Source organism: Micromonospora sp. NPDC051300 (genome assembly GCF_044455315.1).
GTDB lineage: Bacteria > Actinomycetota > Actinomycetes > Mycobacteriales > Micromonosporaceae > Micromonospora > Micromonospora robiginosa.
In genome coordinates this window covers 111592-224058 of the sequence record NZ_JBITEP010000006.1, presented here as the reverse complement: position 1 = coordinate 224058, position 112467 = coordinate 111592, and the positions used below count along the sequence as shown (strand labels likewise).

The following is a 112467-nucleotide window of genomic DNA, read 5'->3' as shown; positions in this document are numbered from 1 at the left end:
GATGGTCGCGACGGTCGCCAGGTGGAACGCGTAGAAGAAGCCGATCACGGCCGTGCGCCAGCGGGCCGGCACCACGAACACCAGCGGGCTGAGCAGTTCGAACGCCAGGATGCCGAACTGGGCCACGATCAGCAGGTGCGGCACCTGGGCGATCAGGTCGGCCAGGTCGGTGCCGCGCCTGATGATCGCCCGGGCCAGCACGGAGCCGGTCGCCCAGTCGAGGCCGCCGAAGCGGAACTTGGCCCAGGCGGCGAGGAAGTAGGTGCAGATCACCGCGATCTGGGTGACCCGCAGCGCCCAGCCGCCGGCCTCGGTGCGGGTCGGGTCGCCGTGCCGGGCCCGGCCGGCGGTCGGCAGCGCGGCCAGCGCCACCAGCAGCCCGAACCGGTCGTGGTCGACCTTGCCGTAACTCATCGCCACGATCATCCACTCGAGGTAGAGCGCGAAGACCGTCCAACCGAGCAGCCGGGGCGCCCGCCCGGTGGCGGCGAGCAGCGCGGCCACCAGCAGCACCCAGAAGACCACGCCGACAAGCGTCGGGTCCGGTGTGGGCAGCGGGAGCAGCCGGCCGATCAGCAGCGGCCGGTAGAGGTCGCCGGGCACGTCGACGCGGGTGCGTACCCACGGGGTGAAGACCACCAGATCGGCGGCGACGAAGAGGTAGACGAGGGTGCGGAAGGCGGCCACCCGGCCGCGCGGCACCGCCTCGGTGAGCCAGCCGGTCATCCGGCGGTCTCCCAGCGGACGGCGGTGCGGTCGGTCCACTCGCCGGTCGGGCGGCCGCCCTGGATGTCGTACCAGCGGACCACGATGCGCACCTCGACAAGCGCCGGGGCGGCGGGGTGGCGTTCGGCGTACGCCTCGGCGACGGTGCGCAGCAGGCTCGGGTCCGCGGCGTACCGGTCCTGCTGGCCCTCGATCTCGGCGCGGCGGATGCCTGTGGCGTCCTGGCCGAGGGAGACCACCGCGCCGGTCCGGTCGACGCCCTCGACCCGGGTGTCGGGTGCGGGCGCGTCCGGTGGGTCGGAGGTGGAGTACATCCGGAACGGCCCGAACGGGAAGTCGTCGTCGGTGCCGTGCACGGTGCCGAGGAGGATCAGTGCCAGCCCGAGCAGGGTGGCGGCCAGCCGGACGGCGCGCCCGCGCGGGGTCAAGGTCTCCATCAGGCCGTGACGATACGCCGAGTGAAGCGTCCGGAACCGTCCCTCAATCGGCCATTTCCCACTGTCCGTCCCGTCGGTCACCAGGCGCGCAGACGCCGCCGGCCGGACCCGTGGCGGGTCCGGCCGGCGGTGGGAAGGTGCTCAGTGCTTGTGCTCGGCCAGCTTGTTGCGGACGTCCTCCATGTCGAGCTGCTGGACCTGCTCGATCAGGTTCTCCAAGGCCGACTCGGGCAGCGCGCCCGGCTGGGCGTACACGATGACGCCGTCGCGGATCGCCATCACGGTCGGGATGGAGCTGATGTTGAACTTGGCCGCCAGCTCCTGCTGCGCCTCGGTGTCGACCTTGCCGAAGGCGATCTCCGGGTGCTTCTCCGAGGAGCGCTCGTAGACGGGGGCGAAGCGCTTGCACGGACCGCACCAGTCCGCCCAGAAGTCCAGCAGGACGATGCCGTCGCGCCCGGTCACCTCGTCGAAGTTGGCCGTGGTCAGCTCAACCGTTGACATTGCTCTCTCCGATCACCGCGGATTGCCGTACGTCCGGTGGAACCAAGCTCGATCCAGGGGAATTCCCGTGACCTGCGCGGCGAAACACCGGGCCGGCCCGGGGTGATCCTCGGCACATCGAATCCTATCTGTCCCTCGGGCCATGCGGATCGCAAGTGCATGACGCATTTGCGTGACCGGACGTGATGGGAGCGTTTCCAAGGAGATCACGCTCCGTTCCCGCTACGAATCGGTAACTTGCGCTCTGACAAGCCGGTATCCAGCCTGCGGAGATCGCTTACCGGGGGGTGGCCAGTAACAGTGAGTAGTGTTACGAAAAGATAAATGTGACGTCTGTCTCTGTCGGCGGCGCGCCCCGTACGGCAGAATCTTCTGCATCAGAGCGTGGGCGGCGGGTGCCGGGGAGGGCCCCGCCGCTCATTGCGTCTCCCCCCGGATCGCGCCCGGTGTGACATTTCCACCCCCGCGAGCGCCCCGGCCCTCACCTTAACCAGCGGTAAGGCATGCTGTGCCGAACTCCATCGCCGCCCGTCGAAGGGACCAGGATGCAGTTCGGCCGCTACTACGAGGAGTTCGAGGTCGGCGCGGTCTACCGGCACTGGCCGGGCAAGACGGTCACCGAGTACGACGACCACCTCTTCTGCCTGCTCACCATGAACCACCACCCGCTGCACCTGGACGCCCACTACGCGGAGTCCGCTTCGCAGTTCAAGCGCAACGTGGTGGTCGGCAACTACGTCTACTCGCTGCTGCTGGGCATGTCGGTGCCCGACGTCAGCGGCAAGGCGATCGCCAACCTGGAGATCGAGTCGCTGCGGCACGTCGCGCCGACCTTCCACGGCGACACCATCTACGGCGAGACCACCGTGCTGGACAAGCGCGAGTCGGCCTCCAAGCCCGACCGCGGCGTGGTCGCGGTGGAGACCCGGGGCTACAACCAGGACGGCACGATGGTCTGCGTCTTCCGGCGCAAGGTCATGGTCCCCAAGAAGGAGTACGCGGCCGCGGCCCTGCCGGACGGCGTCGACCCGGAGCGGCCGAGCTTCCCCGAGCCGCGCTGACCCCGCACGCGCGACGCGCGGGTCCCGTCGCCGATCGGCGGGGACGGGGCCCGCGACTCCGCCCGGGGCATATGCTCTGGCTGGAGGTTCCCATGAGCCACTCCGTCGCCGGAGAGCCGTCCTCTGCCGGTCGCCGTGCCGCACCGCCCACCACCGCCGCGTACTCCGCGGCGGAGTGGGACCTGCTGACCGACCTGCCGGGTCGGGTCCTCGTCGCCGCCGCCTCGCCCGGCCCCGGGCGCCCGCACCGTGGCGTCACCGCCGGACTCGCCGGGCTGGACGCGGTGGCCGCCGGCCGGGCCTTCGACAGCGACCTGATCCGCGCGGTGGTCACCGCGATCTACGCGCGCCACGACGGCGCGACCGAGCGCGGCGAGCGCCTGACCGACCTGGTGGACCTGCTCGCCGCCGCCCGCGCGACGGTACGGGTGCTGCGCCGCCGGGCCGACCCGGCCGACTCGGCCGCGTACCGGCAGTGGGTGGAGTCGGTGGCCGCCCGGGTGTGTCACGCCGGCCAGACCTCGCCCAGCCCGGCCGACCGGCGCTTCCTGGAACGGCTCGGCGGCGCGCTCGACCTGCGCTGACCGTGCGCCCGACCGGCCCGTACCCTCTGCAGACCGTGACCGACGACCAGTTCGACGTGGGAGTGGGGCCGTGGCCCGGCGCCCCGCCGGACGACCCGCGCCTCGATCCGGAGCTGCTCGCCGCCGGGGACCGCCGCAACGTGGTGGACCGCTACCGCTACTGGCGGCGGGAGGCCGTGGTCGACGACCTGGACCGGCGCCGGCACGACTTCCACGTGGCGATCGAGAACTGGCAGCACGACTTCAACATCGGCACCGTGGTCCGCAACGCGAACGCCTTCCTCGCCGCCGAGGTGCACATCGTCGGTCGCCGGCGGTGGAACCGTCGGGGCGCCATGGTCACCGACCGCTACCAGCACGTCCGGCACCATCCGACGATCGAGGAGTTCGTCGCCTGGGCGGCCGGGGAGCGGCTGCCGGTGGTCGGGATCGACAACCTGCCCGGCTGCCGGCCGCTGGAGACGGGTGTCCTGCCCCGCCGCTGCGTCCTGCTCTTCGGGCAGGAGGGGCCGGGCCTCTCGCCGGTGGCCCGCGCCGCCTGCGACGCGCTCTTCTCGATCGCCCAGTACGGCTCGACCCGGTCGATCAACGCGGGCGTCGCCAGCGGCATCGCCATGCACGCCTGGATCCGGTCGTACGCCGGGCCGCCGCCGGACTGACGCCTGCGCCGGATGGAAATCCCATCTTCGTCGGCCCGGCCCGCTTGACGCCCCGCCGGTACGGGGTGACCGTGAGGACGTGACAGTCGCGGTGAGTTGTCCGAGATGCGCGGGGCCGGTGCGCGAGCCGGACCTGATGCACGGCGAGTACCGGTGCCTGCGGTGCGGCCCGGTCGCGCCCCTGCACGTGCCGGAGCACATCGGCGCCGAGATCATGGCGAGCGTGGTCGAGCGGGTGGCCGCCGACGGCGAGCCGGCCGACCGGCCCGGGATGCCGCTGTGGTGTCCGTGGCCACTGCCGCCGGGCTGGACGCTGACCGGGGTGGCCTGGGCGGGTGACGACCGGACCGGGGTCCGCGCCACGGTGGTCGCCTGCGCCGGTCCGGCGCCGCTCGACGGTGGACCGGCCGACCTGATCTTCGTCGCCGAGGAACCCGGTGTCGGTCTCGGCTCCCGCTTCGCGGGACTGCCCGGCCCCGACCCCGGCCCGCAGGTCGAGGAGGCGCTGACCGATCCCGGCCCTGGTCACCCCGAGCGTCTGCCGCACGCGAAGATCCGGGTCGGCGGTCATCCCACTCCACTGTGGCTCGTCCGGTCCGAAACGGATCGAAGCGCGTACGCCGGCGAGGCTCGGGGAATGTGGCTCCATGCGATAGCCTGGCCGGCGAGCGCGGGTCACCTCCTCGCGGAAGAGGTCGTGTTGCACGACCTGACCGAGTGGACGCCGCCCGAGCTCGTGTACGGCGCACCGTCCCCGTATCTGCACGGGCAGGCCTGACCGGCCGGCACCGACGAGTCGGGGAGCGGACGCAGATATTCACGGTAAGACACCATGCTGATACTCTGGGTGCCGCTGCGGTAAACGGACCCGGCTCCGCGCGAGAGGATGGCCCGCTATGGTCAAGAAGGTCCTCACCTGGGCCGGCATCGCATTCTTGATCTTCTTCGTCGCCTACCGACCCAACTCGGCAGCCGACGTGTTCAAGTCTCTCGGTGGCGGCATCATGGACATCGCGCAGGGCTTCGGCGACTTCTTCACCAACCTCGTCGCCTAGCCGCCGATGGGAAGCCCTTCCGGTCCCCCCTTCGACCCGGACGATCCCGACCGGGCACGCCGGGAGCGCGACACCGAGCCGATCCCCCGGATCGACCCGGACGACGGTCCCGGATTCGGCGCCGGCTCCGGCTACGGGGCCGGGCCCTCCCTGTCGGACGGCGCCGCGTTCGGCGACGGTCCCGGCTACGCCGGCGAGGGCCGCTCCGGGCGCGCCTGGGCGCGGGACCCCGAGGGCTACCCGGACCAGCCGATCTCCGAGGAGGAGCTGGCCGGTCTCCGGGTCGACGCCTCCGGCATGGCCCCGCGCCGCGTGCTGCCCCTGGAGGACGAGCCCAGCTCGCTCGTCGCCCGCTACCTCTTCCCCACCGAGCGCTACCGGGGCGAGTGGAAGCGGCACTGGATCCACCTCAGCACGCCGATCATCGTCGGCATCGCGGCCACGTTCGTGCTCGGCTACCTCTCCGGCTTCCTCGCCGGGCGGGACGTCGGCGCGCTGACCACCGTCGCGGTGCTGCTCTGGTTCGCCGTGATGGGCTGGGTCGCCTGGCGGGTCGCCGACTGGTGGTACGACCGCTTCATCCTGACCAACAAGCGGGTGATGGTGGTCAACGGGATCATCACCCGCCGCGTCGCGATGATGCCGCTGGTCCGGGTCACCGACATGAAATACGAGCAGACCCCGACCGGCCGCGCCCTCAACTACGGCACGTTCGTGCTGGAGTCGGCGGGGCAGGAGCAGGCGCTGCGCGAGGTCAAGAACCTGCCCAACCCGAACGAGCTCTACCTGCGCGTGGTCGAGGAGATGTACGAGCCGCAGGCCGTCGAGGCGCGGTTGGGCAAGGAGGCCGACGAGGCCAAGGCCGACGACGGCGCCTGAAACTTTTCGTCCGAACATCGGAGGGACTGCACACCTTTCGCCGTCGACCCGACCCACCCGGCCGTGGGAGCCTGCCAGGCAGACGGGGGCGCGGAGGTGAGCGTGGCGAGCAGGGATCCGCTGGAGGAGGAGTTCCGCGAGTTCGTCGCGGCCCGATCCGGCGCCCTGCTGCGCACCGCCTACCTGCTGGCCGGTGACTGGGCCACCGCCGAGGACCTGCTCCAGACCGCGCTGACCAAGACCTACCTGGCCTGGAAGCGGCTCGGCGGGATCGACGCCATCGAGCCGTACGCCCGCCGGGTCCTGGTCAACACGTCGACCAGTTGGTGGCGTCGGCGCTGGCACGGCGAACGGCCCACCGAGGTGCTGCCGGAGCGGGCCGGCGTCGACGAGATCGAGCACCAGCTCGACCGGGACGCGCTCTGGCGGCACCTGCAGGCGCTGCCCGCGCGGCAGCGGGCCGTGCTGGTGCTCCGCTTCTACGAGGACATGTCGGAGGCGCAGACGGCCGCCCTGCTGGAGATCTCCCCGGGCACGGTCAAGAGCCAGACCTCCCGGGCGCTGAACACCCTGCGCCGCCGGCTCGGCTCCGAGGCCGCCCTGGGCCTGCCGACCGAGCCGGCCGCCGAGGCGTCGCCGGCCCCCGCGCCGACGCCGGGCGGTCGCGCCGCCCCGGCCGGCCGGTCGGCCCCGGCGGCCCGGCCCGCGCCCGCCCGGCAACTCGCGGACCAGCCCGAGCCCGCCGGTCGGCCGGCGACCCCGGCCACCCCCCTGCCGGCGACGACGACGGCCCGGGTCCGTCCGGCCGTCGGGATCGCGGCGGAGACCCGATGAGCGGCATCCGGCCCCTCGGTGACAACCGAACGAGCAGCCCGGAGCGTCCATTGGCCGTGGGCGAGGACGAGCTGGAGCGGGCGCTGCGGGAGACGCTGTCCCGTCGGGTCGAGCGGCCCGGACCGCTGCGCGTCGACCCGGCCGGCGACGTGCTGCGGCGCGCCCGGCGCAGCGGACACCGCCGGACGCTCACCGGCCTGGCCCTGGCGGCGACGGCGACGGTCCTGGTCACCACCGGAATGGCGCAGCTCAGCGAGCCGGACGGGCGCGGCGGCACGCCGACCGTGGTGCTCGGCGACCCGCCCGGGCTGTCCGCGACCCCACTGGCCAGCGCGTCCGCCCCGGTGTCCCGACCCGGTCCGGTTCGCGCCGAGCTCGACCTGCTCGTCGGCGACCTGCTGGACACCAGCGGCGGCGAGCGGCGGGAGCTGACCGGGGTGGGCGGCGTCGAACGGGCGCAGCGCATCCACGACCGGGAGGGTTGGCTGCTCACCTCGGCGGCCACCGCCGCCGGGCGTACCCTCTGGTGGGTGTCCGCCACCGGCGGCGCGCCGCAGGTGATGCTCGCCGCCGCCGACGCCGTCGCGGTCTCCGCGGACGGCCGCCAGGTGGCCTGGCGGGACGGCCCGGACCTGGTCGCCGCCGGGGTGGTCGCCGGCCAGCTCATCGCGCCCAGCCGGGTGGCCGCGCCGGCCGGCGTCGTGCCGGTCGGCTTCACCGGCGACGATGTGCTGGTCGCCCGGCCCGACCGGGGTGGCATGAGCGTCTGGCGACGCGCGATGGGCGGGGTGCCCGGCCCGGTGAACCCGGACGTGCGCGCCGTCTACGGCACCCGCCCGGACGGCCTGGTGGTCGGCCTGCTCGCCACCGGGCCGGCGCGGCAGTCCTGCCTGGCGCTGCTCGACCCGGCCCGCGACCTCACCCCGACCCGCACCGGCTGCGGCCCGAAGCTGGCCGCCGACGGGCTCGGCGCGGTCTCCCCGGACGGGGGGTGGTTGCTGGCGAACGGCACCGACGGCACCGCCGTGCTGGTCAAACCGGCCGGCGACCCGGCGGCCCACCCGGCCGGCCCGCTGCTGGCCGGCCCGGTCGCCTGGACCCGCTCCGGGGCCGCGTTGCACGTGGACGCCACCGGCGGGTTGGTCCGGGTCAAGCCCGACCGGGTGCTGGCCGGCGAGCGGCCGACCGCGTCGGCGATCGACGGGGTGCCGCCGGGGCAGCGGCCGGTGGTGGTGGCCGACACGCCCGCCGCGCCGGACGGGGCGTAGCGTCGGGCGGGTGAGCGCTCCCGCCCGCATCGACCTGCACACCCACTCCACCGCCAGCGACGGCACGCTCGGCCCGGCCGAGCTGGTCGTCGCCGCCGCCGAGGCCGGGCTCGACGTGGTGGCGCTCACCGACCACGACACCACGGCCGGCTGGGCCGACGCGGTCGCGGCCCTGCCGCCGGGCCTCACCCTGATCCGCGGCGCCGAACTCTCCTGCCGCTGGTCGGGCGTCGAGCCGGCCATCCCGCTGCACCTGCTCGCGTACCTCTTCGACCCGGAATCGCCGGAACTGGTCGCGGAGCTGGCCCGGGTCCGGCGGGCCCGGGAGAAGCGCGGCGAGCGGATCGTCCGCCTGCTCCAGGCCGACGGCATCCCGGTGAGCTGGACGGAGATCCTGACCGGCGCGGCCGGCGGCACGGTCGGCCGGCCGCACATCGCGCAGGCGCTGATCCGGGCCGGTCTGGTCGCCACCACCACCGAGGCGTTCGGCCCGGACTGGCTGGGGGAGCGGTACCGGCTGCCCAAGGACGACATCGACGTGTTCCGCGCGGTCGCGCTGGTGCGGTCGGCCGGCGGGGTGCCCGTCTTCGCCCACCCCCGGGCCAGCCGGCGCGGCCGGATCGTGCCGGACGAGCTGATCGCCGACCTGGCGGCGGCCGGCCTGGCCGGCCTGGAGGCCGACCACGAGGACCACAGCCCGGCCGAGCGGGAGCACGTCCGCCGCCTCGCCGCCGAGCTGGATCTCCTGGTCACCGGCTCGTCGGACTTCCACGGCACGCACAAGACCGTCCGGCTCGGCGCGCACACCACCAGCCCCGAGGCGTACGAGCGGATCGTCGCGCCGGCCCGGGGGGTGACCCCGGTCGCTTCAGGCTGAAGCGTTCCGGCCGCACGGCTACCGTGTCCGCGTGGATCTCAAGCTCTTCGGCGAGGTCTTCGTGACCCTGCTGGTGATCGTCGACCCGCCCGGAATGATGCCCATCTTCCTCGCGCTCACCGGGCCGCTGCCCGCCCGCGACCGGAACCGGGCCGCCTGGCAGGCCGTGGCGCTGGCGCTCGGGGTCATCGTGATCTTCGCGGTGGCGGGGCAGACGATCCTGGCCTACCTGCACGTCGACCTGCCCGCGTTGCAGGCGGCCGGCGGCCTGCTGCTGGTGCTCGTCGCGCTGGAACTGCTGACCGGCAAGGCCGACGACCCGAGCCAGCAGGTCACCTCCAACATCGCGCTGGTGCCGCTGGGCACCCCGCTGCTGGCCGGGCCCGGCGCCATCGTGGCCACCATGCTGTTCGTGCAGCGGGCCGGCGGTGTCACCGACTACGTGGCCATCGCGCTCGCCATCGTCGCGGTGATGGTCGCGGTCTGGGTGGTGCTGCGCTTCTCCGGCGGGATCGTCAAGGTGCTCCGACCGGGCGGCATCGAGGTGCTGACCCGGATCGCCGGCCTGCTGCTGGCCGCCATCGCGGTGCAGCTCATCGCGGACGCCATCGCGGCGTTCGTGACCGAATACCTCAACAACGCCTGAGCCGTCCGGCCGGTGTCACAGCCGGGTGGCAGGATCTGCGGTGTGCGACGACCTTCACCGACCGGACGACCCACCGGCGGCCGGGCGCCCCGGCCCCGCGCCGAGCAGGCCGAGCAGCTCGGCTTCGAGGGCATGCCCGAGCGGCTGTTCGTCTGCACCCCCAGCAAGCTCGGGGCCTACGCCGACTGTCCCCGGCGCTACCGCTACGCCTACGTGGACCGCCCGGCCCCGCCGAAGGGGCCGCCCTGGGCGCACAACTCGCTGGGCGCCAGCGTGCACACCGCCCTGAAGAACTGGTATGCGCTGGCCCCCGACCGCCGCCGCCCCGAGGCGCTCGGCACCCTGCTGAAGGGCACCTGGGTCCGCGAGGGCTACCGCGACGACGAGCAGGAACGCGACGCCTTCCGGCGGGCCCTGAGCTGGCTGGAGTCCTACGTGGCGGGCCTCGACCCGGCCGACGAGCCGCTCGGCGTGGAACGGGTGGTCGCCGTCAAGACCGCCGTGCTGGCGTTCAACGGCCGCACCGACCGGATCGACTCGCGCCCCGGCCCAGACGGGCGGCCCGAACTGGTCATCGTCGACTACAAGACCGGCCGCACCGGGCTCGACGCCGACGACGCCCGCGGCTCGCAGGCGCTCGCGCTCTACGCGTACGCGGCGGAGCGGGTGTTCCGCCGGCCGTGCCGCCGGGTCGAGCTGCACCACCTGCCCACCGGCACCGTCGCCGCGCACGAGCACACCCCGGAGTCGCTGCACCGGCAGCTCACCCGCGCCGAGGAGACCGCCCGCGACATCATGACCGCCGAGCGGGCCGTGGCCGGCGGCGCCGACCCCGACGAGGAGTTCCCCACCGAGCCGGGCCCGCGCTGCGGCTGGTGCGACTACCGGCGCACCTGCCCGGCCGGCGCGCAGGCCCCGGGCAAGGACCCGTGGTCGGCCGTCGAACGCTTCGCCGACGCCGACTGAGCACGCCTCAGGCGGCCGTGAGCCGGGCCGCGCGCTCCTTGGCGGCCTGCTGCAACGGCCCCTCCCGATAGCGGCGCGGCACCGCCGCCAAGGCGAGCCGCAACGCCCGCACGCCCACCTCCGCCGAGAGCGCGGTGGTCGGCAGGCCCAGCCCGCCGTAGAGCCGCAACGCCCAGGGCGGCAGCAACCCCAGCGCGGTGCCGGCCACCCCGAGATACGCCCAGCGCGGCGGGCCGAAGTTCAGGCCGAGCCGCACCGGCGGGCTGAGCTTCCACGGGATCGGCGGCGCGGTCAGGAACAGCGCGGTCTCGGCCGCCTCCCGGGTCATCCGCAGCTCGGGGCGTACCGCCCGGTAGTAGGCCTCGACCTCGGCGGCGGTGCCCGGCACGTCCGCCGGGTCCAGCCCGACCAGGGCGGCCGCCCGGCGCTGCTCGGTGTAGTAGCCGTCCACCTCGTCGTCGGTCAGCGCCAGCCCGGCCCGCCGCGCCGTGCTCACGAACGACTCGACCTCGGTGACGTGCACCCACCGCAGCAGGTCCGGCTCGTCGACGCGGAACTCCTCGCCGGTCGCCGGATCGGTGGCGCGCATCCGGGCGTGCAGCGTCCGCAGGCGCCGGCCGGCCGCCTCCGCCTCGGCGGTGGTGCCGTAGATCGTGGTCGCCACGTAGGTCGCCGTGCGGACCAGCCGGCCCCAGGCGTCGGACCGGTAGTTGCTGTTCTGCGCCACCCCGGCCATCGCACGCGGATGCAGCGCCTGCAGGTAGAGCGAGCGCAGGCCGGCGACGATCAGGACCGGTTCCTCGTGCACCTTCCACGTGACCGAACCCGGACCGAACAGGCCGATGTCGTCGGTGTCCACAGGTCAAGAGTGCCACGCCTGATGAACCGGCACGGTTCTCGCTGCGTGGATCTCGGTGTGCGACCACGCCGCGTCGTACGCTGACCGCGCGCGAATCCGTCCACTCGCCGGAGGTGTCGGTGTTCAGGGAAGTCAACGGTCTCCCGGGCCACGTCCTGGTCATTCACGCGGTGGTGGTGCTGGTGCCGCTGCTGGCGCTGCTCACCGTCGCCTACGGGGTGCTGCCCCGCTGGCGGCCCCGCATGGACTGGGCGGTGGTGGCGCTCGCCGTGGTCACCCCGATCCTCGCCTGGGTGGCGACCGAGTCCGGCGAGGAACTGGAGGAGGTGCTGGAGTCGCGCGGCTACCCGGCCGAGGGGCTCCGGAAGATCCACGAGCATTCCGAGTACGGCGAGACGCTGCTCTGGTTCACGCTCGGCCTGGCGGTCGTGGCGCTCCTGCTGGTGCTGAGCACCAAGGGCTTCGCCCGCACCCGCGACCTGCCCCGCTGGGTGCCGATCGCGCTCACCGCCGTGGCGGTCGTGCTCGCCGTGTTCGCGCTGGTCTACGTCTACCTGACCGGCGACAGCGGGGCCAAGACGGTGTGGGACGGGGTCGTCTGACGGCCGCCCAGGATCCGGGGTCGCTCAGAACAGGAGCCGAGAGCAGAGCAGGCAGGTCAGCAGCAACAGCACCACGCCGACGACCGCCCCGACGCCGTAGGTGAGCTGCTGGGCGCGCTGCTCGGACCGGTCCATGGCGGCCATGTCCTGCGGCGGGAGCTGCCGGGGCGGCGGCACCTGCACGTGCACCGGGGGCCGCCAACCGGGCGGCGGCGGTGTGCCGGTCGGCGGTCCGGCGTAGCCGCCCGGGGCCGGTGTCCCGGCGTGCCCGACCGGGCCGGGCCACTCGCCACCGGTCGCGGTCCAGCCGCCGGTCGGGGCGGCCGGGTCCGGCCGGGCCCAGGGGCTCTCCGAGGCGCCCTCACGCGACCACGGGCTGGTGCCCCCGGGCACGCCGGCATCCGGGGCGTGAGCGGCCGGGTTGTCCGACGTGTCGTCGCCGGAGGTGTCGGCGGGACCCGCGTCGGTGGGGCCGGCTCCCGCGTCTCCCGTTCGCCCGGCGGCTGCCGCCTCGACCGGGTCCGTTCCGTCGGCGGGTGCCGGCTCGGGCGTGTCTGCCTGTTCGGCGGATGCCGCGCCGGGGGTGTCTGCCGGTTCGGCGGGTGCCGGCTCGGGGGTGTCTGCCGGTTCGGCGGGTGCCGCGCCGGCCGGATCCGTTCGTTCCGGTTCCGCGCCGGCCGGCTGGTCGTCATCGGGCCGCCGCGCGACAGGTGTCCCGCCCGCCGGGGCCGCCGGCTCGGGGCGTCGCCAGGTCTCGTCGTCGGAGGTGCCACCGCTCGGCGTCGTCACGCCGACCGACGCTACCAACGCCTCGGCCGGTCGGCCGCCCGACGCGGCGAGCCCGATCCACCGACGGCATCGACGTCGCGGCCGGGCCAGCCGACCGGAGACGGCGGGGCCGGGTCGGCAGAGACCAGGATCTCGGACGGCCGGGAGGGTCGAGCTGCCCGCCCGGCGGCGGTATCCTTGCTGCTCGTGACCGAACCCGGCATCCGGGTCGCGCGCGGCGACGACGACCGCGTGGTCGACCTCAGCGAAGACTTCGTGGTGCTGCCCGAGCAGACCACCGACGACACCGACCGTGGCTGGGGCGAGCGCCCCGGCGGCAGCGACGACTGGCTGCTCGCCGAGCGCCCGCCGCACTGGGACTGACCTCACCCGCGCACCACCACCGCGAAGCGGCTGCCCTCGGGCAGGCCGACCGCGCGCCGTGCCTGCTCCGGCGGCAGCGCCAGGTAGAGCGCCGAGGACCCGTCGACCGCCCCGGTCGCGCCCACCACGTCGAGCACGAGCGCGCGCGGCGCGAGCAGGCTCGGGTCGGGTGACCCGCCGGCCGGCACCACCAGCAGATCGACCCGGGCGCCCGGGCGCAGCACGGCGAGGGCGGCGGGCTCGGCCAGCCGGATCGGCACGCCGACCGTCCCGGCCGGCAGCTCCGGTGTTCCGCCGGACCGGGCCGAGGGCGCCGTCGTGCTGCCGGTGGTGGTCAAGGACGACCCGGGAGGGCAGCCGGCCGGGGTCTGCAGCACCGCCGCGGCCAGCCCCAGGAGCACCGCGACCAGCGTCACCCGCAGCAGCGTCCGGCGGCGGGGCAGCCCGCGCCAGCGCACCGGTCGCAACGTCGACTCCGTGTCCGCCACCGCGGCCTCCCGCCCGTCCCACCGTCCCGGCCACCGGCCGGCCCGGCCCGATCCGGCCGGGCCCGACCGCCGCCGGCCCGTCAGCAGGCTAGGCGCGCTCCACCGCTCCGCGTCGTCCCTCGGAGCGCCCTGTGGATAACCCGCCACGCGGTGAACGCCCCGAGCGTCGTGCCGGCGCCCGGCGAGGCGGCCGCGCCGGCCGAAGAGGTGTTAAGCGGGGGCCCCGCCTCTACCGAATGCGTTAAGCGGGGGCCCCGCCTTCCCGCCGAAGGCGGGCGCGCACGAAAAGTGGCCGCCCCGACCGGGGCGGCCACTTCTCGCAAAGCGCGGACGTCAGGCGGAGCTGGCCGCCGAAGCCTTGCCAGCAGCCCCCGACGACGAGGCCGACGACGACGACCCCGACGAGGACGACCCCGACGAGGACGAACTCGACGAGGACGAACCGGACGACGACGAGTCGGACGTCGAGGACGTGGACGACTCCGACTTGGCCGGCTTGTTCGAGGTGCCGCTCTCGGAACCGGACGAACGGGAGTCGGTGCGGTAGAAGCCGGAGCCCTTGAACACGATGCCCACCGAGTTGAAGAGCTTGCGCAGCCGCCCCTCACACGCCGGGCACTCGGTCAGCGGCTGGTCCGAGAAGGACTGCACCGCCTCGAGCTGGTGGCCGCACGCGGTGCAGGCGTACTGGTACGTGGGCACGTTCTCCTCCGGATCTGGCACAGCCGGTCTGGCACTCGTGGTCTTCGAGTGCCAATGGTGCGTCATCGCACCCGGATTCGTCCAGCGGAAGCGCCCGGTCCCACACCCGGCACCGCCACCAGCCCGTCCGCCGGGGTGATCACGCAGTGCACCGGCCGGTCGTGCGGGTCGGCGGGGACCACGTCGACCAGCTCGCCGTCGTGCAGGAGCGCCACCGTCGGCACGGTCGCGGGCACCCGGGCCAGCGCCCGGTCGTACGAGCCGCCGCCCCGGCCCAGCCGCACGCCCCGGCGGTCCACCGCCAACGCCGGCACCACCACCAGGTCGGCCCCGGCCACGGCGGTCCGGCCCCGGGGCGGCCCGGTCGGCTCGCGCAGCCCCCGGCCGGCGGCCCGCAACGACTCGCGGCCGGTCCAGGCGGCCCAGTCCAGGTCCAGGTCGTCGGCGAGCACCGGGAGCAGCAACTCCGCGTCGGCAGGCAACGCGGCGCGCAGCACCTCCGGCAGGTCCGGGCCGCCGGGCTCGGAGGCGACCGGCACGTACGCGGTCACCCGGGCCGGCCGCAGCCGGCGTACCAGGGCGGTCAGCTCGGCCTGCACGGACGCCGCGGCCCCGGCCCGGCGGGTCGCGGGCAGCGACCGGCGGGCGGCGAGCAGCGCGACGCGCAGCTCCCGTTTCGCCTCGTGCACCTCATCCGAAAAATCCGGCACGCAACACTCCTGACGCAACGCTTGCCTACCGGTCGCTCTGTGTCAGCATCGCACCAAGGGGCGCGGAACTTCCGGGGGGAAGGCTTGACGCTACGCGGGCGGTTGACGGTGGCCTTCCTCGTGGTGGTGCTCGGCCCCGTGCTGCTCGGCGCGGCATTCGTCGGCGCCACGGTGAGCGCGGTCGACCGCAGTCGCGCCACCGAGCGGCTGGGCCTGGCCGCGGCCGGCGTGCGTACCTCCGTCGACGCCCTCTGCCAGCAACTGCGCGCGGCGGCCGACGCGGTCGCGCTGGTCGGCGACCCGGTGGCCCGGTCACGCGCGGCCGACCAGGTGGTCGGCCGGGGCCTGGCCGCCGCCGTGGTGATCGTCGACCCGGGCGGCCGCACCAGCTACGCCACCGCCGGCGGCCCGGCCGGGCCCTGGCAGGACTGCGCCGGCGCCCCGGCCGGCCCGGTGGGGGCGCTCGCCGTCCAGGTCCGGCTCCGCGACCCGGCCGGCGCCGACCTCGGCGCGGTCGCCGCCGCGCAGCCCGTCGACCCGGCCTTCGTGGCGCGGCTCGCGGCCGTGACCGGCGTCGGGATCACCCTCCTCGACGCGCCCGGGCGGATCACCCACACGACCGAGGAGCAGGGGGTACGCGCGGCGGTGCTGGCCGCCGCCCGCCGGGTGGCCGGGGACCGGGTGGCCGGGACCGGCGACGGCCGGTACGTGCGCCGGGTCGGGCCGTCCCCGGGGCAGCCGCTGCCGCTGGTGCTCTCGGTGCCGGGGCAGCGCCCGCCCGGTCTCTACGGCGCGCTGGTCGCCGCGGTCGCACTGGCCGCGCTGCTGGCCGTGCTGGCCGCCTGGCGGCTGGCCCGGGTGACCACCCGTCCGCTCGTCGAGCTGGCCGGCGCGGTGGACCGGGTGGCGCAGGGTGACCTGACCGCCCGGGTGCCGGTGCGCAGCCGGGACGAGATCGGGCGGCTGGCCGGCGCGTTCAACCGGATGACCCGGGAGACCGGCAGCTACGTGGCGGCGTTGACCAGCAGCCGGGACCAGCTCCGCAACCATCTGGTGGTGCTCGGCGACACGCTGGCCAGCACGCACGACCTGCAACGCATCCTGCGGGTGATCCTGGACAGCGCGATCGCCGGGACCGGCGCGCGGGCCGGGGCGGTGCTGCTGCTCGACGGCCACGGCGTGCTGGTCGGCCAGTGCGTCAAGGGGCTGACCGGCCGCTGGCCGACCGAGGACCCGACCGACCCGGCGACGCTGCGGGTGCCGGTCGGCGCCGGGGTGGTGGGCGCGGTGGTCGCCACCGGGGAGCCGCTGCGCGGCCGGTGGACGCCGCCGGAGGCGCGGACCGGGGAGCCGACCTGCGAGACGTACGTGGCGGTGCCGTTCGCCGCCCCCGACCCGCGTGGCCCGGAGCGTCCGGGTCACCCGCCCGCCGACGGCGACCCGGCCACCCTGCCGAGCGCCGCGCTCGGCGTGCTGGCGCTCTACGACCGGCTCGGCGGCGACGAGTTCGACGACGACGACCTGGTCATGCTGCGGACGTTCGCCGGGCACGCGGCGGTGGCGGTGGAGAACGTCCGGGTGCACGAGGAGGCGCAGCGGCTCTCCCTCACCGACCCGCTGACCGGGCTGTGGAACTACCGCTACCTGCGCGAGTCGATCCGGCGGGAGGTGGAGCGGGCGAACCGGTTCGGCCGGATGCTCAGCGTGCTCGCGCTCGACCTGGACCGGTTCAAGCACGTCAACGACACCTGGGGGCACGCCGCCGGGGACGCCGTGCTCGTCGAGTTCGCCCGCCGGGTGCGCGGCGTGATCCGCGAGGTGGACCTGGCCTTCCGGCACGGCGGCGAGGAGTTCGTGGTGCTGTTGCCGGAGACCGACGCCCGGGGCGCCACCATCGTCGCCGAGCGGATCGGCGCGGTGGTGCGCGACCACCCGGTGCCTGTCGACGGGCACGGCGACGAGCCGCTGCGGGTGCCGGTGACGGTGTCCATCGGCATCGCGGTCTACCCGGACCACGCCGGCGGCGGGCAGCAGGTGCTCGACGCGGCGGACGACGCGCTCTACGCGGCGAAGGCCGCCGGGCGGGACGGCTACCGGCTGGCGCCGGCCGGGGATCCGGTGCGCACCCAGGAGATTCCGGTGGTGGCCGCCACGGTCGTTCCACCCGACGGGTTGCCCAGGGCCGGCGCGGCGGACCCGGGGAGCGCCGGGCCGGGCGGCGCGTCTTCCGGTCCTCACCCGCCGCGGCAGAGCCGTGGCCGATAGTCTCGCGGCATGTCGGAGCACTCAGCGAACCCCTCAGCGACCGCCGCGACCGGTCGCTCCCGCGCGGTCAAGGCCGTCATCCCGGCCGCCGGCCTGGCCACCCGGTTCCTGCCGGCCACCAAGGCGGTTCCCAAGGAACTGCTGCCGGTCGTCGACCGGCCGGTCCTGCAGTACATCGTCGAGGAGGCCACCCAGGCCGGCATCACCGACGTGCTGCTGATCACCGGGCGGGGCAAGACCTCCATGGTCGACCACTTCGACCGCCGGCCCGACCTGGAGGAACGGCTCGCCAAGAAGCCCGAGCTGCTGGCCGCGGTCAAGCGCACCGAGGAACTGGCCGCCATCTACACCTGCCGCCAGCCGGAGCAGCTCGGCCTGGGTCACGCGGTCGGCTTCGCCGAGTCGCACGTCGGCGACGCGCCCTTCGCGGTGCTGCTCGGCGACGAGTTCGTCAAGCCCTCCGAGCCGCTGCTGCCGGCCATGCTGGAGCTGCAGGCCCGCACCGGTGGGGTGGTGCTCGCGTTCTTCGAGGTCGACCCGGCCGAGACCAGCCGCTACGGCATCGCCTCGGTCGAGCCGGCCGAGTCGGAATACTCGGACATCGCCGAGGTCGTCCGGGTCACCGGCATGGTCGAGAAGCCCAGCCCGGAGGAGGCGCCGAGCAACCTGGCCGTCCTCGGCCGGTACGTGCTCCCGGGGCGGATCTTCGACGCGATCAGACGCACCGAGCCGGGCAGCGGCGGCGAGATCCAGCTCACCGACGCGATGGAGCTGCTGCGCACCGAGGGCGTGCCGGTGCACGCCATCGTCTACCGGGGCACCCGCTACGACACCGGCATGCCGCTCGGTTACCTGCAGACCGTGGTCCAGATCGCCGCCGAACGCGAGGACCTCGGCGCCGAGTTCCGCAAGTGGCTGGCGGAGTTCGTCAACAAGGGCGACGAGACGGTCACCGACGCGGTCCTGAACGGCCTGCGCAACGCGTCCGGCGGTGCCGATACATGACCGCGACGGCCGACGCCGAGGCGGCCGCGAACGAGTTGACGCCGCTCGCCGACTACCTGGGCAGCGTGCTGCGCAGGTTACGAGCGCTGCCTCCGCTCGACCTCGACCTGACCCAGGCGTACGGCAACGTGCTCGCCGAGGACGTGGTCGCCCCGCACTCGTTCCCCGCCTTCGACCAGTCGGCGGTGGACGGGTACGCCGCGCGCTGGGAGGACATCTCCGGAGGGAGCCGGGGGCCGGGCTATGTCCCGGCCCCCTCCGGTATGCCCGGCGGGCGCAGCATCCGGCTCAACGTGGTCGGTGACCTGGGCGCGGCGAGCTGGCGACCGGTGCGGCTCACCCCGGGCGCCTGCTTCTCGGTGGCGGCGGGCGCGCCGCTGCCGATCGGCGCGGACGTGGTGGTCCCGGTGGAGTGGACCGACCAGGGCATGGCCGCGGTGGAGATCTTCCGAGCCCCCAAACGGGGGTACGGGCTGCGCCGCGCCGGGGAGGAACTGGTCGCCGGCACGCTGCTCGCCCGCGCCGGCGCCTACGTCTCGCCGGCCCTGGTGGCGGTGTTCGCCGCGACCGGCATCGGGCACGTGGTGGTGCGACCCAGCCCTCGGGTGGTCATCGTGGCCACCGGCGACGAACTCGTCGACGTGGGCCGGGGCAGCCAGCCCGGGCAGGTGGTGGACACCAACTCGCACGCGTTGACCGCGGCGGCGGCCGAGGCGGGCGCGCTCGCGTACCGGGTGGGGATCTGCGACGACGACCCGGAGGCGCTGCGCGGCCTGTTGGAGGACCAGACGCTGCGCGCCGACCTGATCATCACCACCGGCGGCACGGGCACCGGGCCGGGCGACATGGTCCGCCGGATCCTGTCCCGGCGCGACGGCGGCCGGGCCGGGCCGGTCACCTTCACAGAGGTGGCCCTCTATCCCGGAACGGCTCTCGGGTTCGGTACGGTCGGCGCCGAGGAGGTGCCGGTGGTGTGTCTTCCCGGTGAGCCCGGCGCGGCGCTGATCGGCTTCGAGGTGCTGGCCCGCCCGGCCATCCAACTGCTGGCCGGCGCCGAGCCGGTGTTCCGGCCGAGCGTGCGCGCGCACCTGCTGGAGACGGTCTCGTCCCCGGTGGGGCTGCGCGAGTTCCGCCCCGCGCACGTGGCCGAACGACGCGGCGGCGGCTACACCGTGCAGCCGATGGCCGGCGGCCCGTTCACGCTCTCCGGCCTGGCCGAGGCGAACGGCCTGCTGGTGCTCGGCGAGCGGGTCACCACCGCCGCGGCCGGTTCCACGGTCGACGTGTTGCTGCTGGACCGGCGCCGGTGAGCGCGAGGAGTGAGCTTGCGAGCCCCGCAGTCGCGATCGGTGTTGTTCGGTGATGTTCCGGCGGGCGCCGGGGTGGCCGGCGGTGCTTGTCGACGGTCCGGTGGTGCTACGGCCCTACCGGCGTTCCGACGCGGCGGCGTGGTCGACGATCCGGCGGGCGAACCGGGAGTGGCTGGCCCCGTGGGAGTCCCACGTGCCGGGTGGCTGGGACCAGACGAACTCGCCGGCCGCGTTCCGCCTGGTCCACGCGGACCAGCGCCGGTCGGCGCGCACCGGCGACGGCATGCCGTTCGCGGTCTGCCTGCGCGAGGACGGGCAGGAGCGACTGGTCGGGCACCTCAACGTGGGCAGCATCGTCCGGCGGGCGTTCTGCTCCGGGTACGTGGGCTACTGGGTGGACTCCCGGGTGGCCGGGCGGGGGGTGATCCCCACCGCGGTGGCGCTCGCCGTGGACCACGCGTTCGGCCCTGGTGGCCTGCACCGGATCGAGGTGAACATCCGGCCGGAGAACGTCCCGTCCCGCCGGGTGGTGGAGAAGCTCGGCTTCCGCGAGGAGGCCTACCACGTGCGGTACATGCACATCGACGGCGCCTGGCGGGACCACATCGGATACGCGATGACCGGCGAGGAAGTGGCCGCCGAGGGCGGGCTGCTGGCCCGTTGGCACCGCGCACGTGACAGCCGGCACTGACCCGTTCGGGCGGTGACCGCCCGGCGCGGCGCACGGTGATCTCGGTCGGCGGCCCGTAACCTCAAGTAACTGCAAGCTGTGGCAAGCGCTGTCGGTCCGCATGATGTGCGCCGTTAACGAGAGTCGACGGAAGAAGTTGCGGCCGTGTGGCGCTCGCCCCGAACTTGGTGACGGGAGGGGTGAGGGTGCCGACGTCGGTGCTCCTCGCCGTCCTCGCCGCCGCCGGTCTGCTCGCCCTCGCTCCGGCGCTGGTCCGCCGGTACGACGCCACCGAGCGGCTGGTGGCGGAGCGGGCGCAGTCGACGGCGCGGGTGCTCCAGCGCGAGCGTCGTCGACGCACCGTGCCCGGACGCCGGCCGGTGCACCCGCCGCGCGCACTTGTTGTCACCTTGAGTGAAGATGCCGACACGGGCGGTCTTGCCCGGCCGGTCTCCGCCCCGCCCGTCCGGCGGCGCTCCGGCCGACTCCGGCCCGTTTCGGCGATCCCGGCGCAGTCCCGCCGACGGCATCCGCCGCACCGGCGGCACACCCCTGCGGTCTACCGCCGGCGCCGGGTGCTCGCCGCGCTGCTCCTGCTCAACCTGGTCGAGCTGGTCGGCGTGATGCTGGTCGGCCCCGGGTTCTGGATCGGCGTCTCGGTCACCGGCGCGCTGCTCGTCGCGTACGTCGTACACCTGCGGCAGCGGGCGCTGGCCGAGCGCCGGCGGCGGCGCGCGGACGCCCGCGAGGCGGCCTGGCTGGCCGCCCGTCAGGCCGAGGTGCGCCGCGAGCAGGCCCGGCGCGCCGCGGCCCGGCGGGAGGCGCAGCGCCGACTGGCCGCCCAGCGGGAGGCGGTCCGGCGTACCGCGATGGGCCTGGACCGCCCGGCGGACCTGCCACCCGCCGCCAGCGGCGGGTCGGTCTCCTACCGCCGGTCCGGGGGCCTGCGCGGGCGCCCCTACCAGTCCGGCCGAGGCGCCTGACCCCACTCTCGTCGATCTTGGACTTGTGGTGCCAGGAGCTGTCCTCCTGTGCCCGACATGGGAGGTGTCACAACTCCATGATCGACGGCGTCGAGGGGCGGGCGGGCGGACCGGGGCGGGGCGGTTCGCGTGGTGGGGACGGGACCTGTTAGCCTTGGCGCCGGCCCGCCCGGTGAAAGCCGGGTGGGACCTGCGCCGGTCAACCGGCGGAGGGGCTGTGGCGCAGACTGGTAGCGCACCTCGTTCGCATCGAGGGGGTCAGGGGTTCAAATCCCCTCAGCTCCACCCAGTGAGAAGGCCGTCTCCGGTGATCGGAGACGGCCTTCTCCATGTCAGCCGCCGGGTCAGTCGAACAGCTTGTCGAGCGCTTCCTGTTCGAGGTCGCGCCACCGCTGAGCGTCCTTCTGCGCCTTGGTGATCTCCTTCTCGTCGAGGTGGTGGGCGCCCTCCTCGCGGATGCACGCGACGCTGAACGGACCGCCGACCGACGGTGAGGTCCGCTCCAGCGCCTCCAGCACCCGCACCACGCCCACCACACCGAACTCGACGGGGCGCGTGGTCATCCGGAAGTGGGACAGCAGCGCGCCGGCCTGCTGGGCCATGGGCGCGCCGGAGCCGATGGCGTGGAAGCCGACGTCCTCGTAGCGGCCGATGAGCCCGTTGGGGTTGATCTCCACGATCCACGGGCCACCCTGGCTGTAGCCGGCCGCGAGCAGGTACGCCGACACCCCGCCGCCGCTGCCCTCGCCGGGCACGTCCGGGATGTAGTTCGCGTAGTGCTTCTTGAAGACGGGCAGGACGCGCTCCTGCAACTCGTCGCCGATGTCGGGCGCCTCGAGGATGGCCGTGGCCGAGTCCTGGAGGAGCGGGCGCAGGTCGTTGAGCACGCCCCGCGCGCCGCTGCCGCCCCAGGCGGCGCACTCGCCCAGCGGGTGCAGTTTCTGGGCGGGGAAGCTCAGGCCGCGGTCGCTCTCGGTGATCTGGGAGTCCGCGCCGATCACCACCCCGTCGCTGCAGACAACGGCGAGCACGACGGTCATGGGGATCCTCCTGAGCAGGGGTAAGGGGTCTGGCCCGAGGTACCCGACCGCCCGCCCGCCTACACTCGCGCCGGCGGTCAGGCGGGGCGCAGGTCGGCGACCATGACCGGGTACGGGCCGGCGGGCTCGTCCGGCCCGGCCTGGTCGCCCGGGACGACGTTGTCCATCCGCATCCGCAGGTGCCCCGGCCCGACTGCCTCGAACACGATCCGCCACGCCCAACCGCCGCCGTACTCACCGGTCAGCTCCACCGGGCCTGATCCGGCCGCCGCGCCGGTCAGCGTCATGGCCGTCGGCTGCTGGTGCCAGGAGTCGCCCCACCAGGCGACGAGCGAACCCGGCGACTCGCCGGCGGCGATCACCACCAGGCCGTCCTGCGGGCCGTCGTCCGGATGCGCCCACGAGTAGGCCACGGTGGTCAGGTGACCGCCGGCGGCGGTCGCGACCGTCGACGTGGCGGGTGACTCGACGAGCGGGTCGGCGGGCATCAGCCGGAAGCCGTTGGTGCCGACCCAGGACCCGGTGGCGTCCGCGAGAACCATCGGCCCAGCATAGGCGCGAGGACGTCGCGCCACCGTCCTCACCCGACGTGCTGGTACGCCGGGTACGTGAGGTGGGTGTGCGCTCCGTCAGTCGTCGCAGCCCACTCCGTCGCCGTCCCGGTCCAGGTCGTAGATGTCGCTACCGATGACGCGGACCGGACCGTCCACGTACGCCGGACCGTTGCCGCTGCCACCCGAGCAGTCGACGTCACTCGCGACGGGTACGCAGGCCCCGCTGTAATTCGGGTCGCACCTGCGTGTCTGCTTGGTTCCGACGGCGACGACCTGGGCGACCGGCTGCCGCGTGACCACCGACCGGATCAACTTCTTCGCGGTCTGCACGCCGTCGGTGACTGTCACCTGGTAGGTGAGGGTGCGGATACCGGTGACCCCGCGTGTGCGTACCTTCTTGGTCCCGCTCTGCAGGGTGGAGTCCTTGACCGTCCTGGTGGGGTAGGGGATCTTGGTGGTCGAGGTGACGGTCCTGAGCTGGACCTGGGGCGACGGGGACGCGCTCGGGCTCGCCTCGGTCGGCGACGCGGCCGGGGCCGAGGTCGTCAGATCCGCGACCGCCGGCGCAGGCGCTGCGGCCTCGACGGCGATCGTGGTGGACGTGGCTGGTGCGGCAGCCTTGCCGCCCGTTCCAGCGGGGGAGTCGGTGCTCATACCGATCGCCACTCCGCCGCAGCAACAGAGCACCAGCACGCCCACGGACGCGATCGCGACCTTCGCGCCGACGGAGAGCCGGCGCCATCGCGACGACATCGACATCGGGTACGCCGGCGCTGCGCCGAGCGGGACGGGCGTGGGGCTCTGCGGTGATGGGTGCGTCACGCACCTCAGTCTGCTTCCGTCGGCAACAATTGCCAGCGGTCGATCGGAGCGCTCCGTACCGACGGTTCGACACTCGGCCACGACGAAGGTGGCGGGATTCGGACCGACCGATGAGTCGCAGTGCTGGCCGGACGAACGAGGACCCCGGCTCGGCCGGACCCACGGCGACCAGCGGCCCCGCGTACACCCACCCTACGGCTGTCCACCGGGGTCCGACTCTCGCCGCCGGGCCGGTCTCAGTCGGCCGGCAGCGTGGCGGTCAGCTCGGCGGCGTGCTGGAAGGTGTCCACCAGCCGTGCCCGGCGCTCCTCGTCCAGCGGCACCGCGCCGGCCCGCCGCAGCAGGTCCCGCGCCGCCTCCGGCTCGTCGAGCAGGAGCGCCAACTCGGCCCGGTGGACAAGCGCCTCCACCAGGACGGCGGGATCGTCGGCGGCGTCCGGCCGGGCCAGCGCGCCGTCCAGGATCTTGGCGGCCTGCCGGGCGTCGCCCCGGGAGTCGGCCTGCACCGCCGCGTTGCGCAGCGCCCGGGTCAGCCGGCTCTGGTCCTCGTCGCCCGGTTCGGCGGCCCGGGCGACGAACCGGATCCAGTTGCCACCGGGGTCGACGATGCTGAACCCGGTGTGCCCGTCCTGGTTGCTGCGCGCCCGAGGGCGGGTCATCCGGGGCACCCCGGAGACGAGCACCTTCCCGTACGCGGCGCGCAGGCCCGCCGCGAAGGCGCGGTGGATGCCCGCCAGGTCGTCCACCACGACCAGGCAACTGCCGTACGAGGTGGCCGGGTCGAACTCCGGCATGCCGAAGAAGTGCAGGTTGAGGTCCTCCCGGCGCAGCGCCAGGTAGGGGTTGGGGCGAGCCTGCCGGTACGTCACCTGGAAGCCGAGGGCCTGGTAGAACGGCGCCACGTCGTCGAGGAGCCGGCAGGGCAGCAGCGGAATGGTGGTCTCGTCGGCCATGGTTCGAGCCTGCCGAGCGGTGGGCGGCCCACGCACATGGAAATGTCCGAATGGATCGGGGAGGCCGCCCGAACGGACGAGGGGTCGGCCCCGGGCGGGACCGGCCCCTCGTGCGGGGTGGTGCGGGTCAGGGCTTCCAGGACCCGGCGGTACGCAGGTGGTGCTCGTACTCGACGACGCCGCTCTTGTCCTTGACGTCGAAGATGAGCTGGCCGCTGCGCTTGGAGCCGACCGGCAGGTTGTTGCCCGAGGTCATCAGCTTGCCGCAGCCGGAGAACGCGCCGCCGATGCCACTCTCCTCGGTGCCGTCCGCGCCCTTCCAGGTGAAGAAGAACGGGTTGATCGAGCCGGTGCCCTTGGTGACCTCGGCGGTCACGTCGGCGATCAGGAACATGCCGTTCTTCGGGCCGGGCATGAACTCCCGGCAGGCGGCGTCCTTGGTCCGGAAGTTGCCGACCGTGATCTCGACGGTGCCCTCGTCGTCGTTGACGATCAGCTTGTCGCCGGCAGGCATGTTGAACGTCTCGTTGTCGGTGGTGCCCGGCTGCGGCGTGGCGGTCGGGGCGCCGGTGGTCGGGGCGTCGACCGGGTCGCTGTAGGTGATGCCCGGCGTGGGCAGGTTGTCGATCGCCTCCTGGGTCTTCTTCGCCCCGCTGTAGATGGCGAAGATGCCGCCGCCGCAGCAGAGCAGCAGCAGGACCACCGCCACGATGCCGATCGTGAGCCAGACGTTCTTGTTGGACTTCTTGGCCGGCGGCCCGAACGGCTGGCCCGGCGGCGGCGGGTACGGCCCGGCCGGGTACGCCTCACCCGGCGGGTACTGCCCGGGCGGCGGGTACGGCGCGCCCGAGGTGGGCGGGTACGGCGGCTGCGCCCCACCGGGCGGCGGGTAGGCCCCACCCGGGGGCGGGTACGAGCCGCCGGGCGGCGGATAGCCACCGGCCTGCGGGAACTCCCCGCCCGGCGGTGGGTAGGAGCCACCCGGCGGCGGGTAGGAGCCCGCCTGCGGGTACTCACCGCCCGGCTGCGGAAGACCGCTGCTCGGCGGCGGGTACGGCGCGCCCGAGGTCGGCGGCGCCGGCGGGAAGGCCGTGGTGGACGGGGTCGGCGGGAACGCCTCGGTCGGCGGCGCGGGCGGGAACGCCGTCGTGGGCGGGGCCGGCGGGATCGCCTCGGTGGGCGGCGCGGGCGGGAACGCCTCGGTGGGCGGCGCCGGGTAGGGCGTGCCCGAGGTGGGAGCCGGCGGCGCCCCGGAGGTGGGGGCCCCGGAGGTCGGCTGCTGCGGCGCGCCCGAGGTGGGCTGCGCGTCCGGGGCGGGCTTCGCCCAGGGGCTGCCGGACACCGGCGGCATCGGCGCGGTGGGGAACGCCTCGGTCGGCGGTTCCTGCGGCTGCTGGTTCGGGTCCTGCGACCCGGACGGAGGCTGAGGGTGGCTCACCGTACTCCTTGGGCACCTTCGGGATTTTCAGTCGGAACGACGGTACAAGCCCGGGTCAACCCGGCCGTCCAACCCCTCACCGGCGAGTCAGGACGGCCGCGGTCCGGACCAGCCCGTCGTCCACCGCGAACCGTCCGGTGAGCGTCGACGGCGGATCGGGCACCGGAGCGGCGGCGAGCCGGGCCGGCGCGATCTCCGCGTGGAAGGTCCCCGCGTCGGGATCGAGCGTGAGCCGGGCGTCCGGGAAGCCCAGCCAGGTGCCGACGAGCGGGTACCAGACCTTGTAGACGGTCTCCTTGGCGCTGAACAGCACGGTCGGCCAGGGCGGACCGGCCGGCAGCCGGGCCAGGTCGGCCTCCTCGTCGGGGCGGCACACCTTCCGGCGTACCCCCTCGGAGAGCGGACGGTGTCGCTCGGCGTCGATGCCTACCGCGCGCAGGTCCGTGGCCAGGGCGACGGCGGCCGCGCAGTAGCCGTCGGTGTGGGTGATCGCCCCGACCACGCCGGCCGGCCAGACCGGGGCGCGGTCGGCGCCGGCCGGCACCGGCGCGACCGGCAGGCCGAGCGCGGCCAGCGCGCGGTGGGCGCACACCCGGCCGGCGGTGTAGTCCCGCCGGCGGCTGGGCACCGCGCGGTCGCCCAGGGCGGCACGTTCGGCCGGCAACAGGTCGCCGGAGAAGTCGGCCGGGCCGGCCACCGCCACGGCGACGGTGGGCGGCAACAGGTCATGCACGAGCGTCGGTGGGTGACGGGAACACGCGGTGACCGTACCGTAACGCCCTAGCGCACTGTGGCGCTGAAGGAACGTTGCGGGGGGAGGCAGCGTCGACATCCATGGAAGGAGTGGCCGATGACCCCCGGTTTGGAGGCGTCGGAACCACGGTCCGGCGAGCACGTCCCCGTGACGCCCGACTGGACCTGCGGCTCGTGCGGCGACGAGTGGCCCTGTGCCACCAAACGCCGGCACCTGCTGATCGAATACCAGGTGGATCGGGCGTCGTTGAGCGTCTACCTCGGATCCTGCCTGGCGGCCGCCACGCACGACCTGCGCTCCGCGCCGGTCACCGTGCTGCGGGACCGGTTCATCGGCTGGGTGCCACGGGGCCCGCGTCCGGTCTGACGACCGGCGCTTCCGGTGGCCGCCGCGTCGGGTTCACGGCGGCCACCGGTCGCGGTCTCAGCGGCGGCGCGGCCGGCGGGTGAGGGCGAAGCCCCCCACACCGGCCACGGCGGCGAGCACACCGCCCACCCCGGTCCAGACCCAGCGCGAACCGGCCTCGGGCAGCCAGCCGGTCAGGTCGGTCTCCTCCTCGGCCACCGGTTCGGGCGTCGGTTCGGCGGCCAGCACCGTGCCGGCCCGCGTGTTCGGCGCCAGCGGCGCGGCCAGCTCACCGTCGTCGCCGGACGCGCCGCCGGAGTCGGCGGCGCCGACCACCAGGTCCACGTCGATCGGCGCGCCCAGGTCGGGCTCGGGCAGGTCGGTGACGGAGAGCCGGACGTAGTAGACGCCGGGCAGCGGGTCACCCGACCACGGCTCGGCCCACGGCCGCACCCGGCGTAGCGTGCAGCCGAGCGTCACGGCGGTGGCGGCCGCCTCCGCGGTGGGCGTCTGCGCGCCGGCCGTGCAGGCCTGCCGGCGACGCAGCCCGTCGAACACGTCGACGGTCCAGGTGGACGCGCCGGAACGGGGCTTCCCGAAGGTGACCGTCACACCGACCTCGTGCACCTGCCCGGCGTCGGCCCGGAACGACCAGTAGAGGTGGTCGCCGGTCGAGGCGCCGACGCGTACCGGCTGGCCGGCGTCGATGGTGGTGGCGGTGAGGAAGGAGGTGCCGGCCTTCGCCACGGTGGTCGCGCCCGGCGACGGGGTCGGTGCGGCGAGCGCCGCGGAGGGGACCAGGGCGAGGCCGGTGGCGGCCGTCGCCGCCAGGGCGCGGAACAGGGTACGCATCCTCAGTTCTCCCTCCAGGTGGCGACCCACCAGCGGGTGAGCAGCCCGGCGACCAGCCCGGTGACGAGGCCGGCCAGGGTGAGCAGGAGCAGCAGGACCCAGCCGCGCCCGAGGTCCGGCCCGTCCGGGGCGGGGGAGGCGGCGACCACGTCCACGGTCAGCTCCACCGGCATGCCGGGCTCGGCCCGGGTGCCGGCCCGGGCCGCGAACGAGTTGCTGACCACGAGGCAGACGGTCCGGGTGGCCTGCGTACCGCTGGGGGTCGGCGTGGGGGTGGCGGCGTCCTCCGCCTCCTCGGCGGCCGACCAGCGCAGGCCGGCGGAGACCACGTCGGTCCGGCCGCTGCCGGCGTCGACGCCACGGACCAGTTCCCGCCCGTCCGGCGCGGTGGCCCGCAGCAGCACCCCGTAGTCGGGGTTGACCGGCCGGTCCAGCGCGATGCTCACCGACGCGCGCAACTCCTGCCCCGGCCGCACCGGCACCCGGTACCAGCGGTGCTCGGAGAACGTCTCCCGGTCGGAGTAGACGCCCGGCGCGAGCAACGGGGCGCCGTCGCAGGCCGCCGTGCCGCCGACCACGGCCGGGGTGGCCGTGTACGTGTCGCGGGCCCGGTCGACGAGCTGCTTGATCCGGCCGGTCAGCTCGTCGGCGCTCTGCGCCGCGGTGTAGGTGCCGCCGGTGGCCCCGGCGATGCAGAGCAACTGCCGGCGTACCTTTTCGTCGGGGGCGAGGCCGAGCGTGTCGACCACCAGGCGGGTGCCCTGCGCGGCGAGTTCGCGGGCCACCTCGCACGGGTCGGGCGGGGCGCAGGTGTCTTCGCCGTCGGTGATCAGCACGATCCGGCGGGCGGTGCTGCCGGTGCCCAGGTCCTGCGCGGCGGACCGCAGCGCCAGCCCCACCGGGGTGAAGCCGGTCGGGCGCAGACCGGCGACGGCGGCCTTGGCCTGGGTGCGGTCCACCGGCCCGACCGGCACGATCTGCTGGGTGTCCCGGCAGCCCTGCTTCTTGTCCTTGCCCCGGTAGGTGGCGCCGAGCACGCGGATGCCGAGCTGTGTCTCGTCCGGCAGGCCGTCGACCACCTCGTTGAACGCCTGCTGGGCGACGGAGATCCGGCTGCGTCCGTCGATGTCGCGGGCCCGCATCGAGCCGCTCACGTCGAGGACCAGCTCGACCTTCGGGGGTTCGGCGGCGGGTTCGGTGCTCTCGTCGTCGGCCCCGGCGGGGCTCGGACCGATCAGCGCGGTCGCCGCCAGCAGTCCGAACAGGACGGCCGTCGATCGTCTCTTGTTGATCACCGGGCGAAGTGTAGTGAGATCCACTTTGGAAGATCATCCGGGTCGGCGCGGCCGGGATCGCGGCCGGCGATGGTACGAACTCGTGACGTTCTGCCGGGCTGACCCACCGTTAGATGCCCGATGTAAACCTTTCGGGGGGTGGCGCGCCGGTCGGAAATCTGACTCGGCCGCACCCGTTGTGGGTTTGGCGCGCTGTGGTTAAGCTCTGTCTTGCACGCCCCAATCGCCCGCTTCCCCCGTGGCAGGCGATCGGGGCGTGCTTTTTCGTGGCCCGACCTGTCGATGCAGCCCGGCCGAATGATCGCAACCCAATTACGGCCCGGTGGGCTTCCCCACCGGGCCGTCGCGCGCCCACGCGCTCAGATCCAGCGGCCGTCCAACCACATCCGGGCGGACCAGTCCGCGTACGGCAGGATCCGGCCCACGAAGATCGGATAGAAGTAGCCGAAGCAGAGCGCGACCAGCAGCACGTAGGCGCCGGCGATGATGCCGCCGACCAAACGACGGTCGTTGGCCTGCTCGACGCTCGGCGGCGCGGCCGTCCCGGTCACCGGCGCGGGAGCGACTATCGCGCCGAGCACGTAGACCACGGCGAGCACCAGGAACGGCACCGCCGGCGCGGCGTAGAAGGAGAACATCGTCCGGCCGTCGAGGGCGAACCAGAACCAGGGCAGCAGGCCGGCGGCGGCGCACAGCAGGATCGCGCCGGCCCGCCAGTCGCGCCGGGCCAGGCCCAGCCAGACCGTCGCGGCCAGCGCCGGCAGGAACGACCACCACAGCAGCGGGGTGCCCAGCAGCAGCACCTCCGAGGCGCAGCTCGACGCGCCGCAGCTGCCGTCACCGTTGTAGGCGAACGCGACCGGCCGGCCCAGCAGCAGCCACTGCCACGGCCAGGACTGGTATTTGTGCGGGTCGTCGAGCTGGGTGTGGAAGCCGTACGCGGCCTTGTGGTATTCCCACAGGTTGATCAGCGGGCCGATGAACGGCGTGTCGCTCAACCCCGGAACGTTCGGATAGCGGCTGGCCAGGCGGTAGTAGCCCTCGTCGCTGAGCAGCCAGCCCGACCAGGTGGCCACGTAGGTGACCACCATCAGCACGCCGGCCACGAGCAGCCAGGGCAGCTCGTCGAGCACGGCGTCGCGCCACGGCCGGCGGGCCCCGGTGGAGCGCCGGACGCCGACCTCCCAGAGCAGCACCAGCAACGCGAACGCCGGTACGAAGTAGACGCCGCTCCACTTCACCGCGCAGGCGCAGCCGAGCAGCACCCCGGCGGCCAGCCGCCACCACGGCCAGTTCCGCCAGCCCCCGGCCGGCCGGCCGGCGCGCCCCGGCAACGACGGGTCGAGCCCGGCCGCCAACGCGCGGGTCCAGCGCCGCCGCCGGGCGTCCCGGTCGAGCACCAGCGCGCCGAACGCGGCCAGCACGAACAGCAGCAGGAAGATGTCGAGGATCGCGGTGCGGGACAGCACCAGGTGGAAGCCGTCCAGCGCGAGCAGCAGGCCGGCCGCGCAGCCCAGCGTGGTGGAGCGGAACATCCGCCGGCCGATGCGCACCAGCAGCAGCACCGACAGCGTGCCGCAGACCGCCGCGCCGAAGCGCCAGCCGAACTCCGGCGCGGTGGTCATCAGGTGCCCGGGCACCGAGATGTTGGTCTCGGCGTCCTGGTAGCCGAAGGCCCATTCGCCGAGCCCGATGAGCCACTTGCCCAGCGGCGGGTGGACCACGTACGACGGGCCGTTGTCCTTGTAGTTCCACTCGACGCCGCGGTCGATCAACCCGTAGGCGTCCTTGGCGTAGTAGGTCTCGTCGAAGATCTTGCCGGACGGGTGGCTGAGCCCGACGAAGCGCAGGATCGCGGCGATCGCCACCACCACGGCGGTGGCCAGCCACGCCTGCCCTCGGCCGAGCTGGTCGTCGACGGTGGCGAGCCGGCGCCGGACCGCGGCCGGGATGCCACCGCCCCCGCCGTCGTCGTCGCCCGGCGAGCCGGCCGCCGGGTCGGTGGTGGAGGGCTCCTGTGCTGTCGACGCACTCGTCACCCGGCGATCGTAGGCTGCGAGGGTGCCCGGTGGCGTCCGTCGTCCCCGAAATTGGTACGACCGTCGATGAGGGAGCGCGCGCCGTGGGGGAAATGTCTGACCTGGGGCGGTTGGTGCTGCTCGGTGCGCCCCTGGGCAACCCGGCCGACGCGTCCACCCGGTTCCGCGAGGTCCTCGCCACCGCCGACGTGGTCGCCGCCGAGGACACCCGCCGGCTCACCCGGCTCGCCCGCGACCTCGACGTGACGGTCCCCGGGCGGATCGTCTCCTACTTCGAGGGCAACGAGGAACGGCGTACGCCGGAACTGGCCGAGGTGCTCACCGCCGGCTACACCGTCGCCCTGGTCACTGACGGCGGCATGCCGAGCGTCTCCGACCCCGGCTACCGCCTGGTCCGGGCCGCGCTGGAGGCCGGCGTGCCGGTCACCGCCGCACCCGGGCCGAGCGCGGTCACCACCGCGCTGGCGCTGTCCGGGCTGCCCTGCGACCGGTTCTGCTTCGAGGGCTTCCTGCCCCGCACCCCCGGCGCCCGCCGCTCCCGCCTGCGCGCGCTGGCCGCCGAGGAGCGCACGCTTGTGCTGTTCGAGGCGACGCACCGTATCGGTGGGGCGCTGGCCGACCTCGCCGAGGCGTTCGGCCCGGACCGGCCCGCCGCGCTCTGCCGCGAACTGACCAAGACCTACGAGGAGGTGGTCCGCCGGCCGCTGGGCGAGCTGGCCGCGTGGGCCGCCGAGAATGAGGTGCGCGGCGAGATCACGCTGGTCGTGGCCGGCGCGCCGGCGACGCCCGCGGTCCGCCCCGACGACGACACGCTGCGCGCCGCGGTCGACGAGCGCGAGGTGTCCGGGATGTCCCGCCGCGACGCGATCACCGAGGTCGCGACCGCGTACGGGCTGCGTCGCCGCGAGGTCTACGCGGTGGTGCACCGCTGAGGTGTAAGGAGGGGCCCCCTTTTAACACCTCGGTGTGAGAGGGGGCCCCTTCTCTACCGGAAGCGTTAACAAGGGGCCCCTCCTTACACCTCTCACCAGGCGGCGGCGACGAAACCGACAGTGATCAGCAGCGGGCCGGCCAGCGCCAGCCCGACCGCCCAGCGCCGCTGCCGCTGATCCGTCAACCGGGTCGCGCCGGTCCACCTGGCGATCCCCGCCGCGCAGCCCACCACCAGGGTCAGCCCGAGCAGCCAGCGCAGGTGCCCGCCCACGCCCCGGTCCGCGTAGGCGGTGGCCCCGTCCGGGCCGGTCATCCGGGCCGGCAGCGTGCTGCCGGTGGCGGTACGCCCCGCCGGCACACCGCTGACCCGTACCCCCTGGGCCTGGAAGCGGTCGTGCTCGGCCTCGAAGATCCCCCGGCAGCGCTGGGCTAGCCCGCTCCCGGAGCATTCGGTGATCATCACGGTGCCGCCCGTGGAGTGCCCCACCGCCAGCCAGAACGGGCCGGCGCTCACCCAGGCGAAGAACGCGGCGAGCAGGCTCAACGCCAGCAGCACGGTCAGCCCGACGGGCGGGTCCGGCGGGTGGACCGGGCGGGGCGGCCGGCGGCGGGCCGGCGCGTCCACGGCGCGCGGGCGCGGCTCGTCGCGCAGCGGCGTGCCGTCCCAGTGCACCTCCTCGATCGGGGCCCAGCCGGTCGCCTCGTCGCCCGCCCGGGCGGAGCGCCGCTGCCAGCGCGGCTGCCGCACCGGCACCCGGCGGGGCACGGCGTCCCGCGGCGCCCCGGTGGTCGGCTCCACCTCCACCGGGGGGTCCGCCGGGTCCAGCCGGGGCTGCGGGGCCACCGGGACGCCGGCCGGGATCCGCGCGGCCCGGTCGGCCGCGGACGGCTCGGGTGCCGCTGGTCTGCTGGTCACGACGTTCATTGGACACCGCCACGCCGGGCTCGCCGGGCAGCTCAGGCCGCGTGTCGACGACAAATCGGGCGTACGGCGGAGGCGGCGGCCCTATTGGTTCGCGGGGCGCCCACCGCAATCACTAGTCTTGACGCTCATGAGTCACGTTCTCGCCGCGGTCGCCTGGCCCTACGCCAACGGCCCGCGCCACATCGGCCACGTATCCGGATTCGGCGTTCCCTCCGACGTCTTCGCCCGGTACATGCGGATGGCCGGTCACGACGTGCTCATGGTCTCCGGCACCGACGAGCACGGCACCCCGATCCAGGTGCAGGCCGACGCCGAGGGGGTCACCCCGCGCGAGCTGGCCGACCGCTACAACCGGGTGATCGCCGAGGACCTGCGGGCGCTGGGCCTGTCGTACGACCTGTTCACCCGCACCACCACCCGCAACCACTACGCGGTCGTGCAGGAGCTGTTCACCGGGCTGCACCGCAACGGCTACATCGTCCCGAAGGTCACCACCGGGGCGATCTCCCCGTCCACCGGCCGCACCCTGCCCGACCGCTACATCGAGGGCACCTGCCCGATCTGCGGCTACGACAGCGCGCGCGGCGACCAGTGCGACAACTGCGGCAACCAGCTCGACCCGATCGACCTGATCGACCCCAAGTCGAAGATCAACGGCGAGACGCCGGAGTTCGTGGAGACCGAGCACTTCTTCCTCGACCTGCCGGCCCTGGCCGACGCGCTGCGGCAGTGGCTGGACACCCGGGAGGGCTGGCGGCCCAACGTGCTCCGGTTCTCCCGCAACCTGCTCGACGACCTCCAGCCCCGGGCCATCACCCGGGACCTGGAGTGGGGCGTGCCGATCCCCCTGGAGGGCTGGCAGGACCGGTCGGACAAGCGGATCTACGTCTGGTTCGACGCGGTGATCGGCTACCTGTCCGCGTCCATCGAGTGGGCCCGCCGCACCGGTGACCCGGAGGCGTGGCGGAAGTGGTGGTCGGCGGACGGCGAGGGGAAGGACGCGCTCGGCTACTACTTCATGGGCAAGGACAACATCGTCTTCCACTCGGTGATCTGGCCGGCGCTGCTCGGCGGCTACTCCGGCGCGGGCTCCCGCGACGGCGAGCCCGGCGAGCTGGGCCGGCTCAACCTGCCCACCGAGGTCGTCTCCAGCGAATACCTGACCATGGAGGGGCGGAAGTTCTCCTCCTCCCGCAAGGTGGTCATCTACGTCCGGGACTTCCTGGAGCGCTACGACGCCGACGCGCTGCGCTACTTCATCGCGGTGGCCGGCCCGGAGAGCAACGACACCGACTTCACCTGGGCCGAGTTCCTCCGTCGCAACAACGACGAGCTGGTCGCCGGCTGGGGCAACCTGGTCAACCGGTCCGTCTCGATGGCGGCGAAGAACTTCGGCGCGATCCCACCGGTCGACACGGCCGGGCTCACCGACGCCGACCGGGCGCTGCTGGACACCGCGAAGGCCGGTTTCGCCGTCGTCGGTGACCTGATCGCCCGGCACCGGCAGAAGCAGGCCATCGGCGAGGCCATGAAGGTGGTCGCCGAGGCCAACAAATACCTCTCCGAGCAGGCGCCGTGGAAGCTCAAGGGCGACGACGACAAGCCTCGGATGGGCACCATCCTGCACGTCGCCCTCCAGGTGGTCAGCGACGCCAACACGCTGCTGACCCCGTTCCTGCCGCACTCCGCGCAGCAGATCCACGAGCTGCTCGGCGGCACCGGGGTGCACGCGCCGATGCCGGTGATCGAGGAGGTCGACGACCTCGACGGCGGGCCGGCCTACCCGGTGCTGACCGGTGACTACACGGTCGGCGCGCGCTGGGAGTCCGTACCCCTGGAGGCGGGCCGGCCGCTCGCGGCGCCCAAGCCGGTGTTCCGCAAGCTCGACCCGTCCGTCGTCGACGAGGAACTGGCCCGCCTGGCCGGCTGAGCGCGCGCACGCCACCGCGGCCCCGGGAACCCCGGGGCCGCGGCTCGTCGAACGGTCAGGCGTTGGCCATGCTCGGCTTGCCGATGAACTCCATGATCGCGTTGTTGACCTCGGTCGGGTGCGTCCACGGGGTGCCGTGCGGCGCGCCCTTCAAGGTCACCAGCTTGGCGTCGGACAGCATGTTCACCAGCCGCTGGCCCGTGACCGGGTACGGCAGCACGTTGTCCTTGTCGCCCTGGATGATCAACACCGGTACGTCGATGTTCGGCAGGTCCCCGCGGAAGTCGGTCTGCCAGGCGTCCACCGAGTCGTGGGTGCCCTTCGCCGACGCCTGCGCGCCGATCTGCCAGTGCGCGTGGTAAGCCTCGTCGCTGACCAGCTTGCCCCGGTTCTCGCTGGCATTGAAGAACGCGTCGCAGAACTGGCTCAGGTAGGCGAACCGGTCGGCGATGATCGCCTTCTGGAACCCCTCGAACATGCTCTTGTCGACGCCCTCCGGGTCGTCCGGGGTCTTCAGCAGGAACGGCGCCAACGGGGCCATCAGGACCGCGCGGTCCACCCGGTCCGACCCGTAGGCGCCCAGGTAGCGGGTCACCTCGCCGGTGCCCATCGAGTGTCCGACCAGGATCGCGTTGCGCAGGTCCAGTTCGGTCATCAGCACGTCCAGGTCGGCGGCGAACGTGTCGTAGTCGTAACCGGACGCCGGCTGGGCGGAACTGCCGAACCCGCGCCGGTCGTACGTGATCACCCGGTACCCGGCGGCGAGCAGCGGACCGCTCATCTTCTCCCAGGTGGCCCCGTTGAACGGGAAACCGTGGATCAGCACGATCGGCTGACCGGAACCGTGATCCTCGTAGTACAGGTCGATGGGTGCGGAGTTCTCCGTACCGACGGTGACGAAAGGCATGTCGGAATTCCCCCTACGCGTGGGTCTCGGACCCCCGACGCCTTCCCGACCCGCCGCCGTCTATGCGTTCGGCCCCGGATACGGCAGGTCCACCACCCGGTCGTCGGCCACCTCGGCGCCCGGCGCCCAGACCTCGTAGACGCCGCGTTCGTGACACTGTGCCCCGGTCAGGGCCACCGCGTCCGGATCCGGGCGGCGCAGCCGCAACCGCAACCAGCCCGCCTCCTCCCGCAGCACCAGGCAGGGCACCCCGCGCCAGGCGGCCGTCCGCAGCCGGCGGCTCGCCGCCTCCACCGGATAGCGGGCCGCCCGGGTCATCGCCAGCACCCGGAAACCGCCCGGCTGGTCGGCCACCGCCTCGTACTCCGTGCCGGCGTACCCGCCGACGAGCTGGGTGGAGCGGGGCGCGTCGCCGGTCGGCACGTACTCCTGGTCGGCGGCCAGCCCCGGCACCGCCGCCAGCAGGTGCCGCCACTGCGGGCCGGCCAACCGCAGCCAGCCCCGCTGCTCCGCCTGGTAGGTGTAGAGCACCACCTCCACACCCTCGGCCGGATAGGCGAGCAGGGTCGCGTTCGCCGGCATCGGCAGGTCGGCGAAGTCCCGGGTGACGAACTCCGGGACGAGCTGGGCGTCGCTCGGCACGAAACCGGTGCCCAGCACCGGCGGGCCGAGCCGGTCCCGGGGCGGCAGGACGGTCAGGCCACGGTGCGCCGGGCCGACCGGCACGTCGTAGTCGGCCGGGTCGGCGGCCCGCCAGCGCAACGCGTACGCCACGTCGCCGCCCTCCGGGTCGCCCCGCAGCACCGCCATCCCGGCCGGCGTACGCAGGTGCGCCACGTCGTGCTCCCGGTAGCAGAAACCGTGCGGCAGCCACCCGCGCACGTAACCGGCGAGCTGCCGCGCGGAGAGCACCTTCACCATCCGGGTGCCCGGCCGGATCACCGCCGACGCCCGCACCGCGGCCAGCGTCGGATCGCCCGCCGCCGCCGGCCGCTGGCTCAGCCGGTGCACGTACGACCAGCCGTGCTCCCGGTGCACCGGCATCAACAGCGGCGCGTCGCCCTCCTCGGCCGGCTCCGCCGCCCCGTGCACCGCCTGCACCTCGGTGGCGTGCACGAATCTCCGCCACGGGTGACCGGCGCCGGGCCGGGGACACCACTCGAAGCCGGGCGCCTCGTCGGCGCTGAACAACTCGTACGCCGCGCCCCGGGCGATCTCCTCGGCCGGGTGCACCCGGCCGTCGTACGTCACGCGCAACCCGGTCCGCTCGGAGGCGGCCCCGCCGGCCTGGTCAGTGACGGTCACGCCGGGACGCTAAGCCGGCCAGATGTGGGGCGTGTGAACAGACGGTGGCGGTCCGGGAACGGCGCCGCCGGCGGGTGTGTGATGCTGGCCGCGATGACCGAGCAGACCGAGACCCGCAAGCAGCGCGCGGCCCGCCGGGCTGGCGAGTTCCCGCCCGCCCCCGAGCCGCTGCCGGTGCCCGTCCTGGACAGCCACACCCACCTCGACATCACCGTCGGGGAGTACGGCACGCCGCCCGGCGGCCCCGGCGACGCCGACCCGGTCGCCGCCGCGGTCGCCGTCGCCGCCGGGGTCGGCGTGGACCGGCTGGTGCAGGTCGGCGTGGACGTGGAGTCGTCCCGCTGGGGCGCCGACGTCGCCGACCGGCACCCGGCGGTGCTGGCCACCGTGGCGCTGCACCCCAACGAGGCGCCCCGCCTGGCGGACCTGGACGAGGCGCTGCGCGAGATCGAGGCGCTCGCCGGGCGGGACCGGGTACGCGGCGTCGGCGAGACCGGGATGGACTTCTTCCGCACCGGCGCCGAGGGGCGGGCCGCGCAGGAGGAGAGCTTCCGCGCGCACGTCGCCATCGCCAAGCGGTACGGCAAGGCGCTCGTCATCCACGACCGGGACGCCCACGCCGACGTGCTGCGGATCGTCGACGACGAGGGCGCGCCGGACACCGTGGTGATGCACTGCTTCTCCGGCGACGCCGACTTCGCCCGCGAGTGCGTCCGACGCGGCTTCCTGCTGAGCTTCGCCGGCACGGTCACCTTCGGCAGTGCCGCCGCGCTGCGCGAGGCCGCCGCCGTCACCCCGCCCGGGCAGATGCTCGTGGAGACCGACGCGCCCTACCTCACCCCGATGCCGCACCGGGGCCGGCCGAACGCCTCGTACCTGATCCCGCTGACCGTGCGGTTCCTCGCCGAGACCACCGGCGCCGACCTGGAGACGCTCTGCGCCGCACTGTCCACCAACGGTGAGCGCGCATTCGGCCCGTGGTGAAAGGAGGGGCCCCTTGTTAACGCCAGGCGATAAGAAGGGGCCCCTCCTAACCGCGACGCCGAGGCGCTTACGCTACGGGGCGTGACCGGACTCCTCGGCCCGGCGGAGATCCGGGAACTCGCCGCGCGGCTCGGCGTCACGCCGACCAAGAAGCTCGGCCAGAACTTCGTGCACGACCCGAACACCGTGCGCCGGATCGTCACCGCCGCCGGCCTCACCCCGGACGACGTCGCCCTGGAGGTCGGCCCCGGACTCGGCTCGCTCACCCTGGCGCTGCTGCCGGTCGCCGCGCACGTGCACGCCGTGGAACTCGACCCGACGCTCGCCGCCGCGCTGCCGGCCACCGCCGAGCGGTTCGCCGGCCCGGACGCCACCCGGCTCACCGTGCACCCCGCCGACGCGCTGCGGGTCACCGCCGCCGACCTGGCCGACCCGGCGCCCACCGCGCTGGTGGCGAACCTGCCCTACAACGTGGCCGTGCCGGTGGTGCTGCACCTCCTCGCCGAGCTGCCCACCCTGCGGCACGGCCTGGTGATGGTGCAGAAGGAGGTCGCCGACCGGCTCGTCGCCGGTCCCGGCTCCAAGGTGTACGGCATCCCCTCGGTCAAGCTCGCCTGGTACGCCCGCGCCCGGGCCGCCGGCAAGGTCCCGCCGAACGTGTTCTGGCCGGTACCCAACGTCGACTCCGGGCTGGTCGCGTTCACCCGCCGCGAGCCGCCCCGCCCGGACGTACCCCGTACGGCGGTCTTCGCGGTCGTCGACGCCGCGTTCGCCCAGCGCCGCAAGACGCTGCGCGCCGCGCTGGCCGGCTGGGCCGGCGGCGCGGACCGGGCCGCCGCGGCGCTCACCGCCGCCGGCGTCGACCCGGGCGCACGCGGGGAGTCACTCACCGTGGAGCAGTTCGCCGCCATCGCCGCGTCGGCCCCGGACGGCCCCGCCGCCGCCCAGTAGGCTGGCGCCGTTGCCCGACCCCGCCGAGGAGTGACCGTGCAGAAGCCGTTCGACATCCGCCCGTGGCCGCGGGAGCTTCCCCGGTGACCGAGGCCTGGCGACCGGAGGACGAGGACGGGCAGCGGCGCGGGGCCAGCGGTCCGGTCAAGGTGCGGGTGCCCGCCAAGGTCAACCTGCACCTCGGGGTGGGGCCGCTGCGCCGGGACGGCTACCACGAGCTGAACACCGTCTACCACGCGATCTCCATCTACGACGAGCTGACCGCCCGCCGTGGCGACACGCTCGCCCTCACCATGGAGGGTGAGGGCGCCGGCGAGCTGGCCCTCGACGACACCAACCTGGTGCTGCGCGCCGCGCACGCCCTCGCCGGCTACGCCGGCGTCGCCCCGCACGCCCGGCTGCACCTGCGCAAGACGATCCCGCTCGCCGGCGGGCTGGCCGGCGGCAGCGCCGACGCGGCCGCCGCGCTCGTCGCCTGCGACGCGCTCTGGGGCACCGGCCTGTCCCGCGACGAACTGGCCGGCATCGCCGCCGACCTCGGCTCCGACGTGCCGTTCCTGATTCACGGCGGCACCGCGCTGGGCACCGGCCGGGGCGAGGCGGTCAGCCCGGTGCTGGCCCGCCCCACCTCCTGGCACTGGGTGGTGGCGATCGCCGACGGCGGCCTCTCCACCCCGGCCGCCTACCGCGAGCTGGACCGGCTGCGTGACACCGGCGCCGCCGGCACGCCGCTGGGCAGCACCGACGCGCTGCTCGGCGCGCTGCGCCAGCGGGACCCGCGGGTGCTCGGCGCCACGCTCGGCAACGACCTCCAGGACGCCGCGCTGACCATGCGCCCGTCGCTGGCCGACACACTCAAGGCCGGCGAGGCGGCCGGCGCGCTCGCCGGCATCGTCTCCGGCTCCGGCCCGACCTGCGTGTTCCTCGCCGCCGACGCGGCTCACGCGGAGCGGATCGCCGGCGAGCTGACCGCCGCCGGCGTGTGCCGGGAGGCGCGGGTCGCGCACGGTCCGGTGCACGGCGCCCGCATCGTCTGAGGCCCCGTACCCTTGACCCAGGCGTCCCGGCCCCCGGGGCGCCTGAGTCGTGAAAGGTGGTCCTGTGGCCAACATCGTCAACCTGGACCGGGTGTCCAAGGGGTACGGCGCCGCCGGGCCGCTGCTCACCGACGTCTCGCTCGGCCTCGACGACGCCGACCGGGTGGGCGTGGTCGGTCTCAACGGCGCCGGCAAGTCGACGCTGCTGCGGATGCTCACCCGCACCGAGGAACCCGACGACGGCCGGGTCACCCACCGCCGCGACCTGCGCGTGTCCTGGCTGCCGCAGCGCCTGGACCTGGCCGGAGACCTCACCGTCCGCGACGTGGTGCTCGGCACCGCCTGGCTCAGCGAGAGCATGGGCGCCGAGCACGAGTGGGCCGGCGACGCCGGGGTCCGGGCCATCCTCGACGGCCTCGGCATGCCCCACCTCGGCCTGGACACGCCGGTCGGCCCGATGTCCGGCGGGGAACGCCGCCGGGTCGCGCTCGCCGCCCTGCTGGTCCGCGACGCCGACCTGCTGGTCCTCGACGAGCCCACCAACCACCTCGACGTCGGCGGCGTCGACTGGCTGGCCCGGCACCTGGTCACCCGCAAGGGCGCGCTCGTCGTGGTCACCCACGACCGCTGGTTCCTCGACGAGGTCTGCACCGCCACCTGGGAGGTGGCCGACCAGACCGTCCGGGCCTACGAGGGCGGCTTCGCCGCCTGGACGCTGGCCCGCGTCGAGCGGCAACGGATCGCCGCGGCCACCGAGGCCCGCCGGCAGAACCTGCTCCGCAAGGAGATCGCCTGGCTGCGTCGCGGCCCGCCGGCACGGACCTCGAAGCCCAAGTTCCGCATCGACGCGGCCAACGCGCTGATCGCCGACGTGCCGGAGCTGCGCGACACCATGTCGCTGCAACGGCTCGCCACCGCCCGGCTCGGCAAGCAGGTGTACGACCTGGAGCACGTCACCCTGCACGCCGGCCCGAAGGAGATCCTGCGCGACACCACCTGGCAGGTCGGCCCCGGCGACCGGGTCGCCGTGCTCGGGCGCAACGGCGCCGGCAAGACCACCCTGCTGCGGCTGCTCGCCGGCGTGACCCGCGCCGACGGCGGGCGCTTCGCCGCCGGGCAGACCGTGCGGCCGGCGTTCCTCTCCCAGGAGCTGGCCGAACTCCCCGGCCACCTGCGCGTGCTGGAGGCGGTCGAGGAGGTGGCCCGCCGGGTGCAGTTCGGCGACCGGGAGATCAGCGCCGCCCAGCTCGCCGAGATCTTCGGGTTCGACGACAGGCGGCTCTGGACCCCGGTGAGCGACCTCTCCGGCGGTGAGCGTCGCCGGCTGCAGATGCTGCGGCTGCTCGCCGGCGAGCCCAACGTGCTCCTGCTCGACGAGCCCACCAACGACCTGGACACCGACACCCTCGCCGCGCTGGAGGACCTGCTCGACTCCTGGCCCGGCACCATCGTGGTGGCCAGCCACGACCGCTACCTGATCGAGCGGGTCACCGACGTCGCGTACGGGATGTTCGGCGACGGCCGGCTGGTGCACCTGCCCGGCGGCATCGACGAGTACCTGGCGCGCGCCGCCGCGGCCGGCGGCCCGGCGCCCGCCGACCTCACCCCGGGCACGGCCGTCCCGGCCCGCGACGGCATGTCCGCCGCCGAGGTACGCACCGCGAAGAAGGAGCTCAACCGGCTGGAGCGGCAGATCGCCAAGCTGGAGCAGAAGGAGGCGGCCCTGCACGAGCAGTTGGCCGCCAACGCCACCGACTATGCCCGGGTCGCCGAGCTGGACGCCCAGCTCAAGGAGGTGCGGGCCGAGCGGGACCGCACCGAGGAGACGTGGCTGGCGCTGGCCGAGGAACTGCCGGGCGGCTGACCGCGGGGGGTGTGCGGCGTCACTGACCGGCGTACGGGACAATCAGCGGTGGAACCCTCATCCGAACGGTCTTGGAGACGCAGAGATGGCCCACACCCCCGTCAACCACCCCGCGCGGCCGATCTTCCGGGCGATCGGCGGGCTCGTTGGCCTTTACTTCGTCGTCTTCGGTGCGCTCGGCGTCATCGCCAGCGCCGGCAACGACTTCTTCGCGCAGGACGAGACCAAGGTCCTCGGCCAGGGCGCCAACATGGGCTTCTCGCTGCTGTCCGTGCTGATCGGCGTGGTGATCCTGGCCGGCGTCGCGATCGGCCGCAACCTCGACGTGCTGATCAACCAGTGGATGGCCTACACCCTGATGGTCATCGGCCTGGCCGCGCTGGCCTTCCTCCAGACCGACGCCAACGTGCTCAACTTCTCGATCATGACGGTGATCGTTGTCCTGACCCTGTCGCTGGTGCTCCTGGTGGTCGGCATGTACGGCAAGGTCGGCACCGACGACGAGCACGAGGCCTGGCAGAAGGCCCGCCTGGTGCTCTGATCCCGACCCGTCCCGACGGCCCGGCGCAGCGCGCCGGGCCGTCGGCGTTTCCGGGACGGAACCGGGCGGCCCAGGCGACAATTGCCCCGAATCAGTCAGACGGACTGGAGGGCACCATGGCGCACTTCCCGGTGAACCACCCCGCGCGACCGCTCTACCGGGTGCTGTCCGGGCTCATCGGCCTCTACATCCTGGTCTTCGGCGTCTACGGGGTGTTCCAGACCTGGGGTGACGGGTTGTTCGGCCGGGACGCCAACTGGGCCCTCGGGCTGCGCACCAACCTGGCCTTCTCGCTGGTGTCGGTGATCTTCGGCGCGGTCCTCCTGCTGGGCGCGTCGCGCCGCGACAACCTCGGGCACTACATGAACCTCACCGCCGGGGCGGTCTTCCTGGTCACCAGCATCCTGATGATGTCCGTGCTGCAGACCTCGGCGAACTTCCTCAACTTCTCGATGTCCACGGTCATCGTGTCGATGCTGTTCGGGCTGATCCTGCTCGCCACCGGCCTCTACGACAAGGTCGGGCCGCCCGAGCACGCCGACGAGGAACGCCGCCGCCGCTACCACCCGGTCGCCGAGGGTCCTAACCGCTGATCGGGCCCGGCTTCGACTCCAGGTGCGACAGGCCGTTCCAGGCCAGGTTCACCAGGTGCGCCGCCACCGTCTCCTTGCGTGGCTTGCGGACCTCCAGCCACCAGCGTCCGGTCAGCGCCACCATGCCCACCAGCGCCTGCGAGTAGAGCTCGGCCAGCTTCGGGTCGTAGCCACGACTGGAGAACTCCGCGCCGAGGATGTGCTCCACCTGGTGCGCGACGTCGTTGAGCACGCTGCTGAAGTTGCCCGTCGCCGACATCAGCGGCGACTCGCGGACCAGCACCCGGAACCCGCTGGTCTCCTCCTCGATGTAGGTCAGCAACGTCAGCGCCGCCTGCTCCAACAGCTCCCGGGGATGACCGGCGGTCAACGCCGTGGTGATCCGGTCCAGCAGCGAGCGGACCTCGCGGTCCACCACCACCGCGTAGAGCCCTTCCTTGCCGCCGAAGTGCTCGTAGACCACCGGCTTGGAGACCTTGGCCCGCGACGCCACCTCCTCGATCGAGGTGGCGTCGAACCCGCGCTCGGCGAAGATCTGCCGCGCGATCGAGATCAACTGCTCGCGTCGCTGCGTCGCGGACATCCGGACCCGGGAGGGCTTGGCAGCCGGGACGGCCCGCCGGCGAGCGCGGTCGCTGCCGGGAAGATCGGTCACCCGCCCCATCCTGCCAGGCGCTGCCCGCGCGGGCCGACCGGTCCACGATCTGTCGTACGCGTGTTCCAAGATGTCCGGCATGGCTGCGAGAACGGTTCGACGCACCCGTCCGCCTACCGTGGACGGAAACCCGAGCAGCACGCCCGCGCTTCGACGCTCCGGTTCCCCGGTGAACGAGATCGCGGCCCGACTCGGCGTCGCCAAGTCGACGGCCTACCTGTGGACCCGGCATCTGCCACTCGATCCGGCGCTGGTACGGCGGCGGCGGGAGATCGCCCAGCAGGCCCGTTCCGACGCCCAGTGGGCTGCCCGCCGTGCGGCGCGCGATGCCGCCCGGGCCGAGGAGACCGCGGCGGCCGCCGGATGGGTGCGGCGGCTCAGCCGACGCGAGCTGTTGCTGATCGGGGCGGCGATCTACTGGTGTGAGGGCGGCAAGGCCAAGCCGTGGCGTCCGAACGACTGCCGGATCAAGTTCGTCAACAGTGACCCGATGCTGGTGGGACTCTTCCTGCGGTTTCTGGACGCCGTCGAGGTGTCGCCCGAGGATCGGCGGTTTCGGGTCAGCATCCACGAGACGGCCGACGACGGTGCGGCGGTGCGGTGGTGGTGGTGGGCGGATCGGGTGGGGGTGCCGGCAGACCGCTTCCAGCGCACCACGATCAAGAGGCATCGTCCCGCGACCACGCGCAAGAACGTCGGCGCCGACTACCGGGGTTGCCTGGTCGTGCACGTGGTGGGCGGGAGTCGGCTCTACTGGCGGATCGAAGGGATCATGAAAGGAATGAGCGGTGAAGATCCACCCCGCGACCGGTAAGGTGTAGTCAGCCGTCGGGCGGGATCCTTTTCGCCCGTTTTCGACCATCCCGGGTCGTCTAATGGCAGGACGTCAGGTTTTGGTCCTGATTATAGGGGTTCGAATCCTCTCCCGGGAGCTTCTGCTCTTTGCCCTCCGTCGCGTGGTTAGCATGACCGCGAGACTGTCGCCGTCCCGACGGGAGCCACGTCGTGTCCCAGCCCCACCTCCGCACCGTTGTCGTGCTCGCCGCCGGTGAGGGCAAGCGGATGAAGTCGTCCCTGCCCAAGGTGCTGCACCCCCTGCTCGGCCGTACCCTGCTCGGTCACGTCCTGGCCGCCGCCGAGCCGCTGGGCGCGGACCGCACCGTGGTGGTGGTCGGTCACGGCGCCGCCCAGGTCCGGGCGCACCTGGGCGAGGTCGCCCCGGCGGCCACCCCGGTGCTCCAGGAGCGCCAGCTCGGCACCGGGCACGCCGTGCGGATGGCGCTGGACGCGGTGCCGGACGCCACCGGCACGGTCGTGGTGATCAACGGCGACGTGCCGCTGCTGCGACCGGAGACGGTGGTGGCCCTGGTCGAGGCGCACGAGGAGGCCGCTGCGGCGGCCACCGTGCTGGCCGCCGAGGTGCCGGACCCGACCGGCCTGGGCCGGATCGTGCGGGACGTGCAGGGGCGGCTGGAGCACATCGTGGAGGAGCGCGACGCCACCCCGCAGCAGCGCGCGCTGCGGGAGATCAACGCCGGCATCTACGCGTTCGACGTGGCCCGGCTGCGCGAGGCGTTGGGCAAGCTCTCCACCGACAACGACCAGGGCGAGGAATACCTGACCGACGTCTTCGCCCTGCTGCGGGACGCGGGTGAGCCGGTCGCGGTGCACGTGGCGGCCGACCACGTGGAGACGCTCGGCTGCAACGACCGGGTGGAGCTGGCCGGGCTGCGCCGGTTGCTGCGCGACCGGGTCAACGAGGGCTGGATGCGCGCCGGGGTGAGCATCCTGGACCCGCACACCACCTGGATCGACGTGACGGCGACCGTGGAGCGGGACGCCGTGCTCGACCAGAACACCCAGTTGCAGGGCGCCACCACTGTCGGCGCCGGCGCGCTCGTCGGCCCGGACACCACGCTCGTCGACACGGTGGTGGGCGAGGGCGCGAGCGTGGTGCGCAGCCACGCGGTGGGCGCCGAGGTCGGCCCGCAGGCCAGCGTCGGCCCGTACGCGTACCTGCGGCCGGAGTCGCGGCTGGCCCGCAAGGCGAAGGTCGGCACGTTCGTGGAGACCAAGAAGGCGTCGATCGGTGAGGGCTCGAAGGTGCCGCACCTGTCGTACGTGGGGGACGCGACGATCGGCGACCACAGCAACATCGGCGCCGCCACGGTGTTCGTCAACTACGACGGGGTGCGCAAGCACCACACCACCATCGGCAGTCACGCGCGCACCGGGGCGGACAACATGTTCGTGGCGCCGGTGCGGGTGGGTGACGGCGCGTACACCGCGGCCGGTTCGGTGATCGTCGGGGACGTGCCGGCGGGCGCGATGGCGGTGGCGCGTGGCCAGCAGCGCAACGTGGAGGGCTGGGTGCTGCGCAAGCGGTCCGGCACGGCGGCCGCGGAGGCGGCGCGGCGGGCCGGCGAGGGTGCGTCGGAGTCGGGTGGGTCCGCAAGCGAAGGTGACTGAATCCACGGGGACGGCCGGGCCATGGGTGGACCGGTGAACCGGGGGGATACTGCAACCGAACAGTCCCCGGCCCCACCTCCGCCGGGCACCACCGACACACGGGAGCAGACGGGCCCATGGGCAGCATCGTCGCCGAGAACCGCAAGAGCCTGATGCTCTTCTCCGGACGGGGTTTTCCGGAGCTGGCCAAGGAGATCGGTGAGGTGCTCGGCGTCGCGCCGACGCCCGCCGACGCCTACGAGTTCGCCAACGGTGAGATCTTCGTACGGTTCAAGGACTCGGTGCGTGGTTCGGACGCCTTCGTGGTGCAGTCCGTGACGCACGGGGTGAACACCTGGGTCATGGAGACCCTGATCATGATCGACGCGCTGAAGCGCGGTTCGGCCAAGCGGATCACCGTGGTCCTGCCGTTCTACCCGTATGCGCGGCAGGACAAGAAGCACCGGGGGCGGGAGCCGATCTCGGCGCGGCTGGTGGCCGACCTGCTGAAGACCGCCGGTGCGAACCGGATCCTTACCGTCGACCTGCACACCGCGCAGATCCAGGGCTTCTTCGACGGCCCGGTGGATCACCTGTTCGCGATGGACATCCTGGCCGAGTACGTCGAGCACAAGTACGCGGGCCGTCCGATGACCGTGGTGGCGCCGGACTCGGGCCGGGTGCGGGTGGCCGAGCGGTGGACGGACCGGCTGGGCGGCTGCCCGCTGGCGTTCATCCACAAGACCCGGGACCCGATGAAGCCGAACCAGGTGGTGGCGAACCGGGTGGTCGGTGAGGTCGAGGGCCGGGTGTGCCTGATCGTGGACGACATGATCGACACCGGTGGCACGATCACCAAGGCGGCCGACATCCTGAAGGAGTCGGGGGCGGCGGAGATCGTGGTGGCGTCGACCCACGCGCTGCTGTCCGATCCGGCGACGGAGCGGCTGAAGAACAGCCCGATCAGCGAGGTCGTGGTGACCAACACGCTGCCGTTGCCGCCGGAGAAGCAGCTCGACAAGTTGACCGTGCTGTCGATCGCGCCGCTGCTGGCGCGGGCGATCCGGGAGGTCTTCGACGACGGGTCGGTGACCACCCTGTTCGGTGGCCTGAGCTGATCGTGGGGAGCGGCCGCCGGCGTCGTCCGGCGGCCGCTCCCGTTGTCCTGCGGACCGGTCCGGGCGGTGATATGGGGACTGCCGGAGAGCCGGGAATCCGCTCGGGTAGACTAGTGCGGTTGCCACGGCGAGGGTGCCCGGCGGGCTGCTGAATAGCACCGCACGGAGGCGCCGTCATCGACGCGGTGCTCCGGGCGGTCGTTCATGACCTTGAGCCCCAGCGAGCCCCTCGCCCAGCACCGCCAGACGACAAGCCGCCGCAGCGAAGCATCAGGAGTTTCCCCGTGTCCGAGGTAAAGATCAGCGCCGAGCCCCGTACCGAGTTCGGCAAGGGTGGTGCCCGTCGTACCCGCCGGGCCGGCAAGGTGCCCGCCGTGCTGTACGGCCACGGCGAGAAGCCCAAGCACATCGCGCTCCCGGCGCGTGAGTTCGCCGCCGCGATCCGCAAGGGCGGCGCCAACCAGCTCTTCGCGATCGAGGTCAGCGACGGCACCCAGGTGCTGGCGCTGCCGAAGGCGATCCAGCGTGACCCGATCAAGGACAGCTTCGAGCACGTGGACCTGCTGCTGGTCCGCCGCGGCGAGAAGGTCACCGTCGAGGTCCCGGTCCAGCTGACCGGTGAGGCCGCGAAGGACACCCTGATCGTGCACGACCACGACACGCTGTCGGTCACCGCCGACGCGACCAAGGTGCCGGACCACCTGGAGGCGTCGATCGAGGGTGCCGAGCCGGGCACCACGATCACCGCCGCCGACGTCGAGCTGCCGTCCGGCGTCGAGCTGGCCACCGACGAGGAGACCGCTGTCGCCTCGGTGACCGCCGCTCCGACCGCCGAGCAGCTCGAGGCCACCCTCCCCGAGGTCGAGGAGGCCACCGAGGAGGCCGAGGCCGAGGCCGGCGAGGAGACCGCCGAGGCTCCGGAGGGCGCTCCGGCCGAGGGCGAGGCCGCCGAGGCCGAGGCGAAGACCGAGGCCTGATCGGTCCGCAGGCTGTGCGACAGGCGTCCCCGGTGTTCGGGGGCGCCTGTCGGCGTATCGGAGCGGGGCGTCGGGCAGGCGAGCGGGAAGGGGTTCTCAGGTGACGGACGAGGCGGGGCCGTGGCTGGTGGTCGGCCTGGGCAACCCCGGTCGGGAGTACGCGAACAACAGGCACAACGTCGGATTCATGGTGGCCGACCTGTTGGCCGCTCGGGTGGGCGCGAAGTTCGGCCGGCACAAGCGGGCGGTGGCCGAGGCCGCCGAGGGGCGGCTGGGGTTCGGCGGCCCGAAGCTGGTGCTGGTGAAGCCGCTGACCTACATGAACCTCTCCGGTGGCCCGGTGGCGGGGCTGGCCCAGTTCCACAAGATCCCGCCGGCGCGGGTGATCGCGGTGCACGACGAGCTGGACATCGGCTACGGCCAGGTGCGGGTGAAGTTCGGCGGTGGCGAGGGCGGGCACAACGGGCTGCGGTCGATGTCGAAGTCGCTCGGCACGAAGGACTACGCGCGGGTGCGGTTCGGGGTCGGCCGGCCGCCGGGACGGCAGGACCCGGCTGACTTCGTACTCTCGGATTTCTCCGCGGCGGAGCGCAAGGAGCTGGAGTTCCTGGTCGACCGCGCGGCGGACGTGGTGGAGTCGGTGGTCACCAAGGGTGTGGAGCCGACGCAGAACCTGTACCACGGGGCTTGACCGGCGGTTCCGGTGGCGGCCGGTAATCTGCGCCTTTCGACGTGAGCGAAGGCGGGCGACGGGAGCGGTAACACCATGGGCAGTCCTCCGATGATCGACGGCGCGTTCGCCCGCTGGCTGGCGTCGCGGGCCGGTCAGGCGCTGACCGACCTGCGCGCGGAGATGGGCTTCGCGGACGCCGGGGCGTTGCGGTCGGCCGGGGACAAGGTCTCGCACGACCTGATCCGGACCGAGCTGGCCCGGTGGCGCCCGGCGGACGCGGTCCTGTCGGAGGAGGACGAGGGGTCCCGCCTGGCCTGGACGGCGGAGGTGACGAGCGAGGCGCTTCCCCGGCTGACCGCGGACCGGGTGTGGATCGTCGACCCGCTGGACGGCACCCGGGAGTACGCCGAGGAGGGTCGCGCGGACTGGGCGGTGCACGTGGCGCTCTGGTCGCGCAACGCGCCGACGCCGCACGGGCTGGTGGCGGGCGCGGTGGGCCTGCCGGCGCAGCACCGGGTCCTGGGCACGGACTATCCGCCGGCGTACCCGCCGATGCGGGTGGAGGCGGCCACGGCGGGCGGGGCGCGGACCATCCGGTTGGCGGCGAGTCGTAGCCGTCCGCCGGTTTTCCTGACCGATCTGGCGGCGGATGTCGGCGCTCATCTGGTTCCGATGGGCTCGGCGGGCGCGAAGATCGCCGCCGTGGTCACCGGCGAGGTCGACGCGTACATCCACGCCGGCGGGCAGTACGAGTGGGATTCGGCCGCTCCGGTGGCTGTGGCGACGGCCACCGGGCTGCACGCTTCCCGGATCGACGGTTCTGCGCTGAAATACAACGGGGCCGACCCGCGCCTACCGGATCTGCTGGTCTGCCGCAAGGATCTCGCGAGTCGGTTGCTTGCAGCGTTGCAGCGGCACTCCGGGTAACCTGAGCGTTCTTCTTCACGAGTCCGACCGGAAAGGTCTGGAATCCGATGTGCGGATCCGAGCAAATCGAGTTCGTGTCATGACGTCCCCCGCCGCGTACCAGGTGTCGCACCTCGACGCGCTCGAGGCGGAGAGCATCTTCGTGATGCGCGAGGTCGTCGCCGAGATGGAGCGGCCGGTGCTGCTCTTCTCCGGTGGCAAGGACTCGATCGTGATGCTCCGGCTGGCGCAGAAGGCGTTCGCGCCGGCCAACATCCCCTTCCCGGTGATGCATGTGGACACCGGGCACAACTTCCCCGAGGTGCTCGACTACCGCGACCAGCGGGTGGCCGAGCTGGGCCTGCAGCTCATCGTGGCGAGCGTCCCGGAGGCGCTGACCAAGGGCATGGTCCGGGAGTCGGCGGACGGCATGCGCAACCGGATCCAGACGCCGGTGCTGCTCGACGCGGTGGAGAAGCACCGCTTCGACGCGCTGTTCGGCGGCGCCCGGCGGGACGAGGAGAAGGCCCGGGCCAAGGAGCGGGTGTTCAGCTTCCGCGACGAGTTCGGCCAGTGGGACCCGAAGAACCAGCGCCCGGAGCTGTGGTCGCTCTACAACGGCCGGCACCACCCGGGCGAGTCGATCCGGGTGTTCCCGCTGTCCAACTGGACCGAGCTGGACGTCTGGCACTACATCGCCCGGGAGCGGATCCCGCTGCCGTCGATCTACTTCGCGCACGAGCGCGAGGTGATCGAGCGCGACGGCATGTTCTACGCGGTCAACGAGTTCTTCCGGGCCCGCGCCGGCGAGCAGCCGTTCAAGGCCCAGGTCCGTTACCGGACCGTGGGTGACGCCTCCTGCACCGCGGCGGTCCGCTCGGACGCCGACACGGTGGAGAAGGTGATCGAGGAAGTGGCCGCCACCCGGATCACCGAGCGCGGCGCGACCCGCGGTGACGACCGGGTCAGCGAGGCCGCCATGGAGGACCGCAAGCGGGAGGGCTACTTCTGATGAGTGTCGACACCCTGGCACCGGCCGACGGCGAGACCACCGTCCGGCCGATGGACCTGCTGCGGTTCGCCACCGCCGGCAGCGTCGACGACGGCAAGTCGACCCTGATCGGCCGGCTGCTCTACGACACCAAGTCGCTCTTCAGCGACCAGCTCGCCGCCGTCGAGGCGGTCAGCGCGGCGCGCGGCGACGAATACACCAACCTGGCGCTGCTCACCGACGGCCTGCGGGCCGAGCGGGAGCAGGGCATCACCATCGACGTGGCGTACCGCTACTTCGCCACGCCGCGGCGCAAGTTCATCATCGCCGACACCCCGGGGCACATCCAGTACACCCGGAACATGGTCACCGGGGCCTCCACGGCCGACCTGGCGCTGATCCTGGTGGACGCGCGCAAGGGCCTGGTCGAGCAGTCCCGCCGGCACGCGTTCCTCTGCTCGCTGCTGCGGGTGCCGCACCTGGTCCTGTGCGTCAACAAGATGGACCTGGTCGACTGGTCGCAGGAGGTCTACGAGCGGATCGCCGACGAGTTCACCGCGTTCGCCGCGAAGCTCGACGTGCCGGACCTGACCGTGGTGCCGGTCTCCGCGCTGCAGGGCGACAACATCGTCACCCGCTCGGAGAACATGCCCTGGTACGAGGGCCCGTCGCTGCTGCACCACCTGGAGCGGGTGCACATCGCCTCGGACCGCAACCTGGTCGACGTCCGCTTCCCGGTGCAGTACGTGATCCGGCCGCAGTCCACCACCGTCACCGACTACCGGGGCTACGCCGGCCAGGTCGCCTCGGGCGTGCTCAAGCCTGGCGACGAGGTGATGGTGCTGCCGTCCGGCTTCACCAGCCGGATCGCCTCGGTGGAGACGGCCGACGGCCCGGTGGACGAGGCGTTCCCGCCGATGTCGGTGACGGTCCGGCTGACCGACGAGATCGACATCTCGCGCGGTGACCTGATCTGCCGGCCGAACAACGCCCCGATGGTCGCGCAGGACATCGAGGCGATGGTCTGCTGGATGGACGAGAGCCGGCCGCTCCAGGTCGGCGGCAGGTACGCGATCAAGCACACCACCCGGTCGGCGCGGACGATCGTGCGCGAGCTGCACTACCGGCTGGACATCAACTCGTTGCACCGGGACGAGTCGGCCGGCGAGCTGAAGCTCAACGAGATCGGCCGGGTGCGGCTGCGGACCACCGTGCCGCTGCTCGCCGACGAGTACCGCCGCAACCGCACCACCGGCGGCTTCGTGATCATCGACGAGTCGACCAACCGCACGGTCGGCGCCGGCATGATCGTCGAGGCCGGCTGAGCCGCTGTGTGTGAGAGGGGGCCCCTTCTTGACGCCAGGCGTTAAGAAGGGGCCCTTCCTTACACGGGGGCAACGCCGCCGGCGGGGAGCACCGTAAGGGTGCCGGGGGCGGCGAAGCCGCGCTCGGCGTACGCGGCGGTCACCGCGGCGGCCACCGTGTCGGCGGCGTCCGCGTCGACCAGGGCGAGCACGCAGCCGCCGAAGCCGCCGCCGGTCATCCGCGCGCCGTACGCCCCGGCGGCCAGCGCCGCCTCGACCGCGGTGTCGATCTCCGGCACGGTGATCTCGAAGTCGTCGCGCATCGAGGCGTGCGAGGCGGTCAGCAGCGGGCCGGCGTCGCGGGCCCGGTCGGCGCGCAGCAACGCGACGGTGTCGAGCACCCGCTGGTTCTCGGTCACCACGTGCCGGACCCGGCGGCGGGTCTCGTCGTCGTCCAGGCGGGCCAGTGCCGCGTCGAGGTCGGCGGTGGACACGTCGCGCAGGGCGGTCACCCCGAGCGCCGCGGCGGCCCGTTCGCAGCTCTCGCGCCGGGCGGCGTACTCGCCGTCGGCGTGCCGGTGCGGCGCGCGCGAGTCGACGACGAGCACGGCCAGTCCGGCGGCGTCCAGGTCGAACGGGATCTGTTCGACCTCCTCGCTGCGGCAGTCGAGGAAGAGCGCGTGCCCCGCCCGTCCGCGCACGACCGCGGACTGGTCCATGATCCCGGTTGGCGCGCCGACGTAGTCGTTCTCGGCGCGTTGGGCGAGCCGGGGCCACCTGTCGGTGGGCAGGTCGAGGTCGCCGAGGTCGACCAGCGCGGCCAGCACCGCCGCCTCGATGGCCGCCGACGAGGAGAGCCCGGAGCCGACCGGGACGTCGGAGGCGATCGCGAGCCGCGCGCCGGGGACGTCGAGGCCGGCGGCGCGCAGCGCCCACACCACGCCGGCCACGTAGGCGGCCCAGCCGTCGACCCGGCCGGGCTCGTCGGCCGCCGCGGCGTCGAACTCCACCGGCTCGTCGTCCAGCTCCGAGACGACCGTCCAGCGTCCCTCCGGTCCCGGCGCCGCGGCGACGACGGTACGCAGGGGGAGCGCGAACGGCAGCACGAAGCCGTCGTTGTAGTCGGTGTGCTCGCCGATCAGGTTGACCCGTCCGGGAGCCGCCCAGCGGCCGGCCGGCTCGGCGGCGTACCGCTGCCGGAAGCCGGCGGTGGCGCGGTCCGCGACGTCGCCGCTCACCGCGCCGCCTTTCGTTCGCGACTGCGGGGCTCGCAACCCCGGCTCACTCCTCGCGCTCACGAGGTCGGCCCGGCGATGTGCTCGCGGTAGAACGCCCAGGCGTCGCCGACCATGTCGTGCAGGGTCGGCTTCGCCGGCACCCAGCCCAGCTCGTCGCGGGCCAGGGCGGACGACGCGACCAGCTCGGCGGGGTCGCCCTCGCGGCGCGGCGCCATCTCGACCGGCAGCGGGTGGCCGGTGACCTCGCGGACCACCTCGACCACCTGGCGGTTGGTGAAGCCGTTGCCGTTGCCCAGGTTGTAGATCCGGTGCCGGCCCGGCGTGGCCGCGTCGAGGGCGAGCAGGTGGGCGCGGGCGAGGTCCTCGACGTGGATGTAGTCGCGGACGCAGGTGCCGTCGACGGTGGGGTAGTCGTCGCCGAAGAGCTGGAGCTTCTCGCGCCGGCCGGCGGCCACGTCGAGGGCGATCGGGATGAGGTGCGTCTCCGGGTCGTGCCGCTCGCCGATGGCCACGCCGTCGTGCCGGTAGGCCCCGGCGACGTTGAAGTAGCGCAGCGAGACGGTGCCCAGCTCGTGCGCGATCGCCTCGGAGGTGAGCGCCATGTCGACGGCCAGCTTGGTCGCCCCGTAGGTGTTGGTGGGCGCCTTGACGGCGGTTTCCGGGATGGGCAGCTCGGTGGGGTTGCCGTAGACGGCGGCGGTGGAGGAGAAGACCATCCGCGGGACCCGGGCGGCGCGGACCGCGTCGATCAGGGCGAGCGAGCCGACGGTGTTGGTCTGCCAGTAGAGCTCGGGGCGGGTCATCGACTCGCCGGCGGCGATCAGGGCGGCGAAGTGCAGCACGCCGTCGAAGCCGGCGTCGGGGGTGAGCACCCGGGCGGCCTCGTGCACGGGCAGGTCGACGTGGGTGGCGTCGGGGGCGAGCGCCTCGCGGTGCCCGGTACGCAGGTCGTCCAGCACGGTCACCTGGTGGCCGTGGTCGAGCAGCATCCGGGTCACCACGCTGCCGATGTAGCCGGCGCCGCCGGTGACGAGCAGTTTCACGTCGGTCCTCCTGCCTGGCCGCGTCCGTGTCGGCCGTTCGTGATCACCCTACGGCCGGCGGCTGTGCCCCCGCTGTCGAGTGAACCCCGCACCATTCCATCACAATCCATCAGGACTGAACAGATCCGCACATCGGCCCGACCCTCCGGCGGGCGCTGTCTACCATGCTTGTCATGCGGGAAGCGGGTGGTCCCGGGCCCCGGCGGCGACCGTCGGGGCGGCCCCGGCGCGAACCCCGCCCGCTGGCCCGGGCCGTGGCGCGGGTCGTGGTGCGGGCCGCCGACGGCGCCACCCGTCTGGTCACCGGCCTGCTCGGGGCCAGCCCCACCGCCGGGCGGGAACGGATCAGCGAGGCCGAGCTGCGCGACCTGGTGGCGGCGAACACGCTGCTCGACCCGGACGAGCGCCGGATCATCGACGAGGTGCTGGTGGCCGGCGCGCGGCTGATCCGTGAGGTGATGGTGCCCCGCACCGAGGTGGTCTTCCTCTCCGCCGGCCTGCCCGTCGCCGAGGCGCAGCGCCTGGTCCGGGCCGACCCGCACACCCGCTACCCGGTGGTGGACGGCACGCACGACGACGTGGTCGGCCTGGTGCACCTGCGGGACGTGCTGCTGCGGCCGGAGGCCGCCGGCCCGGTCGCCGTCGGTGCGCTGGCCCGCGAGGTGAAGCGGCTGCCGGGCAGCAAGCGGGTGCTCGCGGCGCTCACCGAGATGCGCCGGGAAGGGCACCACCTGGCCGTGGTGGTCGACGAGTACGGCGGCACCGCCGGCATCGTCACCTGCGAGGACCTGGTCGAGGAACTGGTCGGGGAGATCCACGACGAGGCAGACGGCCCGTCCGACCCGGCCGGGCTGCCGGCGGTGGTCGACGGCCGGCTCAACCTGGCCGACTTCGCCGAGCGCACCGGCGTACCGCTGCCGGCCGGCCCCTACGAGACGGTCGGCGGTTACGTGATGGCCGCGCTGGGCCGCCTGCCGGTGACCGGCGACGAGGTGCCGGTCACCGCCGACCCGGTCGACGGCCCGGACGGCACCGATCCGGAGGGCTGGCTGCTGCGGGTGCTGGCGCTCGACGGTCGACGGGTGTCCCGCCTGGCGGTCTCCGCCCGTCGGCTGCCCGAGCCCCGACGCGAGGTCAACGGCCCACCGCCGCCCGTACCGGCCCGACCCGCCGGCCCGTCATGACGGATGCCGGAGCTTGCTGACAGAATTGCCGCCATGTCCGACGTACCCGTCCGCCCGCGCGTCTTCTCCGGCATCCAGCCGACCGCCGACTCGTTCCACCTCGGCAACTACCTGGGCGCGCTGCGGCACTGGGTGGCCCTGCAGGACAGCCACGACGCGTTCTACTGCGTGGTGGACCTGCACGCGATCACCGCCGGGCACGACCCCGAGGTGCTCCGGCGGCGCACCCGGGTGGCGGCCGCGCAGCTCTTCGCGCTGGGCATCGACGCGGACCGCAGCACCCTGTTCGTCCAGTCGCAGCTCCCCGAGCACCCGCAGTTGGCCTGGGTGCTCGGCTGCATCACCGGGTTCGGCGAGGCCGGCCGGATGACCCAGTTCAAGGACAAGGCGCAGAAGCAGGGCAGCGACCGGGCCAGCGTCGGCCTGTTCACCTACCCGATCCTGCAGGCCGCCGACATCCTGCTCTACCAGGCGCACGCGGTGCCGGTCGGCGAGGACCAGCGGCAGCACCTGGAGCTCTCCCGTGACCTGGCGCAGCGGTTCAACTCGCTGTTCGGCCCCACCTTCACGGTGCCGGTGCCGCACATCGTAAAGGACACCGCCAAGATCACCGACCTGCAGGACCCCACCGCCAAGATGTCGAAGTCGTCGTCCTCCCCGGCCGGCATCATCGACCTGCTGGAGGACCCGGCCCGCTCGGCCAAGAAGATCCGCTCGGCGGTCACCGACACCGGCCGCGAGATCGTCTTCGACGCGGAGGGGAAGCCGGGCATCTCCAACCTGCTCACCATCTACTCCGCGCTCTCCGGTCGGGGCATCGACGACCTGGTCGCCGCGTACGACGGCCGGGGCTACGGCGACCTCAAGAAGGACCTCGCCGAGGTGGTGCGGGAGTTCGTCACCCCGATCCAGGAGCGCACCAACGGCTACCTGGACGACCCGGCCCAGCTCGACAAGCTGCTCGCGCGGGGCGCGGAGAAGGCCCGGGCGGTGGCGGTCGACACGCTGCGCACCGCGTACGAGCGGGTCGGGTTCCTCCCCTCGGCGCGGTTCGAGTAGCGGCCGGCGCGGAGATGTCGGACAACGTGACGGACGACGGGGGCACGATCCAGATCGGGATCGCGGTGGACATCCCCGAGCCGTGGGGCGGGATGCTCACCCGACGGCGGGTCTCCGCGGGCGACCCGCAGGCGGTGCCGGCCCACGTCACCCTGCTCGGGCCCACCGAGATCCCGGTCCGCGCGCTGCCCGCCGTCGAGGAGCACCTGACCCGGGTGGCCGCCGCGCACCTGCCGTTCACCCTGCACCTGCGCGGCACCGGCACGTTCCGCCCGGTCACCCAGGTGGTCTTCGTGACCGTGGCGGCCGGGATCAGCGAGTGCGAGCTGCTCGCCTCGGCCATCAACTCGGCCCCCGACCTGCGCCGCGAGGCGCGCTTCCCCTACCACCCGCACGTGACCGTGGCCCAGGACGTGCCGGCCGAGGTGCTCGACAAGGCGTACGAGGACCTGGCCGACTTCTCCGCGCTGTTCGAGGTGGAGGCGTTCACGCTCTTCTCGCACAGCGGAGCGGCCCGGTGGCAGCCCCGTCGCGACTTCCGGCTCGGCGGCGGGCGCTGAACACCCGGCCGGCCGGGCCGCCTCCACCGGGGGCGGCGATCGGCGAGGATGGCGGGGTGAACGTCTTCGGCCGGATCGAGGCGGCCTTCGGGCGCCGGATCGACGCGGCCCGGGGTCGTTCCCCGGTCTTCGACCACCTCTGGCAGGCCGGGACGCTCTACGCCGACCTGCTCGCCGGCCGGCTCGCCGCCGCCATCGCCTACTACGGCTTCTTCGCCGTGTTCGCGCTCGCCCTGGTCGCGTACTGGATCTTCGGTGCGGTGCTGCGGGACAACGAGGACGTCAGCCGCGCGGCGGCCGAGTTCCTCCGGGAGAACCTGCCCTTCCTCGACCCGGCGCAGATCGCCGAGAGCAGCAACACCGTCGGCGTGGTCGGCCTGATCATCCTGGTCTTCACCGGGATCGGCTGGGTGGAGGCGATCCGCTCCTCCCAACGGCTCATGTACGGCTTCAACCAGCAGCCCGGCAATCTGGTGATGCGCCGCCTGGTCGACCTCGGCGTGCTGGTCGCGGTCTTCGTGCTGCTCTTCGTCTCGGTGGCCGCCGTGGACGCGCTGGAGTCGCTGCTGCGGTTCCTGCTGCGCAGCACCGGCTCGGTCGGCCTGACCACGGTCAGCGCGGTGCTCAGCGTGCTGGTCAACGCCGTGCTGGCCGCCGCGCTGCTGCTGGCCGTGCCCCGGCTGCGGATGAGCCGGCGACGGCTGCGCCCGGCGGTGCTGACCGTCGCGATCGGGATCACGCTGCTCAACACCGTCGGTCGCTACTACGTGGTCCGCACCGAGCGGAACCCGGCCTACACCGTGGTGGCGACCGCCGTGGGTCTGCTGCTCTACCTCTACCTGCTCAACCAGTTGGTGCTCTTCGGCGCCGCGCTCGCCGCCACCAGCCGGTTCGGTCGGGTGGTCGACCTGGCCGAGGGTGGGGTCGGGGCACGTGAGGTGGACGTGGAGGCGGACGTGCTCGACGAGGAGACCGATCCGGGCACGCCCGGGGGCGGGGGATGAGCCACCGACTGCGGGTCGACGCCGAGTCGGCGGTGCCCCCGTACGAGCAGGTGCGGGCGCAGCTCGCGAGCGCGATCGGCGACGGGCGGCTGGCGGTGGGCACCCGGCTGCCGGCGGTCCGGCAGCTCGCCGCCGACCTGGGGCTGGCGGTGAACACGGTGGCCCGGGCGTACCGCGAGTTGGAGTCCGCCGGTCTGGTGGAGACCCGGGGCCGGCACGGCACGGTGGTGGCGCCGGGCCGCGACGACGCCACCGACCGGCTGCACGTGGCCGCCGCCGACTACGCGGCCGAGGCCCGCCGTCTGGGCGTGCCGCCGGAGCGGGCGCTCGCGCTGGTCCGAGCGGCGTTGGACGCCGGTACGCGTGGCTGAGAGCAGTCGCCTGAGCGGGGAGAGTCGGGGGATTGCCGTCCCCGGGCGAGCGCGCAGCGACAATGATGGGCCGGTGGGCGCACTCGTGACACTGGACCTGCCGGACGACTCGCCGATGCTGGACCTGCCGTGGATCATCACGTTCGGCCCGCTCGCGGCCGAGGACGAGTGGGAACCGGTGGTCTGCGGCCCGTACGAGCGACCGCACGCGCTGGCGCTGGCCGAGGCGGTGGTCGCCGAGGAACAGCTGATGGCGGTGGTGGAGCCGCTGCTACCGGCGCTCACCCCGGAGGAGATCCGCGGCGAGATCGCCGCGGCGCAGATCGCCGCCGCGGACGAGGCGGCCGAGACCGACCAGGCGGACCTCTACGGCGACTTCGAGGACGTCATCGACGACGAGCTGGAGTTGGCCGCGGAACGCCGGCCGGAGCCGGAGCCGGCGGATCCGCCGGACGCCGACGAGGTCCGGGCCGGCTTCGCCCGGATCGCCGCGCTGCTGACCGCCAAGGGCGGTTGAGCGCCGGCGCGTGCGTCGATGGACACCGGCCCCCGGGAGCGGACTCCCGGGGGCCGGTACCACCTCACCCCCCACCACAAGGGGTCGGCAGCCCAGCCGCCCGTCGGCGCGGAGCACAACGGACGACCAGGTCGTTGGCGGGTTACCCGGCTCAGCGCCGTTCGAACCACGCAGCTGCGTCCACCGGCAGGACGTGGCCGTCGCCCCGCTCGGTGAGGTCGGCGCTGGCGACGAGCGGCCGGCCGTAACCGGCCACCGTCACGTCGGCGTCGCTGAGGTTGACCACGCAGGTCAGCTCCGTGCCGTCGGCGGCGCGTCGGAACGCCAGCACGCCGGGCTCGGTCTCCAGCCAGGTGATGCCGTTCAGGCCGGCCAGCGCCGGGTGCTCGCCCCGGATCCGCAGCGCCGCCCGGTACAGCTCCAGCGTCGAGCCGGGCGTGCCGGTCTGCGCGGCCACCGAGAGGGCCCGCCAGGTCGCCGGCGCGGGCAGCCAGCTCAGCTCGCTGCCGTCCGGCCCGAAGCCGTACGGGGCCAGCTCGCCGCTCCACGGGATCGGCACCCGGCAGCCGTCGCGGCTCTCGCCGGTGCGCCGGAACGCCGGGTCCTGGCGCAGCTCGTCGGGGAGGTCCAGCACCTCCGGCAGGCCCAGTTCCTCGCCCTGGTAGACGTAGGCGCAGCCGGGCAGCGCGAACATCAGCAGCGCGGCGGCCCGGGCGCGGCGCAGGCCGACCTCACCGTCGCCGTAGCGGGTGACGTGGCGCTGCCGGTCGTGGTTGGAGAGCACCCAGGTGGTCGGCGCGCCGACGATCGTCGACTCGGCCAGCGCGGTGTCGACGACCTTGCGGAACGAGTCGGCCGACCAGGTGGCGTCGAGGAAGTCGAAGCTGAACGCCTGGTGCAGCTCGTCCGGGCCGATGTAGCGGGCCAGCCGCTGCGGCGTCTCGGCCCAGGCCTCGGCGACCGCCATCCGGCCACCCGGGTAGCTGTCCAGGATGGGTCGCCAGGCGCGGTAGATGTCGTGCACCTCGTCCTGGTCGAAGTAGGGCAGCCGGCCCTTGCCGAGCAGCTCCGACTGGCGCTGCCCGGTGGTCATCGAGTTGAAGCCGACGTCGGGCAGGCCCTCCGCCTTGATCATCCCGTGCGCCACGTCGATCCGGAAGCCGTCCACCCCACGGTCCAGCCAGAACCGGAGGACGTCCTCGAACTCGGCGCGCACCTCGGGGTGTCGCCAGTTCAGGTCGGGCTGGGCCGGGTCGAACAGGTGCAGGTACCACTGGCCGTCGACCACCCGGGTCCAGGCCGGGCCGCCGAAGATGCTCTCCCAGTCGTTGGGGGGCAGCTCGCCCTGCTCGCCCTTGCCGTCGGCGAACAGGTAGCGCTCGCGCTCCGGTGAGCCCGGGCCGGCGGCGAGCGCCGCGGTGAACCAGGGGTGCGCGCTGGAGGTGTGGTTGGGCACCAGGTCGACGATGATCCGCAGGCCCAGGGCGTGGGCGTCGGTGATCATCTCGTCGAAGTCGGCCAGGTTGCCGAAGAGCGGGTCCACGTCGCGGTAGTCGGCCACGTCGTAGCCGGCGTCGACCTGCGGCGAGGTGTAGAAGGGGGTGAGCCAGAGCGCGTCCACGCCCAGGTCGCGCAGGTAGGGCAGGCGCCCCCGGATGCCCTGGAGGTCGCCGACGCCGTCGGAGTTCGCGTCGGCGAAGCTGCGGACGTAGACCTGGTAGACGACCGCGGAGCGCCACCAGTCGTCGTCGGTGGTCAGCGGCGCGGGGGTGGGGGCGGAGGTCATCGGTGTCGATTCCCGTTCTGTGGCGGCACAGGGTGTCTGAGCAGAATGCCGCGCCGGCTCTGCAAGAGTCAAGCATTCCTTGCGCAAGAAATGACCGCGATCACGCGCTGACCAGGTCCGTCGCGCCGGCATGGCCGTCCCGGATCCCGAGACGGCAGAGGGCGAGGACCGGGGTCAGGCGGGGACGGCCAGGGAGGTGGAGGTGGGGCGCTGGCGCTTGACGGCGGGGGTGGGGCGGGCGACGGCGGTGGAGCCGCGGACCACCAACTCGGGGCGGAAGAGGTACTCCGAGTGCGGGGCGGCGTGGCCGTTGATCTCGTCGACCAGGGCGCGGACCGCGGCGACCGCCATCGCGATCACCGGCTGGCGCATGGTGGTCAGCGGCGGGTCGGTGAACGCCATCAGCGGCGAGTCGTCGTAGCCGACCACGGACAGCTCGCCGGGCACCGAGCGGCCGCGCTGCCGGGCGGCCCGGATGGCGCCGAGCGCCATCAGGTCCGAGCCGCAGACGATGCCGGTGACGTCCCGGTCGATGAGCCGGCCGGCGGCCGCCTCGCCGCCCTCCACGCCGAACAGCGACAGCTCGGCCAGCTCGTCCAGGTCGTCCCCGGTCACGCCGGCGAGCCGGGACATCGCGGCCCGGAAGCCGGCCACCCGCCGCTGCACCGGCACGAACCGGTCCGGGCCGGTGATCAGGCCGATCCGGCGGTGGCCGAGCGCGACCAGGTGGGCGACGGCCAGCTCGGTGGCCTCCCGGTCGTCGCACGAGACGAAGGGGGCGTCGATGTTCGGGGCGTACCCGTTGATCATGACCATCGGCAGCGGCCGGGCGATCAGCGCGCGGTACCGGTCGTGGTTGGCCGCGGTGTCGGCGTGCAGGCCGGAGACGAAGACGATCCCGGACACCTGGCGGTCCAGCAGCATCTCCACGTACTCGTCCTCGGTGACCCCGCCCGGCGTCTGGGTGCAGAGCACCGGGGTGAACCCGCTCTGCGCCAGGGTCGACTCGATGACCTGGGCGAACGCCGGGAAGATCGGGTTCTCCAGCTCGGGCACCACCAGACCGACCAGGCCGGCGCTGCGCTTGCGCAGCCGGGCCGGGCGTTCGTAGCCGAGCACGTCGAGGGCGGTGAGGACGGCCTGTCGGGTCTCCGGGGCCACTCCGGGGCGGTCGTTGAGCACCCGCGACACCGTGGCCTCGCTGACTTCGGCCTGTTGGGCGATGTCGGATAGTCGAGCGCGCATGGCGGCACTTTAGCTCAACGGCAAAGTCTTGCGTACACTTCTGCAAGCCCTTCCATTCTCTGCAACCTCTTGCTAACGTCCCCGCAACATGCGAGAGCAGCGGCGCAGTACCCCCGCGCCGGTCAGCAAGAAATTTCAGAGGTTTCCACTGGCGGTCGCCCTTCCCCCGGCGGGCCGCCATGACGACAGGAGTACCGATGCGCATCCGTACCGCGGGTGTGGTCGCCGTCCTCGGCCTGGCGCTCGCCGCGTCCGGCTGTGGTGACAGCGGCAGCGACAAGCCGGCCGCCGAGCAGTCCGCCAGCAAGGCGACCGGTGGCAAGCTGGTCATCTGGGCCGACGACAAGCGCACCGCCGCCCTCAAGCCCTTCGCCGAGGAGTTCGGCAAGGAGAACGGCGTGACCGTCGAGGTCCAGGCCGTCTCCAAGGACCTGCAGACCAACTTCGTCACCGCCTCCCAGCAGGGCTCCGGCCCGGACGCCGTGGTCGGCGCGCACGACTGGATCGGCAACCTGGTCCAGAACGGCGCCATCGACCCGGTCCAGCTCACGGCCGAGCAGAAGGCGGGCTTCAACGAGACCGCGGTCAAGGCGGTCACCTTCAACGGCCAGCTCTACGGCGTGCCCTACGCCACCGAGAACCTGGCGCTGCTCCGCAACACCGAGCTGGCCCCCGAGGCGCCGAAGACGATCGAGGACCTGGTCACCGCCGGCAAGAAGCTCAAGGCGGAGAAGAAGGCCAGCGAGATCCTGTGCCTCCAGTCCGGCCAGAACGGCGACGCGTACCACATCTACCCGCTGTACTCCTCGGCCGGCGGCTACCTGTTCGGCACCGCCGCCAACGGCGACTACGACCCGAAGGACCTGGGCGTGGGCAAGCCGGAGTCGATCGCCGCGTTCCAGAAGATCGCGAAGCTCGGTGAGAAGGGCGACGGCGCGCTGAAGCGGTCCATCACCCCGGAGAACTCGATCTCCACCTTCACCGGCAAGAAGTGCGCCTTCCTGGTCTCCGGCCCGTGGGCCGTGGCCGACGCCAAGAAGGCCGGCATCAAGTACGACATCTCCCCGGTCCCCGGCTTCGCCGGTGGCAAGGAGGCCCAGCCGTTCGTGGGCGTCCAGGCGTTCTACGTCGCCGCCAAGGGCAAGAACAAGGCCCTGGCCCAGGAGTTCGTCACCAACTACGTGACCAAGCCCGAGCTGGCCGTCGCGCTGTACAAGGCCGAGCCGCGCCCGCCGGCGCTGACCGCGGCCTTCGACCAGGTCAAGGGTGAGGACCCGGACCTGGCCAAGTTCTCCGAGGCCGGCAAGAACGGCCAGGTGCTCCCGGCGATCCCGGCCATGGCCGCGATCTGGGACCCGTTCGGCAAGGCCGAGGCCGCCGTCATCGGTGGCGCCGACCCGGCCAAGACGATCACGGCCGCCGGCAAGACCATCCAGGGTCAGATCAAGTAATGAGCGCGCCGCTGTCCGGCCCGGGGTCCACGCGGACCCCGGGCCGGGAGCCCGCCCGCCCCGGGCTCCCGCGCACGTCCCGTACCGCGCGGAACCACGCGCCGATCACCGCGACCGGCCTCGTCGTCAAGGTGGTCCTGCTCGGCCTGGTGGCCGGGATCGCGATCTGGGCGGCGTTCCCGCTCATCGAGGCCGGACACTGGATCGGGCTGGGCGTCCTGGTCGCCACCACCGCCGCCCTGTTCTACCTCTACCTGGGCCGCCGGCACATCCCGGCGAAATACCTGGTCCCCGGCACGCTCTTCCTGATCGCCTTCCAGGTGCTCCCGGTGCTCTTCACCGCCAGCACCGCGTTCACGAACTTCGGCGACGGTCACCGCGGCAGCAAGGACGACGCGGTCGTCGCCATCCAGACCTCCTCGGTGAAGCAGGTCCCCGGCTCCACCGAGTACGCGCTGACCATCGCCACCAAGGGCGACCCGGCGACCGGCGAGCTGGTCTTCCTGCTCAGCGACCCGAAGACCAAGCAGGTCTTCGCCGGTGACGCGGGCGGGCTGCGTCAGCTCGACGCCTCCGACGTCACGGTCAGCAGCCTCAGCGGCAAGATCACCGCCGCCGAGGGCTACACCGTGCTGAACATCGGGCAGGCCAGCGGGCGCAGCGACGCCGTCACCGCGCTGATCGTGCCGACCGACGACGGCGCGATCCGCTCCAACGGCCTCACCAGGGCCTACGAGGGCAAGGCGGCCCGGACGTACGACGCCGGCTGCGACTGCGTCAAGGACAGCGAGACCGGCAAGACGTGGACCGCCGACGAGAAGGTCGGCTCCTTCGTCGCCGCCGACGGGGAACGGCTCACCCAGGGCTGGAAGGTGAACGTCGGGCTGAAGAACTTCGGCGCCGTGCTCACCGACCCGAACATCTCCGGGCCGTTCTTCGGCACGCTCGCCTGGAACTTCGCGTTCGCGATCGGCTCCACCGGGTTCACCTTCCTGCTCGGCATGGCCATCGCGCTCGCGCTGCACTCGCCCCGGATGAAGGGCACCAACCTCTACCGGGTGCTGCTGATCCTGCCGTACGCCATGCCGTCGTTCGCGATGCTGCTGGTCTGGCGGGACATGTTCAACACCGACTTCGGCCTGCTCAACAACCTGTTCGGGCTGGACGTCGACTGGTTCGGCGGCGCCTGGTCGGCCCGGGTCGCGGTGCTGCTGGTGCAGCTCTGGCTCGGCTACCCGTACATGTTCCTGGTGGCCACCGGCGCGCTCCAGGCCATCCCGCGGGAGCTGACCGAGGCGACCTCGGTCGACGGGGCGACGCCCTGGCAGTCGTTCAAGGCGGTCACCCTGCCCCTGCTGCTGGTGGCGCTCTCGCCGCTGCTGATCGCGTCGTTCGCGTACAACTTCAACAACGTCAACGCGATCCTGTTCACCACCGAGGGCGGGCCGTTCGCGCCGGACAACCCGCGCAACGGCGCGACCGACCTGCTGATCACCTACACGTACCGGTTGGCGTTCGGCGCCCAGGGCGCCGAGTACGGCCTGGCCGCCACCGTCTCGATCTTCATCTTCGCGATCGTGGCGACGGTGTCGGCGATCAGCTTCCGGAACACCCGCAAGCAGGAGGAGGTGTACTCGTGACCAGCCTCGCGCAGACACCCGCGGTTCGACGGTCGCGCAGCCGGTGGTTCGCCCAGGTGGGCTGGCGGCACGTGGTCGGGGTGCTGGCCGTGCTGTTCAGCCTCTTCCCGATCATGTTCGTGATCTCCGCGGCGCTCAACCCGCTCGGCACGCTCTCCTCCACCGAGCTGCTGCCGACCGGGGCGTCGCTGGAGAACTTCACCAACCTGTTCGACCGGACCGCGTTCGGCCACTGGTTCCTCAACTCGCTGCTGTTGGCGGGCGTGGCCAGCTTCGCGTCGATCTTCCTGTCGGCGCTGGCCGCGTACGCGTTCTCCCGGATGCGGTTCGCCGGGCGGCGGGTCGGCCTGCTCACGCTGCTGCTGATCCAGATGTTCCCGCAGTTCCTGGCGATCGTGGCGATCTTCCTGATCTTCACCACGATCACCGACCTCTACCCGGGGATCGGCTTCAACACCCCGTGGGGCCTGTTCCTGCTCTACATGGGTGGCGCGCTCGGCGCGAACACCTGGCTGATGAAGGGCTTCTTCGACACCCTGCCGAAGGAGCTGGACGAGTCGGCGACCATGGACGGCGCCTCGCACGTGCAGGTCTTCTTCCGGATCATGCTGCCGCTGGTGGCGCCGATCCTGGCGGTGACCGGCCTGCTCGCGTTCATCGGGTCGATCAACGAGTTCATCATCGCCAACGTGTTCCTCACCAACACCGACTCGAAGACCCTCGCGGTCGGCATGTACGGCCTGGTGGCGGGGGAGCGCAACAACAACTTCGGGATGTTCGCGGCGGGCACGCTGCTCACCGCGATCCCCACGGTGCTGGTGTTCCAACTGCTCCAGCGCTACATCGTCTCCGGCCTCACCTCCGGAGCGGTCAAGGGCTGAGCCTCCTCGGCTCACGCTGCGGCAAGGGCGTCGTGTCGGCGTACACCACAGCGGTTTGGAGGGCGACCGCCGCGGTCGGGTGACCGATCGCGGCGGGCGCCCCACTCACTGTCGGTACGACGCGAAAGGCCGCACCATGTCCCTGCAGCCCCACCACGACGGCTCCGCCACCTACGTGCCGGAGCAGGAGCCCGCGCTCGGACAGACCGTGCCCGTCTTCGTGCGGGTGCCGGCCGGCGCCGGCGTCGACCAGGTGCACGTGCGCACCACGGGCGACGGCGAGCCGCGCTTCGCCGAGGCGGTCGTCGACCGCGCCGTCGGCGGCGACGTGTGGTGGCGGGCCGACGTCGAGGTCCGCAACCCGGTCAGCAACTACCGCTTTCTGCTCGACGGCGCCGCCGGCGCCCGCTGGCTCAACGCCGCCGGCACGGCCGGCCACGACGTGCCGGACCACGGCGACTTCAAGCTGGTCAGCTACGCGCCGCCGCCGGCCTGGGCCCGGGACGCGGTGATCTACCAGATCTTCCCGGACCGGTTCGCCCGCTCGGCCGGCGCGGACGGCCGCAGCGTCCCGGACTGGGCCATCGCCTGCGACTGGGACACCCCGGTCATCGGTCGCGGCCCGGAGACGCCCCGCCAGTTCTACGGCGGCGACCTGGACGGGATCACCGAGCGCCTGGACCACCTGGACCGGCTCGGCGTCAACACGGTCTACCTCACCCCGATCTTCCCGGCCCGGTCCAACCACAGGTACGACGCGTCCAGCTTCGACACCGTCGACCCGCTGCTCGGCGGCGACGCCGCGCTGGCCCGGCTCGCCGACGCGGTGCGGGCCCGGGGCTGGCGGCTGCTCGGTGACATCACCAGCAACCACACCGGCGACGCGCACCGGTGGTTCACCGACGCGATCTCCGACGTCGACGCGCCGGAGCGGGAGCTGTACTACTTCGACCTGCCCGGCGCCGACTACGAGTCGTGGAACGGGGTCAAGTCGCTGCCGAAGCTCAACTGGGGCAGCGCGGAACTGCGCCGCCGCTTCGCCACCGCCGACGACTCGCTGCTGCGCCGCTGGCTGCGCCCGCCGTACGGGCTGGACGGCTGGCGGGTGGACGTGGCGAACATGACCGGCCGGCGCGGCGCGGACGCGTACACCCACGAGGTGGCGCGGCTGCTGCGCGAGGTGGTCGCCGAGACCCGGCCGGACGGGCTGCTGCTCGCCGAGCACGGCCACGACCACACCGGCGACCTGGACCGCGACGGCTGGCACGGCACGATGAACTACGTCGGCTTCACCGACCCGGTGTGGTCCTGGCTGCGCCACGGCGACGGCCCGGTGCCGAACTTCCTCGGCACGCCGGGCGGGGTGCGGCGGCGGGACGCGGACGCGGTGCTGGCCACCATGAACACCTACCGGTCGCTGATCTCCTGGCGGTCGTACACGCACTCGTGGCAACTGCTCGGCTCGCACGACTCGGCCCGGATCCGCACCGTGGTCGGCGACGCGGCCCGGCAGGAGGTGGCCGCCGGGCTGCTCGCCACCATGCCCGGGACCCCCGTCGTCTTCGCCGGTGACGAGTTGGGACTGACCGGCACGAACGGGGAGGGCTCGCGTACCCCGATGCCGTGGCACCGGCCGGAGAGCTGGGACCGGCGCACGTTCGACGCGTACCGGTCGTTGCTGGCGTTGCGCCGCGACGAGCCGGCGCTGCGGCACGGCGGGCTGCGGTGGGTGCACGCCGACGCGGACACGCTCGTCTTCCTGCGCGAGGCGCCCACCGGGACGGTGCTGGCGCTGGCCCGGCGCGCCCCCGGCGCCCCGGTCCACCTGACCGGCCTGCCCGCCGCCGAGAACATCTACGGCGGTGCGCCCGCGCTGCGCCCCGGCGCGGCGACGCTGCCCGCCGACGGCCCCACCTTCCAGCTCTGGCGCTGGTGAGTAAGGAGGGGCCCCTTGTTAACGCATTCTGCATAACAGGGGGCCCCTCCTAACACCCTCAGCGCAGGAGGGTGCGGGCGCCGGCGAGGTAGCTGGCGCGGTCCGGCGATCCGGTGAGGATCCGCTGGGTGAAGTAGCCCGGCACCAGCCCGAACAGCGCCGCGCCGACGGCCGCCGGATCGGCGTCGGCGGGCAGCTCGCCGGCGTCGCGCGCCCGGGTCGCGGCGGTCACGAAGTGGCCGCGCAACCGGGTGTACGTGGCGGCGACGAATTCGGCCAGCACCGGGTCCCGCTGGGCCTCGCTCCACACCTGGAGCGCCAGCGGCAGCACGCCGTCCGGGCCGAGCTGGGTGTCGACGAAGGTCAGCGCGCGTTCCAGCACCCCGGTCAGGGGCAGCGGCGGGTCGGCGGTGGACAGGTCGGCGAAGGTCGCGTCGGCGGTCCCGATCACCGCCTGGGCGATGGCCGTGATCAGGTCGTTCTTGCTGGGGAAGTAGCGGTAGACCGCGCCGACCGAGAGCCCCGCCTCCTTGATCACGTCCTGCATCGAGGTGTGGTGGAACCCGTCGCGCACGAAGCAGCGCCGGGCCGCGTCAAGGATCTGCTGGCGGCGGGCGGCGAGGTGCTGTTCGGAGACGCGTGGCACGACACACATCCTAAAGCGAACGTTCGTTCTTGACGAACGGGTCGGTAGCGGCGCACGCTCATCTCAAGAGAACGAACATTCGTTTTAAGGAGACGAGGATGCTCCGCTCCCGTTCGCCCTGGGCCCTCACCGCGCTGCTCGTCGGCGTGGTGGTGGCGGTGCAGGCGTTGCTCGTACCGCTGTTCGCGGCGCCCGCCGCGCACCTCGCGCCGCGCGACCTGCCGGTGGCCGTGGCGGGTCCGCCACCGGCCGTCGCCGAGCTGACCGCCCGGCTGACCACCGCCCGGCCCGGCGGCTTCGCGATCACCGCGCTGCCGGACGCGGCGGCGGCCGACCGGGCGCTGCGCGACCGGGAGGTCTACGCCGCGTTCGTGGCCGGCCCGGACGGCGTCGCCCTGCACACCGCGCCGGCCGCGAGCCCGACCGTGGCCGCCCTGCTCACCGAGGCCGCCGGCCAGCTCTCGGCCGGCCGCCCGGTGCCGGTGACCGCGGTCGTGCCGACCGACCCGGACGACCCGCGCGGGGCCGGGTTCGCCGCCGGGTTCCTGCCGCTGGCGCTCACCGGCATGCTGGCCGGCGTGCTGCTGACGCTGCTGGTCGCCGGCCGCCGCGCCCGGCTGGCCGGCCTGCTCGGGTACGCGGTGCTGGCCGGCGCGGCCGGCGTCGCGGTGCTGCACGGCTGGCTCGGCCTGCTCGACGGCGACCCGTGGCGGGAGGCGGGCGTGATCGGCCTCTTCTCGCTCGCCGCCGCCGGCACGGTCGCGGGGCTCGGCGCGCTGCTCGGTCGCGCCGGTCTCGGCCTCGGGGCGTTGCTCGTCTTCCTGGTCGGCAACCCGCTCTCCGCGGTCGCCGCCGCGCCCGAGCTGCTGCCGCAGCCGTGGGGGACGGTCGGACAGTTCCTGCCGGTCGGTGCGGGCGGCACGCTGCTGCGCTCGGCGGCGTTCTTCGACGGCGCGGGCGCCGGCCGGCCGCTGGCGGTGCTGGCCGGGTACGCGCTGGTCGGGCTGGCGCTGGTCCTGCTGGGTCGCCGGGCCGGCGGTGGTGCGGGCGGCGAGACGGTGTCGGCGCGGCCGCAGGCGGCCCAGGTCACGGTATGACGGCACCTCGGCGAGCTGACTACTACGCGGTGTCGTTGATGGGGGAGGATGATCGGCGTGGAAGCTCTTCGACTGATCCTTCTCTACGTCCATCTGATCGGCTTCGCGCTGCTGCTCGGCGGCGGGATCGCCCAGTACGTCAGCGGCCGGCTGCGGATCAACGCGGCCATGCTGTGGGGGGCGGTGATCCAGATCCTGACCGGTCTCGGGCTCTCCGCGCCGCTGCGCGACGGCGACGAACCGGCCCCGGCGAAGCTTGTTACCAAGTTGGTGCTCGCGCTGCTCATCTTCGTCATGGTCTTCTTCTCCCGTAAGCGGGAGTCCGTGAACCGTGGGCACTTCCTTGCGATCATCGGGTTGACGCTGCTCAACGCGGCGGTCGCGGTGTTCTGGCGGTAGTCCGCCGGACGCCGGGAGGGCACCGGGAATCAGACGTTCAGGACGTGTCCGCGCACGCCTACCGGTCGAAAGAGTGATCTGCCCCACCCAAGGGTTACACCGGGGTAACGGACACTCAACAGTCGTGCACGATTGTCGGCCGGTGGGTGGGCGCGGGCGTACGCTCCCGTCCGTAACGTGGGACGCCGGCGGCACATCGCAGGCCGGCGCAAGGGCATGCGTACCGCGCACGACGCGGGCGCAATGGGAAGGAGACGTCTTGCGCTCTGTGCGTGGGATGCGGATCGCCTCCGCCTTCGTGGCGGGTGGCCTCGTGCTGGGCGCCGCCGCGTGTGGTGAGGCTCCGGACGACGACAACAACAACGCCGGCGGCAACGGTGGCAAGAAGTACAGCGCCTGCATGGTGACCGACGTCGGTGGCATCGACGACAAGTCCTTCAACACCTCGGCCTGGAAGGGCCTCCAGGAGGCGAAGAAGGAGAACGACAACATCGACATCAAGAACGTGCAGTCGAAGGCCGAGGCGGACTACGAGGTCAACCTGACCGGGTTCGTCAACCAGAAGTGCGACTTCATCCTGGCCGTCGGTGGCCTGATGTCGGACGCCACCAAGAAGGCCGCCACCGCGAACCCGAACCAGCAGTTCGCGATCGTCGACGCCAACCCAAGTGTGGGCAACATCTACCCGATGCAGTTCGACACCGCGCAGGCCGCCTTCCAGGCCGGTTACCTGGCCGCCGGGATGAGCAAGACCGGCAAGGTGGGCACCTACGGCGGCCTGCCGATCCCGCCGGTCACCATCTTCATGGACGGCTTCGCCGACGGCGTGGCGTACTACAACAAGGCCAAGAGCAAGAACGTCTCGGTCATCGGCTGGGACAAGGCCACCCAGAAGGGCTCCTTCACCAACGACTTCGTCAAGCAGGACGAGGGCAAGAAGGTCTCCGACGCGCTGGTCGCCCAGGGCGCCGACATCATCATGCCGGTCGCCGGCGGCGCCGGCCTCGGCACCACCGCCGCGGCCAAGGCCTCGGGCGGCAAGTACTCGGTCGTCTGGGTCGACGTCGACGGCTGCGAGAGCACCCCGGACTGCTCGGCGATCGTGACCACGGTCGTCAAGAACATCCCGGAGGCCGTCAAGGAGGCCGTGGTGAAGGCCGCCGGTGGCGAGAAGCTCCAGTCCACCCCGGGCTTCGTGGGCACCCTGGCCAACACCGGTGTCTCCATCGCCCCGTACCACGACTTCGACAGCAAGGTCCCGGCGGACCTGAAGGCCGAGGTCGACAAGATCAAGGCGGACATCGCCGCCGGCACCATCACGGTCACCTCGAAGGCCCAGCCGACCAAGTGACCGCTCCGCCGGCCGCCGCGGTGAGATCATCGGCAGCGGGGCCGGCAAGCACCAGCTAGCACGATCCGGCCGTCCCGGGCGTACGGGTTCTCCAACCCCACGCCCGGGGCGGCCGGTCACCGTGATCCCCCGACACCCCCACCCGGCGCGGTGGCGGCGCGGCAGTCGCTACGCTGCACCATCGCTCGCACTCCAGGAGGTTGCGCTGAGACTCGAACTGCGCGGCATCACCAAACGGTTCGGTGATCTGGTCGCCAACGACCACATCGACCTCACGGTGGAGCCTGGAGAGATCCACGCCCTGCTCGGCGAGAACGGCGCCGGCAAGTCGACCCTGATGAACGTGCTCTACGGCCTCTACCAGCCGGACGAGGGCGAGATCCTGGTCGACGGCAAGCCGCTGAAGCTGAAGGGCCCGTCGGACGCGATCGCCGCCGGGATCGGCATGGTGCACCAGCACTTCATGCTGGTGCCGGTCTTCACCGTGGCCGAGAACGTGATGCTCGGGGCCGAGCAGGTCAGGCTGCCGTTCGCCGGCCTGCTGGACCGCCGGCGGGCCCGGCGCGAGGTCGCCGAGGTCTCCGAGCGGTACAACCTCCGGGTCGACCCGGACGCGGTGATCGAGGACCTGCCGGTCGGCATCCAGCAGCGGGTGGAGATCGTCAAGGCGCTCACCCGCGACGTCGACCTGCTGATCCTGGACGAGCCGACCGCCGTGCTCACCCCGCAGGAGACCGACGAACTGCTCACCGTCATGCGGTCGCTCAAGGCCGCCGGCAAGTCGATCGTGTTCATCACCCACAAGCTGGGCGAGGTGAAGGCGATCGCGGACCGGATCACCGTGATCCGGCGCGGGCGGACGGTCGGCACCGCCGAGCCGAGCGCCAGCCGGGACGAGTTGGCCGCGCTGATGGTCGGCCGCAACGTCCGGCTGACCGTGGACAAGCAGCCCGCCCAGCCGGGCAAGCCGGTCCTAGGGGTCGCCGGCCTGGTCGTGGACGACGACCGGCAGATCCGCGCGGTCGACGGCGTCGACCTGACCGTGCACGCCGGTGAGGTGCTCGGCGTCGCGGGCGTGCAGGGCAACGGCCAGACCGAGCTGATCGAGGCGATCATGGGCCTGCGCCCGGTGCTCGCCGGCTCGATCACCCTCGACGGCGAGGCGACGCAGGGCTGGTCGACCAAGAAGGTGCTGCGCGCCGGCGTCGGCTACGTGCCGGAGGACCGCAGCGTCGACGGTCTGGTCAAGGAGTTCTCCGTCGCGGAGAACCTGGTGCTGGACATCTACGACCGGCCGCCGTTCGGCAAGGGCCTGTCGTTGAAGCCGGACGCGATCGCGAAGTCGGCGAAGGAGCGGATCGAGCAGTTCGACGTCCGTACCTCGTCGGCCGAGGCGGCGGTCGGCACGCTCTCCGGCGGCAACCAGCAGAAGGTGATCGTGGCGCGGGAGCTGTCCCGGCCGCTGAAGCTCTTCATCGCCGCCCAGCCCACCCGCGGTGTGGACGTCGGCTCGATCGAGTTCATCCACAGCCAGGTCATCCGCGAGCGGGACGTCGGCACCGCGGTCATGGTGGTCTCCAGCGAGCTGGACGAGGTGATCGGCCTGGCCGACCGGATCGCGGTGATGTACCGCGGCCGGGTCATCGGCATCGTCGGCCCGGACACCCCACGCGAGGAGATCGGCCTGCTGATGGCCGGCATCACCCCCGACACCGCGCCCGCGACCCCGCGCGAGGGCGACGCCGCCCCGGCCCCCGAGGGCCCCGGCAACGAGGACGAGGCATGACGAACCCGAACCCGGCGTCGGGCTCCCCGGACAAGGAGCCGGCGACCGAGTCGCTCCAGGCCCGCGAGGAGGCCCGGGCGACGCCGACGACGCCGGCCGGCGACACCGCGCTGAAGCAGCGGCCCGCCGAGGCGCCCCGGCCCAGCCTGGGCAGGCTCTTCCTGGACAACCTGTGGGCGGCCAACACGGTGACCGTGACCGTGCTCGCGGTCGTGCTGGCGATGCTCGTCGGCGCGGTGCTGATCATCGTCTCCGACCCGGAGGTGCTGGCCACCTACAGCTACATCACCGCCCGCCCGGCGGACGCGTTGAACGCGAGCTGGACCGTGGTCAGCGAGGCGTACGCGAACCTGTTCAAGGGCGCGATCTTCGACCCGGACGCGGTCGGCTTCACCGCCGCGATGGGCCCGATCTCGGAGACGCTCACCTACACCGCGCCGCTGGTCTTCACCGGCCTGTCGGTGGCGCTGGCCTTCCGTGGCGGCCTGTTCAACATCGGCGCCCAGGGCCAGGCGACCATCGGTGTCGTCCTGGCCGCGGTCGCCGGCTTCGCGCTGCCGCTGCCCCCCGGGGTGCACCTGCTGGTGGCGCTGATCGCCGGCGCGCTCGGCGGCGCGCTGTGGGGCTTCATCCCGGGCATCCTCAAGGCCCGCACCGGGGCCCACGAGGTGATCAACACGATCATGCTCAACTACGTGGCGGTCTACTTCCTCTCCTGGATCATCGTCCAGGGCGGGGTGCAGAACCCGACCCGGTCGGACGCGATCAGCAAGCCCGTCGAGTCCTCCGCGCAACTGCCCCGGCTGCTCGGCGACAACCTGCGGGTGCACGCCGGCATCCTGCTCGCGGTGCTCGCCACCTGGTTCATCGCCTGGCTGCTCAACCGCTCCACGCTCGGCTTCGAGCTGCGCGCCGTCGGCGCCAACCCGGACGCCGCCCGGACCGCCGGCATCAGCGTGACCAAGACGTACGTGCTGGTGATGGTGATCGCGGGTCTGCTGGCCGGCCTCGGCGGCTCGAACATGGTGCTCGGCTCCACCGCCGACGCGCTGACCCCGCTGGTGATCGCCCAGATCGGGTTCGACGGCATCCTGGTCGCCCTGCTCGGCCGGGTGAAGCCGTGGGGCGTGCTGCTGGCCGCGCTGCTGTTCGGCGCGCTGCAGGCCGGCGGCAACCGGATGCAGTCGTACTCCGGGATCTCGCTGGAACTGGTCACCGTGCTCCAGGCGCTCATCGTCATCTTCATCGCCGCGCCCGCCCTGGTGAAGGCGATCTTCCAGCTCCGGGCGGCCCGCGCCGCCCGGCTGCAGACGAGCCTCGCGAAGGGCTGGTGAGCATGTCCACCACCGCTGTCCCCGACGTCGCGGTCACCGCGGTCGACGAGGGTTTCTGGACGCGGGCCCGCAAGGCCGGCGCCGTCCTGTTGGCGCTGGGCGTGCTCGCGGCGGTGCTGTTCGGCGCGCTCGCCACCGACCAGCAGGCCCGCTTCACGCTCAGCGAGACCGAGGGCGGTGCCGCCCTGGAGATCAACGGCACGGTCGGCGCGATCCTGTTCGGGGTCATCGCCGCCGCGACCGGGGCCGCGCTGCTGGCCGGCGTGCCCAAGCGCTGGTTCACCCTGCTGCTCGGCGCCGGCCTGGTCGCCTTCGTGCTGAGCTTCCTGTGCTGGCAGGTCTCCGCCGCCCCCGAGGGCCGCAACTTCATGCCGCTGGTCAACGTGCTGCGGGGCACGTTCGTCCTGGCGCTGCCGCTGATCTTCGGCGCGCTTGCCGGTGTGCTCTGCGAGCGATCCGGCGTGGTCAACGTGGCGATCGAGGGCCAGTTGCTGATGGGCGCCTTCTCCGGCGCGCTGTTCGGCAGCATCTCCGGCAGCGTCTGGGTCGGCCTGGTGGCCGCCGCGATCGGTGGCGCGTTCATCTCGCTGCTGCTGGCCGTGTTCGCCATCCGCTACCTGGTCGACCAGGTGGTCATGGGCATCGTGCTCAACCTGCTGGCGGTCGGCGTCACCGGCTTCCTCTACGAGCGGCTGATGCAGACCGACGCGGCGAAGTACAACAGCGCGCCGCGGTTCAGCAACTGGGAGATCCCGCTGCTGAAGGACATCCCGCTGCTCGGGCCGGCGCTGTTCCGGGGCAACATCTTCCTCTACCTCGGCCTGCTGCTGGTGCTGGTCATCCACCTGGCGCTGTTCCGTACCCGGTGGGGCCTGCGGACCCGGTCGGTCGGCGAGCACCCGACCGCCGCCGACACGCTCGGCGTGAAGGTGCTGCGGCTGCGCTACCGCAACGTGATCATGGCCGGTCTGGTGGCCGGCGTCGGCGGTGCGTCGTACACGCTGGCGCTCTACTCGTTCACCAAGAACATGATCGGCGGCAAGGGCTTCATCGCCCTGGCCGCGCTGATCTTCGGCCGGTGGAGCCCGACCGGCGCGCTGCTCGCGGCGCTCTTCTTCGGCTTCGCCGACCAGCTCGCCACCTACCTGGGCGCGATCGGCAGCGGCATCCCGAGCCAGTTCCTGGCGATGCTGCCCTACCTGGCGACGATCCTGGCGGTGGCCGGGCTGGTCGGCAGGGTCCGGGCGCCGGCCGCCGACGGCAAGCCGTACATCAAGGGCTGACCGCCGCGCGACGCACCGTGCCCGGCGGGGGTGACCCGCCGGGCACCGTCGTCTCCGGCCGCGCTCGCGACCGATCGGCGTGAATTGGGCAGAATGGGAGTCGTGATGGACATCGACTGGGAGCGGCTGCGGGCCGCCGCCACCGAGGTGATGCGGCACGCCTACGTGCCCTACTCGAAGTTCCCGGTCGGGGCCGCGGCCCTGGTCGACGACGGCCGGGTGGTGGTCGGCTGCAACGTGGAGAACGCCGCGTACGGCGTGGTGCTCTGTGCCGAGTGCGGCGTGGTCTCCTCGCTGCACGCCACCGGCGGCGGCCGGATCGTGGCGCTGTCCTGCGTCGACGCGACCGGCGAGCCGCTGATGCCGTGCGGCAGGTGCCGGCAGTTGCTCTGGGAGCAGGGCGGCCCGGAGTGCCTGATCGAGGCGAAGGGTGGACCCTTGCGGATGGCCGAGCTGCTGCCGCACGCCTTCGACGTGGCCGACATCGAGGCGGTCACCGGCGAGCGCCCGGTGCCCGTGGTGCCGGACCGGCTGGCCGCCTGGCGGGGGCGGGGCACGGTGTTCGTGCACCCCGACCTCTCGGACGGGCGGCAGGTCTGGACGGCCTACTGGGAGCGGTCGGCAGGCGACACCGAGGGCGCCGAGACCGGTGTGCTGGAAGAGGGCCCGACCTGGGACGATTCGGTCGGGGCGATCGAGTGGGGGTTGGCGCGGACGCCGCGCGTGGTGGTGGTGGACGCGTCCGGCACCATCTTCTGGGCCGGTGAGGGCGAGCCGCCGTCGGAGATCCCGGTTCGTTGGGGTTGAGGTCGGCCCAGGCCCGATGTGGTCACCGTTCGCGGGTCGGGTGGACCTCGCGCACGCGCTATTACTGATTGGATCTTGTGGTGAGTGCTTTCACGGCGGTTGACGTCATCCGGGCCAAGCGGGACGGAGGCGTGCTGGGCGACGGGCAGATCGACTGGGTGGTCGACGCGTACACCAAGGGGTTGGTGGCCGACGAGCAGATGTCGGCGCTGGCCATGGCGATCCTGCTGCGCGGCATGACCGGCCCGGAGATCGCCCGGTGGACCGCCGCGATGATCGCCAGCGGTGAGCGGCTGGACCTGTCGCCGGTGGCCCGGCCGACCGTCGACAAGCACTCCACCGGCGGCGTGGGTGACAAGATCACCCTGCCGCTGACCCCGCTGGTCGCCGCGTGCGGCGCGGCCGTCCCGCAGCTCTCCGGCCGGGGCCTCGGCCACACCGGCGGCACGCTCGACAAGCTGGAGTCGATCCCCGGCTGGCGCGCGGCGCTGTCCAACGACGAGTTCATCGCCCAGCTCCGCGACGTCGGCGCGGTGATCTGCGCGGCCGGTGACGGGCTTGCCCCGGCCGACCGGAAGCTGTACGCGCTGCGCGACGTCACCGGCACCGTCGAGGCGATCCCGCTGATCGCCAGCTCGATCATGAGCAAGAAGATCGCCGAGGGCACCGGGGCGCTGGTGCTCGACGTGAAGGTCGGCTCGGGCGCGTTCATGAAGAACGTCGACGACGCCCGCGAGCTGGCCCGCACCATGGTCGAGCTGGGCGGCGCGCACGGCGTGCGGACGGTCGCCCTGCTCACCGACATGTCCACCCCGCTCGGCCTGGCCGTCGGCAACGCGGTCGAGGTCACCGAGTCGGTGGAGGTGCTGGCCGGCGGCGGCCCGGCCGACGTGGTGGAGCTGACGCTGGCGCTGGCCCGGGAGATGCTCGACGTCGCCGGCCTGCCGGACGCCGACCCGGCCGCCGCGCTGCGCGACGGGCGGGCCATGGACTCGTGGCGCGCGATGATCCGGGCGCAGGGCGGCGACCCGGACGCGCCGATGCCGACCGCCAACGAGGTCGAGCTGGTCACCGCGACCGAGGACGGCTGGGTGGCCGAGGTGGACGCGTACGCGATCGGGGTGGCCGCCTGGCGCCTCGGCGCCGGCCGGGCCCGCAAGGAGGACCCGGTCAGCGTGCCGGCCGGCGTGGTGCTGCACAAGCGTCCGGGCGACCCGGTGCGCGTCGGTGACCCGCTGTTTGAGCTGCGCGCCGAGCACGCCGAGCGGATCCCGGCCGCGTTGGCGCAGGCCCGGGACGCGATCCGGGTGGCGCCGGCGGCCCCCACCACCACGCCGCTGGTGATCGAACGGGTCGGCTGACCGGCGGGCCATGGTGCCGGGCCGGTCGGAGCCGCTATCCTCGCAGGCCAGGGGGACCGACCGGCATCGAGCCGAGGCGAGCAGACAGGGACTGAGGCGTTGCGCGTATCCGCTCCCGACCCCCGGGCCGTCCGTGAGGCGAGCCTCGACGAGTTGTCCCGGCTGGGTCTTCCGCTGCCCCCGCCGCAGTTTCCGCTGGTCTGGGAGCCGGGCGACGAGATCGAGTTGCGCCCGACGCCGGAGATCGAAGCGCGGATCGCGGTGCTGCACCTGATCCTGGCCCGCTGCTTCGGCATGCCGCCGCAGGCCGCGATGAGCTGGCTGCTGGAGTCGCACCTGGTGGAGATGCTGACGCCGCCGGAGTGGCAGTTCGTGATGGGCGGCCGGGGCGACCACCGCTCGTTCGTGCTGCACCACGACGCGCTCTTCTCGCTGGCCTGGGTGCTCGGCCTGAGCAAGCAGCTCGACCCGACCGTGCCGGTGGACGAGCGGCTGGTGGAGCGGATGCCGAACCTGGTCACCGGGGAGACGTTTCCGCAGTGGCGGGCCCGGATCCTGGCCGCGCCGCAGCATCCCGCCGACGCCGCCGCGCTGCTCGACCTGCACTACTGCCTGGACTGGGCCTATCTGGAGACGGAGAGGGCCGGGCGGGAGCTGCCCGGGCTGGTGGACGCCAACGCGATCGGGCAGCGCCGGTGGGCGCTGGAGTGGGCGGTGGTGCTGCGTGGGCCGTACCACGACGATCCGCCGGGCTGGGAAGAGGTCGACCTCTCCACCTGAGCCCGCTCAGCGCGGGCGGTGCGTGCCGAGCCGCACGGCGAGCGTGACAGGTGTCGGCTCGGGCAGCGCGGCGATCCGCGCGGCGAGCCGGTCCGGGTCCGCGTGCCAGGCACTCGGCCCCATTCCGACGAGCGTGGTGACCTCGGCACGGGTCAACGCCAGCCGGGCCCGGTGCTCGGTGGCGGACTCCTCGACGAAGTGCGCGCCCAGACTGCCGGTGACCCGGTCGGCCTTGGCCGGGTCCACCCGCAGCAGGTCGAGCGCCTCGACCAGCTCGCCGAGGTGGTCGGTGGCCGGGGTGACCACCAGCAGCGCGCCGGCCGGGTCGAGCACCCGGTGGAACTCCGGGCCGTTGCGCGGCGCGAAGACGTTCAGCAGCACGCGCACGGACCGGTCGGCCAGCGGCAGCCGCTGCCAGGTGTCGGCCAGCGCGGCGGCGGCGCGCTGGTGGGCCCGGGCCGCGCGGCGCAGCGCCGGCTTGGAGACGTCGAGGGCCAGGCCGGCGGCGTCCGGCAGCGCCGCCAGCACCGCCGCGAGGTAGTGCCCGGTCCCGGCGCCGGGCTCCACCACCAGGGGGTACGGGTCCCCGGCCGTGACCCGGCCGGCGGCGGCCAGCGCGGCGGCGACGGTGTCGTAGTGCCCGGCGGCGAGGAAGTCCGCCCGGGCGGCCACCATCTCGGCGCTGTCGCCGCTGTGCGGGGCCCGGCCGGCGAGCAGGTTGACGTAGCCCTGCCGGGCGGTGTCGAAGCTGTGCCCGCGCGGGCAGCGCAGCGCGCGGGTGGTGCCGGCGGTGGCCTCGGCCAGCGGCTCGGCGCAGACCGGGCAGCGCAGCCGGGCCAGGATCCGGTGGTCCACGGCTCAGCCCCCCGCGTCCGCGCGTCGATCGTCGCCGTCGCCGGGTCGGCCGGCGAGACGGTCGACCACCCGCTGGCTGAGTGTGCCGAGTGCCGCCAGCTCGGCCGGGGTGAGCAGGTCGATCAGGTGGCGACGGACGGCGGCCACGTGTCCCGGCGCGGCGGCCTCGACGGCCCGCCGGCCGGCCGGGGTGAGGGTCACGACCGAGCCGCGCCCGTCGGTCGCGCACTCCTCCCGGACGACCAGGCCGCGTTGCTGCATCCGGGAGATGTGGTGGGACAGCCGGCTGCGGGACCAGAGCATCCGGTCGGCCAGCTCGCTGAGCCGCATCCGCTGGCCGGGGGTCTCGGAGAGGTCGCTCAGCACGTCGTAGTCCGGCTCGGAGAGGCCGGCGTCCTGCATCAGCTCACGGGCCAGCTCCAGGTCGAGCAGCCGGCGCATCCGCCGGTAGCCCCGCCACGCGCGGTCCTCCCGCTCGTCGAGCCAGCGCGGTTCCTCCATGCCCCGATCCTACCGACTGGTTGACATGTCACCAACCCGCCGCGTAGGTTGATGACATGTCAACGAAAATGCCGGCCCGGGTGGTCCGGCTTCTCGCCGGCCTGGCCCTGTTCGGTGTCAGCGTCGCGCTGATGGTCCGCGCCGACCTCGGCCTCGCCTCCTGGGACGTGCTGCACCAGGGCCTCGCCGCCCGCACCCGTCTGCCGATGGGTCTGCTGGTCAACGGCGTGGCGCTGCTGGTGCTGCTGCTGTGGATCCCGTTGCGGCAGCGCCCCGGCGTCGGCACGGTGGCGAACGTCGCCCTGGTCGGGCTGGCTCTCGACGGGACACTTGCCCTGGTCCCCCCGGTCGACCCGCTCGCCGGCCGGACCGGACTGCTTGTCGCGGGCGTCCTGCTCAACGGTCTCGCCACCGCGCTCTACCTGGGCGCCCGCCTCGGTCCCGGTCCGCGCGACGGCCTGATGACCGGCCTGGCCGCCCGCGGCCTTCCGCTCGGCCCGGTACGCACCCTGATCGAGGTGACCGTGCTGGCGGTCGGTTGGCTGCTCGGCGGGGCCGTCGGTCCCGGCACCCTGCTCTACGCGGTCGGCATCGGTCCGATCGTCGCCTGGCTCGTTCCCCGACTCACCGTGCCGGCCCCGGCCGCCGAACCGACAGGAGTGACCGCACCATGCCCCGCCTGAACGTGATCGTCGCCAGCACCCGCCCCGGTCGGGTTGGCCGTCGCATCGGTGACTGGTTCACCGCCGCCGCCGTCCGCCACGGCGGCTTCGACGAGGTGCGCCTCGTCGACCTGGCCGAGGTCGGACTGCCCTTCCACGACGAGCCGCACCATCCGTCGGAGCGGGTCTACCTACACGAGCACACCCGCGCGTGGAGCGCCACCACCGACGCCGCGGACGCCTTCGTCCTGGTGATGCCGGAGTACAACTACGGTTTCAGCGCGCCGCTCAAGAACGCGATCGACTACCTCTACCACGAGTGGCAGCACAAGCCGGTGGGCTTCGTCAGCTACGGGATGACCTCCGGGGGCCTGCGCGCGGTGCAGATGATCAAGCAGGTGGTGACGACCTTGAACATGACACCGGTCAACGACGCGGTGGTCGTCTTCCTGCGACAGGCGCTGGACGAGTCGGGCGAGCTGCGTGCCGACCCGGGCCGGGACGAGGCCGCCGGGCTGATGCTCGACCGGCTCGTCCGGCTGGCCGCCGCACTCGCGCCGCTGCGGGTGACCGCGTGAGCGCGCGGCTCTGGGAGCTGTTCGGCGAGCACGGACGCGGGGTGCTGGTCACCCTGCGCCGCGACGGCCGTCCCCAGTTGTCCAACGTCGACTACCTGGCCGAGCCGGGCCTGATCCGCTGCTCCACCACGGGCGACCGGGCCAAGGTGCGCAACCTGCGCCGCGACCCGCGGGCCAGCTTCCACGTGACCACCGCCGACGGCGGCGCGTACGCGGTGGCCGAGGGCGCGGTGGCGCTCACCCCGCCGGCCGCCGCGACCGACGACGCGACGGTCGAGGAACTGGTCGAGGTCTACCGGCGGATCCGCGGCGAGCACCCGGACTGGGCGGACTACCGGGCCGCCATGGTGGCCGACGGTCGCCTGGTGGTGCGCCTGCGAGTCGAGCGGGTGTACGGCTGGCGCCCCTGAGCCGGTCCGGTGCCGGGCCGGCACCGTAGGTGACTAGGGTCTGAGCATGGTCGCAATCTCGTACGAGGACATCGTCAAGGTCCCGAAGGCGCTGCTGCACGATCACCTCGACGGCGGCCTGCGGCCCGCGACGATTGTCGAGCTGGCCGCCGAGGCCGGCCACGAACTGCCCGCCACCGACCCGGAGGCGCTCGGTCGCTGGTTCGCCGAGGCGGCGAACTCCGGTTCGCTGGAGCGCTACCTGGAGACGTTCGCGCACACCGTGGCGGTGATGCAGACCGCGTCCGCGTTGCGGCGGGTCGCCCGGGAGTGCGCGCTGGACCTGGCCGCCGACGGCGTCGTCTACGCCGAGGTCCGGTTCGCGCCGGAGCAGCACCTGGAGCGGAACCTGACCCTGGACGAGGTGGTCGAGGCCGTGGTCACCGGGTTCCGCGAGGGCAGCGCGCTGGCCGCCGAGGCGGGCACGCCGATCCGGATCGGCACCCTGCTCACCGCGATGCGGCACGCCGCCCGGTCGCAGGAGATCGCCGAGCTGGCGGTGCGGCACCGGGACACCGGCGTGGTCGGCTTCGACATCGCCGGCGCCGAGGCCGGCTTCCCGCCCACCCGGCACCTGGACGCGTTCGAATATCTCCAGCGGGAGAACTTCCACTTCACCATCCACGCCGGTGAGGCGTTCGGGCTGCCGTCGATCTGGCAGGCGATCCAGTGGTGCGGCGCGGACCGGCTCGGTCACGGCGTCCGGATCGTGGACGACATCACGACGGGCAACCCGCCGGCGCTGGGTCGGCTGGCCGCGTACGTGCGGGACAAGCGCATCCCGCTGGAGCTGTGCCCGTCGTCGAACGTGCAGACCGGGGCGGCGGCGTCGATCGCCGACCACCCGATCGGGCTGCTGCGTGACCTGCGCTTCCGGGTGACGGTGAACACCGACAACCGGCTGATGAGCGGCACCTCGATGTCGCGCGAGATGGCGCTGCTGGTGGAGGCGTTCGGCTACGGCTGGAAGGAACTCCAGTGGTTCACCATCAACGCGATGAAGAGCGCCTTCATCCCGTTCGACGAGCGCCTGCGGATCATCGACGAGGTGATCAAGCCGGCGTACGCCAAGCTGATCGGCTGATCAGGGTCGGCGGGGGTGGCCGGCGAGCAGGGCGGCCACCCCGCGCAGTACCTCGCCGGCCCGGGCCGCCTCGGCGCCCAGCCCGGTCTGGCGACGCAGCACGGCCGGCTCGGCCCGCAGCAGCGTGAGGCCACGCCGCAGCAGCACCCGGGGCGCCTTGCGCTGTTCGCCCAGGTCGCGGGCGAGCCGGCGGAGGAAGGTGGCGCCGCGCGGGCGGCGCAGCGCGTACGCCCCGGCGAGCAGGCCCCGGCGCCGGCACTCGGCGACGATCTCGGCGGCGAAGATCCCTTCGGCGACGAAGAATGGCGATCCGTCGACGTCGAATGGCCGGGTGGCCACCCTCCGGTCCGCGCCGATCGCATAAACCGGCACTTCGGCCTTGCCCTCCCGGGCCAATCGGGCAATTGTTTCCACCGCCATGTCCGCGTCCCAGGACGCGGGGGACTCCCAGTCGACCTGTCCGTTTCGGCGTGGACACGAGGGGTCATCGCCGTCCTTGTAGAAGTCGTCCAGGCACAGCACCGGAAGTCCGGTTCGCTGCGCTATGTACGACTTTCCAGAGCCTGACGGCCCGGCAAGGAGGACGACGCGGTGCGGGTGTTCCATTACCTTCAGTGACTCCGGCCAGACGGATTGCTATCAAATTGCATCAACATCTCATCACACCTCCGGCGAGGGACAACCTGGGCTTTCTCTTTGCGAGGCGGCGTGATGGAATCTCGGAGGTCCGACCCGCCGGGTCGGACGCTCGGCGTTGCCCTCAGGTGACGTCGGACGCGGTTTTGCGAGGGCGGTGACGTGAGCAAACGGCCAACGACGGCGGGCTCCTTCCTGTCGCGGCTGCGCCGGCCGGCGAGCCGGCTGCGCGACATGCCGATCTGGTCCAAGCTCGGTCTGATCATGATCGTGCCGACCATCGCCACGGTCGTGGTGGGCACCAGCGGTCTGGTCGACCACCTGGAGACGCTCAACAGTGCCAACCGGGCAGGTGACCTGGCCAGCCTGATCGGCTACTCGGGTGACCTGGCCGACACGATGCAGGACGAGCGGGCCGGTTCGGTGCTCTTCCTCGGCGCGAAGGAGCTCCAGACCCGGGCGCAGTACCAGGAGGCCTTCAACCGGGCCAACCAGCGGGTCGACCAGGCGAAGGCGCCCTACTCGCGGCAGCGTGGCGAGCTCGACGCCCTGCCGCGCAACTTCGAGGTCCGGCTGAACGAGATCGACGACCAGCTCAAGGACCTGCCGGCCACCCGCAGCCAGGTGCTGAACGGCAAGCTCAAGATCGACGACGCGAAGAAGGTCTACGACAGCCTGATCGAGGATCTGCTGTCGATCCGCGACTCGACCACCCAGCTCGCCGGCGACAACGACCTCAGCGACCGGATGCGCGCCGCCGCGGCGGTGGCCCGGCAGAAGGAATACCTGGCCCAGCGCCGGGTGGTCGTGCACCAGGCGCTCACCCAGGGGCAGTACAGTCCCGCGCTGCGCGAGCAGTTCATCGCCAGCGGCACCGCCCAGGCCCAGGCGCTCGCGACCTTCCGGTCCGTCGCCACCCCGGCCGACTCCGAGTTCTTCGACCAGACCGTCGAGGGTCCCGACCTGCGCAAGGCGGAGAACCTCACCGGCTTCATGCGCGGCAACAACAGCGGCTCGATGCGGGGCGCGCCGTTCGGCCCGGACCAGTGGGACCAGGCCATGGTCGGCAACGCCAAGCTGATCCGCACGGTCGAGTCCCGGCTGGACGGCAACGTGGTCCGGCAGGCCGACGAGCTGCGCTCGGACACCCAACGCGCGGTGTTCCTGGAGACCGGCCTGCTGCTCACCATGCTGCTGCTGGCGATCCTCTTCGCTTACCTGGTCGCCCGCTCGATGGCCCGCTCGCTGCGCGACCTGCGCCAGGGCGCCCTCTCGGTGGCCCAGTACGGCCTGCCGCAGGCGGTCGCCCGGCTGCGCGACCCGCAGGTGACCGGCCAGCTCTCCCCGGTGCAGCTCGCCAACCAGATCGCCGAACCGCTGCCGGTGCGCAGCAAGGACGAGTTCGGCCAGGTGACCGAGGCGTTCAACGCGGTCCACCTGGAGGCGGTCCGGACCGCGGCCGAGCAGGCCGCGCTGCGCGCCTCCGTCGCGACCATGTTCGTCAACCTGGCCCGCCGCTCGCAGATCCTGGTCGACCGCCTGATCGGGCACCTCGACCGGCTGGAGCGCGGCGAGGAGGACCCGGACCGGCTGGCCGAGCTGTTCCAGCTCGACCACCTGGCCACCCGGATGCGCCGCAACGACGAGAACCTGCTGGTCCTCGCCGGCGCGGACTCCACCCGCGTGCAGCGCGAGCCGGCCGCCCTGATCGACGTGCTCCGCGCCGCCCAGTCCGAGGTCGAGCACTACACCCGGATCGAGTTCGGCGTCATCGACCGGGACATCGAGGTCGCCGCGCACGCGGTCAACGACCTCGTGCACCTGGTCGCCGAGCTGTTCGACAACGCCACCGCGTTCTCCCCGCCGGACTCGCACGTCATGGTGGAGGCCCGCCGGGTCGGCGACCGCGCCTCCCTCTACGTCGAGGACCGCGGCATCGGCATCAGCGCCGACCAGCTCCACGACCTGAACGACCGACTGGCCACGCCGCCGCAGGTGGACGTGGCGGTCTCCCGGATGATGGGCCTCGTCGTGGTCGCCCGGCTGGCGGCCCGGCACGGCGTCAAGGTCGAGCTGCGGCCCGCCGCCGACCGGGGCACCGTCGCCGACGTCACGCTGCCCACCACGGTCCTGGTGCCGCGCGCCCTCGCCGGGCGCGGCGGACCGGTGCCGGCCCTCCCGGCCGCCGGCCCCCAGCACGGCGGTCCCGGGTCGGCGTTCGGCGGCGGTCCGCAGCAGGGTGGTCTTGCCGCGGCCTTCGGTGGCGGCCCGCAGCAGGGCGGTCCCGCGCCGGCGTTCGGCGCCGGCCCGGCCCCGGCGTTCGGCGCCATGGCCGCGCTCGGCAACGGACCGCACACCCCGCCGCCCGCCCCACACCCCGGCGCCTCCGGCAACCAGGTCACGCTCGGCGGCCGGTCCTTCGACCCGGGCCACCGCAACGGCGCCGGCACCCCGGCGAACGCCGGTCGTGCCATGCCGGCCTGGTCCGACCTGACCGGGGCCAACGCGAGCGCCGGTGACGGCTACCCGCCGCGGTCGGAGAACGGCCAGCGGATCGACCCGCTGCCCCAGCGTCGCCACCCGGGCGACGGCGACCCCGCCGTCACGGGCCAGCAGCCGGCGATCCCGCGCCAGTTGCCCAGCAGCCCCGAGGCGCGGCCCTACAACCCGCCGCCGGTCTCCGCCCCGCCGGTCCCGCCGGTGTCCGCGCCGCCGCTGCCGCCGGTCTCCGGCGCCCCGGCCGGCGGTCACCCGTTCGCCGGCCGCCCGGTCTCCGCCGCGCCCGTTTCCGGGCACCCGGTCTCGGTTGACCCGTACCCGGTCGACCCCTACTCGGGCCGTCCGGTGTCGGCCGCGCCGGTCTCCGGCACTCCACTGCCGACCCGTCCGGTGTCGGCGGCCCCGGTCTCCGGCACCCCGCTGCCGGCCCGTCCGGTGTCGGCCGCGCCGGTCTCCGGTCCGACGGCCGACGGCCGTCCGGTGTCCGCGCCGCCGGCCGACCGGCTGCCGTCGCGTCCGGCGCCCGCGCCGCACGTCGGCGCGCCGCCGGTCTGGCCGCCGGTCACCCAGGCCCCGGCACCGGCGCCCGTCGCGCCGGAGCGCCCCGTCGGCGGCATGGACATGACCACCGAGCTGCCCCGGGTCCCGCGTTCCGAGACCCCGTCGGCGGCGGAGCAGCAGGCCGCCACCCCGCCGGCCAGGCCGCAGCCGGTGGCCCCCGCGCCCCGGCCGGTCGCGCCCCAGCAGGCCGGCAACCGCCAGCGGTACGCGGACGAGACGATGGAGCTGCCGATCTTCCGGGAGCTCGAGTCGGCGTGGTTCCGGACCCGCCGGCCGGGGCCGAACGAGGAGTCGGCGGCGCCGGCCCAGCCGGCTCCGGCGAACGGCGCCGCGACGCAGCAGTTCGCCAAGGTGGACACCGCCGGTCGGCCCGTGCCGCAGCCGACACCCGCGACGACAGGTAACACACCGATGGCACACACTCCGACGGCCGGCGGAGCGCCGCGGGACAACCGGGCGGCGAACGGCAACGGCCGTCCCTCGTACACCGGGGGGTTGCCCACCCGGCAGCCCACGGCCCCGCAGCAGTCGTCGCCGTGGCAGACCGCGGCGGACGACGGGTGGCGTGCCGCCTCGGCGGCCACCGAGGTTCCGGTCGCCGAGACCACCCAGAAGGGCCTGCCGAAGCGGACGCCGATGGCGCAGCTCGTGCCCGGCAGCATCGACAAGCCGGCGCCGGCGGCGCAGCGGCGGACGCCGGAGGCCGTCCGGGGTCTGCTCTCGGCCTACCATCGGGGTGTCCAGCGGGGGCGTAACCACCCGACTGACAGCAACACGACCGGCCCGGAGGGCACTCCGGGCGGGCAGCAGTCCTCGCAGTCTGGCTCAGGCCCGGTGGCCGGGAGCGGGCAGAAGGAGCAACAAGGATGACTACTACCCAGGATCTCGGATGGCTGCTCGCCAACTTCGCCGACCGGGTGCCAGGAGTGGCGCACGCGGTCGCGGTCTCGGCCGACGGCCTGCTTCTCGCCTCGTCCCGTGACCTTCCGCGGGACCGCGCCGACCAGCTCGCGGCGATCGCCTCCGGCCTGGTCAGCCTGACCCAGGGCGCGGCGCGCTGCTTCGAGGGTGGGGCGGTGCTGCAGACAGTCGTCGAGATGGACAACGGCTTCCTGTTCCTGATGTCCATCTCCGACGGCTCGTCGTTCGCGGTGCTCGCGGCGCGTAGCTGCGACGTGGGCCAGGTCGGGTACGAGATGGCCCTGCTCGTAGACCGGGTGGGCGACGCCCTGACGCCACAGCCGCGCACGGCTGTGGGGATGATGGGCTGAATGACGCGCTGGCCGGTGGGTCAGGAGCGGGAACAACAACGACAGCGACGGGTGTCACCGGGGCGAGCCGGTGTCGGGTACGAGGGAGGTGAGCGGCGACATGGCGGATCGTGACGAACCGACCGGAGCGTTGGTCCGGCCGTACGCCGTGACCCGTGGTCGTACCCGTCCTCGGCTCGACATCGCCCTGGAGGCGCTCGTCGAGACGACGGTGCGCGGCCGAGCGGTGGCCACTGGCAACGGTGGCCAAGGTCGTGAACACCAGTACATAGCCGCGTTGTGTGACGGACGTGTGCAGTCGCTCGCCGAGATCGCGGCGCGGATGCAGCTTCCGCTCGGCGTGGCCCGGGTGCTCATCGCCGACATGGCGACGGATGGCCTGGTCGCGGTCCACGAGCCGACCATTCTGGACGACTCCGACGACGCGGTGGGCACTGAATTGCTGGAGAGGGTGCTGAGTGGACTTCGCAGGCTCTGACATGTCGCACCGGCCGCCGGTGCCGAGCGGACGCGTGACGTCGGCGAAGATCGTTATCGCCGGTGGTTTCGGCGTCGGCAAGACGACGCTGGTCGGCTCGGTCTCGGAGATCACGCCGCTGACCACCGAGGCGATCATGACCTCCGCCGGCGTGGGCGTCGACGACACCCGGCAGGTGCCGGGCAAGACGACGACCACGGTGGCGATGGACTTCGGTCGTATCTCGATCGACCGTGACCTGATCCTGTACCTCTTCGGTACGCCGGGTCAGACGCGGTTCTGGTTCATGTGGGACGAACTGGTCCGGGGAGCGATCGGCGCGGTGGTGATGGTGGACACCCGTCGGCTCGCCGACTGCTTCGCCGCCATCGACTTCTTCGAGCACCGGCGGCTGCCCTACCTGGTGGCCATCAACTGCTTCGACGGCATGCAGTACCACGACCCGCAGGACGTCCGGGACGCGCTGGCGATCTCCCGCGACGTGCCGGTGGTGCCGTGTGACGCCCGGAACCGGGAGTCGACGAAGCACGTGCTGATCTCGCTTGTCGAGTACGTGCTCACCATGCGGCGCTCGCGGGCCGTCGCACCCGCCTGACCCACACGCGGAAGCGCCCGGCGGCCATCGGCCACCGGGCGCTTCCTGCTGTCCGTCGCCGGACGTGGTACGTGGTCACCCGGACCGTCCGGCGGGGACGGTCCGGGCGCAGCGGTCAGGCGTACCGGGCCCAGCCGCCCTGGGACACCTGGTAGACGCCGAGGGAGTCGGCCTCCATGCCGCCGTGCCGGTCCGCGGTGAACGCGTACCCACCGGCGATGCCCTCGGCCATCTGGGTCTGCAGGAACGCCCGCAGCCGGCCCCGGTCGAGGCTCGTCGCCTTCCGGGCCGCCGCCGCGAGGAGCTGGAGCGCGTCCGCCGCGTACGGGGCGAAGCCGACCGAGGAGCCGTGCTTCTGGGTGTAGCGGTAGTCGAAGTCCCGCCGGGCCACCTGCGCCCCGCTGGTGGCGGTCAGCGCGGAGCCGCCCAGGCAGGCCGGATGCACCGCGTACGCGCCCTCGACCGCCTTCGCGTTGGCGCCGCGCAACGTGTCGTCCACCACCGCGCCGGCGTCGAAGAAGAGCGCGCCGCGGTGGCCGGCGCGGCGCAGTTCCCGCGCCGCCGTGCCGGTGTCCGGCGCGGTGGCCCAGACGACGACGCCGTCCGGGTCCGCGGCGGCGGCCCGCTCGGCGGCGGCCCGGAAGCTCTGCCCGCCGCCGGGCAGGCGCACCGTGCGCGCCAGGTCCACGCCGCTGCTGTCCAACGCCTCCTTCAGCGCCCGGACGCCGGAGTCGCCGTGCGGCCCGTCCTCGGCCAGCAGGACCACCCGCCCGACCCGCTGGGACGCGAGCAGGTCCACCATCCGCCGGGCCACGTCGGCGGCGTCCGGGGTGAGCTTGAAGCTGAACGTCCGGTCGGCGAGCGGCAGCACGATGCGGTCGGAGAAGCCGAGCGCCAACAACGGCGTCTTGAGCCGCTGGGCGGCCACCGCGAGGGCCGTGGCGGTGTCGCCGAGGACGCCGCCGACCAGGGCGTGCGCGCCGGCGCGGGTCATCTCGGCGGCGTGCCGGGCGGCGACCTCCGGGTCGCTTCCGTTGTCCCGGATCTCCAGCCGGACCGACCGCATCAGGTTGCCGACCGGGATGCCGGAACGGTTCAGCGACTCCGCCGCGATCTCCAGGGCCCGCCGCTGGGCCACCGCGAGCGCCGCGCCCCGCCCGCTCAGCTCCAGGCTGGCGCCGACGACCAGATTCTGGTCACCGGGCGCGCTGCTGCTTCCGCCCGCGTCCGGCCGCTGACCCTGCGGTCCGCAGCCCGCGAGCAGCAGGCTGCCGGCCGCGGCCGCGAGGACGCCCCGACGGGTGAGCACGGTGGAGTCGAATGCCGGTGTCGCCAATGGAGTCGCCTTCCCACCCCGGCGAACGCGCGCCGCCGCTGGTCCGCCGGGTATGTTCCCGGCCGGTCGGACCTGGCGTCAAATTATCCGGGTGTGGGCAGGAACACCCGCGGTCGGCGGATGGTCAGGACCGGTAGCCCGCCGAGCGGTATTCGTATTCCCGCTCGTCGTCACGGTCACCGGTGTCCCGGCTGAAGTCCCAGCCGCCGGCCGCCTCGCGGCCGGGTCGACCGCCGACGGCGAAGCCGCCGATCTCCTGACCGCGTCGCCACCCCCGGAAGTAGCCGGTGGTGTTCTCGGCGAGGCTCGCCGCGTTGCGGACGATCCGCAGTGGACGCTCCTCGCGCAGCGGCGAGCCGGGCACCAGGTTGGCCTGCGGGACCCGCTTGGGCAGGCCGGCCTTGGTCTCCGCGCCGATCGAGGGGCGGGCCGCCTGCTCGGCGGCCTGCCAACCGGTGTCGGCGGTGGTCGCCCACTCCAGGTCGGCCTCGTCGCCGTGGCCGACGAACCAGGCGGACTTGGCCTGCGCGAAGATCAACAGGTCGCCGTCGCCCTCGTCGGAGACCGGCGGGGGCCGGTGCTCCTTCGGCGCGGGACGCCGCTCCAGCGGGGCGGGCATCTCGGCGCGGGCGATCGCCCGGGCCGGGTCGCCCCGGTCGACCAACCGCAGTGGCGGCGTGTCGAGGCCCGGGTCGGTCGGCCGGTCCAGCTCGGTGCGCAGCGCCCGGTCGGCCAGCGGCGGCGGCTCGACCAGCCGCAGCATCGGGGGCTCCGGCGGCAGGTCGTCGGCGAGCCACGGCGGGGTGACCCGTCCCGGGTCGCTCGGCGCGTCCACGCTCCGCCCGTACGGGTAGGCGGGCGCCTCGCGTTCCCGGTCGGCCTGGTCGTCGCCGCTGTTGACCAGCGGCCAGTTGGCGCGGGAGCCGGGCGGTGCGGGCTCCGGGGCGGCCGGGCGCGGGTTCGGCACCGGGATGCTCAGGTCGGTGGCGCTGAACCCGCCGGTCGGCGGCTCGGCCGGAGTGGTCTTCGGGCGCGGCGGGATGATCGTGCGCTGCCGCTCGGCCCGGGCCTTGTTGATCGCGGCGGTGGTCAGCGTGGGGCGGAACGGCTCGCCGGCCTCGGCCGGCGGCACCGCGCCACGCTGGGCCGGGGCGATCGGGGTGATCCCGGGCGGCGGCGGGGGCGGCGAGGAGACCGGCCGGTTGGTCGGTCCGTCCACCCGGGAGGGCAGCGGCGCGCCGGTCGGCTCGGGGCGGCTCGGTGGCGCGGACATCGGGCGGCCCAGTACCGCCGCCGGGGCGACGGGGGTCACCGGGGCCGGGGCGACCGGCGGCGGCGCGAGCGGCGCGGGCGCCACCGGCGGCGGGCCGAGCGGTCGGGGCGTGGTCGGGGCGGCCGGACCGGAGACCGGCTCCGGGCGACTGCGCCGGCCACCGGGGACCGGCTCGGGACGGCTGCGGCGGCCCGCCGGCTCGACGGCCTCGGGCTCCGGTTCGGGTCGGCTGCGCCGGCCGACCGGCTCGACGGCGGGCTCCGGCTGGGCCGGGCGCACCGGGCGCAGCCCGGCCGGGGCGGTCAACTCGTCGACGGGCTCACCGCGGCGCGCGGCGGCCCGGCGGCCGGCGACCGGCGCGGGGGTGGTCCGCTCGGCCAGCGCGCCGACCAGCGCGTCGCAACCGGCGTCGCAGGCCCGGACGGACGCGACGGCCTGCCGCACCGTCTCGGCGACGGCGGCGGTGAGCACCCGGTTGACGGTGGCCCGTCGGGGCGTCTCGGAGATGGCGACCCGCAGCGCGGTCACCGCCTCGGTGACGGTGTCGGCGTCCGCCAGGCCCTCGGCGGCGAGGTGCGCGGTCACCGCGTCGGTGGCCGCGCCGATGTCCCGGCCGCGGCCGGCGCCGGTCAGCATGCCCGGCTCCGGCAGCGCGTCGAGCACCGCCAGGGCGACCGGCTCGGCCGGGTCGGGGTAGGCCCGCAGCGCGGCCGGGTAGAGCTCGCGGAGCACCTCGCGCAGCGTCACCGCGGCCGAGTGCCGCCCGCTGGCCAGCGCCGCGTGCGCGGACAGGACCTGCTTGTAGCCGGCGAGGTCGCGCGGGGTGGGGAGGCTCACCGCGGAGAGCGCGCCGGCCTGCAGGGCCCGGGCGAGACCGACCGCGCGGCGCTCGGCCGGCGGGGACTGCATCTCCTCCAGCGAGTCGTCGTCGGCGAAGCGCTCGGCGAAGTCGTCGACCGCGTCGTCGTCCGCGAGGGCCAGCGGCCGGCCGGCGGCGCTAAGCAGCGAGGTGACGATGTGGTCGTCGCTGTCCGCGGCGATGGCCGCGCCGGCCGGTCCGCCGGACCGCTCGACGAGCATCGCGACCAGCCGGGCGTAGCCGGCGGGGTCGTCACCGATCTCGGAGACGTGCAGAAGACGGCCTGCGTCGTCGACCACAGCGGACGTCAGCGTCGTTCCGGCCGAAGCCGATCGGTCGGCCGGATCTGCCGAGGCCAGACCGCAGTACACGCGCACGAGCGCCACGGCGTCGTCCTCCTCCCGGGACACAGGTGTCTTGTTCTGCCAGAGACTGATGCTCCCCGCTCCGGGTCAGTCGCGCCAGTCCACAACGGCAGAGATCTTGCCGACAATGGTGCGCCAACCCAGACTTGCGGTTTGTGCCCCGATTTTCTTCAACCGGCGGCGACCAAGGAAACCACCGACCCCACCGTTGACGGAAGCGCGCAGCGCCTCGTCCAGATCGTCCAGGCTGGAGCCGGCGGAGAGCATGTCGAGCACGGCCGGTAGCCGCAGGGCGTACGCCAGGTCACGGGCGATCTCGCCGGCCTCGATCAGGAGCGCGGGATCCCACGCGTCGTGCCCGCCGCGGAGGTTCTCCACCACCAGGTCGAGCTCGTAGGTGTCCTCGTCCAGCGGGGCGATGTCGGCCGGTTCCAGCCGTTCGGACAGTTCATTCCAACTGTCCAGCTGGGACAGGTCGTTGGGCGCGCCGGAACGGATGAAAGTGACGAGTGACTCCGGCGTCTTGAAGAGCAGCAGCCGACCCTTGTGGGTGAGGAAGACCGGCACCTCCTCGTCGCCGGCGGCGTCGTCCTCGTCCTCGTCCGCCTCGTCCTCGTCAGCCTTGTCGGCGTCCGCGTCGGCCTCGGCGTCCGCGTCGGCCTTCCGGGACGCGCCGGCGCGCTTGCCGGCCTTCTCGTCGTCCTCGTCGTCGTCCTCGGCGGAGAGGGCGGCGAACTCCTCGTCGAGGATCACCACCTCCTCGTCGTCCTCGGTGTCGACGACCTGGCGGCGGGCCAGGAAGGGGTCGTCCAGGTCGCGCTCGGCGACGTCGGTCGGGGTCAGCTCGCGCGCCGACCGGTAGGCCCGCAGCGTGTAGCCGGTGCCGGCGGGCAGGGCGATCTCCACCGGGTCGATCCGCACCTCGTCCCAGAGCGCGCGGTCCGCCGCCGGGCGGTCGTCCTCGACCTCGTCTGCTGCGGCCGGCGCCTCGGTGTCGTCGAGCTCGGGCTCGTCGGCGTCGGGCCGTTGGGGCGACTGGCGGGCCACGCTGACCTCCGTGTGCGTTCGGGTGCCCACCCGGCGGCGTCGCGCCGCCGAGTGACTCTGCGCACATACCCTAGTGGGCGACCGGTTCCGGTCGGGAGCCGCACCCCGGTGGCGTCCCGAAGCTCGGACAAGTAGGCTTTCTACGCATGAGGGCGCAGGCGCTGCACGGACACCTGGACGCGCTGCTGCTGGCCGTGCTGGAGCGGGGCTCGTTGCACGGCTACGCGATCATCGAGGCGCTGCGGGCGCGCAGCGGCGGCACGCTCGACCTGCCGACCGGCACCATCTACCCGGCGCTGCGCCGGCTGGAACGGGCCGGCCTGGTGGCCAGCACGTGGAGCACGGTCAACGGCCGGGAACGCCGCACCTACCAGCTCACCGACGCCGGCGGCCGGGCGCTCGCCGGAGAACGGGCCGGCTGGCGCGAGTTCAGCGCCACCGTCGGCCGCTTCCTCGGCGCCGACGAGCCGCCGGTGGCCCCGGCCTGACCCGCGCCTCACCGCCGGGCCAGCCGGAGGCCACGCGCGCTGAGCAGCCACCAGCGCGCCGAGCGGGCCAACGCGAACCAGGCCGCCGACACCACCACCGCACCGATGATCATCGGAGGCCAGGTCAACGCGGCGTCCCACAGCCGGACCGACCAGCCGAACAACGCGCCCCCGGCGAGCGCGCCGACCAGCAGCCCGCCGGTCAGCCCGAAACCGACCACCCGGGCCGACCGGAGCACGCCGGCGGAGCCCCACCGGGCGGCCAGCGCGCCGAGCAGCAACCCGGCCAGCGCCAACCCGGCGACCAGCCCCCAGATGCCGTTGAGGGCGGCGGAGAGCAGCAGATAACCCGCCGGCGGGCGCGGCCCGGCGCTCCAGCTCGACCCCCGCCAGGTCAGGTCACCGGCCGCCATCAGCACCACCGCCACCGCCAGCGTGCGCACCGCCAACCCACGCAACGCGCCGGCCGCCAGCTCGGCCTGGAAACCGGGCGCGAGCTGGGCCACGCTGCCGAACTCGGCCACCGCCCGCCGCTCGGCCTCCGCCCGCGGCAGACCACCCTCCCGGTACGCCTCGGCGGCGTCCTCCAGCGCGTGCCGCGCCTCGGTCAGCAGGTCGGCCTTGAGCCGGGTCGGCCCGTGCAGCCGCCCGGACAGCTCGCGCAGCCGCTCCTCGACCCGTGCCCCCTGATCCACGCGCATGGCACCAGCCTGCCACCGTCGGGCCGCCGGCCGCGTCCGGGAGATCCCCGACCCGGCTCAGGGGGAGAGCGCGAGGTAGCCGCGCTCGGCCGCCTCCTGGCGCAGCCACTGCTCCCGATACCAGCCGGGCCGGGCCACCAGCTCGTCGTGCCCGCCGCGCTGCGTCACCCGGCCGTCCTCCAGCACCACGATCTCGTCCAGCCCGGCCAGGCCGCTGAGCCGGTGGCTGATCAGCAGCACCGAGTGCCCGGCCGGCGTGGCGGCGAGCGCGGCGGCCAGCACCGCGTCGGCGGCCGTCGGGTCGAGGCCCTCGGTCGGCTCGTCCAGCACCAGCACCGGCGGGGCGGCCAGCAGCGCCCGGGCCAGCGCGAGGCGCTGCCGCTGGCCGCCGGAGAGCTGCCCGCCCTGCTCGCCGACCACGGTGTCCCACCCGTCGGGCTGGTCGCGTACCCAGTCCAGCAGACCGGCCGCCCGGGTGGCCCCGGTCAGCTCCGCCTCGCCGGCGTCCGGGCGGCCGAGCAGCAGGTTCTCCCGGACCGTGGCGTGGAAGACGTACGCCTCGGCGAGCAGGCCGCCGACCAGTCGCGGCAGGTGCTCGGCGGGGAGGTCGGCGATCGGGGCGCCGTCGACGGTGACCCGGCCGGCGGTGGCGCGTACCGCACCGGTGAGCGCCGCGGCCAGGGTGCTCTTGCCGGCCCCGCTGGGCCCGACCACGGCCACCCGGCGGCCGGCCGGCAGGTCCAGGTCGAACCCGGCCAGCGCGGGCGCGGCCCCGGCCCGGTAGCGGACCGTCACGTCCTCGAACCGCACGTCGTGGCCGCCCGACGCCGGTGGCGCGGTGGCGGCCGGCGTCGTCGCGGCGGGCACGGCGAGCAGCTCGGCGACCCGGGCCAGCCCGGCCCGGAGCTGGGTGCGTTGCCGGGCGGCGGCGACCAGGGCGAGGGCCACCTCGACGGCGGCCAGCGTGCCCACCGCGAGCACGCCGACCAGCACCCCGCCCACCCCGGCGCGCAGCGCCACGACCACCACCGCGGCGGCGGTCAGGCCGCCCACCAGCACGCCGGCGGCGTCCACCGCGAAGCCGGTCGCGGCGAGCCGGCGTTCCAGCCGGGCCAGCCGGTCGGCCCGACCCCGCGCGGCGGCCAGCGCCGCGTCGGTCGCCCCGAACGCGGCCAGGTCGGCGGCGCCGTGGGTGAGGTCCACCGCGTCCACCGCCAGCGCGCCGCGCAGCGGGGCCACCTCGTCGGCGGCGCGGTGGGTGAGGCGGGTGGCCAGCGCGGGCAGCGCCACCCCGGCCAGCAGCAGGCCGAGCGCGAGGACGCCGGCGGCCGGTGGCGAGATCAGCGCCGCGCCGCCGACCGCGAGCACGCTTACCAGCGCCGCCGCGGACCCCGGCACGAGCACGCGCAGGAGCAGGTCCTGGGCCGCCTCCACGTCGGAGACCAGCCGGCTCAGCGCGTCGCCGGTACGCCTGTCGGCGGACTCGCGCCGGGCGGCGAGCGTGGCGAAGACCCGGGTCCGGACGTCGGTGACCATGCGCAGCACGGCGTCGTGGCCGGCGAGCCGCTCGGTGTAGCGGAAGACGCCCCGGCCGACCGCGAGCGCCCGTACCGCGACGATCGCCACGGTCAACCGGTCGAGCGGAGGTCGGCCGGCGGCGCTCATCAGCAGCCAGGTGGCGGTCGCCATCAGCGCCAGCCCGGCGAACTCGGTCGCCGCGGCGAGCAACCCGGCGCCGAGCAGCCGGCCCAGGTAGGGCCGGGCCAGCCGCAGCACCGCCCGCTCGGCGCTCATCGGGTCACCGCCGGGTCGGTGGCGGTCGGGCGCAGCTCGGTGACCCGGCCGTCGGAGACCCGCAGGATCCGGTCGGCGTCGGCCAGGAGCGCCGGCCGGTGCGCGACAAGCACCGCGGTCCGCCCGGCGACCAGCCGCCGGGTGGCGGTCAGGACGACCGCCTCGCTGGCGCTGTCCAGCCGGGCGGTCGGCTCGTCGAGCAGCACCAGCGGGGCGCCCCGGAGGAACGCCCGGGCCAGCGCCACCCGCTGCCGCTGCCCGCTGGACAGGCCGTGGCCGCGCTCGCCGAGCACGGTGTCGAGCCCGTCGGGCAGCGCGTCGACCACCTCGTCCAGCGCCGCGTCGGCGACCGCGCCGGCCAGCGCGGCGTCCGGAGTGGCCGGCGCGCCGAGGCGGATGTTGTCGGCCAGCGACCCGGCGAACAGGTGTGCCCGCTGCGGCACCCAGGCCAGCTCGCGGCGCCAGGCGTCCAGGTCGACGCCGGCCAGGTCGACGCCGTCCACGGTGACCCGGCCGGCGGTCGGGGCGACGAAGCCGAGGAGCAGGTTGAGCAGCGTGCTCTTGCCGGCGCCGCTGGGGCCGATGACCGCCACCCGCTCGCCGGGGCGGATGGTCAGCGTGACGTCCCGCAGCGCGGTGGTCCGGTCGTACGCGACAGTCACGCCCTCGAAGCGGATCTCGCCGCGGCCGTGCGGGGCCGTGCGCCCGGCGCCGGCCGGGGTGGCCGGCGCGTCGGTGGCGGAGAGCGTGAGCGCCTCGTCCAGCGCGGTCAGCCCCTCCATGCTGGCGTGGAACCGGCTGCCGGCGGCGCGCAGCGGCAGGTACGCCTCCGGGGTGAGCAGCAGCACCAGCAGCGCGGTGGAGAGCGTGATCCCGCCGCCGAGCAGCCGGATGCCGACCGGCACCGCGACCAGCGCCACGGAGAGCGTGGCGACGAGTTCCAGGACCAGCGCGGACAGGAAGGCGATCCGCAGCGTCCGCATGGTGGCCTGGCGGTGGCCGTCGGCCATCCGGCGCACCACGTCCACCTGGGCCCGGGCCCGGCCGAACGCGCGCAGCGTGGGCAGCCCGGCCACCATGTCGAGGAAGTGCCCGCCGAGCAGCGACAGCCGCCGCCACTGACGCTCGGTGGCGGCCTGCGCCTGCCAGCCGAGCAGCGCGCCGAAGATCGGGATGAGCGGGATGGTCAGCGCGATGATCAGCGCCGAACTCCAGTCGGCGAACACGATCCGGGCCAGCACCGCCGCCGGCACGGTCACGCTCAGCACGAGCTGCGGCAGGTAGCCGGTGAAGTAGGGGTCGAGCGCGTCCAGGCCGCGACCGGCGAGCGTGGCGAGCTGACCGGCCCGCCGGCCGGCGACCCAGGTGGGGCCGTGCCGGCCGACCGCGCGCAGCAGATCGGCGCGAAGCGCCGCCTTGACCGTCGCGGCGGCCCGCGCGGCCACCGTGCCCTGCGCCCAGCTCACCAGCGCCCGGGCGGCGACCGCGGCCAGGAAACTGGCGAGCGCCGCCCGGTGCAGCCGCCCGTCGATCGCGGTGGCCAGCAGCGTGGCCAGCGCGGTGGCCTGGGCGACCACCAGCAGCGCGGTGAGCCCGCCCAGCACCGCGAGCACGGCGAGGTCGCGCCGGGCCGCGGGGACCCGGCGCAGCAGACGCGGGTCGAACGGGCGGCGGTTCACCAGTACACCGGTGCCCTGCCGTCGATCCGTCCCCGGAACACCCACCAGCACATCGCCTGAAAGCCTAGTAGGGCCGGCACGAGCGGCAGCACGAGCCAGCCCAGCAGCGCCAGCGTCGGGCGACTCGCGGCCGCGTCGGCGACGGTGAGCGACGTCGCCGGGTCGGTGGTGGAGACCAGGATCCGGGGCCAGAGCGCGGCGCCGACCAGCGGCGCGGGCAGCGCCAACGCCGTCGCGGTGGCGGTGAAGGCCACCCCGGCCCGACCCCGGCGCAGCGCCGCGCGGGCCACCAGCAGCGCCGCCACCAGCGCCACCGGCAGGAGTACGGCGACCGCCGGTCGCGCCACGGCGGCGCGTACCCGGTCGGAGAGCAGGCCCAGCGCGGTGGCGGCGCCGATCGCGGTGAGCGCGGCGGGCACCAGGCCACGGGCCAGCCGGGCGAGCGCCGGCGCGTCGGCGGGCGGCAGCCGGAGGGTGAGGAAGGTCGCACCGTGCAGCGCGACGAGCGCGACGAGCGCCAGCCCGGCGGCGGCCACGAACGGGGTGACCACGTGACCGACGCCCGCGACGTGCCCGTCGGCGGTGAGCGGCACGCCCTGGAGCAGGCCGCCGAGCAGCGCGCCCCAGCCCAGCGCGGCGAGCACGCTGCCGACCACCACGATCCGGTCCCAGGCCGCCCGGGCCGCCTCGCCGCCGGCCCGGCCGCGCAGTTGCACGCCGGCGGTGACCAGCACCACCCCGGCCAGCGCGCCGAGCACGACCGGATAGAAGCCGGAGAGCAGTTCCCCCTCCAGGGTGGGGAACGCGCCGAACAGGATGCCGACCGTGGCCACCAGCCAGACCTCGTTGCCGAGGAAGAACGGGCCGACGGCGGTGAGCGCGACCCGGCGGGCGAGCGCGTCGCCCGGTCCGGTGCCGGCGCGCCGGGCCAGCAGCAGGCCGACGCCGTAGTCGTAGCCGCCGAGCACCAGGTAGGCGGCGAAGAAGAGGCCGAGCAGGGCGTACCAGGCGAGTTCCACGACGGGCTCCTCAGGCGAACACGGGCTGGTGGTGGTGGTCGTCGGGCTCGGGCGCGGGCGGGCGGCCGAGCAGCGGGTCGCGCGCGCCCCGGGCGGCGTGCCGGGCCAGCAGCACCCAGTTGGTGACGGTGAGCGCGCCGAGCAGCAGGCTGAACCCGATCAGCGAGGCGAGCATGAGCCCGGCCGGGACCGGGGAGACGGCCTGCGCGGTGGGCAGCAGCCCGTACGCCACCCAGGGCTGGCGGCCCACCTCCCGGGCGATCCAGCCGAGCAGCACCGCCACGAACGGCAGCGGCAGGCCGAGCAGGACCAGCCAGAGCGGGAACCGCAGCCGGATGATCCAGTCGCGCCAGAGCAGCGGCAGCAGGAGCCAGACGCAGCCCAGCGCGAACCCGATCAGGATCATGAAGCCGAGGCCGACGCTGGACAGCACCGGCGGGTCCCAGTCGCCGGGGCCGAACCGGGCGGTCCAGTCGGCCACCACCGCGTCGCGGTCCGGGCCGCCGCCGAACTTGGTGGGCTGGAGCTGCCCGACCGGGCCGAACTGGGCGAAGCCGAAGCCCTGCAACGCGCTGACCGCGAGCGCCGCGGTGACCAGCCCGAGCCGCAGCGAGGTGCGGAACAGCGCGAAGTCCGGCGTGCCGCGCAGCAGGTGCCAGGCGCTGACCGCGGCCATCAGCAGGCCGCCGGTGACCAGGCTCGCGGAGACCACGTGCCCGAACGCGAAGCTGAACGTGGGGTTGGTGAGCAGCGCGCCGAAGTCGGTGAGGTGGGCGACGCCGTCGCGCACCTCGTAGCCGACCGGGTGCTGGAGCCAGGCGTTCGCCACCATGATCCAGAACGCCGAGGCGTACGCGGTGAGCGCCACGCCCCAGAGCAGCGCCAGGTGCAGCCCGCGCCGCAGCCGGTGCCAGCCGAAGATCCACATGCCGAGGAACGTGGACTCCAGGAAGAACGCCACGAGCGTCTCGATGGCCAGCGGCGCCCCGAACACGTTGCCCACGTAGCGCGACAGGCCGCTCCAGTTCAGCCCGAACTGGAACTCCATCACGATCCCGGTGGCGATGCCGAGCACGTAGTTGATCACGTAGAGCTGGCCCCAGAACCGGGTCAGCCGCTCGTAGACCGGCTTGCCGGTGAGGTAGCCGGCGGTCTGGAGCCCGACCAGCAGGGTGACCAGGCCGAGCGTGACCACCACGAAGAGGAAGTGCAGCGAGGTGGTGGTGGCGAACTGGAGGCGGGCGAGGAGCAGGGGATCCACGGCGGTTCTCCCACGGGTTGTTTCGCTTGTCATAGCGACCCTACACGTAGCTTGGCTACCTATAGGGGCGCGCGAACCCGGAGAAGCCCCGTAGGGGTCGTCAGCTCAGGAACAACGAGATCGGCAGCGCGACGAGCGTGCCGGCCACCGCCAACGCGGTCGCCCCCAGCACCCGCGGCGGGCGGTCCGCGACCAGCAGGCGCTGGACGCGTACGTCGAGATCCTGGTCGCCGATGCCGAGCGTGCCGGCCGGCGTGACCCGGTGCCCGGCGGCGGCGAACCGGCGCAGCGCGCCGGCCAGCGGCTCCTCCGCGTGCAGCTCCCGGGCCTTGTCGTCGGCGCGCATCTCGACCAGCAGCGCCACCCGCGCGTGCGCGTCGCGCACCCAGCCGAACCAGGGCAGCGCCCGGCACAGCGCGGTGAACGGCAGCAGCACCAGATCGTGCCGCTCCTGGGCGTGCGCCCGCTCGTGGGTGAGCACCGCCGCCAGCTCCGCCGGATCCAGCAGGTCTACCGTGCCGGCGCTCACCACCACCCGGGGCCGCACCCCGGGCAGGCAGTACGCCGCCGCGCTCGGATGGTCGAGCACGAGCGCGCCCGGCACCGTCGGGTCGCGCCGGGCGACCAGGCTGAGCAACTCCCGGTGCCGGCGCTGGGCGCGAACCGCGCCGTGCACCGCGCGCACGGTCGTGGTGAGCAGCACCGCGCCGATGCCGAAGCCCACCCCGACCAGGCCGAGGTGCGCCGCGCCCACGCCCGGCGGCAGCGTGCCGTGGGCCAGGTCGTCGGCGAGCGCCAGCAGCGCGCCCCCGGTCGGCCGGTCGTAGGCGGCGAGACCCACCGCCATCGGCAGGCCCATCGCGGAGAGCCCGAGCGCCAAGCCGACCGCCTGCCAGCAGACGATCGCCACCCGGGGGGCGCGCCACGTCCACCGCGCGGCGGCGAGGACCTGCGCGGTCAGCCAGCAGGCCAGGATGGTCGCGGCGAAGTGCACGGCGTACGCCACGGCGGCCGCCCTACCGGTCCGTCGCCTCGTCGAGCGCCGAACCGGCGGACCGTCGCGGGTCCTCGACCCGGTCGGTCAGCCCGGCGTTCGGGGCTGTCCCGGCGGCCTCGGCGCCGAGCGCCGCGCGCAGCACCTCCGCCTCGGTGCCGGTCACCGAGCGGGCGAAACGCACCAGCGCGGCGTCCCGGCTGCCGCCGAGGTCGAGGGCGTCGAGCATGAGCTGGGCGATGTGCGCCTCGCGGGTGGCGGCGGGCCGGTAACGCCAGGCCCGCCCCTCCCGCTCGCGCTGCACCATGCCCTTGCCGGCGAGCCGGTCGAGCACCGTCATGACCGTGGTGTAGGCCAGCTCACGCCCGTCCAGGGCGTCGGCGACCTCGCGCACGGTCACGCCGTCCGACGTGGCGGGTACCGAGTCCCACAGCACGTCCATCACCGCACGCTCAAGGTCCCCCAGCCGAGTCACCCGTCAATCCTACCCCGCGTAGTAGACCTGTCTCAGACGCCCTTGGGGTGCCAGACCGTCTTGGTCTCCAGCAACGTGGTCATCCGGGCCAGGCCCGGATCGGCGTGCCAGTCGTGGTCGGCCGGGGCCGGGCGGAGCACCCGCTTGAGGTTCTCCGCGGCCTTGACCTCCAGCTCCACCGCCAGCTCGGCGTCGGTCACGCCGGTCAGGTCGACGGCGTTGACGTCCATGTGCGCGGCAAGCGTCGGCGCGGTCTCGGTGATCTTCCCGGTGAGGATGTTGACCACGCCGCCCGGCAGGTCGGAGGTGGCCAGCACCTCGGCAAGCGTCACCGCCGCCAGCGGCGCCGCCGGGGAGGCGGCCACCACCACGGTGTTGCCGCTGACGATCGCCGGGGCGATCACGCTGACCAGGCCGAGCAGTGCCGGCGTCTCGGGCGCCACCACGGCCACCACTCCTGTCGGCTCCGGGGCCGACAGGTTGAAGTAGGGGCCGGCCACCGGGTTCGCGCCGCCGTAGACCTGCGGCAGCTTGTCGGCCCAGCCGGCGTACCAGACCCAGCGGTCGATCGCCGCGTCCACCTCGTCGGCCGGCGCGCCGAGCGCCACGAACTGCTCGCGCCGGCCCTCCAGCATCTCGGCCACCCGGTAGAGGATCTGGCCCCGGTTGTAGGCGGTCGCCCCGGCCCAGCCCTTCACCGCGGCGCGGGCCGCGACTACCGCGTCCCGCGCGTCCTTGCGGGAGGCCAGCGACACGTTGGAGTCCTGCACGAGATACGACCGTCCCGACTCGCTGCGCGGGAACTTCCCGCCGATGAAGAGCTTGTACGTCTTGCGTACCGCGACCCGCTCAGACATTGAGGTACCCCTCCAGCCCGTGCCGGCCGCCCTCGCGACCGTAGCCCGACTCCTTGTAGCCACCGAACGGCGACGTCGGGTCGAACTTGTTGAACGTGTTGGCCCAGACCACGCCGGCGCGCAGCCGGTCGGCCGTCCAGAGGATCCGGGAACCCTTGTCGGTCCAGATCCCGGCCGACAGCCCGTACGGCGTGTTGTTGGCCTTCTCGACCGCCTCCGCCGGGGTGCGGAAGGTCAGCACGGACAGCACCGGGCCGAAGATCTCCTCGCGGGCGATCCGGTGCGCCTGGGTGACTCCGGTGAAGATGGTCGGCGCGAACCAGAAGCCGCGGTCGGGCAGCTCGCACGGCGGCGACCAGCGCTGCGCGCCCTCGGCGGCGCCGACGTCGGACAGCTCGCGGATGCGGGCGAGCTGCTCGGCCGAGTTGATCGCCCCGACGTCGGTGTTCTTGTCCAGCGGGTCACCGACCCGCAGGCGGGCCATCCGGCGCTTGAGCGACTCCAGCACCTCGTCGGCGACCGACTCCTGCACCAGCAGGCGGGATCCGGCGCAGCAGACGTGCCCCTGATTGAAGAAGATGCCGTTGACGATGCCCTCGACCGCCTGGTCGACGGGCGCGTCGTCGAAGACGATGTTGGCGGCCTTGCCGCCCAGCTCCAGCGTCAGCTTCTTGTGGGTGCCGGCCACGGCCCGCGCGATGGCCCGGCCGACCTCGGTGGAGCCGGTGAACGCGACCTTGTCCACGCCCGGGTGCTCGACGAGCGCCCGGCCGGTGTCACCGGCGCCGGTGACGATGTTGACCACGCCGGCCGGCAGGTCGGCCTGCTGGCAGATCTCGGCGAAGAGCAGCGCGGTCAGCGGGGTGGTCTCGGCCGGCTTCAGCACCACCGTGTTGCCCGCCGCGAGCGCCGGGGCGATCTTCCAGGCGAGCATGAGCAGCGGGAAGTTCCACGGGATGACCTGCGCGGCCACGCCAAGAGGCTGCGGAACCGCGCCGCTGTGCTGGCTCGTCGGCCTCCGGCCGAACCCGGCGTGCTCCAGCTTGTCCGCCCAGCCCGCGTAGTAGAAGAAGTGCGCGGCGACCAGCGGCAGGTCGACGTCGCGGGACTCGCGGATCGGCTTGCCGTTGTCCAGCGACTCCAGCACGGCCAGCTCGCGGGAGCGCTCCTGGATGATCCGGGCGATCCGGAACAGGTACTTCGCCCGGTCCCGGCCCGGCATCGGACCCCAGACCTTCTCGTACGCCTTCCGCGCGGCGCGGACCGCACGGTCCACGTCCTCGCGACCGGCCTCGGCGATCTCGGCCAGGACCTCCTCGGAGGCCGGGTTGACCGACTTGAAGCTGCCGCCGTCGGACGGGTCGACGAACGTCCCGTCGACGAAGAGCCCGTACGAGGGCTTGATGTCGACCACCGAGCGCGACTCGGGGGCGGGTGCGTATTCGAACATCGCGTTCAGTCCAGGGTGAAGTAGTCGGGGCCGGCGTAGACGCCGGTCGTCAGCTTGGTGCGCTGCATGAGCAGGTCGTTGAGCAGGCTCGACGCGCCGAACCGGAACCAGTCCGGGTCGAGCCAGTCCGCGCCGACCGTCTCGTTGACCATGACCAGGTACTTGATCGCGTCCTTGGTGTTCTTGATGCCGCCGGCCGGCTTCACGCCTACCTGCCGGCCGGTGGCCGCGCGGAAGTCGCGGACCGCCTCCAGCATCACCAGGGTCACCGGCAGCGTGGCCGCGACCGGGACCTTGCCGGTGGAGGTCTTGATGAAGTCGCCGCCGGCCAGCATGGCGAGCCAGGAGGCGCGCCGCACGTTGTCGTAGGTGGCCAGCTCGCCGGTCTCCAGGATCACCTTCAGGTGCGCGTCCCCGCACGCCTCCTTGGTGGCCACGATCTCGTCGTGGACCTCCTGATAGCGACCGGCCAGGAACGCGCCCCGGTTGATCACCATGTCGATCTCGTCGGCGCCGGCCTCGACGGCTGCCCGGACGTCGGCGAGCTTGATCTCCAACGGGGCCTGTCCGGACGGGAACGAGGTCGCGACGCTGGCCAGGTGCACGTCGCTGCCGCGCAGCACCTCGGCCACGTACGGGACCATCGCCGGGTAGACGCAGACCGCGCCGACGTGCGGGCAGCTCGGGTCCGCCGGGTCGGGCCGCAGCGCCTTGGCGGCCAGCGCCCGCACCTTGCCCGGGGTGTCGGCCCCCTCCAGCGTGGTCAGGTCGACCATCCGGATCGCCAGGTCGATCGCCTCGGCCTTGGCCGTGGTCTTGATGGAGCGGGTGCCGAGTTGGGCCGCCCGCTGCTCCGCGCCGACCTGGTCCACGCCCGGTAGGCCGTGCAGGAAGGTCCGCAGAGCGGTCTCGGATCGTCCCAGCTCGGAGAGGTCCGACCGGGCCGACGTCGCTGTCGCCGTCATGCCCCGAATAGTACGCACCCGCGAGTCGAGTGATCTTGGTCATGGCCGAGTGGTCGCGCGGGTTACACGTGAGCGGCGTCGCTGGTCCGCCCGCACCCGGCGTGCGCCGCGCCGGTGACCGGTAGGTTGAGCGATCGTGGACGTAACAGTCATTGACCATCCGCTCGCCCAGACGCGGCTGACCGCCATGCGGGACGCCCGGACCGACTCCGCGTCGTTCCGGGCCGCGCTGCGCGAACTCACCACCATGCTGGTGTACGAGGCCGCGCGCTCCTTCCCCGTCGAGAACTACTCGATCCAGACCCCGGTCACCGCCACCGAGGGCACCCGGCTGGCCAACCCGCCGCTGCTGGTGCCGGTGCTGCGGGCCGGGCTCGGCATGGCCGACGCCGCGCTCGCCCTGGTGCCCGAGTCGTCGATGGGCTTCGTGGGCCTGGCCCGCGACGAGGAGACGTACGAGCCCCGGGCGTACATGGAGTCGCTGCCCCGGGACCTGAGCGGCCGGCCGGTGCTGGTGCTCGACCCGATGCTGGCCACCGGCGGCTCGCTGGAGCACTGCTGCCGGCTGCTCGCCGACCGCGGGTGCACCGACATCACCGTGCTGTGCGTGCTGGCCGCGCCGGTCGGCATCGAGCGGCTGGAGCGCTCCGGCCTGCCGCTGCGCCTGGTCACCGCGTCGATCGACGAGGGCCTGAACGACCGGATGTTCATCGTTCCGGGCCTCGGCGACGCCGGCGACCGCCAGTTCGGTGGCATGCCGCGCTTCTAGGTGCACCGGAAAGGGCCCGATCCGCTCGGACGGGCCCTTTTCGCGCGATCCGGGCGGCGGAGCGGGAGACCTCGGCGTGTCGGTGCGCGGGCTGCGCGGAGGCGCTAGCGTTCCGGGCCATGACTGGTGTTGCGCTCGCCGAGGAACTGCTCCTCCTCGCGTATGACGACGAAACCGGCAAGGCCGCCATGCCGCGGATCAGCCTGGACCTGGGCATGGCCGCCGCGGTGCTGGTCGAGCTGGCCCTTGCCGGCCGGGTCGCGTACGCGGACGGGAACCTGGCGGTGGTCGACCCGGCGCCGACCGGCGAGCCGATCGCCGACGCGGTCCTCGCGAAGATGGCCGCGGACACCCCGCACACGCCGTCGTCGTGGGTGCAGCGGCTGCGGCACGGCCTGCGCGACAAGATCCTCGGCGACCTCTGCGGCCGGGGCGTGGTCCGCGACGTGGACGAGACCGAGTTGGGCTTCATCCACGTGCACCGCTACCCGGTCGCCGACGCGTCGGTCGAGGTGGACATCCGGCGGCGGCTGGCCGAGGCCCTGACCAGCGGCCAGCTCCCGGACGAGCGGACCGCCGCGCTCGCCACACTTGTCGCGGTGCTGCGGATGGAACCGGCGCTCGGGCTGACCGGCGCCGCCGCCGACGAGGCGGGGGCGCGCCTGGAGGAGATCGCGGCCGGCGCCGGCTTCTCCGGCACGGTGAGCCTGGACGACAGCGTGGTGCGTCCCTCGGTGAGCCTGGTCATCGCCGCCCTCGGCCAGGCCGTCGACGCCGCCCTCGGCAAGCGGTAAGGAAGGGCCCCCTCTTAACGCCTCCGGTAGAGAAGGGGCCCCCTCTCACACTCACGTGTTAAGAGGGGGCCCCTGCTTACATCTCAGAGGCCGAGGGCGGCGGCGATCTCGTTGCGCAGCTCGGTGACGGCGGCCCTCGCCCGGTGCCGTGCCGAGGGGACGTCGCCACCGGTCACCGGCGCCACCACCTCCAGGTACGCCTTCAGCTTCGGCTCGGTGCCGGAGGGCCGGATCACCACCCGGGCGGCGTCGGTGCGCAGGATCACCACGTCCGCGTCGGGGAGCAGGTCGGACGCCTCGGTGACCGGTTGACCGAGCAGCGTGGTCGGGGTGGCCGCCCGGATCCGCGCCATCGAGTCCGCGATCACCCGCAGGTCCTCCACCCGCACCGAGAGCTGGTCGGTGTGGTGCACGCCGAACTCGGCGGCCAGCTCGTCCAGCCGGTCGGTGAGCGTACGGCCCTCGGCCTTGAGCCCGGCGGCCAGCTCGGCGACGGTGAGCGCGGCGGTGATGCCGTCCTTGTCCCGGACGTGTCCCGGGGCCACGCAGTAGCCCAGCGCCTCCTCGTAGCCGTAGACCAGCGGCTCCCGGCCGCCGCCGGCCCGGACGATCCACTTGAAGCCGGTGAGCGTCTCGTCGTAGGGCAGCCCGCGTGCGCCGGTCATGGCCCGCAGCAGCGTCGACGAGACGATTGTGGTCGCGTACAGGCCGGTCACCCCGCGCCGCATCAGGTGGTCGGCGAGCAGCGCGCCCACCTCGTCACCGCGCAGCATTCGCCAGGACCCGGCGTCGCGGACGGCCACCGCGCAGCGGTCCGCGTCCGGGTCGTTGGCGACGGCGAGGTCCGCGTCGATGCGGTCGGCGAGCGCCACCAGCAGGTCCACCGCGCCCGGCTCCTCCGGGTTGGGGAAGCTCACGGTCGGGAACGCCGGATCCGGTTCGGCCTGCTCGGGCACCACACCCGGCACCGGGAATCCGGCCCGGGCGAACGCGGCGGTCAGCACCGCCGCCCCCACCCCGTGCAGCGGCGTGTACGCCACCTTGAGGTCCCGCGGCCCGGCCGGGTCCACCACCGCGGCGGCCCGCTCCACGTACGCGGCGACCAGCTCGTCGCCGAGCACCTGGCCGGGCGGGCCGAGCGGCACCTCGGCGAGCGCCCCGACCGCGCGGATGGCCGCCTCGATGCCGGCGTCGGCCGGCGGCACGATCTGCGCCCCGGCGCCCAGCTCACCGCCGAGCTGCGCACCCAGGTAGACCTTGTAGCCGTTGTCCTGCGGCGGGTTGTGGCTGGCGGTGACCATCACTCCGGCGACCGCGCCGAGCTGCCGCACCGCGAACGCCAGGACCGGCGTGGGCAGCGGGCGGGGCAGCAGCAGCGCCGGCCGGCCGGCGCCGGTGGCGACCTGGGCGGTGCGCTCGGCGAAGGCACGCGAGCCGTGTCGGGCGTCGTACCCGATCACCAGCGGACCCTCGCCGCCCTGGGCGGCGAGCCAGCCGACCAGCCCGGCGGCGGCCTGGGTGACCACGGCCAGGTTCATCCCGTTGGGCCCGGCCCGCAGCGGGCCGCGCAGCCCGGCGGTGCCGAAGGTCAGCGGGCCGGCGAACCGGTCGGCCAGCTCGGCGGCCGTGCCGGGCAGCCCGTCGAGGACGGCGCGCAGCGCGTCCCGGTCGGCCGGGTCGGGGTCGTCGGCGAGCCAGCGCTCGGCTCGGACGCGAAGGTCGTCAAGGTCAGTGGTATCCGCCGCCATTGCCTCTTGATAGCACGGCGGCGGATCACCTCTGGCCGTCGGCCTCGACTCAGTTGGCCGCCGTGAGCCGGAACGAACCGGCCATCGCGTCGAAGATCGGCTTGCTCTCCGCGAACCGTGCGTCGGTGGAGGAGAGGTAGAACGAGTAGATCTTGCCGTCGGAGACCAGGCCCCGCCAGATGCCGTGCCGCGTGGCCTCGCCCTCGCCGCAGGTGTATTCGAGCTGGCCCGCGGTCTGGCCGGCGAGCGGCTGCTCGGAGACCGACAACTCGGTGTAGGGCGCCGGGCAGGTCTTGCTGGTGGCGGTCTTGCTCTTCAGGTTCCGCGAGGCGAACTCGGCCCAGCTGATCGAGGTGCCGCCCCACTTCTCGGCGATGACCCGCACCTTGCGGCCCTCGTCCTCCGGGTCGACGTAGTCGACGTAGAGGCCGCCGGTCTGCTGCTGCCAGCCCTTCGGCACCTGGATGGTCACGCCCTTGACGGTGCGCTCCTGCATCTCCACCGGCGGGGCGGCGGCCGAGTTGGACGGCAGGGTGCCGACGATCGGCGGAGGCGCGTCGTCGCCGCCGCTGGTGAGCGCGATCACGCTCACCAGCAGCACCACGGCGAGGCCGCCGGCGGCGGCGAGCTGGACCTTGCGGGGCCAGGCCCGCACGCGGCCGAGCAGGCCCTTCGCCCCGCCGGGCGAGTCGTTGCCGGGCGCGGTGGCCGGGGTGGTCCACGGCTGGCCGGTGCCGGGCACCGACCACTGCGCGCCGCCGCCGTACACCGGCTGGGTGGTGTCGCCGCCGCCGTAGGTGGCCGGCGGGCCGGTGGGGACGCGCTGGGTGGCGTCGGCGCCGGCGCCCTGGCCGAAGCGGACCGTGGCGTCCGACGAGATGCGCTGGGTGGCATCGGTGGCGTCCGGCCCGGACATCGCCCCGGTGGGCGTGTGCAGCGGCCCGGCCAGCGCGTCGGCGCTCGTCTCGTCCAGCGCGGCGGCGCCGGCGGCCGGCGCCGCGCCGGGGCGCTCACCGCGGCGCAGCGCGGCGAGCCGGTCGGTGAGCGACTCGCCGGGGCCGATCATCGCCCGGCCGCCGATCTGCCCGGCCGGCTTGGGCTCCGCCGCGACGGGCGGCGGCGGGGCCGGGCGGGACACCGGCACCACCGCGTACGGGTCGGTGACCGAGTTGACCGCGGTGGCGGTGCTGGTCAGTGGGCCGGCGAGCAGCTCGCGCAGCATGGCGCGGGCCCGGTGCACGTCGAGCCGGCGGGCCGGGTCCTTCTCCAGCAGGCCCATCAGCACGCCGGTGAGCGGGCCGCTGCGCTGCGGAGTGGCGGGCGGGTCCTCGACCACGGCGTGCATGGTCTCGATCGGGTCGCCCTTGTCGAACGGGGGCCGGCCCTCGACCGCGGTGTAGAGCGTCACGCCGAGCGAGAACAGGTCGCTGGGCGGGCCGAACTCCTGACCCATGGCCCGCTCGGGGGAGATGAAGTGCGGCGAGCCGAGCACCATGCCGGGCGTGGTGAGCTGCACGTCGGTGGGCATCCGGGCGACGCCGAAGTCGGTAAGCACGCAGCGGCCGTCGGAGCAGATCAGCACGTTCGCCGGCTTGACGTCGCGATGCAGCACGCTGAGGGCGTGGGCCACCTCCAGCGCGCCGAGCAGGGCGATGCCGATCTTGGCGACCGCCCGGGGCGCGACCGGCCCGTCCTCGATCACCATGTCGGCCAGGCTGCGCGCGTCCAGCAGCTCCATCACGATCCACGGGCGGCCACCCTCGGTGACCACGTCGTAGACCTGCACCACGGCCGGGTGCTGGATCGCGGCGGCGGCGCGGGCCTCGCGCAGGGTGCGTTCGTAGAGCGCGTCGCGGTCGCTGGGGGCGAGCCCCGGCGGGAGGACGACCTCCTTGACCGCCACGTCACGGCGCAGCAACGTGTCTGTGGCCCGCCAGACCGTGCCCATGCCGCCGTTGCCCACCGGGGAGCGCAACGAGTAGCGACCACCGATGGTGGTGCCGGGCGCCGCGCGTCCAGTGGGGGGACTGGCCGGTCCACCGCTCCACGTCGGAATCTGAGTCACAGAAAAGCCACCGGGGGATATCGAGGGGGCTGGGACACAACCCCTCTATCTTGCTGGTTCCGACGCCCGATGCGAAACCCGACGCGGCGGGCGTTTACCTACTCGACGGTACGTGGGCAGCTACTCACCTCCGGTTGGTCGCCGCTTCCCGGTGTGCGGTATCCCTCACCCGTGCGGCGGCGGCCGCGTCCTACCATCCGGTAATGAGCGATGCGCGGTCAAGCGAGTCGGGTTTCCCGATCAAGGGCGTCTACACGGCGGCCGACCTCCCGGCGGACCTGGAGTCCCGGTCGGGCGAACCGGGCGGCTACCCGTACACCCGGGGTGTCTACCCGACGATGTACACGTCCCGGCCGTGGACCATGCGACAGTACGCCGGCTTCGGCACCGCCACCGAGAGCAACGCGCGCTACCACCAGCTCCTGCGCGCCGGCACGATGGGCCTCTCCGTCGCGTTCGACCTGCCCACCCAGATGGGCTACGACTCGGACGACCCGATCGCGCACGGCGAGGTGGGCAAGGTCGGCGTGGCGATCGACTCCATCGAGGACATGCGCACGCTCTTCGCCGACATCCCGCTGGACAAGGTCTCCACCTCGATGACCATCAACGCGCCGGGCTCGGTGCTGTTGCTGCTCTACCAACTGGTGGCGGAGGAGACCGGGGTGCCCGGCGCGGCGCTCAACGGGACCATCCAGAACGACATCCTCAAGGAGTACATCGCCCGGGGGACCTACATCTTCCCGCCGAAGCCCTCGCTGCGGCTGGTCGCCGACACCTTCGCCTACTGCCGGGCCGAGGTGCCGAAGTGGAACACCATCTCGATCTCCGGCTACCACATGGCCGAGGCCGGCGCGTCGCCCGCGCAGGAGATCGCGTTCACGCTGGCCAACGGCGTGGAGTACGTCCGGGCGGCGCTCGCCGCCGGGCTCGCCGTGGACGACTTCGCGCCCCGGCTGTCGTTCTTCTTCGTGGCCCGCACCACGCTGCTGGAGGAGGTCGCCAAGTTCCGGGCGGCCCGCCGCATCTGGGCCCGGCTGATGCGCGACGAGTTCGGCGCGAAGAACCCGAAGTCGATGATGCTGCGGTTCCACACCCAGACCGCCGGCGTGCAGCTCACCGCGCAGCAGCCCGAGGTCAACCTGGTCCGGGTGGCGGTGCAGGGCCTGGGCGCGGTGCTCGGCGGCACCCAGTCGCTGCACACCAACAGCTTCGACGAGGCGA

107 protein-coding genes, 2 tRNA genes and 5 pseudogenes (2 of these 114 cut by a window edge) are annotated in these 112467 nt (G+C 73.5%); 70 read left to right on the top strand and 44 right to left on the bottom strand.

Annotated features, from left to right (window positions below; translation table 11 throughout):
• The 3 genes from ACIA5A_RS09620 to trxA all read right to left on the bottom strand — a co-directional run.
• Positions 1 to 726, bottom strand: partial view of an MFS transporter permease gene (locus ACIA5A_RS09620; protein ID WP_396758642.1) — the 5' portion only. Its footprint begins 210 nt before the window's first position; only the first 726 of its 936 coding nucleotides appear in the window; it begins with the start codon at positions 724 to 726; its stop codon lies beyond the left edge, outside the window.
• Positions 723 to 1163, bottom strand: a complete 441-nt coding sequence (locus ACIA5A_RS09615) for a hypothetical protein (protein WP_396758640.1) — start codon at positions 1161 to 1163, stop codon at positions 723 to 725. Before ACIA5A_RS09615 ends, ACIA5A_RS09620 begins: the two co-directional genes overlap by 4 nt.
• A gap of 141 nt (positions 1164 to 1304) precedes the next feature.
• On the bottom strand, positions 1305 to 1667 hold the full coding sequence (gene trxA, locus ACIA5A_RS09610; RefSeq protein WP_396758637.1) for a thioredoxin: 363 nt from the start codon (positions 1665 to 1667) through the stop codon (positions 1305 to 1307).
• A 545-nt stretch (positions 1668 to 2212) separates the two neighbouring features.
• Here trxA and ACIA5A_RS09605 point away from each other — a divergent pair.
• The 11 genes from ACIA5A_RS09605 (at position 2213) to ACIA5A_RS09555 (ending at position 10496) form a co-directional block, all read left to right on the top strand.
• Positions 2213 to 2728, top strand: a complete 516-nt coding sequence (locus tag ACIA5A_RS09605) for a MaoC family dehydratase (protein WP_396758635.1) — start codon at positions 2213 to 2215, stop codon at positions 2726 to 2728.
• Between the two features lie 92 nt (positions 2729 to 2820).
• Positions 2821 to 3312, top strand: coding sequence for a hypothetical protein (locus ACIA5A_RS09600; RefSeq protein ID WP_396758632.1), 492 nt, complete (start codon positions 2821 to 2823; stop codon positions 3310 to 3312).
• Between the two features lie 35 nt (positions 3313 to 3347).
• The gene (locus tag ACIA5A_RS09595; protein ID WP_396758630.1) at positions 3348 to 3971 is read left to right on the top strand and encodes a TrmH family RNA methyltransferase; all 624 of its coding nucleotides are present in this window, start codon (positions 3348 to 3350) and stop codon (positions 3969 to 3971) included.
• Positions 3972 to 4050: 79 nt separating this feature from the next.
• Positions 4051 to 4749, top strand: a complete 699-nt coding sequence (locus ACIA5A_RS09590) for a DUF6758 family protein (protein ID WP_396758627.1) — start codon at positions 4051 to 4053, stop codon at positions 4747 to 4749.
• 118 nt (positions 4750 to 4867) lie between these two features.
• Complete coding sequence (locus tag ACIA5A_RS09585) at positions 4868 to 5026, top strand: hypothetical protein (RefSeq protein ID WP_013283898.1); 159 nt, start codon at positions 4868 to 4870, stop codon at positions 5024 to 5026.
• A 6-nt stretch (positions 5027 to 5032) separates the two neighbouring features.
• Positions 5033 to 5905: a PH domain-containing protein gene (locus tag ACIA5A_RS09580; RefSeq protein ID WP_396758623.1), complete on the top strand. Its 873-nt coding sequence runs from the start codon at positions 5033 to 5035 to the stop codon at positions 5903 to 5905.
• Positions 5906 to 6007: 102 nt separating this feature from the next.
• Positions 6008 to 6739 carry a SigE family RNA polymerase sigma factor gene (locus ACIA5A_RS09575; protein WP_396758620.1) on the top strand — a complete coding sequence of 244 codons (732 nt, stop codon included), beginning with the start codon at positions 6008 to 6010 and terminating at the stop codon, positions 6737 to 6739.
• Positions 6736 to 8007, top strand: a complete 1272-nt coding sequence (locus ACIA5A_RS09570; RefSeq protein WP_396758617.1) for a hypothetical protein — start codon at positions 6736 to 6738, stop codon at positions 8005 to 8007. The genes ACIA5A_RS09575 and ACIA5A_RS09570 overlap by 4 nt, the downstream gene beginning before the upstream one ends.
• A 10-nt stretch (positions 8008 to 8017) precedes the next feature.
• Positions 8018 to 8884, top strand: coding sequence for a PHP domain-containing protein (locus ACIA5A_RS09565; protein WP_396758614.1), 867 nt, complete (start codon positions 8018 to 8020; stop codon positions 8882 to 8884).
• Positions 8885 to 8915: 31 nt separating this feature from the next.
• A complete protein-coding gene (locus ACIA5A_RS09560; RefSeq protein WP_393512667.1) occupies positions 8916 to 9530 on the top strand; it encodes a MarC family protein in 615 nt (204 codons plus the stop codon).
• Positions 9531 to 9662: 132 nt separating this feature from the next.
• Entirely contained in the window at positions 9663 to 10496 is an 834-nt protein-coding gene (locus ACIA5A_RS09555) for a RecB family exonuclease (protein WP_396758820.1), read from the top strand.
• 7 nt (positions 10497 to 10503) lie between these two features.
• On the opposite strand, the gene ACIA5A_RS09550 is transcribed toward ACIA5A_RS09555, so the two are convergent.
• Positions 10504 to 11355: an oxygenase MpaB family protein gene (locus tag ACIA5A_RS09550; RefSeq protein ID WP_396758611.1), complete on the bottom strand. Its 852-nt coding sequence runs from the start codon at positions 11353 to 11355 to the stop codon at positions 10504 to 10506.
• Positions 11356 to 11474: 119 nt separating this feature from the next.
• On the opposite strand from ACIA5A_RS09550, the gene ACIA5A_RS09545 reads away from it, so the two are divergent.
• Positions 11475 to 11957: a DUF2231 domain-containing protein gene (locus ACIA5A_RS09545; RefSeq protein WP_396758608.1), complete on the top strand. Its 483-nt coding sequence runs from the start codon at positions 11475 to 11477 to the stop codon at positions 11955 to 11957.
• A 24-nt stretch (positions 11958 to 11981) separates the two neighbouring features.
• On the opposite strand, the gene ACIA5A_RS09540 is transcribed toward ACIA5A_RS09545, so the two are convergent.
• Positions 11982 to 12350, bottom strand: a complete 369-nt coding sequence (locus ACIA5A_RS09540) for a hypothetical protein (protein WP_396758606.1) — start codon at positions 12348 to 12350, stop codon at positions 11982 to 11984.
• 576 nt (positions 12351 to 12926) lie between these two features.
• Between ACIA5A_RS09540 and ACIA5A_RS09535 the strand changes: the two genes are divergently transcribed.
• Positions 12927 to 13109 (top strand): hypothetical protein, encoded by a 183-nt coding sequence (locus tag ACIA5A_RS09535; protein WP_396758817.1) that lies wholly within the window; start codon positions 12927 to 12929, stop codon positions 13107 to 13109.
• 2 nt (positions 13110 to 13111) lie between these two features.
• Here the strand turns inward: ACIA5A_RS09535 and ACIA5A_RS09530 are convergent, their stop codons facing one another.
• The gene (locus ACIA5A_RS09530; protein ID WP_396758603.1) at positions 13112 to 13597 is read right to left on the bottom strand and encodes a flagellar biosynthesis protein FlgA; all 486 of its coding nucleotides are present in this window, start codon (positions 13595 to 13597) and stop codon (positions 13112 to 13114) included.
• A gap of 358 nt (positions 13598 to 13955) precedes the next feature.
• Between ACIA5A_RS09530 and ACIA5A_RS09525 the strand changes: the two genes are divergently transcribed.
• Positions 13956 to 14144: a hypothetical protein gene (locus tag ACIA5A_RS09525; RefSeq protein WP_396758826.1), complete on the top strand. Its 189-nt coding sequence runs from the start codon at positions 13956 to 13958 to the stop codon at positions 14142 to 14144.
• A 14-nt stretch (positions 14145 to 14158) separates the two neighbouring features.
• Here the strand turns inward: ACIA5A_RS09525 and ACIA5A_RS09520 are convergent.
• A pseudogene (locus ACIA5A_RS09520) lies at positions 14159 to 14365 on the bottom strand (FmdB family zinc ribbon protein); the annotation flags it as partial.
• Positions 14362 to 15009 carry a 5-formyltetrahydrofolate cyclo-ligase gene (locus ACIA5A_RS09515; RefSeq protein WP_396758600.1) on the bottom strand — a complete coding sequence of 216 codons (648 nt, stop codon included), beginning with the start codon at positions 15007 to 15009 and terminating at the stop codon, positions 14362 to 14364. The gene ACIA5A_RS09515 and the pseudogene ACIA5A_RS09520, both read right to left, overlap by 4 nt.
• 84 nt (positions 15010 to 15093) lie before the next feature.
• Between ACIA5A_RS09515 and ACIA5A_RS09510 the strand changes: the two genes are divergently transcribed.
• The 6 genes from ACIA5A_RS09510 (at position 15094) to ACIA5A_RS09485 (ending at position 21527) form a co-directional block, all read left to right on the top strand.
• Positions 15094 to 17274 (top strand): diguanylate cyclase, encoded by a 2181-nt coding sequence (locus ACIA5A_RS09510; protein ID WP_396758597.1) that lies wholly within the window; start codon positions 15094 to 15096, stop codon positions 17272 to 17274.
• Between the two features lie 9 nt (positions 17275 to 17283).
• On the top strand, positions 17284 to 18279 hold the full coding sequence (locus tag ACIA5A_RS09505; RefSeq protein ID WP_396758594.1) for a UTP--glucose-1-phosphate uridylyltransferase: 996 nt from the start codon (positions 17284 to 17286) through the stop codon (positions 18277 to 18279).
• Positions 18276 to 19589, top strand: a complete 1314-nt coding sequence (gene glp / locus ACIA5A_RS09500; RefSeq protein ID WP_396758591.1) for a gephyrin-like molybdotransferase Glp — start codon at positions 18276 to 18278, stop codon at positions 19587 to 19589. Before ACIA5A_RS09505 ends, glp begins: the two co-directional genes overlap by 4 nt.
• A 52-nt stretch (positions 19590 to 19641) precedes the next feature.
• Positions 19642 to 20280 carry a GNAT family N-acetyltransferase gene (locus ACIA5A_RS09495; protein WP_396758814.1) on the top strand — a complete coding sequence of 213 codons (639 nt, stop codon included), beginning with the start codon at positions 19642 to 19644 and terminating at the stop codon, positions 20278 to 20280.
• Between the two features lie 179 nt (positions 20281 to 20459).
• Positions 20460 to 21242 (top strand): hypothetical protein, encoded by a 783-nt coding sequence (locus ACIA5A_RS09490; protein ID WP_396758588.1) that lies wholly within the window; start codon positions 20460 to 20462, stop codon positions 21240 to 21242.
• 211 nt (positions 21243 to 21453) lie between these two features.
• A tRNA-Ala gene (locus tag ACIA5A_RS09485) sits at positions 21454 to 21527 on the top strand.
• 59 nt (positions 21528 to 21586) lie between these two features.
• Here ACIA5A_RS09485 and ACIA5A_RS09480 read toward each other — a convergent pair.
• The 6 genes from ACIA5A_RS09480 to ACIA5A_RS09455 form a co-directional block, all read right to left on the bottom strand.
• Entirely contained in the window at positions 21587 to 22282 is a 696-nt protein-coding gene (locus ACIA5A_RS09480; protein ID WP_396758585.1) for a proteasome protein, read from the bottom strand.
• A 77-nt stretch (positions 22283 to 22359) separates the two neighbouring features.
• Positions 22360 to 22824, bottom strand: coding sequence for a hypothetical protein (locus tag ACIA5A_RS09475; RefSeq protein WP_396758583.1), 465 nt, complete (start codon positions 22822 to 22824; stop codon positions 22360 to 22362).
• 87 nt (positions 22825 to 22911) lie between these two features.
• Complete coding sequence (locus ACIA5A_RS09470; protein WP_396758580.1) at positions 22912 to 23589, bottom strand: G5 domain-containing protein; 678 nt, start codon at positions 23587 to 23589, stop codon at positions 22912 to 22914.
• Positions 23590 to 23894: 305 nt separating this feature from the next.
• Positions 23895 to 24611 (bottom strand): VOC family protein, encoded by a 717-nt coding sequence (locus ACIA5A_RS09465; protein ID WP_396758577.1) that lies wholly within the window; start codon positions 24609 to 24611, stop codon positions 23895 to 23897.
• A gap of 127 nt (positions 24612 to 24738) precedes the next feature.
• Positions 24739 to 26049 carry a hypothetical protein gene (locus tag ACIA5A_RS09460; protein ID WP_396758574.1) on the bottom strand — a complete coding sequence of 437 codons (1311 nt, stop codon included), beginning with the start codon at positions 26047 to 26049 and terminating at the stop codon, positions 24739 to 24741.
• 76 nt (positions 26050 to 26125) lie between these two features.
• Positions 26126 to 26782: a 4'-phosphopantetheinyl transferase gene (locus ACIA5A_RS09455; RefSeq protein WP_396758571.1), complete on the bottom strand. Its 657-nt coding sequence runs from the start codon at positions 26780 to 26782 to the stop codon at positions 26126 to 26128.
• Positions 26783 to 26899: 117 nt separating this feature from the next.
• Here ACIA5A_RS09455 and ACIA5A_RS09450 point away from each other — a divergent pair, with 117 nt between their 5' ends.
• Positions 26900 to 27169, top strand: a complete 270-nt coding sequence (locus tag ACIA5A_RS09450; RefSeq protein ID WP_396758568.1) for a hypothetical protein — start codon at positions 26900 to 26902, stop codon at positions 27167 to 27169.
• Between the two features lie 57 nt (positions 27170 to 27226).
• Here ACIA5A_RS09450 and ACIA5A_RS09445 read toward each other — a convergent pair whose 3' ends face one another.
• The 3 genes from ACIA5A_RS09445 to ACIA5A_RS09435 form a co-directional block, all read right to left on the bottom strand.
• A complete protein-coding gene (locus tag ACIA5A_RS09445) occupies positions 27227 to 28000 on the bottom strand; it encodes a peptidase (RefSeq protein ID WP_396758565.1) in 774 nt (257 codons plus the stop codon).
• Positions 28001 to 28002: 2 nt separating this feature from the next.
• On the bottom strand, positions 28003 to 29295 hold the full coding sequence (locus tag ACIA5A_RS09440) for a VWA domain-containing protein (RefSeq protein WP_396758562.1): 1293 nt from the start codon (positions 29293 to 29295) through the stop codon (positions 28003 to 28005).
• Positions 29296 to 29654: 359 nt separating this feature from the next.
• On the bottom strand, positions 29655 to 31334 hold the full coding sequence (locus tag ACIA5A_RS09435) for a dolichyl-phosphate-mannose--protein mannosyltransferase (RefSeq protein ID WP_396758560.1): 1680 nt from the start codon (positions 31332 to 31334) through the stop codon (positions 29655 to 29657).
• Between the two features lie 92 nt (positions 31335 to 31426).
• Between ACIA5A_RS09435 and rsmI the strand changes: the two genes are divergently transcribed.
• Positions 31427 to 32266 carry a 16S rRNA (cytidine(1402)-2'-O)-methyltransferase gene (rsmI, locus tag ACIA5A_RS09430; RefSeq protein WP_396758811.1) on the top strand — a complete coding sequence of 280 codons (840 nt, stop codon included), beginning with the start codon at positions 31427 to 31429 and terminating at the stop codon, positions 32264 to 32266.
• Positions 32267 to 32358: 92 nt separating this feature from the next.
• Here the strand turns inward: rsmI and ACIA5A_RS09425 are convergent, their stop codons facing one another.
• Positions 32359 to 33192, bottom strand: coding sequence for a hypothetical protein (locus tag ACIA5A_RS09425; protein WP_396758557.1), 834 nt, complete (start codon positions 33190 to 33192; stop codon positions 32359 to 32361).
• Between the two features lie 127 nt (positions 33193 to 33319).
• Here ACIA5A_RS09425 and metG point away from each other — a divergent pair, with 127 nt between their 5' ends.
• A complete protein-coding gene (gene metG, locus ACIA5A_RS09420; protein WP_396758554.1) occupies positions 33320 to 35122 on the top strand; it encodes a methionine--tRNA ligase in 1803 nt (600 codons plus the stop codon).
• A 55-nt stretch (positions 35123 to 35177) separates the two neighbouring features.
• Here the strand turns inward: metG and ACIA5A_RS09415 are convergent, their stop codons facing one another.
• Both ACIA5A_RS09415 and ACIA5A_RS09410 read right to left on the bottom strand, forming a co-directional pair.
• Positions 35178 to 36029, bottom strand: a complete 852-nt coding sequence (locus ACIA5A_RS09415) for an alpha/beta fold hydrolase (protein WP_396758551.1) — start codon at positions 36027 to 36029, stop codon at positions 35178 to 35180.
• A gap of 60 nt (positions 36030 to 36089) precedes the next feature.
• Positions 36090 to 37334: a hypothetical protein gene (locus ACIA5A_RS09410; RefSeq protein ID WP_396758548.1), complete on the bottom strand. Its 1245-nt coding sequence runs from the start codon at positions 37332 to 37334 to the stop codon at positions 36090 to 36092.
• An 81-nt stretch (positions 37335 to 37415) separates the two neighbouring features.
• On the opposite strand from ACIA5A_RS09410, the gene ACIA5A_RS09405 reads away from it, so the two are divergent.
• The 6 genes from ACIA5A_RS09405 (at position 37416) to ACIA5A_RS09380 (ending at position 43304) form a co-directional block, all read left to right on the top strand.
• A complete protein-coding gene (locus ACIA5A_RS09405; protein WP_396758808.1) occupies positions 37416 to 38318 on the top strand; it encodes a TatD family hydrolase in 903 nt (300 codons plus the stop codon).
• Between the two features lie 81 nt (positions 38319 to 38399).
• On the top strand, positions 38400 to 39269 hold the full coding sequence (gene rsmA / locus ACIA5A_RS09400; RefSeq protein WP_396758546.1) for a 16S rRNA (adenine(1518)-N(6)/adenine(1519)-N(6))-dimethyltransferase RsmA: 870 nt from the start codon (positions 38400 to 38402) through the stop codon (positions 39267 to 39269).
• 83 nt (positions 39270 to 39352) lie between these two features.
• The gene (locus ACIA5A_RS09395; protein ID WP_396758543.1) at positions 39353 to 40306 is read left to right on the top strand and encodes a 4-(cytidine 5'-diphospho)-2-C-methyl-D-erythritol kinase; all 954 of its coding nucleotides are present in this window, start codon (positions 39353 to 39355) and stop codon (positions 40304 to 40306) included.
• Between the two features lie 64 nt (positions 40307 to 40370).
• A complete protein-coding gene (locus ACIA5A_RS09390) occupies positions 40371 to 42170 on the top strand; it encodes an ABC-F family ATP-binding cassette domain-containing protein (RefSeq protein WP_396758540.1) in 1800 nt (599 codons plus the stop codon).
• Positions 42171 to 42255: 85 nt separating this feature from the next.
• Positions 42256 to 42711 carry a DUF4383 domain-containing protein gene (locus ACIA5A_RS09385; RefSeq protein WP_396758537.1) on the top strand — a complete coding sequence of 152 codons (456 nt, stop codon included), beginning with the start codon at positions 42256 to 42258 and terminating at the stop codon, positions 42709 to 42711.
• Positions 42712 to 42827: 116 nt separating this feature from the next.
• A complete protein-coding gene (locus ACIA5A_RS09380; RefSeq protein ID WP_396758534.1) occupies positions 42828 to 43304 on the top strand; it encodes a DUF4383 domain-containing protein in 477 nt (158 codons plus the stop codon).
• Here ACIA5A_RS09380 and ACIA5A_RS09375 read toward each other — a convergent pair.
• Positions 43294 to 43959 (bottom strand): TetR family transcriptional regulator, encoded by a 666-nt coding sequence (locus ACIA5A_RS09375; RefSeq protein ID WP_396758531.1) that lies wholly within the window; start codon positions 43957 to 43959, stop codon positions 43294 to 43296. The genes ACIA5A_RS09380 and ACIA5A_RS09375 overlap by 11 nt on opposite strands.
• A 169-nt stretch (positions 43960 to 44128) precedes the next feature.
• On the opposite strand from ACIA5A_RS09375, the gene ACIA5A_RS09370 reads away from it, so the two are divergent.
• The 9 genes and pseudogenes from ACIA5A_RS09370 to ACIA5A_RS09330 all read left to right on the top strand — a co-directional run bounded on the left by ACIA5A_RS09370 (position 44129) and on the right by ACIA5A_RS09330 (position 52397).
• Positions 44129 to 44773, top strand: a complete 645-nt coding sequence (locus ACIA5A_RS09370) for a resolvase (protein WP_396758528.1) — start codon at positions 44129 to 44131, stop codon at positions 44771 to 44773.
• A 47-nt stretch (positions 44774 to 44820) separates the two neighbouring features.
• Positions 44821 to 44891: transfer RNA gene (locus tag ACIA5A_RS09365), tRNA-Gln, on the top strand.
• Between the two features lie 73 nt (positions 44892 to 44964).
• Positions 44965 to 46488 (top strand): annotated as a pseudogene (gene glmU, locus ACIA5A_RS09360) (bifunctional UDP-N-acetylglucosamine diphosphorylase/glucosamine-1-phosphate N-acetyltransferase GlmU); the annotation flags it as partial.
• A 56-nt stretch (positions 46489 to 46544) separates the two neighbouring features.
• The gene (locus ACIA5A_RS09355) at positions 46545 to 47525 is read left to right on the top strand and encodes a ribose-phosphate diphosphokinase (protein ID WP_396758525.1); all 981 of its coding nucleotides are present in this window, start codon (positions 46545 to 46547) and stop codon (positions 47523 to 47525) included.
• Positions 47526 to 47809: 284 nt separating this feature from the next.
• Positions 47810 to 48502, top strand: coding sequence for a 50S ribosomal protein L25/general stress protein Ctc (locus tag ACIA5A_RS09350; RefSeq protein WP_396758522.1), 693 nt, complete (start codon positions 47810 to 47812; stop codon positions 48500 to 48502).
• Positions 48503 to 48602: 100 nt separating this feature from the next.
• Entirely contained in the window at positions 48603 to 49193 is a 591-nt protein-coding gene (gene pth / locus ACIA5A_RS09345; protein WP_396758519.1) for an aminoacyl-tRNA hydrolase, read from the top strand.
• Between the two features lie 75 nt (positions 49194 to 49268).
• A complete protein-coding gene (locus ACIA5A_RS09340; RefSeq protein WP_396758516.1) occupies positions 49269 to 50102 on the top strand; it encodes an inositol monophosphatase family protein in 834 nt (277 codons plus the stop codon).
• A gap of 79 nt (positions 50103 to 50181) precedes the next feature.
• The gene (gene cysD / locus ACIA5A_RS09335) at positions 50182 to 51093 is read left to right on the top strand and encodes a sulfate adenylyltransferase subunit CysD (RefSeq protein WP_396758513.1); all 912 of its coding nucleotides are present in this window, start codon (positions 50182 to 50184) and stop codon (positions 51091 to 51093) included.
• Positions 51093 to 52397 carry a sulfate adenylyltransferase subunit 1 gene (locus tag ACIA5A_RS09330; protein ID WP_396758511.1) on the top strand — a complete coding sequence of 435 codons (1305 nt, stop codon included), beginning with the start codon at positions 51093 to 51095 and terminating at the stop codon, positions 52395 to 52397. Before cysD ends, ACIA5A_RS09330 begins: the two co-directional genes overlap by 1 nt.
• Positions 52398 to 52456: 59 nt before the next feature.
• On the opposite strand, the gene galK is transcribed toward ACIA5A_RS09330, so the two are convergent.
• Together galK and galE are read right to left on the bottom strand one after the other, a co-directional pair.
• Complete coding sequence (gene galK / locus ACIA5A_RS09325; RefSeq protein ID WP_396758508.1) at positions 52457 to 53614, bottom strand: galactokinase; 1158 nt, start codon at positions 53612 to 53614, stop codon at positions 52457 to 52459.
• 56 nt (positions 53615 to 53670) lie between these two features.
• Positions 53671 to 54657: a UDP-glucose 4-epimerase GalE gene (galE, locus tag ACIA5A_RS09320; protein WP_396758505.1), complete on the bottom strand. Its 987-nt coding sequence runs from the start codon at positions 54655 to 54657 to the stop codon at positions 53671 to 53673.
• A 173-nt stretch (positions 54658 to 54830) separates the two neighbouring features.
• On the opposite strand from galE, the gene ACIA5A_RS09315 reads away from it, so the two are divergent.
• The 6 genes from ACIA5A_RS09315 to ACIA5A_RS09290 all read left to right on the top strand — a co-directional run bounded on the left by ACIA5A_RS09315 (position 54831) and on the right by ACIA5A_RS09290 (position 59352).
• Positions 54831 to 55841 (top strand): hemolysin family protein, encoded by a 1011-nt coding sequence (locus tag ACIA5A_RS09315; protein WP_396758502.1) that lies wholly within the window; start codon positions 54831 to 54833, stop codon positions 55839 to 55841.
• A 33-nt stretch (positions 55842 to 55874) separates the two neighbouring features.
• Positions 55875 to 56900: a tryptophan--tRNA ligase gene (gene trpS, locus ACIA5A_RS09310; RefSeq protein WP_396758499.1), complete on the top strand. Its 1026-nt coding sequence runs from the start codon at positions 55875 to 55877 to the stop codon at positions 56898 to 56900.
• Positions 56901 to 56914: 14 nt separating this feature from the next.
• Entirely contained in the window at positions 56915 to 57460 is a 546-nt protein-coding gene (locus ACIA5A_RS09305; protein ID WP_396758496.1) for a 2'-5' RNA ligase family protein, read from the top strand.
• 56 nt (positions 57461 to 57516) lie between these two features.
• On the top strand, positions 57517 to 58464 hold the full coding sequence (locus ACIA5A_RS09300) for a YihY/virulence factor BrkB family protein (protein ID WP_396758494.1): 948 nt from the start codon (positions 57517 to 57519) through the stop codon (positions 58462 to 58464).
• Entirely contained in the window at positions 58461 to 58835 is a 375-nt protein-coding gene (locus tag ACIA5A_RS09295) for a GntR family transcriptional regulator (protein ID WP_396758492.1), read from the top strand. The genes ACIA5A_RS09300 and ACIA5A_RS09295 overlap by 4 nt, the downstream gene beginning before the upstream one ends.
• Positions 58836 to 58908: 73 nt before the next feature.
• Complete coding sequence (locus ACIA5A_RS09290; protein ID WP_396758490.1) at positions 58909 to 59352, top strand: hypothetical protein; 444 nt, start codon at positions 58909 to 58911, stop codon at positions 59350 to 59352.
• 151 nt (positions 59353 to 59503) lie between these two features.
• On the opposite strand, the gene ACIA5A_RS09285 is transcribed toward ACIA5A_RS09290, so the two are convergent.
• Complete coding sequence (locus tag ACIA5A_RS09285) at positions 59504 to 61138, bottom strand: glycoside hydrolase family 13 protein (protein WP_396758487.1); 1635 nt, start codon at positions 61136 to 61138, stop codon at positions 59504 to 59506.
• Between the two features lie 174 nt (positions 61139 to 61312).
• Positions 61313 to 62383 carry a LacI family DNA-binding transcriptional regulator gene (locus ACIA5A_RS09280; RefSeq protein ID WP_396758484.1) on the bottom strand — a complete coding sequence of 357 codons (1071 nt, stop codon included), beginning with the start codon at positions 62381 to 62383 and terminating at the stop codon, positions 61313 to 61315.
• A 197-nt stretch (positions 62384 to 62580) separates the two neighbouring features.
• On the opposite strand from ACIA5A_RS09280, the gene ACIA5A_RS09275 reads away from it, so the two are divergent.
• The 4 genes from ACIA5A_RS09275 (at position 62581) to ACIA5A_RS09260 (ending at position 68291) form a co-directional block, all read left to right on the top strand.
• On the top strand, positions 62581 to 63834 hold the full coding sequence (locus ACIA5A_RS09275; RefSeq protein WP_181571598.1) for a maltose ABC transporter substrate-binding protein: 1254 nt from the start codon (positions 62581 to 62583) through the stop codon (positions 63832 to 63834).
• On the top strand, positions 63834 to 65474 hold the full coding sequence (locus tag ACIA5A_RS09270) for an ABC transporter permease subunit (RefSeq protein ID WP_396758480.1): 1641 nt from the start codon (positions 63834 to 63836) through the stop codon (positions 65472 to 65474). Before ACIA5A_RS09275 ends, ACIA5A_RS09270 begins: the two co-directional genes overlap by 1 nt.
• Positions 65471 to 66355, top strand: a complete 885-nt coding sequence (locus tag ACIA5A_RS09265) for a sugar ABC transporter permease (RefSeq protein ID WP_396758477.1) — start codon at positions 65471 to 65473, stop codon at positions 66353 to 66355. Before ACIA5A_RS09270 ends, ACIA5A_RS09265 begins: the two co-directional genes overlap by 4 nt.
• Before the next feature lie 136 nt (positions 66356 to 66491).
• On the top strand, positions 66492 to 68291 hold the full coding sequence (locus ACIA5A_RS09260) for an alpha-amylase family glycosyl hydrolase (protein ID WP_396758474.1): 1800 nt from the start codon (positions 66492 to 66494) through the stop codon (positions 68289 to 68291).
• A 58-nt stretch (positions 68292 to 68349) separates the two neighbouring features.
• On the opposite strand, the gene ACIA5A_RS09255 is transcribed toward ACIA5A_RS09260, so the two are convergent.
• On the bottom strand, positions 68350 to 68937 hold the full coding sequence (locus ACIA5A_RS09255) for a TetR/AcrR family transcriptional regulator (RefSeq protein WP_396758472.1): 588 nt from the start codon (positions 68935 to 68937) through the stop codon (positions 68350 to 68352).
• Positions 68938 to 69035: 98 nt separating this feature from the next.
• On the opposite strand from ACIA5A_RS09255, the gene ACIA5A_RS09250 reads away from it, so the two are divergent.
• The 9 genes from ACIA5A_RS09250 to ACIA5A_RS09210 all read left to right on the top strand — a co-directional run bounded on the left by ACIA5A_RS09250 (position 69036) and on the right by ACIA5A_RS09210 (position 79135).
• Positions 69036 to 70034: a hypothetical protein gene (locus ACIA5A_RS09250; protein ID WP_396758469.1), complete on the top strand. Its 999-nt coding sequence runs from the start codon at positions 69036 to 69038 to the stop codon at positions 70032 to 70034.
• 57 nt (positions 70035 to 70091) lie between these two features.
• A complete protein-coding gene (locus ACIA5A_RS09245) occupies positions 70092 to 70433 on the top strand; it encodes a hypothetical protein (RefSeq protein WP_091061503.1) in 342 nt (113 codons plus the stop codon).
• A 277-nt stretch (positions 70434 to 70710) separates the two neighbouring features.
• Positions 70711 to 71784 (top strand): BMP family protein, encoded by a 1074-nt coding sequence (locus ACIA5A_RS09240; RefSeq protein WP_396758805.1) that lies wholly within the window; start codon positions 70711 to 70713, stop codon positions 71782 to 71784.
• Positions 71785 to 71989: 205 nt separating this feature from the next.
• Positions 71990 to 73570: an ABC transporter ATP-binding protein gene (locus ACIA5A_RS09235; protein WP_396758803.1), complete on the top strand. Its 1581-nt coding sequence runs from the start codon at positions 71990 to 71992 to the stop codon at positions 73568 to 73570.
• Positions 73567 to 74904 (top strand): ABC transporter permease, encoded by a 1338-nt coding sequence (locus ACIA5A_RS09230; RefSeq protein WP_396758466.1) that lies wholly within the window; start codon positions 73567 to 73569, stop codon positions 74902 to 74904. The genes ACIA5A_RS09235 and ACIA5A_RS09230 overlap by 4 nt, the downstream gene beginning before the upstream one ends.
• Positions 74905 to 74906: 2 nt before the next feature.
• Positions 74907 to 76187: an ABC transporter permease gene (locus tag ACIA5A_RS09225; protein ID WP_396758463.1), complete on the top strand. Its 1281-nt coding sequence runs from the start codon at positions 74907 to 74909 to the stop codon at positions 76185 to 76187.
• 93 nt (positions 76188 to 76280) lie between these two features.
• Positions 76281 to 76994: a cytidine deaminase gene (locus tag ACIA5A_RS09220; RefSeq protein WP_396758460.1), complete on the top strand. Its 714-nt coding sequence runs from the start codon at positions 76281 to 76283 to the stop codon at positions 76992 to 76994.
• Between the two features lie 80 nt (positions 76995 to 77074).
• Positions 77075 to 78355, top strand: coding sequence for a thymidine phosphorylase (locus ACIA5A_RS09215; protein WP_396758457.1), 1281 nt, complete (start codon positions 77075 to 77077; stop codon positions 78353 to 78355).
• A gap of 99 nt (positions 78356 to 78454) precedes the next feature.
• A complete protein-coding gene (locus ACIA5A_RS09210; protein WP_396758454.1) occupies positions 78455 to 79135 on the top strand; it encodes a DUF4272 domain-containing protein in 681 nt (226 codons plus the stop codon).
• A 6-nt stretch (positions 79136 to 79141) separates the two neighbouring features.
• Here ACIA5A_RS09210 and ACIA5A_RS09205 read toward each other — a convergent pair whose 3' ends face one another.
• Together ACIA5A_RS09205 and ACIA5A_RS09200 are read right to left on the bottom strand one after the other, a co-directional pair.
• Positions 79142 to 79990 carry a putative RNA methyltransferase gene (locus ACIA5A_RS09205; protein WP_396758451.1) on the bottom strand — a complete coding sequence of 283 codons (849 nt, stop codon included), beginning with the start codon at positions 79988 to 79990 and terminating at the stop codon, positions 79142 to 79144.
• 3 nt (positions 79991 to 79993) lie between these two features.
• On the bottom strand, positions 79994 to 80491 hold the full coding sequence (locus ACIA5A_RS09200) for a MarR family winged helix-turn-helix transcriptional regulator (protein ID WP_396758448.1): 498 nt from the start codon (positions 80489 to 80491) through the stop codon (positions 79994 to 79996).
• Between the two features lie 56 nt (positions 80492 to 80547).
• On the opposite strand from ACIA5A_RS09200, the gene ACIA5A_RS09195 reads away from it, so the two are divergent.
• From ACIA5A_RS09195 to ACIA5A_RS09180, 4 genes are read left to right on the top strand one after another with little or no spacing between them, the layout of a single operon-like run.
• Positions 80548 to 81174 carry a YitT family protein gene (locus ACIA5A_RS09195; RefSeq protein WP_396758445.1) on the top strand — a complete coding sequence of 209 codons (627 nt, stop codon included), beginning with the start codon at positions 80548 to 80550 and terminating at the stop codon, positions 81172 to 81174.
• Positions 81162 to 81731: an NADPH-dependent FMN reductase gene (locus tag ACIA5A_RS09190; protein WP_396758442.1), complete on the top strand. Its 570-nt coding sequence runs from the start codon at positions 81162 to 81164 to the stop codon at positions 81729 to 81731. Before ACIA5A_RS09195 ends, ACIA5A_RS09190 begins: the two co-directional genes overlap by 13 nt.
• Positions 81728 to 82141, top strand: a complete 414-nt coding sequence (locus tag ACIA5A_RS09185) for a PPOX class F420-dependent oxidoreductase (RefSeq protein ID WP_396758440.1) — start codon at positions 81728 to 81730, stop codon at positions 82139 to 82141. The genes ACIA5A_RS09190 and ACIA5A_RS09185 overlap by 4 nt, the downstream gene beginning before the upstream one ends.
• 46 nt (positions 82142 to 82187) lie before the next feature.
• Positions 82188 to 83264 (top strand): adenosine deaminase, encoded by a 1077-nt coding sequence (locus ACIA5A_RS09180; protein ID WP_396758437.1) that lies wholly within the window; start codon positions 82188 to 82190, stop codon positions 83262 to 83264.
• On the opposite strand, the gene ACIA5A_RS09175 is transcribed toward ACIA5A_RS09180, so the two are convergent.
• The gene (locus tag ACIA5A_RS09175; protein ID WP_396758434.1) at positions 83265 to 83603 is read right to left on the bottom strand and encodes a hypothetical protein; all 339 of its coding nucleotides are present in this window, start codon (positions 83601 to 83603) and stop codon (positions 83265 to 83267) included.
• A gap of 459 nt (positions 83604 to 84062) precedes the next feature.
• Between ACIA5A_RS09175 and ACIA5A_RS09170 the strand changes: the two are divergent.
• The 5 genes and pseudogenes from ACIA5A_RS09170 to ACIA5A_RS09150 all read left to right on the top strand — a co-directional run.
• Positions 84063 to 86081 (top strand): annotated as a pseudogene (locus ACIA5A_RS09170) (nitrate- and nitrite sensing domain-containing protein); the annotation flags it as partial.
• A gap of 636 nt (positions 86082 to 86717) precedes the next feature.
• Positions 86718 to 87830 (top strand): annotated as a pseudogene (locus ACIA5A_RS09165) (ATPase); the annotation flags it as partial.
• On the top strand, positions 87827 to 88231 hold the full coding sequence (locus tag ACIA5A_RS09160) for a roadblock/LC7 domain-containing protein (RefSeq protein WP_013283992.1): 405 nt from the start codon (positions 87827 to 87829) through the stop codon (positions 88229 to 88231). The pseudogene ACIA5A_RS09165 and the gene ACIA5A_RS09160, both read left to right, overlap by 4 nt.
• Before the next feature lie 100 nt (positions 88232 to 88331).
• Positions 88332 to 88709, top strand: a complete 378-nt coding sequence (locus ACIA5A_RS09155; RefSeq protein ID WP_091416218.1) for a DUF742 domain-containing protein — start codon at positions 88332 to 88334, stop codon at positions 88707 to 88709.
• 1 nt (position 88710) lies between these two features.
• A complete protein-coding gene (locus ACIA5A_RS09150) occupies positions 88711 to 89304 on the top strand; it encodes an ATP/GTP-binding protein (RefSeq protein WP_091061022.1) in 594 nt (197 codons plus the stop codon).
• 115 nt (positions 89305 to 89419) lie between these two features.
• Here the strand turns inward: ACIA5A_RS09150 and ACIA5A_RS09145 are convergent, their stop codons facing one another.
• The 3 genes from ACIA5A_RS09145 to ACIA5A_RS09135 form a co-directional block, all read right to left on the bottom strand.
• A complete protein-coding gene (locus tag ACIA5A_RS09145; protein WP_396758430.1) occupies positions 89420 to 90640 on the bottom strand; it encodes an ABC transporter substrate-binding protein in 1221 nt (406 codons plus the stop codon).
• Positions 90641 to 90764: 124 nt separating this feature from the next.
• Complete coding sequence (locus tag ACIA5A_RS09140) at positions 90765 to 93182, bottom strand: transposase (protein WP_396758427.1); 2418 nt, start codon at positions 93180 to 93182, stop codon at positions 90765 to 90767.
• A 42-nt stretch (positions 93183 to 93224) separates the two neighbouring features.
• Complete coding sequence (locus ACIA5A_RS09135; protein WP_396758424.1) at positions 93225 to 94214, bottom strand: DNA primase; 990 nt, start codon at positions 94212 to 94214, stop codon at positions 93225 to 93227.
• Positions 94215 to 94330: 116 nt separating this feature from the next.
• On the opposite strand from ACIA5A_RS09135, the gene ACIA5A_RS09130 reads away from it, so the two are divergent.
• A complete protein-coding gene (locus tag ACIA5A_RS09130) occupies positions 94331 to 94672 on the top strand; it encodes a PadR family transcriptional regulator (RefSeq protein ID WP_396758421.1) in 342 nt (113 codons plus the stop codon).
• A gap of 8 nt (positions 94673 to 94680) precedes the next feature.
• Here ACIA5A_RS09130 and ACIA5A_RS09125 read toward each other — a convergent pair whose 3' ends face one another.
• From ACIA5A_RS09125 to deoC, 10 genes and pseudogenes are all read right to left on the bottom strand, one after another.
• Positions 94681 to 95373 (bottom strand): permease prefix domain 1-containing protein, encoded by a 693-nt coding sequence (locus ACIA5A_RS09125; protein WP_396758419.1) that lies wholly within the window; start codon positions 95371 to 95373, stop codon positions 94681 to 94683.
• Between the two features lie 57 nt (positions 95374 to 95430).
• Positions 95431 to 97242, bottom strand: a pseudogene (gene cydC, locus ACIA5A_RS09120) (thiol reductant ABC exporter subunit CydC); the annotation flags it as partial.
• Entirely contained in the window at positions 97164 to 98846 is a 1683-nt protein-coding gene (gene cydD, locus ACIA5A_RS09115) for a thiol reductant ABC exporter subunit CydD (protein ID WP_396758416.1), read from the bottom strand. The gene cydD and the pseudogene cydC, both read right to left, overlap by 79 nt.
• Complete coding sequence (locus ACIA5A_RS09110; RefSeq protein WP_396758413.1) at positions 98843 to 99865, bottom strand: cytochrome d ubiquinol oxidase subunit II; 1023 nt, start codon at positions 99863 to 99865, stop codon at positions 98843 to 98845. The genes cydD and ACIA5A_RS09110 overlap by 4 nt, the downstream gene beginning before the upstream one ends.
• Positions 99866 to 99875: 10 nt before the next feature.
• Entirely contained in the window at positions 99876 to 101126 is a 1251-nt protein-coding gene (locus tag ACIA5A_RS09105; protein ID WP_396758410.1) for a cytochrome ubiquinol oxidase subunit I, read from the bottom strand.
• 100 nt (positions 101127 to 101226) lie between these two features.
• Positions 101227 to 102132, bottom strand: a complete 906-nt coding sequence (locus tag ACIA5A_RS09100) for a M56 family metallopeptidase (RefSeq protein WP_396758407.1) — start codon at positions 102130 to 102132, stop codon at positions 101227 to 101229.
• A 10-nt stretch (positions 102133 to 102142) separates the two neighbouring features.
• A complete protein-coding gene (locus tag ACIA5A_RS09095; protein ID WP_181571627.1) occupies positions 102143 to 102595 on the bottom strand; it encodes a BlaI/MecI/CopY family transcriptional regulator in 453 nt (150 codons plus the stop codon).
• A 32-nt stretch (positions 102596 to 102627) separates the two neighbouring features.
• Complete coding sequence (locus ACIA5A_RS09090; protein WP_396758404.1) at positions 102628 to 103452, bottom strand: aldehyde dehydrogenase family protein; 825 nt, start codon at positions 103450 to 103452, stop codon at positions 102628 to 102630.
• On the bottom strand, positions 103445 to 104902 hold the full coding sequence (locus tag ACIA5A_RS09085; protein ID WP_396758402.1) for an aldehyde dehydrogenase family protein: 1458 nt from the start codon (positions 104900 to 104902) through the stop codon (positions 103445 to 103447). The genes ACIA5A_RS09090 and ACIA5A_RS09085 overlap by 8 nt, the downstream gene beginning before the upstream one ends.
• 5 nt (positions 104903 to 104907) lie before the next feature.
• The gene (gene deoC, locus ACIA5A_RS09080) at positions 104908 to 105867 is read right to left on the bottom strand and encodes a deoxyribose-phosphate aldolase (protein ID WP_396758399.1); all 960 of its coding nucleotides are present in this window, start codon (positions 105865 to 105867) and stop codon (positions 104908 to 104910) included.
• Between the two features lie 136 nt (positions 105868 to 106003).
• Here deoC and upp point away from each other — a divergent pair, with 136 nt between their 5' ends.
• Positions 106004 to 106636: a uracil phosphoribosyltransferase gene (gene upp, locus ACIA5A_RS09075; RefSeq protein WP_181571631.1), complete on the top strand. Its 633-nt coding sequence runs from the start codon at positions 106004 to 106006 to the stop codon at positions 106634 to 106636.
• A 119-nt stretch (positions 106637 to 106755) separates the two neighbouring features.
• Positions 106756 to 107430 carry a GPP34 family phosphoprotein gene (locus tag ACIA5A_RS09070; RefSeq protein ID WP_396758396.1) on the top strand — a complete coding sequence of 225 codons (675 nt, stop codon included), beginning with the start codon at positions 106756 to 106758 and terminating at the stop codon, positions 107428 to 107430.
• A gap of 83 nt (positions 107431 to 107513) precedes the next feature.
• On the opposite strand, the gene ACIA5A_RS09065 is transcribed toward ACIA5A_RS09070, so the two are convergent.
• Complete coding sequence (locus tag ACIA5A_RS09065) at positions 107514 to 109178, bottom strand: phospho-sugar mutase (RefSeq protein ID WP_396758393.1); 1665 nt, start codon at positions 109176 to 109178, stop codon at positions 107514 to 107516.
• A 49-nt stretch (positions 109179 to 109227) separates the two neighbouring features.
• A complete protein-coding gene (locus tag ACIA5A_RS09060) occupies positions 109228 to 111243 on the bottom strand; it encodes a serine/threonine-protein kinase (RefSeq protein ID WP_396758391.1) in 2016 nt (671 codons plus the stop codon).
• Positions 111244 to 111446: 203 nt separating this feature from the next.
• Between ACIA5A_RS09060 and ACIA5A_RS09055 the strand changes: the two genes are divergently transcribed.
• A protein-coding gene (locus ACIA5A_RS09055; protein ID WP_396758388.1) for a methylmalonyl-CoA mutase crosses the window boundary here: on the top strand, positions 111447 to 112467 show its 5' portion. It continues 563 nt past the right edge of the window; the window shows 1021 of its 1584 coding nt (coding positions 1-1021); it begins with the start codon at positions 111447 to 111449; its stop codon lies beyond the right edge, outside the window.

Coding starts and splice junctions, on each gene's coding strand:
- ACIA5A_RS09615 (WP_396758640.1), bottom strand. CDS start 1,163: ATGGAGACCTTGACCCCGCGCGGGCGCGCCGTCCGGCTGGCCGCCACC.
- trxA (WP_396758637.1), bottom strand. CDS start 1,667: ATGTCAACGGTTGAGCTGACCACGGCCAACTTCGACGAGGTGACCGGG.
- ACIA5A_RS09605 (WP_396758635.1), top strand. CDS start 2,213: ATGCAGTTCGGCCGCTACTACGAGGAGTTCGAGGTCGGCGCGGTCTAC.
- ACIA5A_RS09600 (WP_396758632.1), top strand. CDS start 2,821: ATGAGCCACTCCGTCGCCGGAGAGCCGTCCTCTGCCGGTCGCCGTGCC.
- ACIA5A_RS09585 (WP_013283898.1), top strand. CDS start 4,868: ATGGTCAAGAAGGTCCTCACCTGGGCCGGCATCGCATTCTTGATCTTC.
- ACIA5A_RS09580 (WP_396758623.1), top strand. CDS start 5,033: ATGGGAAGCCCTTCCGGTCCCCCCTTCGACCCGGACGATCCCGACCGG.
- ACIA5A_RS09570 (WP_396758617.1), top strand. CDS start 6,736: ATGAGCGGCATCCGGCCCCTCGGTGACAACCGAACGAGCAGCCCGGAG.
- ACIA5A_RS09555 (WP_396758820.1), top strand. CDS start 9,663: ATGCCCGAGCGGCTGTTCGTCTGCACCCCCAGCAAGCTCGGGGCCTAC.
- ACIA5A_RS09505 (WP_396758594.1), top strand. CDS start 17,284: ATGTCGGAGCACTCAGCGAACCCCTCAGCGACCGCCGCGACCGGTCGC.
- glp (WP_396758591.1), top strand. CDS start 18,276: ATGACCGCGACGGCCGACGCCGAGGCGGCCGCGAACGAGTTGACGCCG.
- ACIA5A_RS09495 (WP_396758814.1), top strand. CDS start 19,642: ATGTTCCGGCGGGCGCCGGGGTGGCCGGCGGTGCTTGTCGACGGTCCG.
- ACIA5A_RS09480 (WP_396758585.1), bottom strand. CDS start 22,282: ATGACCGTCGTGCTCGCCGTTGTCTGCAGCGACGGGGTGGTGATCGGC.
- ACIA5A_RS09475 (WP_396758583.1), bottom strand. CDS start 22,824: ATGGTTCTCGCGGACGCCACCGGGTCCTGGGTCGGCACCAACGGCTTC.
- ACIA5A_RS09470 (WP_396758580.1), bottom strand. CDS start 23,589: ATGTCGTCGCGATGGCGCCGGCTCTCCGTCGGCGCGAAGGTCGCGATC.
- ACIA5A_RS09465 (WP_396758577.1), bottom strand. CDS start 24,611: ATGGCCGACGAGACCACCATTCCGCTGCTGCCCTGCCGGCTCCTCGAC.
- ACIA5A_RS09450 (WP_396758568.1), top strand. CDS start 26,900: ATGACCCCCGGTTTGGAGGCGTCGGAACCACGGTCCGGCGAGCACGTC.
- ACIA5A_RS09445 (WP_396758565.1), bottom strand. CDS start 28,000: ATGCGTACCCTGTTCCGCGCCCTGGCGGCGACGGCCGCCACCGGCCTC.
- rsmI (WP_396758811.1), top strand. CDS start 31,427: ATGTCTGACCTGGGGCGGTTGGTGCTGCTCGGTGCGCCCCTGGGCAAC.
- ACIA5A_RS09425 (WP_396758557.1), bottom strand. CDS start 33,192: ATGAACGTCGTGACCAGCAGACCAGCGGCACCCGAGCCGTCCGCGGCC.
- metG (WP_396758554.1), top strand. CDS start 33,320: ATGAGTCACGTTCTCGCCGCGGTCGCCTGGCCCTACGCCAACGGCCCG.
- ACIA5A_RS09415 (WP_396758551.1), bottom strand. CDS start 36,029: ATGCCTTTCGTCACCGTCGGTACGGAGAACTCCGCACCCATCGACCTG.
- ACIA5A_RS09405 (WP_396758808.1), top strand. CDS start 37,416: ATGCTGGCCGCGATGACCGAGCAGACCGAGACCCGCAAGCAGCGCGCG.
- ACIA5A_RS09385 (WP_396758537.1), top strand. CDS start 42,256: ATGGCCCACACCCCCGTCAACCACCCCGCGCGGCCGATCTTCCGGGCG.
- ACIA5A_RS09380 (WP_396758534.1), top strand. CDS start 42,828: ATGGCGCACTTCCCGGTGAACCACCCCGCGCGACCGCTCTACCGGGTG.
- ACIA5A_RS09355 (WP_396758525.1), top strand. CDS start 46,545: ATGGGCAGCATCGTCGCCGAGAACCGCAAGAGCCTGATGCTCTTCTCC.
- ACIA5A_RS09340 (WP_396758516.1), top strand. CDS start 49,269: ATGGGCAGTCCTCCGATGATCGACGGCGCGTTCGCCCGCTGGCTGGCG.
- cysD (WP_396758513.1), top strand. CDS start 50,182: ATGACGTCCCCCGCCGCGTACCAGGTGTCGCACCTCGACGCGCTCGAG.
- ACIA5A_RS09330 (WP_396758511.1), top strand. CDS start 51,093: ATGAGTGTCGACACCCTGGCACCGGCCGACGGCGAGACCACCGTCCGG.
- ACIA5A_RS09315 (WP_396758502.1), top strand. CDS start 54,831: ATGCGGGAAGCGGGTGGTCCCGGGCCCCGGCGGCGACCGTCGGGGCGG.
- trpS (WP_396758499.1), top strand. CDS start 55,875: ATGTCCGACGTACCCGTCCGCCCGCGCGTCTTCTCCGGCATCCAGCCG.
- ACIA5A_RS09305 (WP_396758496.1), top strand. CDS start 56,915: ATGTCGGACAACGTGACGGACGACGGGGGCACGATCCAGATCGGGATC.
- ACIA5A_RS09295 (WP_396758492.1), top strand. CDS start 58,461: ATGAGCCACCGACTGCGGGTCGACGCCGAGTCGGCGGTGCCCCCGTAC.
- ACIA5A_RS09285 (WP_396758487.1), bottom strand. CDS start 61,138: ATGACCTCCGCCCCCACCCCCGCGCCGCTGACCACCGACGACGACTGG.
- ACIA5A_RS09280 (WP_396758484.1), bottom strand. CDS start 62,383: ATGCGCGCTCGACTATCCGACATCGCCCAACAGGCCGAAGTCAGCGAG.
- ACIA5A_RS09275 (WP_181571598.1), top strand. CDS start 62,581: ATGCGCATCCGTACCGCGGGTGTGGTCGCCGTCCTCGGCCTGGCGCTC.
- ACIA5A_RS09270 (WP_396758480.1), top strand. CDS start 63,834: ATGAGCGCGCCGCTGTCCGGCCCGGGGTCCACGCGGACCCCGGGCCGG.
- ACIA5A_RS09260 (WP_396758474.1), top strand. CDS start 66,492: ATGTCCCTGCAGCCCCACCACGACGGCTCCGCCACCTACGTGCCGGAG.
- ACIA5A_RS09250 (WP_396758469.1), top strand. CDS start 69,036: ATGCTCCGCTCCCGTTCGCCCTGGGCCCTCACCGCGCTGCTCGTCGGC.
- ACIA5A_RS09240 (WP_396758805.1), top strand. CDS start 70,711: ATGCGGATCGCCTCCGCCTTCGTGGCGGGTGGCCTCGTGCTGGGCGCC.
- ACIA5A_RS09230 (WP_396758466.1), top strand. CDS start 73,567: ATGACGAACCCGAACCCGGCGTCGGGCTCCCCGGACAAGGAGCCGGCG.
- ACIA5A_RS09225 (WP_396758463.1), top strand. CDS start 74,907: ATGTCCACCACCGCTGTCCCCGACGTCGCGGTCACCGCGGTCGACGAG.
- ACIA5A_RS09220 (WP_396758460.1), top strand. CDS start 76,281: ATGGGAGTCGTGATGGACATCGACTGGGAGCGGCTGCGGGCCGCCGCC.
- ACIA5A_RS09200 (WP_396758448.1), bottom strand. CDS start 80,491: ATGGAGGAACCGCGCTGGCTCGACGAGCGGGAGGACCGCGCGTGGCGG.
- ACIA5A_RS09195 (WP_396758445.1), top strand. CDS start 80,548: ATGTCAACGAAAATGCCGGCCCGGGTGGTCCGGCTTCTCGCCGGCCTG.
- ACIA5A_RS09190 (WP_396758442.1), top strand. CDS start 81,162: ATGCCCCGCCTGAACGTGATCGTCGCCAGCACCCGCCCCGGTCGGGTT.
- ACIA5A_RS09180 (WP_396758437.1), top strand. CDS start 82,188: ATGGTCGCAATCTCGTACGAGGACATCGTCAAGGTCCCGAAGGCGCTG.
- ACIA5A_RS09160 (WP_013283992.1), top strand. CDS start 87,827: ATGACTACTACCCAGGATCTCGGATGGCTGCTCGCCAACTTCGCCGAC.
- ACIA5A_RS09155 (WP_091416218.1), top strand. CDS start 88,332: ATGGCGGATCGTGACGAACCGACCGGAGCGTTGGTCCGGCCGTACGCC.
- ACIA5A_RS09150 (WP_091061022.1), top strand. CDS start 88,711: ATGTCGCACCGGCCGCCGGTGCCGAGCGGACGCGTGACGTCGGCGAAG.
- ACIA5A_RS09130 (WP_396758421.1), top strand. CDS start 94,331: ATGAGGGCGCAGGCGCTGCACGGACACCTGGACGCGCTGCTGCTGGCC.
- ACIA5A_RS09125 (WP_396758419.1), bottom strand. CDS start 95,373: ATGCGCGTGGATCAGGGGGCACGGGTCGAGGAGCGGCTGCGCGAGCTG.
- ACIA5A_RS09090 (WP_396758404.1), bottom strand. CDS start 103,452: ATGTCTGAGCGGGTCGCGGTACGCAAGACGTACAAGCTCTTCATCGGC.
- ACIA5A_RS09085 (WP_396758402.1), bottom strand. CDS start 104,902: ATGTTCGAATACGCACCCGCCCCCGAGTCGCGCTCGGTGGTCGACATC.
- deoC (WP_396758399.1), bottom strand. CDS start 105,867: ATGACGGCGACAGCGACGTCGGCCCGGTCGGACCTCTCCGAGCTGGGA.
- ACIA5A_RS09070 (WP_396758396.1), top strand. CDS start 106,756: ATGACTGGTGTTGCGCTCGCCGAGGAACTGCTCCTCCTCGCGTATGAC.
- ACIA5A_RS09065 (WP_396758393.1), bottom strand. CDS start 109,178: ATGGCGGCGGATACCACTGACCTTGACGACCTTCGCGTCCGAGCCGAG.